This window comes from Flavobacterium plurextorum (genome assembly GCF_024638035.1).
GTDB classification, from domain to species: domain Bacteria; phylum Bacteroidota; class Bacteroidia; order Flavobacteriales; family Flavobacteriaceae; genus Flavobacterium; species Flavobacterium plurextorum.
Genome location: NZ_CP100442.1, coordinates 3,112,984 through 3,228,326 on the forward strand (window position 1 = coordinate 3,112,984; position 115,343 = coordinate 3,228,326).

The 115,343-nt window shown below is 37.0% G+C and carries 103 protein-coding genes and 1 pseudogene (2 of these 104 only partly in view); 48 read left to right on the forward strand and 56 right to left on the reverse strand.

All coding sequences use genetic code 11. The features are described 5' to 3' along the window. From NLG42_RS13955 to NLG42_RS13965, 3 genes are all read right to left on the reverse strand, one after another. A protein-coding gene (locus tag NLG42_RS13955; protein WP_219071327.1) for an efflux RND transporter permease subunit crosses the window boundary here: on the reverse strand, window positions 1-2,524 show its 5' portion. The gene continues 683 nt to the left of window position 1, outside the view; only the first 2,524 of its 3,207 coding nucleotides appear in the window; the start codon lies at window positions 2,522-2,524; its stop codon lies beyond the left edge, outside the window. Window positions 2,525-2,545: 21 nt separating this feature from the next. Then, window positions 2,546-3,628 carry an efflux RND transporter periplasmic adaptor subunit gene (locus NLG42_RS13960; RefSeq protein ID WP_095927849.1) on the reverse strand — a complete coding sequence of 361 codons (1,083 nt, stop codon included), beginning with the start codon at window positions 3,626-3,628 and terminating at the stop codon, window positions 2,546-2,548. A gap of 158 nt (window positions 3,629-3,786) precedes the next feature. After that, window positions 3,787-4,176 (reverse strand): hypothetical protein, encoded by a 390-nt coding sequence (locus tag NLG42_RS13965; RefSeq protein ID WP_219071329.1) that lies wholly within the window; start codon window positions 4,174-4,176, stop codon window positions 3,787-3,789. Between the two features lie 505 nt (window positions 4,177-4,681). On the opposite strand from NLG42_RS13965, the gene nhaA reads away from it, so the two are divergent. Then, window positions 4,682-5,863: a Na+/H+ antiporter NhaA gene (gene nhaA, locus NLG42_RS13970; protein ID WP_246611320.1), complete on the forward strand. Its 1,182-nt coding sequence runs from the start codon at window positions 4,682-4,684 to the stop codon at window positions 5,861-5,863. A gap of 25 nt (window positions 5,864-5,888) precedes the next feature. Here nhaA and NLG42_RS13975 read toward each other — a convergent pair whose 3' ends face one another. From NLG42_RS13975 to NLG42_RS14005, 7 genes are all read right to left on the reverse strand, one after another. Next, a complete protein-coding gene (locus tag NLG42_RS13975) occupies window positions 5,889-7,199 on the reverse strand; it encodes a TIGR00341 family protein (protein WP_219071332.1) in 1,311 nt (436 codons plus the stop codon). Between the two features lie 116 nt (window positions 7,200-7,315). Beyond that, entirely contained in the window at window positions 7,316-7,534 is a 219-nt protein-coding gene (locus NLG42_RS13980) for a hypothetical protein (protein WP_219071334.1), read from the reverse strand. 155 nt (window positions 7,535-7,689) lie between these two features. Next, entirely contained in the window at window positions 7,690-8,742 is a 1,053-nt protein-coding gene (locus NLG42_RS13985; RefSeq protein ID WP_219071335.1) for a succinylglutamate desuccinylase/aspartoacylase family protein, read from the reverse strand. Between the two features lie 206 nt (window positions 8,743-8,948). After that, window positions 8,949-10,739, reverse strand: coding sequence for a chloride channel protein (locus NLG42_RS13990; protein ID WP_219071336.1), 1,791 nt, complete (start codon window positions 10,737-10,739; stop codon window positions 8,949-8,951). Between the two features lie 486 nt (window positions 10,740-11,225). After that, complete coding sequence (locus NLG42_RS13995; protein ID WP_219071337.1) at window positions 11,226-11,588, reverse strand: hypothetical protein; 363 nt, start codon at window positions 11,586-11,588, stop codon at window positions 11,226-11,228. A 301-nt stretch (window positions 11,589-11,889) separates the two neighbouring features. Further along, a complete protein-coding gene (locus NLG42_RS14000) occupies window positions 11,890-12,348 on the reverse strand; it encodes a hypothetical protein (protein ID WP_219071338.1) in 459 nt (152 codons plus the stop codon). Window positions 12,349-12,885: 537 nt separating this feature from the next. After that, the gene (locus NLG42_RS14005; RefSeq protein ID WP_219071339.1) at window positions 12,886-14,397 is read right to left on the reverse strand and encodes a PAS domain-containing sensor histidine kinase; all 1,512 of its coding nucleotides are present in this window, start codon (window positions 14,395-14,397) and stop codon (window positions 12,886-12,888) included. A gap of 402 nt (window positions 14,398-14,799) precedes the next feature. Between NLG42_RS14005 and NLG42_RS24500 the strand changes: the two genes are divergently transcribed. Next, window positions 14,800-14,979: a DDE-type integrase/transposase/recombinase gene (locus NLG42_RS24500; protein WP_379786625.1), complete on the forward strand. Its 180-nt coding sequence runs from the start codon at window positions 14,800-14,802 to the stop codon at window positions 14,977-14,979. Window positions 14,980-15,122: 143 nt separating this feature from the next. Here NLG42_RS24500 and NLG42_RS14010 read toward each other — a convergent pair whose 3' ends face one another. Continuing rightward, window positions 15,123-15,539, reverse strand: a complete 417-nt coding sequence (locus NLG42_RS14010; RefSeq protein WP_219071340.1) for a hypothetical protein — start codon at window positions 15,537-15,539, stop codon at window positions 15,123-15,125. A 676-nt stretch (window positions 15,540-16,215) separates the two neighbouring features. Between NLG42_RS14010 and NLG42_RS14015 the strand changes: the two genes are divergently transcribed. The 3 genes from NLG42_RS14015 to ppk1 all read left to right on the forward strand — a co-directional run bounded on the left by NLG42_RS14015 (window position 16,216) and on the right by ppk1 (window position 19,899). Further along, complete coding sequence (locus NLG42_RS14015; RefSeq protein ID WP_219071342.1) at window positions 16,216-16,791, forward strand: ATPase; 576 nt, start codon at window positions 16,216-16,218, stop codon at window positions 16,789-16,791. Then, window positions 16,788-16,949 carry a hypothetical protein gene (locus tag NLG42_RS14020; protein WP_165571362.1) on the forward strand — a complete coding sequence of 54 codons (162 nt, stop codon included), beginning with the start codon at window positions 16,788-16,790 and terminating at the stop codon, window positions 16,947-16,949. Before NLG42_RS14015 ends, NLG42_RS14020 begins: the two co-directional genes overlap by 4 nt. 931 nt (window positions 16,950-17,880) lie before the next feature. After that, window positions 17,881-19,899, forward strand: a complete 2,019-nt coding sequence (gene ppk1, locus NLG42_RS14025) for a polyphosphate kinase 1 (RefSeq protein ID WP_219071343.1) — start codon at window positions 17,881-17,883, stop codon at window positions 19,897-19,899. Window positions 19,900-19,994: 95 nt separating this feature from the next. On the opposite strand, the gene NLG42_RS14030 is transcribed toward ppk1, so the two are convergent. Continuing rightward, complete coding sequence (locus tag NLG42_RS14030; RefSeq protein ID WP_219071344.1) at window positions 19,995-20,810, reverse strand: tyrosine-protein phosphatase; 816 nt, start codon at window positions 20,808-20,810, stop codon at window positions 19,995-19,997. Window positions 20,811-20,836: 26 nt separating this feature from the next. After that, entirely contained in the window at window positions 20,837-23,740 is a 2,904-nt protein-coding gene (locus NLG42_RS14035; protein WP_219071346.1) for a TonB-dependent receptor, read from the reverse strand. A 219-nt stretch (window positions 23,741-23,959) separates the two neighbouring features. On the opposite strand from NLG42_RS14035, the gene NLG42_RS14040 reads away from it, so the two are divergent. Both NLG42_RS14040 and NLG42_RS14045 read left to right on the forward strand, forming a co-directional pair. Next, window positions 23,960-25,168 carry a helix-turn-helix domain-containing protein gene (locus tag NLG42_RS14040; protein ID WP_219071347.1) on the forward strand — a complete coding sequence of 403 codons (1,209 nt, stop codon included), beginning with the start codon at window positions 23,960-23,962 and terminating at the stop codon, window positions 25,166-25,168. A gap of 296 nt (window positions 25,169-25,464) precedes the next feature. Continuing rightward, window positions 25,465-27,216 carry an alkaline phosphatase D family protein gene (locus NLG42_RS14045; protein WP_219071349.1) on the forward strand — a complete coding sequence of 584 codons (1,752 nt, stop codon included), beginning with the start codon at window positions 25,465-25,467 and terminating at the stop codon, window positions 27,214-27,216. 238 nt (window positions 27,217-27,454) lie between these two features. Here NLG42_RS14045 and NLG42_RS14050 read toward each other — a convergent pair whose 3' ends face one another. Further along, window positions 27,455-28,045 (reverse strand): tetratricopeptide repeat protein, encoded by a 591-nt coding sequence (locus NLG42_RS14050; RefSeq protein WP_219071354.1) that lies wholly within the window; start codon window positions 28,043-28,045, stop codon window positions 27,455-27,457. Window positions 28,046-28,469: 424 nt separating this feature from the next. Between NLG42_RS14050 and NLG42_RS14055 the strand changes: the two genes are divergently transcribed. Together NLG42_RS14055 and NLG42_RS24505 are read left to right on the forward strand one after the other, a co-directional pair. Further along, the gene (locus NLG42_RS14055; protein WP_219071356.1) at window positions 28,470-28,901 is read left to right on the forward strand and encodes a hypothetical protein; all 432 of its coding nucleotides are present in this window, start codon (window positions 28,470-28,472) and stop codon (window positions 28,899-28,901) included. A 378-nt stretch (window positions 28,902-29,279) separates the two neighbouring features. Next, the gene (locus NLG42_RS24505) at window positions 29,280-29,576 is read left to right on the forward strand and encodes a ribonuclease E inhibitor RraB (protein ID WP_219071357.1); all 297 of its coding nucleotides are present in this window, start codon (window positions 29,280-29,282) and stop codon (window positions 29,574-29,576) included. A 780-nt stretch (window positions 29,577-30,356) separates the two neighbouring features. Here the strand turns inward: NLG42_RS24505 and NLG42_RS14060 are convergent. The 7 genes from NLG42_RS14060 to NLG42_RS14090 form a co-directional block, all read right to left on the reverse strand. Continuing rightward, window positions 30,357-30,605 carry a DUF6965 family protein gene (locus NLG42_RS14060; RefSeq protein WP_219071359.1) on the reverse strand — a complete coding sequence of 83 codons (249 nt, stop codon included), beginning with the start codon at window positions 30,603-30,605 and terminating at the stop codon, window positions 30,357-30,359. A 131-nt stretch (window positions 30,606-30,736) separates the two neighbouring features. Further along, window positions 30,737-31,255 carry a hypothetical protein gene (locus NLG42_RS14065; RefSeq protein ID WP_219071360.1) on the reverse strand — a complete coding sequence of 173 codons (519 nt, stop codon included), beginning with the start codon at window positions 31,253-31,255 and terminating at the stop codon, window positions 30,737-30,739. A gap of 53 nt (window positions 31,256-31,308) precedes the next feature. After that, window positions 31,309-32,520 (reverse strand): gluzincin family metallopeptidase, encoded by a 1,212-nt coding sequence (locus tag NLG42_RS14070; protein WP_219071361.1) that lies wholly within the window; start codon window positions 32,518-32,520, stop codon window positions 31,309-31,311. Then, complete coding sequence (locus NLG42_RS14075) at window positions 32,438-32,902, reverse strand: GNAT family N-acetyltransferase (RefSeq protein WP_219071363.1); 465 nt, start codon at window positions 32,900-32,902, stop codon at window positions 32,438-32,440. The genes NLG42_RS14070 and NLG42_RS14075 overlap by 83 nt, the downstream gene beginning before the upstream one ends. Then, a complete protein-coding gene (locus NLG42_RS14080; RefSeq protein ID WP_219071364.1) occupies window positions 32,892-34,322 on the reverse strand; it encodes a TolC family protein in 1,431 nt (476 codons plus the stop codon). The genes NLG42_RS14075 and NLG42_RS14080 overlap by 11 nt, the downstream gene beginning before the upstream one ends. A 143-nt stretch (window positions 34,323-34,465) precedes the next feature. Beyond that, complete coding sequence (locus NLG42_RS14085) at window positions 34,466-34,765, reverse strand: hypothetical protein (protein WP_219071365.1); 300 nt, start codon at window positions 34,763-34,765, stop codon at window positions 34,466-34,468. Between the two features lie 29 nt (window positions 34,766-34,794). Next, window positions 34,795-35,616: a hypothetical protein gene (locus NLG42_RS14090; RefSeq protein ID WP_257681324.1), complete on the reverse strand. Its 822-nt coding sequence runs from the start codon at window positions 35,614-35,616 to the stop codon at window positions 34,795-34,797. A gap of 344 nt (window positions 35,617-35,960) precedes the next feature. Between NLG42_RS14090 and NLG42_RS24510 the strand changes: the two are divergent. The 4 genes and pseudogenes from NLG42_RS24510 to NLG42_RS14105 form a co-directional block, all read left to right on the forward strand. Then, window positions 35,961-36,083 (forward strand): annotated as a pseudogene (locus NLG42_RS24510) (nucleotidyltransferase domain-containing protein); the annotation flags it as partial. 33 nt (window positions 36,084-36,116) lie between these two features. Further along, a complete protein-coding gene (locus NLG42_RS14095; protein ID WP_257681325.1) occupies window positions 36,117-37,526 on the forward strand; it encodes a hypothetical protein in 1,410 nt (469 codons plus the stop codon). After that, the gene (locus NLG42_RS14100; RefSeq protein WP_257681326.1) at window positions 37,516-39,699 is read left to right on the forward strand and encodes a peptidase domain-containing ABC transporter; all 2,184 of its coding nucleotides are present in this window, start codon (window positions 37,516-37,518) and stop codon (window positions 39,697-39,699) included. Before NLG42_RS14095 ends, NLG42_RS14100 begins: the two co-directional genes overlap by 11 nt. Beyond that, a complete protein-coding gene (locus tag NLG42_RS14105) occupies window positions 39,689-40,972 on the forward strand; it encodes an HlyD family secretion protein (RefSeq protein ID WP_257681327.1) in 1,284 nt (427 codons plus the stop codon). The genes NLG42_RS14100 and NLG42_RS14105 overlap by 11 nt, the downstream gene beginning before the upstream one ends. 306 nt (window positions 40,973-41,278) lie before the next feature. Here the strand turns inward: NLG42_RS14105 and NLG42_RS14110 are convergent, their stop codons facing one another. Next, window positions 41,279-41,470 carry a hypothetical protein gene (locus NLG42_RS14110; RefSeq protein WP_257681328.1) on the reverse strand — a complete coding sequence of 64 codons (192 nt, stop codon included), beginning with the start codon at window positions 41,468-41,470 and terminating at the stop codon, window positions 41,279-41,281. Between the two features lie 730 nt (window positions 41,471-42,200). On the opposite strand from NLG42_RS14110, the gene NLG42_RS14115 reads away from it, so the two are divergent. The 3 genes from NLG42_RS14115 to NLG42_RS14125 all read left to right on the forward strand — a co-directional run bounded on the left by NLG42_RS14115 (window position 42,201) and on the right by NLG42_RS14125 (window position 44,844). Continuing rightward, complete coding sequence (locus tag NLG42_RS14115) at window positions 42,201-42,632, forward strand: DoxX family protein (RefSeq protein WP_257681329.1); 432 nt, start codon at window positions 42,201-42,203, stop codon at window positions 42,630-42,632. Then, complete coding sequence (gene chrA / locus NLG42_RS14120) at window positions 42,622-43,752, forward strand: chromate efflux transporter (protein WP_257681330.1); 1,131 nt, start codon at window positions 42,622-42,624, stop codon at window positions 43,750-43,752. Before NLG42_RS14115 ends, chrA begins: the two co-directional genes overlap by 11 nt. Window positions 43,753-44,493: 741 nt before the next feature. Then, window positions 44,494-44,844 (forward strand): hypothetical protein, encoded by a 351-nt coding sequence (locus NLG42_RS14125; RefSeq protein ID WP_257681331.1) that lies wholly within the window; start codon window positions 44,494-44,496, stop codon window positions 44,842-44,844. 286 nt (window positions 44,845-45,130) lie between these two features. Here NLG42_RS14125 and NLG42_RS14130 read toward each other — a convergent pair whose 3' ends face one another. The 5 genes from NLG42_RS14130 to NLG42_RS14150 form a co-directional block, all read right to left on the reverse strand. Next, entirely contained in the window at window positions 45,131-45,523 is a 393-nt protein-coding gene (locus NLG42_RS14130; protein ID WP_257681332.1) for a hypothetical protein, read from the reverse strand. Window positions 45,524-45,619: 96 nt separating this feature from the next. Further along, window positions 45,620-47,434, reverse strand: a complete 1,815-nt coding sequence (locus tag NLG42_RS14135; protein WP_257681333.1) for a UvrD-helicase domain-containing protein — start codon at window positions 47,432-47,434, stop codon at window positions 45,620-45,622. Window positions 47,435-47,436: 2 nt separating this feature from the next. Next, window positions 47,437-49,581 (reverse strand): AAA family ATPase, encoded by a 2,145-nt coding sequence (locus NLG42_RS14140; RefSeq protein WP_257681334.1) that lies wholly within the window; start codon window positions 49,579-49,581, stop codon window positions 47,437-47,439. A 52-nt stretch (window positions 49,582-49,633) separates the two neighbouring features. Next, window positions 49,634-50,284, reverse strand: a complete 651-nt coding sequence (locus NLG42_RS14145; RefSeq protein ID WP_257681335.1) for a hypothetical protein — start codon at window positions 50,282-50,284, stop codon at window positions 49,634-49,636. 150 nt (window positions 50,285-50,434) lie between these two features. Continuing rightward, entirely contained in the window at window positions 50,435-51,280 is an 846-nt protein-coding gene (locus NLG42_RS14150; protein WP_257681336.1) for a hypothetical protein, read from the reverse strand. A gap of 614 nt (window positions 51,281-51,894) precedes the next feature. Between NLG42_RS14150 and NLG42_RS14155 the strand changes: the two genes are divergently transcribed. The 8 genes from NLG42_RS14155 (at window position 51,895) to NLG42_RS14190 (ending at window position 57,548) form a co-directional block, all read left to right on the forward strand. Then, window positions 51,895-52,305, forward strand: coding sequence for a single-stranded DNA-binding protein (locus tag NLG42_RS14155; protein WP_257681337.1), 411 nt, complete (start codon window positions 51,895-51,897; stop codon window positions 52,303-52,305). A gap of 57 nt (window positions 52,306-52,362) precedes the next feature. After that, complete coding sequence (locus NLG42_RS14160) at window positions 52,363-53,436, forward strand: DUF932 domain-containing protein (RefSeq protein ID WP_257681338.1); 1,074 nt, start codon at window positions 52,363-52,365, stop codon at window positions 53,434-53,436. Between the two features lie 121 nt (window positions 53,437-53,557). Continuing rightward, on the forward strand, window positions 53,558-53,932 hold the full coding sequence (locus NLG42_RS14165; protein WP_257681339.1) for a hypothetical protein: 375 nt from the start codon (window positions 53,558-53,560) through the stop codon (window positions 53,930-53,932). Beyond that, window positions 53,916-54,593: a PRTRC system protein E gene (locus tag NLG42_RS14170; RefSeq protein WP_257681340.1), complete on the forward strand. Its 678-nt coding sequence runs from the start codon at window positions 53,916-53,918 to the stop codon at window positions 54,591-54,593. The genes NLG42_RS14165 and NLG42_RS14170 overlap by 17 nt, the downstream gene beginning before the upstream one ends. A gap of 27 nt (window positions 54,594-54,620) precedes the next feature. Next, entirely contained in the window at window positions 54,621-54,839 is a 219-nt protein-coding gene (locus NLG42_RS14175; RefSeq protein WP_257681341.1) for a PRTRC system protein C, read from the forward strand. Window positions 54,840-54,854: 15 nt separating this feature from the next. After that, window positions 54,855-56,030: a hypothetical protein gene (locus tag NLG42_RS14180; protein ID WP_257681342.1), complete on the forward strand. Its 1,176-nt coding sequence runs from the start codon at window positions 54,855-54,857 to the stop codon at window positions 56,028-56,030. Next, the gene (locus NLG42_RS14185) at window positions 56,023-56,751 is read left to right on the forward strand and encodes a PRTRC system protein B (RefSeq protein WP_257681343.1); all 729 of its coding nucleotides are present in this window, start codon (window positions 56,023-56,025) and stop codon (window positions 56,749-56,751) included. The genes NLG42_RS14180 and NLG42_RS14185 overlap by 8 nt, the downstream gene beginning before the upstream one ends. Next, the gene (locus NLG42_RS14190) at window positions 56,748-57,548 is read left to right on the forward strand and encodes a PRTRC system ThiF family protein (protein WP_257681344.1); all 801 of its coding nucleotides are present in this window, start codon (window positions 56,748-56,750) and stop codon (window positions 57,546-57,548) included. Before NLG42_RS14185 ends, NLG42_RS14190 begins: the two co-directional genes overlap by 4 nt. A gap of 235 nt (window positions 57,549-57,783) precedes the next feature. Here the strand turns inward: NLG42_RS14190 and NLG42_RS14195 are convergent, their stop codons facing one another. From NLG42_RS14195 to NLG42_RS14280, 18 genes are all read right to left on the reverse strand, one after another. After that, a complete protein-coding gene (locus NLG42_RS14195; RefSeq protein ID WP_257681345.1) occupies window positions 57,784-58,341 on the reverse strand; it encodes a DNA-directed RNA polymerase subunit alpha C-terminal domain-containing protein in 558 nt (185 codons plus the stop codon). Window positions 58,342-58,475: 134 nt separating this feature from the next. Beyond that, on the reverse strand, window positions 58,476-59,075 hold the full coding sequence (locus NLG42_RS14200) for a DUF6624 domain-containing protein (protein WP_257681346.1): 600 nt from the start codon (window positions 59,073-59,075) through the stop codon (window positions 58,476-58,478). 111 nt (window positions 59,076-59,186) lie between these two features. Further along, window positions 59,187-59,627 carry a DUF3872 domain-containing protein gene (locus NLG42_RS14205; RefSeq protein WP_257681347.1) on the reverse strand — a complete coding sequence of 147 codons (441 nt, stop codon included), beginning with the start codon at window positions 59,625-59,627 and terminating at the stop codon, window positions 59,187-59,189. A gap of 10 nt (window positions 59,628-59,637) precedes the next feature. Continuing rightward, window positions 59,638-60,198 carry a conjugal transfer protein TraO gene (locus NLG42_RS14210; protein ID WP_257681348.1) on the reverse strand — a complete coding sequence of 187 codons (561 nt, stop codon included), beginning with the start codon at window positions 60,196-60,198 and terminating at the stop codon, window positions 59,638-59,640. A gap of 20 nt (window positions 60,199-60,218) precedes the next feature. Further along, complete coding sequence (gene traN, locus NLG42_RS14215; protein WP_257681349.1) at window positions 60,219-61,100, reverse strand: conjugative transposon protein TraN; 882 nt, start codon at window positions 61,098-61,100, stop codon at window positions 60,219-60,221. Between the two features lie 21 nt (window positions 61,101-61,121). Next, window positions 61,122-62,402, reverse strand: a complete 1,281-nt coding sequence (gene traM, locus NLG42_RS14220) for a conjugative transposon protein TraM (protein WP_257681350.1) — start codon at window positions 62,400-62,402, stop codon at window positions 61,122-61,124. A gap of 4 nt (window positions 62,403-62,406) precedes the next feature. Beyond that, window positions 62,407-62,676: a nitrogen regulatory IIA protein gene (locus NLG42_RS14225; RefSeq protein WP_257681351.1), complete on the reverse strand. Its 270-nt coding sequence runs from the start codon at window positions 62,674-62,676 to the stop codon at window positions 62,407-62,409. A gap of 20 nt (window positions 62,677-62,696) precedes the next feature. Then, window positions 62,697-63,134: a hypothetical protein gene (locus NLG42_RS14230; protein ID WP_257681352.1), complete on the reverse strand. Its 438-nt coding sequence runs from the start codon at window positions 63,132-63,134 to the stop codon at window positions 62,697-62,699. An 11-nt stretch (window positions 63,135-63,145) separates the two neighbouring features. Next, complete coding sequence (traK, locus tag NLG42_RS14235; RefSeq protein ID WP_257681353.1) at window positions 63,146-63,769, reverse strand: conjugative transposon protein TraK; 624 nt, start codon at window positions 63,767-63,769, stop codon at window positions 63,146-63,148. A gap of 18 nt (window positions 63,770-63,787) precedes the next feature. Continuing rightward, window positions 63,788-64,783 carry a conjugative transposon protein TraJ gene (traJ, locus tag NLG42_RS14240; RefSeq protein WP_257681354.1) on the reverse strand — a complete coding sequence of 332 codons (996 nt, stop codon included), beginning with the start codon at window positions 64,781-64,783 and terminating at the stop codon, window positions 63,788-63,790. A gap of 1 nt (window position 64,784) precedes the next feature. Beyond that, window positions 64,785-65,417 carry a DUF4141 domain-containing protein gene (locus tag NLG42_RS14245; protein ID WP_257681355.1) on the reverse strand — a complete coding sequence of 211 codons (633 nt, stop codon included), beginning with the start codon at window positions 65,415-65,417 and terminating at the stop codon, window positions 64,785-64,787. A 31-nt stretch (window positions 65,418-65,448) separates the two neighbouring features. Continuing rightward, a complete protein-coding gene (locus NLG42_RS14250) occupies window positions 65,449-67,950 on the reverse strand; it encodes a TraG family conjugative transposon ATPase (protein WP_257681356.1) in 2,502 nt (833 codons plus the stop codon). Further along, a complete protein-coding gene (locus NLG42_RS14255; protein ID WP_257681357.1) occupies window positions 67,947-68,279 on the reverse strand; it encodes a DUF4133 domain-containing protein in 333 nt (110 codons plus the stop codon). The genes NLG42_RS14250 and NLG42_RS14255 overlap by 4 nt, the downstream gene beginning before the upstream one ends. Before the next feature lie 9 nt (window positions 68,280-68,288). After that, window positions 68,289-68,594 carry a DUF4134 domain-containing protein gene (locus NLG42_RS14260; protein ID WP_257681358.1) on the reverse strand — a complete coding sequence of 102 codons (306 nt, stop codon included), beginning with the start codon at window positions 68,592-68,594 and terminating at the stop codon, window positions 68,289-68,291. Between the two features lie 211 nt (window positions 68,595-68,805). Then, a complete protein-coding gene (locus NLG42_RS14265; RefSeq protein ID WP_257681359.1) occupies window positions 68,806-69,654 on the reverse strand; it encodes a hypothetical protein in 849 nt (282 codons plus the stop codon). A 40-nt stretch (window positions 69,655-69,694) separates the two neighbouring features. Continuing rightward, window positions 69,695-70,330: a conjugal transfer protein TraD gene (locus tag NLG42_RS14270; protein WP_257681360.1), complete on the reverse strand. Its 636-nt coding sequence runs from the start codon at window positions 70,328-70,330 to the stop codon at window positions 69,695-69,697. A gap of 3 nt (window positions 70,331-70,333) precedes the next feature. Then, the gene (locus NLG42_RS14275) at window positions 70,334-70,738 is read right to left on the reverse strand and encodes a DUF3408 domain-containing protein (RefSeq protein ID WP_257681361.1); all 405 of its coding nucleotides are present in this window, start codon (window positions 70,736-70,738) and stop codon (window positions 70,334-70,336) included. Between the two features lie 11 nt (window positions 70,739-70,749). Further along, on the reverse strand, window positions 70,750-71,517 hold the full coding sequence (locus NLG42_RS14280; RefSeq protein WP_257681362.1) for a ParA family protein: 768 nt from the start codon (window positions 71,515-71,517) through the stop codon (window positions 70,750-70,752). Between the two features lie 698 nt (window positions 71,518-72,215). Between NLG42_RS14280 and mobA the strand changes: the two genes are divergently transcribed. The 7 genes from mobA to NLG42_RS14315 all read left to right on the forward strand — a co-directional run bounded on the left by mobA (window position 72,216) and on the right by NLG42_RS14315 (window position 76,771). After that, entirely contained in the window at window positions 72,216-72,653 is a 438-nt protein-coding gene (gene mobA / locus NLG42_RS14285; protein WP_257681363.1) for a conjugal transfer protein MobA, read from the forward strand. A gap of 2 nt (window positions 72,654-72,655) precedes the next feature. Beyond that, window positions 72,656-73,942, forward strand: coding sequence for a conjugal transfer protein MobB (locus tag NLG42_RS14290; RefSeq protein WP_257681364.1), 1,287 nt, complete (start codon window positions 72,656-72,658; stop codon window positions 73,940-73,942). A gap of 289 nt (window positions 73,943-74,231) precedes the next feature. Further along, window positions 74,232-74,504 carry a GNAT family N-acetyltransferase gene (locus tag NLG42_RS14295; protein ID WP_307774276.1) on the forward strand — a complete coding sequence of 91 codons (273 nt, stop codon included), beginning with the start codon at window positions 74,232-74,234 and terminating at the stop codon, window positions 74,502-74,504. Between the two features lie 164 nt (window positions 74,505-74,668). Next, a complete protein-coding gene (locus NLG42_RS14300; protein WP_257681365.1) occupies window positions 74,669-75,391 on the forward strand; it encodes a helix-turn-helix transcriptional regulator in 723 nt (240 codons plus the stop codon). Window positions 75,392-75,444: 53 nt separating this feature from the next. Continuing rightward, window positions 75,445-75,903, forward strand: a complete 459-nt coding sequence (locus NLG42_RS14305; RefSeq protein ID WP_257681366.1) for a GyrI-like domain-containing protein — start codon at window positions 75,445-75,447, stop codon at window positions 75,901-75,903. A gap of 5 nt (window positions 75,904-75,908) precedes the next feature. Continuing rightward, on the forward strand, window positions 75,909-76,280 hold the full coding sequence (locus NLG42_RS14310; RefSeq protein WP_257681367.1) for a DUF1801 domain-containing protein: 372 nt from the start codon (window positions 75,909-75,911) through the stop codon (window positions 76,278-76,280). 32 nt (window positions 76,281-76,312) lie between these two features. Continuing rightward, window positions 76,313-76,771: a GNAT family N-acetyltransferase gene (locus NLG42_RS14315; RefSeq protein WP_257681368.1), complete on the forward strand. Its 459-nt coding sequence runs from the start codon at window positions 76,313-76,315 to the stop codon at window positions 76,769-76,771. Window positions 76,772-76,954: 183 nt separating this feature from the next. On the opposite strand, the gene NLG42_RS14320 is transcribed toward NLG42_RS14315, so the two are convergent. Both NLG42_RS14320 and NLG42_RS14325 read right to left on the reverse strand, forming a co-directional pair. Next, a complete protein-coding gene (locus tag NLG42_RS14320; RefSeq protein WP_257681369.1) occupies window positions 76,955-77,650 on the reverse strand; it encodes a LytR/AlgR family response regulator transcription factor in 696 nt (231 codons plus the stop codon). Further along, the gene (locus NLG42_RS14325; RefSeq protein ID WP_257681370.1) at window positions 77,647-78,453 is read right to left on the reverse strand and encodes a sensor histidine kinase; all 807 of its coding nucleotides are present in this window, start codon (window positions 78,451-78,453) and stop codon (window positions 77,647-77,649) included. Before NLG42_RS14325 ends, NLG42_RS14320 begins: the two co-directional genes overlap by 4 nt. A gap of 203 nt (window positions 78,454-78,656) precedes the next feature. Here NLG42_RS14325 and NLG42_RS14330 point away from each other — a divergent pair, with 203 nt between their 5' ends. Then, window positions 78,657-79,829 (forward strand): metallophosphoesterase, encoded by a 1,173-nt coding sequence (locus tag NLG42_RS14330; RefSeq protein ID WP_257681371.1) that lies wholly within the window; start codon window positions 78,657-78,659, stop codon window positions 79,827-79,829. A 171-nt stretch (window positions 79,830-80,000) separates the two neighbouring features. On the opposite strand, the gene NLG42_RS14335 is transcribed toward NLG42_RS14330, so the two are convergent. Next, window positions 80,001-81,221, reverse strand: a complete 1,221-nt coding sequence (locus tag NLG42_RS14335; RefSeq protein WP_257681372.1) for a S41 family peptidase — start codon at window positions 81,219-81,221, stop codon at window positions 80,001-80,003. 238 nt (window positions 81,222-81,459) lie between these two features. Between NLG42_RS14335 and NLG42_RS14340 the strand changes: the two genes are divergently transcribed. The 3 genes from NLG42_RS14340 to mobC all read left to right on the forward strand — a co-directional run bounded on the left by NLG42_RS14340 (window position 81,460) and on the right by mobC (window position 85,532). After that, window positions 81,460-82,584 (forward strand): sensor histidine kinase, encoded by a 1,125-nt coding sequence (locus NLG42_RS14340; RefSeq protein ID WP_257681373.1) that lies wholly within the window; start codon window positions 81,460-81,462, stop codon window positions 82,582-82,584. Next, the gene (locus NLG42_RS14345; RefSeq protein ID WP_257681374.1) at window positions 82,581-83,288 is read left to right on the forward strand and encodes a LytR/AlgR family response regulator transcription factor; all 708 of its coding nucleotides are present in this window, start codon (window positions 82,581-82,583) and stop codon (window positions 83,286-83,288) included. The genes NLG42_RS14340 and NLG42_RS14345 overlap by 4 nt, the downstream gene beginning before the upstream one ends. Window positions 83,289-83,513: 225 nt before the next feature. Next, window positions 83,514-85,532: a conjugal transfer protein MobC gene (gene mobC, locus NLG42_RS14350; RefSeq protein WP_257681375.1), complete on the forward strand. Its 2,019-nt coding sequence runs from the start codon at window positions 83,514-83,516 to the stop codon at window positions 85,530-85,532. A gap of 203 nt (window positions 85,533-85,735) precedes the next feature. On the opposite strand, the gene NLG42_RS14355 is transcribed toward mobC, so the two are convergent. The 5 genes from NLG42_RS14355 to NLG42_RS14375 form a co-directional block, all read right to left on the reverse strand. Further along, complete coding sequence (locus NLG42_RS14355; protein ID WP_257681376.1) at window positions 85,736-87,802, reverse strand: type IA DNA topoisomerase; 2,067 nt, start codon at window positions 87,800-87,802, stop codon at window positions 85,736-85,738. A 6-nt stretch (window positions 87,803-87,808) separates the two neighbouring features. Next, window positions 87,809-89,245, reverse strand: a complete 1,437-nt coding sequence (locus tag NLG42_RS14360) for a DUF3945 domain-containing protein (protein WP_257681377.1) — start codon at window positions 89,243-89,245, stop codon at window positions 87,809-87,811. An 81-nt stretch (window positions 89,246-89,326) separates the two neighbouring features. Then, a complete protein-coding gene (locus tag NLG42_RS14365; protein ID WP_257681378.1) occupies window positions 89,327-89,635 on the reverse strand; it encodes a helix-turn-helix domain-containing protein in 309 nt (102 codons plus the stop codon). A 229-nt stretch (window positions 89,636-89,864) separates the two neighbouring features. Beyond that, window positions 89,865-90,716, reverse strand: a complete 852-nt coding sequence (locus NLG42_RS14370) for an RteC domain-containing protein (protein ID WP_257681379.1) — start codon at window positions 90,714-90,716, stop codon at window positions 89,865-89,867. Between the two features lie 99 nt (window positions 90,717-90,815). Beyond that, window positions 90,816-93,242 (reverse strand): bifunctional aminotransferase class I/II-fold pyridoxal phosphate-dependent enzyme/GNAT family N-acetyltransferase, encoded by a 2,427-nt coding sequence (locus NLG42_RS14375; protein ID WP_257681380.1) that lies wholly within the window; start codon window positions 93,240-93,242, stop codon window positions 90,816-90,818. A gap of 251 nt (window positions 93,243-93,493) precedes the next feature. Here NLG42_RS14375 and NLG42_RS14380 point away from each other — a divergent pair, with 251 nt between their 5' ends. The 4 genes from NLG42_RS14380 to NLG42_RS14395 all read left to right on the forward strand — a co-directional run bounded on the left by NLG42_RS14380 (window position 93,494) and on the right by NLG42_RS14395 (window position 96,792). Continuing rightward, complete coding sequence (locus NLG42_RS14380) at window positions 93,494-93,877, forward strand: DUF7793 family protein (RefSeq protein WP_257681381.1); 384 nt, start codon at window positions 93,494-93,496, stop codon at window positions 93,875-93,877. A 44-nt stretch (window positions 93,878-93,921) separates the two neighbouring features. Next, window positions 93,922-94,866 (forward strand): helix-turn-helix domain-containing protein, encoded by a 945-nt coding sequence (locus NLG42_RS14385; RefSeq protein WP_257681382.1) that lies wholly within the window; start codon window positions 93,922-93,924, stop codon window positions 94,864-94,866. Between the two features lie 80 nt (window positions 94,867-94,946). Continuing rightward, the gene (locus NLG42_RS14390; RefSeq protein WP_257681383.1) at window positions 94,947-96,434 is read left to right on the forward strand and encodes a MauE/DoxX family redox-associated membrane protein; all 1,488 of its coding nucleotides are present in this window, start codon (window positions 94,947-94,949) and stop codon (window positions 96,432-96,434) included. A gap of 91 nt (window positions 96,435-96,525) precedes the next feature. Beyond that, a complete protein-coding gene (locus NLG42_RS14395; RefSeq protein ID WP_257681384.1) occupies window positions 96,526-96,792 on the forward strand; it encodes a DUF6520 family protein in 267 nt (88 codons plus the stop codon). 57 nt (window positions 96,793-96,849) lie between these two features. Here the strand turns inward: NLG42_RS14395 and NLG42_RS14400 are convergent, their stop codons facing one another. The 3 genes from NLG42_RS14400 to NLG42_RS14410 form a co-directional block, all read right to left on the reverse strand. Beyond that, window positions 96,850-99,189, reverse strand: coding sequence for an alpha/beta hydrolase family protein (locus NLG42_RS14400; RefSeq protein WP_257681385.1), 2,340 nt, complete (start codon window positions 99,187-99,189; stop codon window positions 96,850-96,852). A gap of 289 nt (window positions 99,190-99,478) precedes the next feature. Next, entirely contained in the window at window positions 99,479-100,873 is a 1,395-nt protein-coding gene (locus NLG42_RS14405) for a RagB/SusD family nutrient uptake outer membrane protein (protein WP_257681386.1), read from the reverse strand. An 18-nt stretch (window positions 100,874-100,891) separates the two neighbouring features. After that, window positions 100,892-103,927 carry a SusC/RagA family TonB-linked outer membrane protein gene (locus NLG42_RS14410; RefSeq protein ID WP_257681387.1) on the reverse strand — a complete coding sequence of 1,012 codons (3,036 nt, stop codon included), beginning with the start codon at window positions 103,925-103,927 and terminating at the stop codon, window positions 100,892-100,894. A 612-nt stretch (window positions 103,928-104,539) separates the two neighbouring features. Here NLG42_RS14410 and NLG42_RS14415 point away from each other — a divergent pair. The 9 genes from NLG42_RS14415 to NLG42_RS14455 all read left to right on the forward strand — a co-directional run. After that, window positions 104,540-104,824 carry a hypothetical protein gene (locus NLG42_RS14415; protein ID WP_257681388.1) on the forward strand — a complete coding sequence of 95 codons (285 nt, stop codon included), beginning with the start codon at window positions 104,540-104,542 and terminating at the stop codon, window positions 104,822-104,824. A 294-nt stretch (window positions 104,825-105,118) separates the two neighbouring features. Then, window positions 105,119-106,297, forward strand: coding sequence for an ATP-binding protein (locus NLG42_RS14420; protein ID WP_257681389.1), 1,179 nt, complete (start codon window positions 105,119-105,121; stop codon window positions 106,295-106,297). A 209-nt stretch (window positions 106,298-106,506) separates the two neighbouring features. Further along, window positions 106,507-108,528: a PHP domain-containing protein gene (locus NLG42_RS14425; RefSeq protein WP_257681390.1), complete on the forward strand. Its 2,022-nt coding sequence runs from the start codon at window positions 106,507-106,509 to the stop codon at window positions 108,526-108,528. Continuing rightward, a complete protein-coding gene (locus tag NLG42_RS14430; RefSeq protein ID WP_257681391.1) occupies window positions 108,509-108,817 on the forward strand; it encodes a hypothetical protein in 309 nt (102 codons plus the stop codon). The genes NLG42_RS14425 and NLG42_RS14430 overlap by 20 nt, the downstream gene beginning before the upstream one ends. Before the next feature lie 153 nt (window positions 108,818-108,970). Continuing rightward, window positions 108,971-109,438, forward strand: coding sequence for a Panacea domain-containing protein (locus tag NLG42_RS14435; protein WP_257681392.1), 468 nt, complete (start codon window positions 108,971-108,973; stop codon window positions 109,436-109,438). Beyond that, complete coding sequence (locus tag NLG42_RS14440) at window positions 109,431-109,796, forward strand: hypothetical protein (protein WP_257681393.1); 366 nt, start codon at window positions 109,431-109,433, stop codon at window positions 109,794-109,796. The genes NLG42_RS14435 and NLG42_RS14440 overlap by 8 nt, the downstream gene beginning before the upstream one ends. A gap of 1,022 nt (window positions 109,797-110,818) precedes the next feature. Further along, on the forward strand, window positions 110,819-111,889 hold the full coding sequence (gene corA, locus NLG42_RS14445) for a magnesium/cobalt transporter CorA (protein WP_089058116.1): 1,071 nt from the start codon (window positions 110,819-110,821) through the stop codon (window positions 111,887-111,889). A gap of 56 nt (window positions 111,890-111,945) precedes the next feature. Beyond that, entirely contained in the window at window positions 111,946-114,039 is a 2,094-nt protein-coding gene (pta, locus tag NLG42_RS14450) for a phosphate acetyltransferase (protein ID WP_089058115.1), read from the forward strand. Between the two features lie 238 nt (window positions 114,040-114,277). Then, a protein-coding gene (locus NLG42_RS14455; RefSeq protein WP_257681394.1) for an acetate/propionate family kinase crosses the window boundary here: on the forward strand, window positions 114,278-115,343 show its 5' portion. 119 nt of this gene lie beyond the right edge of the window; 1,066 of the gene's 1,185 nt are visible here — the first part of the coding sequence; its start codon is at window positions 114,278-114,280; its stop codon lies off the right edge, out of view.

Sequence of the window (115,343 nt, forward strand, 5' to 3'; positions counted from 1 at the left end):
CTTTAATGGCATCAGCAGTGGTGTATCCTTTTGCAGGCTGACCCTGAATAGCAGCAGAATTATACATGTTGTAACGCGTGATCTCATTAGGTCCCTGTGTTTTTTTAAGCGTCATAAAAGCAGAATAAGGCACCATTTCTCCATGATCATTTTTTACATAGAGATTCAATATATCTGACGGAAGTCTTCTGAATTTTGGATCAGACTGCACGTATAATTTAAAGAAACGTCCAAATTTGATGAATCCTTGTTCGTAGGTACTTCCGATTAGAATGTTGAGGTTTTCCATCGCTTTACCAATAGAAACTCCTTTCTGCATCGCTAAATCATTGTTGATCTCTAATTCATACTGCGGATAATTGGCAGCGAAGAATGTAAACAAACCAGAAAGCTCTTTACGTTTGCCTAATTCGGCCATAAACTGCTTGTTGATTTTGTCAAAGTCCTGATAATTGGTATTGGTTGTTTTGTCTAACAAACGCATAGAAAAACCTCCAGAAGAACCAAATCCTGGAATTGCAGGCGGTTCAAAAAACTCTACAACAGCACCCAGATCTTTAGATTTCTTTTCTAACTCTTCCATGATTTCTGTAACAGAATGTTTTCTGTCCGACCACGATTTCAAGTTAATCAAACACGTTCCAGCATTAGAACCACGGCCTTCCGTCATGATTTCGTAACCCGCCAAAGAAGAAACCGATTCAACACCTTCAACCTTTTCACAGATTTTCTGCAGTTTCTGCGCTACCTGATTGGTTCTTTCTAAAGTTGCACCCGGTGGTGTTTGAATGATTCCGTAAATAGTTCCCTGATCCTCACTCGGAATAAATCCAGAAGGTAAAACTTGATTTTCTATAAAAATGAAAGCACAGAACGCAATTAAAATTCCGAAAGTTAGAACTCTTCGGCTCACAATTGTTTTTAGAACGACAACATAACGGCCTGTAAGTCTTTCAAACCATCTGTTAAAAGCATCAAGAGACTTCGTCAAGATATTTCCTTTTTTCTCTTTTCCGTGATTGTTTTTCAAAAGAATCGCACAAAGAACAGGAGTAAGGGTTAAAGCCACAATTGCTGAAATAATAATCGAGCTTGACATGGTAACCGAAAATTGTCTATAAAAAGTTCCAACCGGACCCGACATAAACGAAACAGGGATAAAAACCGAAACCATAACGGCTGTAATGGCGATAATCGCACCTCCAATTTCACCCAAAACTAATTTTACAGCATGGTAAGGCGTAATATGCGGAAATTCTTCAAACTTGGCATGGACGGCCTCGACAACGACAATCGCGTTATCAACTACAATTCCTATCGCTAATACCAATGAAAATAGGGTTACCAAGTTGATTGACATTCCAAACATCTGGATCACAAAGAAAGCTCCAACCAAAGAAACTGGAACGGCAATAATTGGAATTAAAGTGGAGCGCCAATCTCCTAAAAATATAAATACAACTAAGGCAACCAAAATAAAGGCATCTCTCAAAGTATGAACCACCTGATCGATAGAAGCATCTAAGAATTGCGAAACGTCATAACTGATTTTATAATCCATTCCTGGAGGAAAACTTGCTTTCATTTCTTCCAGTTTCGCTTTAACGTCATTGATTACGTCGCTTGCATTACTTCCGTAGTTTTGTTTTAATACAATTGCGGCAGAAGGATGACCATCTAGATTGGAGTAAATATCAAAGAATTCACTTCCTAATTCTACTTTTGCAATGTCTTTTAAGCGAATGCTTTCACCTTCAGAATTCGCACGGACAATTACATTTTCGTATTGTTTTGGCTCGTCGTATCTTCCTTTATAAGTCAATACATATTCTAAAGATTGTGCTGCAATACCAGAACTTTGTCCTAATCGTCCCGGACGGCCAATAATACTTTGTTCTTGTAAAACTTCCATCACTTCTTCAACAGAAATTTTGTAAGCTCGCATTCGGTCAGGATTCAACCAAACACGCATGGCATATTTACGGCTTCCTAAAATTTGAGTTCTCGCAACACCTTTAACACGGCTGATTTCCGGAATCATTTTTACATCAGCGTAGTTGTAAAGGAATTTTTCATCCATGCTTTTGCTTTTCGAATAAAGATTCACATACATCAGCATGCTGGGCTGAATAGGGGTAATAACAACTCCTTCACGCTGAACCAGTTCAGGTAATAATGGCATTACCTGATCGACCCTTGTTTTGACTCTGATTACAGCTTCATTAGGATCGGTTCCTGGTTCAAAAATGATTCTAAGTGTTGCTTCTCCAGCACTTGTGGCATCTGTCGCCATATAACGCACACCTTGTGTACCGTTAAGCGAATTCTCTAAGGTGATTAAAGTAGATTTTACCAATACATCGGCACTTGCTCCCGGATAAGCAATAAAGATATTTACAGTTGTGGGCGCAATTTGAGGGAATTGCGAAATAGGTAGCTGTTTGATCGACAGCGTGCCTATAAATACAATTATAATCGAAATTATAATTGCAAAAACGGGTCTATGTATAAATTTATTAAACATTTCTTTTTCTTTTAGATTCGGTTATTCCGCATACAGTTCTAAGTTGGACATAACCGATTCGGGTTTTAAAACTTCGTAGTCTATTTTTTGATTTTCTTTTACAAGACGAAGTCCCTCTAAAAGTATTTTATCATGAATCGACAAACCTTCTTTTATTACAAATAGGTGAGGCATTTCCGCGGCAATAACAACCTCTCTCGATTTTACTGCATTGTTTTTATCAATTACATATACATATTTCTTGTCCAAAACTTCAAATGTGGCTTTCTGAGGTATCAGCATAGCATTTTTCAGTTCTATCGGCATCTGGATGCTTCCGGTTTCCCCGTGTCGTAACAATCTTTTTGGATTTGGAAAAACAGCTCTAAAAGGAATATTTCCTGTTTCATTATCAAAATCGGCTTCAATGGTTTCTACAACTCCGGGATATTGGAATTTTTTATTGTTGGCCATCAATAAATAAACTTTCATTTTACCATTTTTTCCTGCTTTTTCCTGATAATCTAAATATTCAGATTCCGGTACATTATAATATACCCACATTGAACTGTTGTCTGCCAATTCTGTAAGCAGTTCGCCTTCATCAACTAAACTTCCCTGACGGACATGAAATTTATCGATGATTCCGTCAAAAGGCGCTCTGATTTCTGTAAACTGAAGATGAACTTTGCTTAAGGCCATTTCAGCATTTGCTTTTTCCAGTTTGGCTTTTGCCATTGCCAGTTCATTTGGAGAAACCACTTTTTCGTCAGCTAATTTTTTAGCATTTTGGTATTCTATTGAGCTGAAACTTACTTCTGCTTTAGATTTTTTTAATTCGGCTTCATAAAGCGCAGGCATAATTTTAAACAACAGCTGGCCTTTTTTAACCATTTGTCCTTCATCTACATAAATTTTTTCAAGGTAACCGCGCTCTTGCGCTCTTATTTCGATATGTTGAATAGAGTGTATCTGCGATACATAATCTTTTGTAATGGTAGTATCTTTTTCAATTGGATTCGTAACCAGAAATTTGGTTTTTTGCTCTTTTTCTCCTTCTTTTTTAGAGTTGCAGCCTGCAAAAACTAATGCACATAAAGACATGAGCATGAAAATTCTTTTCATAATAATTTCAGAATTAAAACGTAATGATTTTGATTTTTTTAACAGCCTTAAATAAGGCTGAAGTATTCCACATCCGTTTGCCGGCTTAGAGAAATCATCTGCTGGCAAAGGATAAAACGGTAAATTGGAAATAGTTTGTGACTACTTAGGATAAAAAATCAAATTCTGAAAACTTGAAATCGAAGGTATACTTTATTAGAAAGTAAGGCGAAAATTTTAAAGTTATTAGCCTTTTTGTTAAAGGCAGGACACACTGCAAATTTATTGCGGCGCAGGAAATGTAAAAAGCAGCTGCTTTTTACAAGCTGTTTTTGAATGGTGGAAAAATTTTCTTCATTTTCTTCATTATCTAAAAGACAGCATTTTCTTTTGAAGGTTTCAACAAAATGTCTTTTAGCCAGATAAGCTCCCATATCGGACTTTATTTCCTGAAGTGCTGCAGGGTGCGGTTTTTTCTCTGAGAATTGGCTGCTGCTTGTATATACACTGCCATATCCCATTAACAGGACAACAAGTGACAGGGTAAAACTAGCAAACCATTTTTTCATAGGAAATACAAATTTAGATAAAGAATTTTATAAAAACAATCACTGTAATTTACTAATTTATGGCAAATGGTAATTTGGGATTTTTTAGACGATTTATTAAAAAAATCATTTATTTTTAGCCCTCATATTATGAATTGGCAAATAAATAGAGATTATGCCTTGTCTTTTTTTATCAAAAGCCGGCCGTTTTAAAGAAAATGAAAAGCTGGGCACCAATTCCTAATATGAAGTATGGTTCCAGCCCAGGTCTTATCAATGCCTTTTGCATATCAGCTCTTAAAAGCAGGCTTTTTTATATAAGGGCTGATGATGAAGAGACCGGATAAAATGAACGGGATACCCAGCCGGTGCCCGTTAACAGTAGAGTGCTAATTAGTGTGCCTTTGCAAAATAATCTTACTTACGTGAATGGTCCTAACTGGCATTATTAATAATACCGGGTGCTGGTTCATTTTTATGCATGGATCTTCTTGGCATTTTAAGCCCTAATGCCTATTTTTGTCCAATGGCAAAACTTATAAATCTCAAAATTTTCGCGCATTTTTTCCAATCTTCCGCAGCAGGAGGGATTCTGCTTTTAATTTGTGTGCTGGTTTCTCTTATAATGGCCAATACGGGGCTCGGAGTACATTTTAATGATTTGCTGGGGTATCCTTTGGGATTTGAAGCAGCGGGCCTGCAGCTGCGGTATCCGATCCTGCTGTGGATCAACGATGGTTTGATGGCTGTTTTTTTTCTGCTGGTAGGCCTTGAAATCAAGAGGGAAGTGATAGAAGGTGAGCTTTCATCTCTTCGCCATGCGGCCCTGCCGGTGCTGGCAGCTGTAGGAGGGGTCATGGTTCCCGCATTGATTTACTTTCTTTTTAACGGACAAAGTCCTGATATTGCCAAAGGATGGGGAATCCCAATGGCAACCGATATTGCTTTTGCGCTTGGAATACTTTCCCTTTTAGGAGATAAGGTTCCCTCGGGGCTTAAAATTTTTCTTGCCGCGCTGGCCATTGTGGATGATCTGATTGCTATTTTGGTTATCGCGGTTTTTTATTCCTCGGAACTTCATTTTCTGTATCTGGTTTATGCAGGGGGTATATTTGTACTGCTTATGATTTTTAACCGTTTGGGGGTAAAGAATTTGTTTTTTTATCTCCTGCCCGGTGCGGTGATGTGGTATTTTATACACCATTCAGGCATTCATGCCACGATAGCCGGAGTGCTTACGGCCTTAACGCTTCCCACTAACGAAGAAGAAACGGATTCCCCTTTGGAAAAGCTGGAACATGCTTTGGCTCGTCCGGTAAACTTTATCATCATGCCTGTTTTTGCACTGGCCAATACTAACATTGCTTTTGAATCTGAAATGCTGCAGGGACTTACCGGTAATCTCGGACTTGGAATTATTCTGGGGCTTTTCCTGGGCAAACCCATTGGCATCTTTGTAATGTCATGGTTCTCGGTGAAGATCAGGGCTGCTGATCTGCCTGCCCAGACTACATGGACTCATGTACTTGGACTGGGGCTTTTAGGCGGAATCGGCTTTACCATGTCCATATTTATAGCGCTATTGTCTTTTAAGGAACAGGCCTATCAGAATGAGGCGAAATTTGCGATACTTACTGCTTCTATACTGGCTGGGGTATCAGGCTTTATGCTACTGAGCTGGTATAATAAAAAGAAACGGGAACAGTAGTTTTTTGTTGATTCTTCTTAAGGGCTTACTGTCTTTTAAACAATACGGCATCTTTCACTAAAAGACGTTCATTGAGCCATTTGGTCAGTTTTTCACTTTCCTCTGCCGTTAGGTTTTTTGAGGCATCGTAAATTACAGCGGTGATCGTTGAGGTGCTGTCTTTATAATTCACTAAAGTGTTTTTGGCAATGGAAAGCGAATGGACATCAGGAAATAAGGTTCTTATTTCTTTTAAAAGCTGTTTGTTGTCAAATTTGTTTTTTGCCAGCTCTTTTTCCAGCTGGATTATTTTAACATCCTTTACATTCATTTCATTCTCGCTGCTCTTGATCTGATTTAAGATATCGCCTTTTATGTCGTTAAAGCGGTCGGTGCTGTCCTGTCTGATGCGAAGGCTGGTGCCGGCAAGGTACTTATTGCTGTTGAGTCTGCTTTTAAGGCTCTGAATCTCCTTATCGGAAAATCGTTTGGACAGGAAAGCAAGTTCGAGTTTTTTCTGCTTCGCGTTAAAATCCGTCTTTTTATAAACCACCGTATAACCCTTGCTGCTGAACTCACTGTCAACAAAAAGCTCTATATTTTTTTTAAACTGCTGTTCCCTGTATAGAGAGTAGGCGAGATAACTGCTGGGAACGAGCATTGCAGTAATGAGAAAAGCAATAATATACTTAACTTTTTGCTGCTGCTTTTCATCCACCTGTTTAACAGCAGGATAATTCAGGTATTTTATGATTAGAAAAGTGGCGATACCTATAAAAACGCAGTTGATGCAATAAAGGTAGAAAGCTCCTAGAAAAAAGCTCCACTGGGCAGTTGCAATCCCGTATCCTGCGGTGCATAAAGGCGGCATCAATGCCGTTGCAATAGCTACTCCGGGAATAGGATTTCCTTTCTCTGACCGCGTAACGGCAATGACCCCGACAACACCGCCAAAAAAAGCGATAAGAATATCGTAAATGTTCGGGGAGGTTCTCGCCAGAAGCTCCGACTGAACGTCCTTGAAAGGACTCAGGTAAAAATAAAGCGTGGAGACCACCAGACTCACAACCGTTGCATTGAGCAGGTTTTTGAGTGATTTTTTAAGCAGTGAAAAGTCATAAATGCCCAAGGCAAAACCGGCCCCTACAATAGGCCCCATCAGAGGGGAGATGAGCATCGCTCCGATGATAACAGCTGTTGAGTTTACATTAAGCCCCACCGAGGCCACAATTATGGCGCAGGCCAGTATCCAAAGATTGGCTCCTTTAAAGGAAATGTTTTTTTTAACGGTCTGCAGTGTTTTTTCCCTGTCGTCTTCTCCTTCTCTAAGATTCAGAATATCAGTAATTTTTCTCATAAGCTGTCTAAGTTAGTGTGAGCGCTGTGATATGGCATTGCTGTATTTAAAGATAGGATTTATTTTAATAACAGGGATGGAGTTCAAACAGATTAATTACTACCCCGGCTGGTTTATTATCCATTGATTTTATCTTTGTGGTATTGTTTGAGCCATTTTTCCATTTTTTGCAAAACCTGAATTTCCTCTGGATCACCTGCCGGATCTAAAAGGCCGATGATTGTTCTGTCGTAATTGAATTTCTTATCTTCAAAAATACAGCTGAATTTGGGTACTTCGTTGTGAGATACAAGCCATTTTCCGTGCTCTGTTTTTTTAATTTGAAATTTTTTCATAGGAGTTTAAATTTGTCTGAGTGCGTTAATTATAGTATTATTATAATGGGCAGGCACCGAACTATTGTAAACGGCTGACAGCAGTCAGTATTGTTCACACAGATTAATTTTTTTCAAAGCGGCAGGATCTTGGAGCTTTCGGTATTGATATAAAATTAATCCACAGCCTTATAGCCGATACAGAATAATGTTTCGCCTTCGTTTACCGGAAGTCTTCCTGCCTTATAGAGAATTGTGCCGCTTTGGGGCGCGGTGATTATTTTCACATTACAGCCAAAAACATCTGTGATATAGCCAATTTCCTCTTCTTTTATAACTCTGCTTCCTGCTTTAAAACTGCTGTAAAATAATCCCTGGCCGGGTCCCGAAACATAGGCCTGTCTGTTGTATTTGTTTTTTGCAGGAGCAGCCGGTATCACTTTTTTGCTTTCATACATTTGCAGCTCTTTGAGCATGCGGTAAACTGCATTTTTAGTAAAGAGCACATCTGACTTCTCGCAGCTGCCAAGCTTTCCAATTTCAATACTGAGCGCCGGGATGCCCAGCCTTACGGCCTGCTTAAAGGCATACATCGCCGGCTGGCCTTCGGCAATGGCATAGGGATAACTCACAATGGTGGAAAAACCGCTGTTTTCACTAAGACGGGAAACCAGCCGGGTCTGCTCTTTGAATTCCTTGTTATCGTAATAACAGATAAAGGGTATTAGATCTTCATTGACATCCCCGCCATGCAGATCCAGAAACAAGTCCGTGGCGTCAAAAACCTGAGTGGTGATAAAATTGGCAATTACCTCGGTGATGCTGCCTGTTCTGCTGCCTGGAAAAACACGGTTTAAGTTCAGGTTGTCCGAAGGGTTTACAAAAGGAGTTCTCTGGTAGAAGGACTGCAGGTTCATGATGGGAATAATGATTAAATTTCCTTTAAGCTTTTGAGGATTTATTTCCCTGCGAAGCTGCAGCAGAGAGGCTATGGGGGGATATTCCATTCCGTGAATACCTGCCGTTATGGTAAAAGTGGGACCGCTCTGGCTGCCTTTAATTAGAGTTGCGGGAAGATCTGCCGTAATGGAATCCAGGGTGCTTAAATGAAATATGGTGTCTTTGACACCTGGCTGCTGCAGGGCTAAGATCTTTTTTAAAGAATTTTTTTGAGACTGTGCTGTTTGAAACAGCAGAAAGGAAAATAAAAAAAAGAGTAAATTTTTCATGCGTATCTTAATGCGGCTGAAGCGCTTAATATATTATTGTTTAATTGATTTAAATTCAAAATAATAGCCCGGGATTCAATTTGCTGCAGGGAGAAAAACAAAAGCTGATCGGACGGCTCTTTACCTGTTTTTTAAAATTTGATGCAGTCTGCATTTTTTTATTGCATGGAACAAAAATGTTCCATTGTAATAATCCCTAAAAGTTATTATTCAAATGTCATGGATTTAAGCCTGTTTCGGTAGGATTCCAAAATATCTGATTTAGCCATAAAACCATAATACCTGCCGTTTTTTTCCACAGGGAGAAAAATTTTACTGCTTTTCTCAAATTTATTCATGACCGTTTCCATGCTGTCAAAAAGATAGATAGTTTGAACCGGCTTTAACATTATATCTTTTACCATTGTATTTTTAATTTGAGAAGTATCAAAAATGATTTCTCTGATGTCATCGAAATAAACCAGTCCCTCAAGCTCATTCTCCGTGCTCACTACTCCAAAAACCACCTGATCGCAGTGTGCCAGCAGATCGGAAATCTTTTCCATATCCTGATCTGCTGTAAGGGTGAGATAATCTTTTTTTACAAGATCCTCAATATTGAGCGTGCATAAAATATTGCTGTCTTTATTGCTGGTGAAGGCATTTCCCTTTCGGGCAAGGTTTTTTACATCGAGAGAATGTTTTTCAAAACGTTTTGAAACAGCAAAGCTCACCGAAGCGACGATCATAAGGGGTATCATCAGATCGTAGCCTCCGGTTATTTCTGCAATAAGAAAGATCGCTGTCAGCGGGGCATGAAACAGCCCGCTGAGGATTCCTGCCATCCCTACAAGGGTAAAGTTGCTTATCGGAAGATCCGTTAAGCCGGTCAGATTTAGGAGTTTTGAAAAGAAGTATCCAGCATAGGAACCCAGAAATAAAGAGGGGGCAAAGTTCCCGCCGTTCCCGCCGCTTCCAAGGGTTATCCCGGAAGCAAAAGCTTTTAGGAACATGGAAAATCCAACGAAAGCCAGCAGCACCCAGCTGCTGCTGCTGTACTGCTCAAAGAGTGTGTTTTTTAAAAGTGCTCCCGGGTTCTTATCGGCCAGGATTTTGATGCTTTCATAACCTTCACCAAATAGGGTGGGGAAAACAAAAATAAGAATTCCCAATACCGCTCCTCCAATTAAAGCTTTTTTATAAGCTCCGAATTTTAAGTGCGCAAAAAGATGTTCTGTTTTTAAAAATTTCCTGGCGTAGAAAACCGCTGTAAGACCAGTAAAAAGTCCCAGCAGCACGTAAAATGGAATATTATGATAGTCGAATGTCTGCTTTTCTCTGAAAACCAGCAGTATATTTTCATTTAAGACCACTGCTGAAACAAGCGCGCCTGTGGCTGCTGCAATCATAATAGGGGTAAAAGCCGCGATTGTGACATCTACCAGCAGCACCTCGACAGCAAAAAGCACACCGGCTATAGGAGCGTTAAAAGCGGCCGCTATACCGGCTGCAACCCCGCATCCTATGAGCAGCGTCCGTTCCTGGTAGCTTAATTTGAACTGCTGGGCAAAATTGGAACCAAAGGCGGCACCGGTAATTACAATTGGACTCTCCAGCCCGGCCGAGCCCCCAAGCCCAACAGTAAGGGAACTGGTCATGATCTGGGCGTACATTTGTTTTTTAGGGATAATGCTGGCTTTTCGCGCGACTGTGTACAGGATTTGAGAAGTCCCTTTCTCCAGGCTTCCCCCTAAGATCCTTTTCACCACAAATACAGTCAATACGATCCCGATAACGGGAAGCACACTGTTAATGAAACTTAATTTTACAATTGCGTTGATGGAAGCAGCAAAGGAAAAGACCCAGTGGGCAAAGGCCTTTAAAAATATTACAGCAAAGGCTGCAGTAATTCCAATTAGTACGCTGGAGAGAAAAATGAACTGTTTGCGGGTTAATTTTCTCTGTCCTTCAATCAGGATGTGTTTGGCTCTTAAGAGCTGTGTTAGGACTATCTTCATTGATTAGTAATCAGGTGCGGGAAGCCAGCGGGCATTTAAATATTCAGCCTGGGATCTGTCCTGCCTTGTTAGTTATCTCTATTGTGTTTGTCTGCAGTGCAGAGCTGGATTTATTATTTTACTTAGCCGCAGCGGTTCTCTGCAGGCTGAAATTTTTATTTTAGCAGTAAACAGGCAGAAGATTTCTTCTTGTTCTTGTCTTTCCGCTGCGAATGCTTGTAATTGCTGTAATGCTTTTTTATTGGTGCTTATCAGTGAGGAAATTTCTGCAGTATAAATTGAACAGCACCTGCGGACATAGTTTTTTAAAAAAGCATCGCCGGAAACAAGTGCCCAGACAGTACTGAGCCTTATTTATGGATGCAGAGCTGCCAGCAGTGTCTTTGACTGCCTTCACTAAACTATGCTTAGTACTGTATTGTGTCCTGCTGTTAAGCGGCAGATAAGGGACTGCCGAGCAGTTCTCCCCAATAATGAAAACTCATTTTAAAAAAGCTGGTAGAGGTGCAGGTAGTTATGACGCTGAATTTGGTAAATAACTTCAATACCGTAAATTAAGCTGTTTTTAAAGATTGTAAAAAGTGCTGATTTAGTGCTGTAAGGAATATTTAAAGCATCGCTTTCCGAAGCAGTTGCACGGTATTTTACTTTACTTTTAAATTTAAAATGGACATCCAGCTCTTTATATTTTATTACGAATGCAGAAGTGATTAAAGTATTGTCAAAAGAGATAAAGCCAGTTTTTAAGTGCCCAGCGCAAGATGGCTCAGGTGATCTGCCTGATGCGCTGTCAGCTGTGAAGGCAAGCAGCGATATTAGAAAAACGTATAGTAACTTTAAATGCTTCATTAGGGAACCTGCAGGGATTGTATTTCTCCAGAAAGAAAGTGTAACAATATAAGTGATGCAAATATACTGATTTTGAAAAAGAAGAATTATTAAATGACCTAAAAGCTTTATTTTTTTTTGTACGGGTTCTTTGTGCTGAATTTTAATTTTTTCATGGTTAATTTTTCCTGTCCCGGATCAGCAGGTTTTTGGCCTTTACGAATTATTTTTTGAATTTTTTGCTAAGTTGTATACTAGAAATACAAAGCTGCCTCTTCAAAGGGGTTAATGGGAAAAATCAAACGTTAATGTAATGCTGATTTTAAAGGCGGGGTTTACTGCGCGAGATATTTTGACTGCCCTTACTGCTGTTTAGAATTTTAGCAGATACGGTAAGCTCTGTATAAACAAGCAGGCAGATAATTGCTGTTTCAAGTGAAAAGTACATCAGATCAAAAGCTGTAAGCTTGCTGTAATGAATAAATAAAAAGGCAGTGGTCAGCGCACAGTACAGTAAATTGGCAGAACTTATTATTCTGATGTAAAGCGTCCATTTTGTTTTTAAAAATAAAAAGCATACAGCGGAGTAAAAGCATAAACAAGCCGCTATTGAGAAGAGTAGAGTTAATGTTGTCTTGGGCATCCCAAAATAGGGGCTTAGATTTGAAAGCACGGCAGAGAGCAGCACAGAATTAAGCAGAGCCCCCACAGAGTCAATTAAGAATAGTCTTCTGGGATTTTTTGCTAGATGACGGGTCAATTTTTCAATAATTTTATTCATTTTCGATTGCTGTTCTCTGATTTAAAGGTAATGGTTTTTTATCAGAGATTCTTATCTGTTCTTTTGTACTGGAACAATTTCCTCTTGCTGCTGTGATGTTATTCAAACACAAAGCCCAATTCAATTGGGGTTTATGTTTTTAAATAATTAATTCTATTTGTATTTGATCAAGCTATTTGTTTTCCCTGTGGAAGCAAACAGGAAAGTTTTTTTAATTTGGTTTGAGGCCGCATCGTCAATTGTATATAATGCTTTTTTTGAGCTCTTCCCGCTGTCCGTTGCAGTCTTTTGTACCGAACCCCGGCATAAAAGGATTTCCACTGCCATCGGGGCTGGGGCTGCTGAGGAGCCCTGTTTTGATAAACCCGCCAGATACAATTAAGTACAAGGCGGGCTGTCCATAAACATAATCTTCCATTTTATGTCTACTTAAAAACGTGTCAGTGTATGCTGTAATATCTGCAAATTGAAATATACAATTTACCAGAACACTATAGAGATAAGAATCTCCCTGTTTATTTATTTGTTTACAAGGGGCTAAAGATAAGAATCGGACTGTTTTAAAGGAAGGGTCACTGTAAATTCAGCGCCGTTGTCTTTCTCCCCCAAGGCAGTAATAGAGCCATTGTGCCTTTGGGCTATTTTTCTGCACAGGGCAAGTCCGAGCCCGTTTCCTTCGTATTTGTCTTTAGAGTGAAGCCTTTCAAAGGCATCAAATATTTTCTCTGCAAAAACAGGATCCAGTCCAATGCCGTTGTCCTTTATTTTTATTTCCAGCATCCCGGTGCCTTCTTGATTGTTTTTAATAGTAGAAGTGATTATCACTCTGGGCGGTTCCTCTGCTTTTGAGAACTTAAGGGCATTGTGCACCAGGTTATAAAAAAGCTGGTGGATCAGTATCGGCGCCCCTTCTATATGGGGAAGCTCACTTATGACCAGAATAGCTCCTTTTTCATTTATGATCAGTTCCAGATCGGTTTTGATATTTTCAATGACCAGGTCAAGGTTTATTTTTTCAACAGGCTGCGATCTTTTATCCAGGGTCGAGTAGGCAAGGATGCCTTCAATGATATTCTGCATCCTTTGTGCGGACTGGTCTACCTTTTGCAGGAATTTTTTAGCGTTCTCACTAAAATCGGCTTTGTACTCATTTTTTAAAATACTATTGAACGTTTTAATTTTTCGAATAGGCTCTTTCAGGTCATGGCTCACAACACCTGCGAAATGCATAAGGTCATCATTGGATCTGCGAAGCTCCTGTGTTCTCTCGGCGACCTGTTTTTTGAGTTCCTCTTCAAAGGCTTTCTGCTCGTGGATATCCTGTATGATCCCGATAAGGGTGCCGGGGGTTCCATTCTCGCCGGTGATAATTCTGCCATTGATCTTCACCCATTTAATCGATCCGTCATCGTTTAAAATTCGGGCCTCGTAGCACATTTTTCCTGTAGTCTGCGCCTGCTGGTGCGCTCTCTCGCGCAGGGCCTGGTCCTCCGGGTGCAGTCTGGCTATGAGCTCTTCGTTGGCAATCTCATGGTCGATGGACCAGATGGCATTGAAATTTCCCGAAGTTTTGATTTTTTTGGTCGCTAAGTCTATTTCATAGGTTCCCATTCCCGAGGATTCAACAGCCATTCTGAGCCTTTGCTCGGCACTCTGGGTCTGCTGTTTTGCAAGGTGCAGCTCGGTGACATCCGAGCCTGTATTCATCACCGCATAGATCCCGCCTCCCTTATCAAAAAGAGGGATAAAGCTGTAATTGAAATAATAGGTTCTAAGGGCACCGTCCACCATTAAATCAACCTGTTTGTCCTTTGCGTGAAAGGCAGTTCCGGTCTTGAGCACTTGGAGTGCCTGCTCAAAAAACGGCTGGTTTTGGGTTTCAGGGAGCACCTCCAGGTAGTTTTTTCCAATTATCTTGTCCCCTTTGCCCCAGGCCTGCATCATAGCGGGGTTGGCGAGTTGTATCTTTAATTCGTCCCCTGTATAAACAGCGGTGGGCAGCGGGGTATTATCCACAATGTCCTTCAAAAGCAATATATTGTCATACATCGTTGGGTGGTTTAGATTCTAACGAAAGTAGATTTAATTAATTTTAGTGTGTTACGTAAATATAAAAGAATGTTTCATAATTCCAATAGAATATTTTAACTGACTGCCAGATAATCAAAGTGTAGTGCAGTGATTTATTTAAATAATTAGTACTGGCTGGAAAATAAAGCTGTTTTGGGAGCTTCTCCCGCTATGCGTTTCACCCGAGCGCAAGCGAACTGGCGAAGCAGTCGGGGCTGGGGCTGCTGCTGAGACAGCAGAAGCTTCAGGCAAATCTGTATCAACTGCAAATCACGATTACTAAACACTGATAAAAGCAGCTCAAATACAGCGGCTGTCAAAGTCTATAACAAGCGCTCGTTCTCAAGGATTAAAATCCGGCAGTGTTAATGTATTAACAATATTGCAGAACAGGATCATCGTTTTATCAAGTGGCGCATACAGAACGGATTAGGTTTTAAAAGTTTTGAATCTGCAGAGAGAACTCTAAGCGGAATTGAAGTTGTGAATATGCTTCAAAAGAATCAGATGATTGAACCGGGGATATCTATGTTTAAATCATTCTGTAAATTGGCGGGCTGATTTTTAAATCACTTAAATTCTTATATTTTATTCTGACAGATGCGGCAGAACCTAAATTTTCCTATTTAAAAAAAACTGGTAAATTAAAAAAGCATGCACCCATATGGGCGCATGCTTTTAGATTATAATCTTTTGGTTCTAAATTAAATTTTAGTCTGATAAACAGATTTTCCGTCTAATGAAACTTCAATTAGACCAGTCTTTTCGGTAAATGTTGTTCTTAAGACACTTCCTTTAAAAAGAGAAACATCACCGTAAACTTTTCCCGTTTCATCGGTAGCATATTCGAACAATAATTTTTTGTTGTCCGGTTCGATTCCCAGCTTATAACTTGAAAACTTTGTTCCTTTTAAAGCGAATGACTGCTGGGAATCGATTATTTTATCATCCGCATAGAAATTTGTAACTGCCTTGTTCAGCGTAATGTCCGGATAATATTTATTTACTTTTTCAAGCAGGGAGTACTGAGCGGTGTTAGCATCTTCGAGTTTAGATGTAATGGTCTGCGCAGATGAGGCTGCTGTAAAAATAAGAGCTAAAAGTAATGTGATTCTTTTCATAATTTAAATTTTAATTGTTAGAGTTTTAAAATAATCTCTAAAACTTCATAATATCCATTTTTTTTGCATGATATATGATATTATTTCCATCAAGGTACTAAATATTTAGCACTGTTTGAAATAAAAAGCAAATTTTTTAGAAAATAACTATAAGAAAATGTATGCCTGCATCAGCTGCAGATTCGAACCTAATTGTTGGATCCGCTAGCATAACTCATTTTCTACTTTTACAATATTGGTGTGCCACGATTGTGCCACGAAACTTCAATTGGTAAAATGTTTTTAGAAAACAGCCTTAACATTTTGTGGCAAAAAAGGTATCCATTCCAAATGCAATGTGCCACGATTTTGCCACAAAACTTAATTTAAGGTTTTAAACCTAAATAAAAGTGCTATTAAGTGCGGGAAAAGGACTCGAACCAATGTTCTTCGATAATGATCTTGGAGTGCTGCTGTAAAACTTAGTTAATTGGTTGTTTTTTCTTTTTCTGTTATTTCTTTTAGATTTTTTATTTAGATTTTTGTCGATGATAGGGGTGATGGATGGAAAGCAAGAATAAAATAGTATCAAATTTTTCAATATTGTCGCTTGATTGCAGGTTTTTAAGACATTTGGACAATAAACTATTAGTATAAATAATTTATACTAAAAGTGTAATTTATTATCTTTGTAAGGATGAATAAAAATCTCTATATAATTGCAGGCTGTAATGGTGCTGGCAAGACTACTGCTTCATTTACAATACTTCCGGAAATACTAAATTGTAAGGAGTTTGTAAATGCGGACGAAATTGCTAAAGGACTTTCGCCTTTCCAGCCTGAAAAGGCTGCCTTTGAATCGGGAAGAATAATGCTCCACAGAATCAATGAATTATTGGCAAATGATGAAGTTTTCGCCTTTGAAACGACTTTGGCCACAAAAAGCTATAAAGCGAAAGTGATTTCGGCTCAGGAAAAAGGATATAAAGTGGTTCTTTTATTTTTTTGGCTCGATAGTGTTGACCTGGCAATTGAAAGGGTCAAGACCAGGGTTCAGGAAGGAGGACACAATATTGAAACCGATGTTATTAAACGCAGATATAAAAACGGAATAACTAATTTGTTTGCTATATATTTGCCTATAGTTAATGAGGCATTGATTTTTGACAATACAGCTGTAAAAGCTGAATTGATAGCACAAAAAACTTTGGGCAATGATATTGAAGTTATAAATGAAATCAAGTTCGATAAACTCACAAAGAACAAGTCATGAGAGAATACAAATCAACAACGACACCGACTCAGAAGAAGATTATAGAGGCAATGGATAAAGTTTCTGAAAAATTAATTGAGTTTAAAAAGAAAAATAACAGCGATCTGGTTGTTATGCAGGATGGCAAGATTGTAAGGATAAAAGCCAGTTCTTTATAAAAAGAATAGCTCTAAGCATCGAGAGCTCTCAGAAATGAGGGCTGTTTTATCTTTCTATCTTTATTAACTTAGTGTTTTTTCTTTTTCGTATCTAAAGTTTCGAACCTAAATTTGTCAGGCTTTGATACAGCTGATTTTTCATTTTTTCAAATTCCGATGTGCCGCGATTCTGCCGCAAACTTAAAGCGGTGGAATATCTTTAAAAAACACCTAAGCTTTTTGCGGCAAAAAAATAGCTGCCCGTGAGATATAGAACTCAGGTTTCTCATAAAAACAGCTCTGCTGTCTTTTACTGGGAATTTTAGTAAACCCTTAAAGGGTGAAATAAATGATGCTCTTCTGATTTCTGTTTCTCTTTGGAAGATAATTGATATAACCGTAATCATTCAGGTCTGCGGTGCATCTATGGCAGGTGACAGGGCCGCTTATTTTGGCAGTCTTCATAATTTCATGCCTGCAGGCTTTGATAGGATTAATATAGCCTGTGTATACTATTATTTTTTAGGTTTAATGTTAGTTTTAAGTTTTGGTATTATTTTTTGGAGCTCTTCCCGCTGTACGCTTCAATCTTTTTTGCCGAACCCCGGCAGAAAAGGATTTCCACTGCCATCGGGGCTAGGGGCTCCCAAAGAGCCCTGTTTTGTGTTGGAGAACTTGACATTCAAACCCAAATGCTGTATTTCTAATCAATACTTAAAACCGTAGATATAATTTTCTCACAATACTATTAGTTCCTCCGTCCAAAAAAAAATAGATTTTGCGGCCGCAGAAGCAGCACATCTATGCAGCAGATCATGATATGTTACCATTAAATTAAATTATGGTTAACTGCCTGTCTGTATTTATATTTTAAAATAATTAATCCTGAAATTTACAAGTGTATTGATAAAAAGTATAAACAAATTTCTCTTATAATAGTATCTCATTAAACGTGCAAAACTATCTTATCCCTTCAGAACTATCATGGCTTTCTTTCAATAGCTGCATTTTAGATGAAGCAGAAAACGTCAATAATTCACTATATGAACGAATTAAATTTTTAGCAATTCATTCTTCTAACCTGGATGAGTTTTTCAGGGTTAAAATTAGAAAACTGCTGATTAAAAATTCAAAGAAGAATAAAGATTTACTGGATAAAATTTTAGCTGAAGTTAATCTCCAGCAAAACAGGTTTGGTACTATTTGGAAGAATTCACTACTTACGGAATTAGCTGCTAATAACATTATTTACTATGAAAATCAAGAGCTTACTGAAGAACATCTTGAGGAGATAGAATATTATTTTAAAAGTATCATTCTCTCCTATATACAGGTCATTCATATTTCAGTAAACCAGCCTAAAACTTATTTCTTAAACAATCGCAGTTTATATTTTTTGGTGAAGTTAAAAGATTCTGCAGGTAACTTTAATTATGCGTATCTGAATATTCCTTCGGATAAACTCGATCGATATAAACAATTGCAAAGTCCGGGAGATACACATTATATTATTTCCATTGATACCATAATAAAGAATTGTTTATCCCTAATATTTCCTTCCGGAAAAATAGCTGCCTGCTATGCCATAAAATTAAATCGGGATGAAAATTATCTGATAGAAGATGAATACTCAGGAGATTTGATAGCAAAAATTGAAGCAAAAATTGAAGAACGCAAACGAGGTTCATCCACAAGGTTTTTGTATGATTCTAATATGGATGCTGAAACAATTTCGGTATGTAAAAAAACTTTCCGCCTTAAAAAAGATGAAATGATAAAAGGAGGAAGCCATCATAATTTTTATGACTTATTCAAGTTTCCAAATCCTTTGAAACCAGATCTTCAGGGAGCAGATTATCCGGGTCTCAAACACCTGCCTTTTGAAAGCAGCAAGTCAATTTTTGAAATTATTGACAAACAAAATCAATTATTACACTTTCCGTATCAATCCTATTATTATGTGCTTCAGTTTTTTAATCAGGCGGCAATTAACAGAAACGTCCTGGAGATAAAAATTACCTTATACAGGATTTCATCGCAGTCCTTAATTGCAAATGCTTTGATAAGCGCCGCCAAAAACGGCAAAAAAATAACTGTTTTTGTAGAAGTCAAAGCGCGTTTTGATGAATACAATAATTTATTCTGGTCTCGGGAAATGAAAAATGCCGGTGTAAAAATTATTCAAAGTATGCCGAATTTAAAGGTTCATGCTAAAGTTGCAATGGTGATAATGAAAGACAAGTATGGAAATAAAAAATGCTATAATTATTTATCAACTGGAAATTTTAATGAAAGCACGGCAAATGTTTATTCTGATTTTGGATTTTTCACTTCAGAAAAAAAATATGCAGATGATCTGAAAAAAATCTTTACATTTTTAAAAACCAAGAAAAAAGCAGAGGCGCCAAAAAATATTCTGGCGGCAGGCTTTAATATGAAAGAAAGGTTACTGGAATTAATAGATACTGAAATAGAAAATAAAAAAGCAGGCATGGAAGCTGCTGTTTTTTTAAAAGTAAACGGAGTTGATGAAAAAGATATTATCTACAAGCTTATTGAAGCCAGCAGGGCAGGTGTTGAAGTAACATTGATAGTTCGTGGAATCTGCACTTTATTGCCAGGAATTAAAGGTGTAAGCGAGAATATAAAAATCTACAGGATTGTAGATATGTTCCTGGAACATTCCAGAATTTACAAATTTGCAAATAATGGACAGGAAAAAATCTATTTGTCCTCTGCCGATATGTTAAGCCGAAATTTAAACAGGAGAATAGAAGTTGCTTTTCCGCTGTATGATGAAAAACACATTGCAGAAATTAATACCATTATCCAGTTACAACTGCAAGACAATACAAAAAGAAGAACCATAAACAGTGAAGGAAATAATGAACTCGGCATTCTCAGTACTGATGAAAAAAGACGTGCGCAAACCGAAATTTATGATTGGCTTGCCGAAAGTAACATGGAATAATGTTTTTTAATCTTATATGTAAGTAAATCTAAATCTAACAAAAAGCCTGAACGTAATGTCAGGCTTTTTGAATTATTAACTTTAAGATTATTCCTTTATTTAGTGTACTTTTTTCTCAGGATATTTATTTCTTTAGGCCCAATTCCCATTTCCTGCTGCAGGAAGTTTTCTATACTTCCGTATTGTGTTTTTATACCTCCAAAAAACAAGTGGATAAGCTCTGGTTTTAGTGCCATTTCCTTTTCTATCTGAGCTTCAGTTAAGCCGCTCATTTTTGCAAGCGGTGCCATCATTCCCTTGTTCATTTTCTTAAGATAAACATTTGATGCCACATAATCTTCTTCGATCGTTTTCTCAGGAACATTTAAAGTATATAAAAATAATGCTGTTGCCATACCGGTACGGTCACGTCCTCCGGTGCAATGATACATTACCGCTTCTTTTTTATCTGCAGTCAATAATTTTACAAATAAGGGACGGAATCTGTCGCCACTGTATTTTACGGCATCTGAACCATAAAATTTTTCAAGAAAACCTCCTTCTTTCAAAAGTTTGACCATTTGTGCCGCATTAGGAATACTATCGCTTCCTGCAGGACTTAAAGTATAATCCGTATTTTGCGGCAAACGGTCCGGAGCAGCTTTCGATTCAGCCACACCTCTAAAATCAACAACGGTATGAATTTTCTTTTTATCTAAAAGTGCTATATCTTCATTGGTCAATTTATCAATTCCGGCGCTTCTGTATACTTTTCCCCATACAACCTCTTTTCCATCTGTAGTTTTATATCCGCCTACATCTCTAAAGTTTAATGCGCCTTTTACAGGAACTAATCTTTTAATACTGTCTGTTAGCTGAGCGTTTGCCAATGTTTGTACCAAAATGGCCGCTATAATTATTGTTTTTTTCATTTTTATATTTGATTAATTTATTTGTTTTAAAATATGTCATAACGTATTCCTGCCTGACCTCGGCTTCCGTACCATTCCTGCGAAGTAATACGGCGTTTATCATTGCCCATAAACATTTTTACAGGAGAATCGCTTAGGTTATTTAATTCTATAAATACCTTAAGTTTTTTGTTGATGTTTACCGTTGCAGAAGCGTCAATGGTAAAGTTAGAATCTGTCCAGATGTAATAATCCGGACCTAATTGCTGATTAATCGTTTCTACTGATTTTCCGCGGTAATTACCTGCAAGACGAACCATTACGCCGTTGCGTTCGTAAAAAAGGATAGCGTTAAATAAGTTTTTAGATTGGTTTGGCAAACTTGTTTTATCATTATAAACAGCAGTTCCGTTAACGCGCGGTACTTCTGTATTGGAGTCGATAAAAGTATAGTTGAATTCTACTCCGAATCCGCTCCAGAAACCGTTAAGAAAATCAAATCTTTTATTGATTCCGGCTTCAAACCCATATAAAGAGGCTTTGTTTAAGTTTTTTGCCTGCGTAACCAAATAGTCACTGCCGTCAACATTCTGCATGCTTACATCAGTAAATACCACATCGGTAATGTTTTTATAAAATGCACCTCCGGATAAAATTCCAACATTGTCAAAATAGTATTCGCCCATCAGGTCAAAATTATTACTGAAAGTTGGTTTCAGATCAGGATTTCCCTGTGTAATTGTCTGAGGTGATGAAGTTGTATTTGTTGAACTACCAGGGGTCATGTCACCAAAATTAGGACGTACGAAGGTTCGCGTGTAAGCAGCACGAAGATTTGATTTGTCGTTTAATTTGTATTTTAAATGAAGCATCGGAAGAAATGAATTATAATTATTTTCTACCACAGAAGGGCTTAATGTAATTACGGCTGGAGTGCCTGTAGTAGTGGCTTTTGTACCGTTTAAAGTCATAGCAGTATATTCGTTACGCAAACCTCCAACTATTTTTAAGTTATCTGTAGCATCAATTTCGGCCATTGCATAGCCGGCAATTACATTTTCATCACCAGTATAAAAAGACGTTGCATTTGTTTTAGAGGTAAAATCCATAAATCCGTTAGCGGTCTGGAAAGACTGTCCGTACATATTAAACAATTGATCTTTGGTTAATGGATTTACAATAAACGAGTTGAAATCTCCATTCATGTTTGCGAAAAACTTACTTCCACTTGGAAAACTAGTAGTCTGCAATGCTGAAAGAGGAACTAGTGCAGGTGAATTTGGAATTCCGACAGCGGCTCCCGGCAGATAAACATAATTAGATCCGTAAGTATTTGTTCTGTCTTTATGGCGGTATTTTGCACCAAACTTCAGGTTTACTTTAGAACTGGCTTCTACTTTTAAATTTACTTGTCCAATCTGATCCCTTTCGCTGTTGTCAAGCTGTGCAATTACCAATTGATTGAGTAATAATTTTGTGGGATCCATTACTTCGTTTGGATTGGCAAGTCCAGTTTCAAAATGATCTACTGTACCGCCAACTCCGTTTGGAGAATCAAATCCCCAATAGCGTTTTCCATCGCTGGAAAGATCGTTGAAACCGCCTGTTATTTTTTGACGGAAAGTAGCAATAGGAAGACCTTTGTTACCAGAAGTAGGAGGAGTATCCAAGTAATATTCTGATTTATGATTGCTGTAACTCCAGTCCAGTTTAAATTTTTCGCTCATCTGGTGTTCCCCGCCAACTTCGAAACCGTTTAGAGCTGTTTGATAATGAGAATATCTGTAATTGTACTGAAAACGGGAATTGGTATAATCAATATAAGATTCATAAACAGGACGGATATCATCGAATTTATTGGCCATTGCTCTAAAGAATATTTTATCGGAAGAAGTAAGTTTGTATTCCGCGCCTACATTTAAACCCTTGGTTTCACGTTCGCCCATATAACGTTTAAAAAGCACGGTATTAAGTGATTTTTTTTGTTCCATAACAGTGGCACCGGTATTGTAAGTGGCTGCAAATTCATCAGATCCCCATTGTCTGCTCCAGATGGCTCCCGAAACAATGATACCAAGTTTATTATTGAAAAAGCGGTCTCCATAAGTTACTGACGCGTTATAAGTACCGTTTTCGCTAAAGGTGTTGTAGCCTCCTGCAGCACTTACATTCAGCACACGTTTTGTCGGCGCTGTACGGGTAATAAAATTAATTGATCCGCCAATTGCATCTCCCTCCATATCTGGTGTGATAGCTTTTGCTACCTGTACATACTGGATCATTTCAGAAGGAACGGCATCCAAAACAGAAGAGCGGTTACCCATCACATTTGAACTCGGAAGACGATTTCCGTTAAAAAGGGTAGAAGTCCACGCAAAAGGCGTTCCACGGACAGTTGCCTGATCTGCCTCGCCATGATAACGGGCAACAGCTACACCCTGCATACGCTGTACAGCTTCGGCAGCATTACGGTCCGGTAATTTACCAATGGCATCGGCAGCCATTACATCCATAATGGCAAGAGAATTTTTCTTAATGCTGTACGCTTTTGCCTGAGAAGGGGCCATGGTGCCTTTTACTACGATTTCCTTTAGTGCCGCTGAACCATCCGGTGACATTTGAATCAGGCCAAGGTCATTTATCCCTTTTACAAGAGTTACGGTTATGGACTTTGTTTCAAAACCAATATAACTGATCTCTATAGTAACCTCTCCTTCTGATGGCGCAGTTAATGTGAAGGCACCCTGTAAATCTGAAATGGCGGAGTTATTAAATGTTTTTCCTGCAATATTGGCTGTAGGCAATGTTCCTGCATCGCTGGTAACAACTCCTTTTATAGTCTGCGCATAATTTGAAGCCAGAGAGCAGACTGAGAATACAGCAGTGAAAAGTATTTTTTTAAATATCTTTTCCTGCTTAAACAAAGATTTTAAAATAATTTTTGGTGTCATGTTTTGTAGTTTTTCTGCAAAGATTGCTTTGATTTAAACTACAAAACGACTTTGTCGAACTAGAACTACTTTTAGAAAGTGCCAAACTTTTTACCTATGATTAAGTTATTGGTTTTTAAATAATTAAGTTTTGTTATTAAATTGTTATCAATCAATTTTTTTGCATTTACCAAACATTAAATTAACAGCCTGATACTACTTTAGCACAAAGATTTTACGATGAAATACATTATTGCCATTGGAATATTTCAGGCGCTCCTGGCCGCAGTTTTATTGCTTAGAAGCAGGTACCGAAAAAATGCAGATGATTTGCTGATTTCCTTAGTTGTCTGTATAGGACTGCATCTCTCTATTAAGTTTTTCATTTTTACTTTTGTCCAGGATCAGCAGGTACTCAATATGCTCAATACTTTTATCGGCTTTTGTTATATACCTTTATTGTATTTGTATACTTTAAAGACCATTCGCCCTGAATTTGTAAGCGCTTCAAAATGGTACGTTTTTATTCCCTTTGTAATTGGGGCCATAGGTTATTTCTCCACCGTTTGTGTCTTATCGGTTACATCGCCAAATGCTTATTTAGTTCTGTATTGGTATAACACTATTAGTCTTTATACACTGCTTCCACTGGATATCATATTTTCATTGGGCATTATTTATTTGGCCATTCATAAGCTGCCAAGAAACAGTCAGGAGAAAAAACTAATCGTGCAGCTTGCGTCTCTTTTTTTAAGTATCGGAATATTGAGTGTTTTGCTTCTGATTTTTAGTCCGTCTGTTTTCTCTCTAAATTATGTAAGCAGATCTGTTGTCTATACACTTCTTGTTGTAATTACCATTAGAATAATTACCTATAAACACGGAGTGATTGCGGAGCCGGTTGCAGCTAATTTAAATGATGAAATCTTAGTATCGACATCAAGTTATAATGAGGCTGCTGAAACTACTGCCGAAATAATATCAGATGTAAATCGTTCCTTGCCCCATAATGTTGTTGGAAATACTTTAATGATAGAAAAAGAAACATTGAAGCCTCAAAGGCGAAAAGAAATTTTAAGCCAGAGTGAAATGTTTAAGATATTACTAAAGCTTGAAAAAGCGATGGAGAGCGAGAAGTATTACAGGAACAGTGAATTAACACTTGACGGGCTTGCAAAACTTACCAGTATTAATAAATATCATATAAGTGAAACATTAAATCATTTCGTAAATAAGCCATTCTACACTTTTATAAATGAGTACAGGATCGGATATGTAAAAGAGCAATTGAAGAGTTTGTCTGAAAAAAGCAGCAGTATTAATATTCTTGACCTTGCTTATGAATCCGGATTTAATTCAAAATCATCATTTAATAAGTATTTTAAAGAGATAACCAGTCATACACCAAGGGAATATATAAATTTAATTGCAGCAGAATTAGTTGTGTAGCAGTATTCCAAAAGCCTTTTCTTTTTTGATTTATTAGTTTGAAGCCTGATTTTATTTGAAACTGACACTCATTAACAAGATTTTTTATTTCAATATAGGGAACATTTCGGTATTGAGGTTACTGAACTTTTTACTCTGGTTATTTCTTAAAAAAGAAATAAACTCCAGTGTAGCTTCTTAAACTAATGATAATTTATTATAGTAAACGGATTGTTAACATTAATAAAAGGTAATGTTGAAATTGCCATAACTTATGCTTGCATATTAAATTGTTTTTTTGATATAAAAATTTTTTTATGGAAAAGAACAATGATTTAGGCAGAAGAAGGTTTCTTAGAAATTCTTTATTGGCTGCCGGAGGAGTTTTCATCGCCCCGCTTATTGAAAGCTGCAGTGACGATGATAAAACCGATAACAGCGGTGCGCCCGATGGAATGAAAAATGAAGGGTTTGAGACAGGAGTAGCCAGTTTTGACCCGACTGAAACAGGAGTAATTATCTGGACAAGATATTCTCAAGGTTCAGATGCTGAAATTACCTGGGAGATCAGTAAGGATGCCGCATTTTCTCAAGTCGTAAGAAAAGGACAGGCCGGGGCATCATCCACGAATGATTTTACAATAGCGGTAGATGTTCAGAATATTCCTTCCAATACAAAATATTATTATAGATTTTATAATGCCAAAACCAAACAGGTAACCCTTACCGGAGAAACACGCACGCTGCCCTCTAAAACAGATAGTGTAACTGATGTAAAAATGGCTGTTGTTTCCTGTTCTAATTTTCCGGCAGGACTTTTTAATGTGTATGGAGCTATTGCTTCTTCGGATGCCGATGTAGTGGTGCATCTTGGCGATTATATTTATGAATATGCGCCGGGACAGTATGGAACAAATCCTTTTACCAACCCGCTGGGCAGAGAACATAAACCAGCCAGGGAGATTACAAGCCTGAGTGATTACAGGGAACGATACAGACAATACAGGGGAGATAAAAACCTTCAGCTTCTTCACCAGAAAAAACCTTTTATATGTGTTTGGGATGACCATGAGTTTGCCAACGATGCTTATAAATCCGGCGCAGAAAACCATCAGGCGTCCGAAGGGGATTTTCAGATGAGAAAAATGGCCGCTTTTCAGGCCTACAGCGAATATATTCCGCTTAAAACAGGAAAAGACCTTAGAATATACAGAAGTTTTAATTTCGGTAATATTCTGTCCCTGTATATGATGGATACCAGAGTGATTGCAAGGGATAAGCAGATGAGTTATGCCGATTATATTGATAATACCGGAAATTTTGACCAGACAAAATTTACAACGGATCTGCTGAGCACCAGCAGAAAATTAATCGGAAGCGAACAAATGACCTGGCTGGGATCACAGATTAGTGCCGATACGGCAAAATGGAAAGTACTGGGCCAGCAGATCCTGATGACAAAAATGCTGATTCCGGCTGAGCTGCTGTTGCTTTTAAACCAGGTTTTAGCAGAAGTGGATCATTTCGGAAGTGCACAGCCGGCCACCATGCAGGCCCTAATTGGTGCAATCTCTGCGCTTGTTGTTATTAAAATGAGATATAAACAGGGTGATCCATCTTTAACTCCTCAGGAAATTGCGAGGGTTACCACAACCCTGCCGTATAATCTGGATGCCTGGGATGGTTATTTTGCAGAAAGGGAACAATTGTACGGGGTGCTTTCCGGGAAAAATGTAGTGGTTTTGGCCGGGGATACCCATAATGCCTGGATGGGTAAACTAACCGATATGCAGGGGAATCATATAGGTACTGAAATAGCCTGCAGTTCTGTTTCATCACCAGGACTGGAAGCTTATCTGGGCATTACCTCGGACCCTGCAAAAGCAATAGAATTAGCGCAGGCCTTTACAGTGCTGATTGATGATTTAGAATATGCAAATTTGTATAAGAGAGGATATACCTATCTTAAGTTCACATCATCTGGCTGTGAAGCGGAATGGAGATTTGTAGATAGTGTAACGGCTGATACTACCGCTACATTTACAGAAAAAAAATATACCATAGCATAGGTTTGCACTGATCGATTTTTTTGCTAATGCCCAAAAACTAAATAAATTTGGACTGTAAAAATTAAATCGGGGCAGGAGTAAATAATCCTGCTCCGATTTTTTATCTTATGGATTTGAATGATTATAAACGAAGGATGGATTAGTAATATGTTTAAGATAAATTAACTGGTAAACAGCCTTCGTTAAGGCAGAAAAGGGACCGGTCATTAAGTTATAAATTTAATTTGCCGGATCATTGTCAGCTTTGCAATAGCATTTCATTGTTTTTCAATTTTGTAAACCGGTTATCTTGAAGCCTGATTTTTTTTATCTGGCGCAGACATTCATTAATGCCATTTTTTATCTCAGCATAAGGAACATTGTGAATTGAAATGATGGAATTTTTCACGCTTTCTGCGTAGTTTGCTGCATCAATTAAATCTGTTTCAATATTCTTTAAAATGCTGTTTTCCAGATTTTTATTTTTCTTGTAATAATAAATACAGGCAGTAATGTCCTCTATTTGTCCTTTTAGATCAGCTATTGCTTTTTTTGAAATGGCACGGCGGTAATAATTGGAAAACTCCAAGGGGTTATCTTCAATGAGTTGGTCGAAATCTTCAATTGCCTGGCAGTGCCTGTTTAGTTTTTGAAGGCATTTTGCCCTAAGTTTAAAAAACTTTACATCAGATCCCAAAGCTATCGCATTATCAAAATAGAACAGCGCTTCGCTTAATTGGTTTGACAGGTACAGTTTTTTTCCTTTTCTAAAATTAAGCAGTTCCTGCTTTGGGTTTGCCCTGGAAAAAATATTCTTAAATTTTATTGCCGATTCATTAAACCATTTCATATTCTAAAATTTAGCGGTCAGATTATTTATAAAATTTAAAGAAAACAAGGGCTTTAAATTTAGTGTTTTTTTTAAATATAATACCCTGTCAGAAGAATTAATTTTACATTTCCCTGACAATTAGTTTCTTAAAAAAAGGGCGGATGCCTTTGGTTATGCTTATAGAGGAGCAGATAGTATGCATAATGGTAAAGTATTTGCTGAAAATATAAGTTTTTACTTATTTTATTATCAGGTTTTAAATTTATTTTGTTCAATAAGCCTTCTATGGGGCCCTGCAGGCGTGTTTAAAAAACTTAACATTGGAAAATATATTTTAACAGTACATTTGTTTACAATTTGATAACAATAAAACAATCATTTAGTTAAATGCCTGTCAAGTTTGTAGAGGTGTGGTAATTTTTTATTATAACAGTAACAGCAAATGAGCAAAAACAACAGCGAGGAAAAATCCGGTGACCAGCAGGATAGCAGCCAGGCAGAGAAGGCCACTGAAATACCTGCCGCTTCGCAAATCCTCTGCGGCGAACTTGCCGGCATAGAAGCCCAAGCTCCTGAAGCCGGGGATTTACAAATCGATACGGAAAAACCGGTAAAAGAAATTTCTGAGGGAAAAGAAAAATCAGAAAAGAACAAACTTAAAATCAAAAAGATGAAAGAAAAAGAAAAAGAAAAAGAGAAAAAACAGTCAGCAAAGAAAAAAGAAAAGGCTAAAAAGAATAAAAAAGATAAAAAGGCAAAACTAAAAGCGAAGGCTAAAAAGAAAGACCGTACCCAGAAAGCCAAAAATAAAGCCAAGGCAAAGAAAATTGCCAAAAAGAAAGCGAAAAAGAAAGCTAAAAAATCTAAGAAATAAGAGTAGCTCTTGCCATGGCAAGGGCTTTTTGCTGATATAGCAAGAGTCTGGTTTGAACAATGTTCATTTTATCTATTGCATTATCGTTATGCAAAGAATGAAAAACACCTGCAATTCTTATTAAATTGTAAATAAAAATGCATGCTCAAGCTCCTGCTCCCTGCCAGCGCAGTAGGCCCAGGTCCAATATTAAGTTTGCATCAGCGAGGCGAATTGAATAGTAAGTTTGCCTATTTTTGTCTGAAATAATTATAAACCAAAACCAAAAAATGGAAATCTTACGTTTTTTAAAGCCTAAAAAAAAAGAAGCGCTTTGTTTCTGAAAATGTTTTTACGGCCAATCAGGATAAACAATTCAGGCTTTCAATAGAAGCGCTGGTGGGTCTTCGGGACTCGGGGGTTGAAGAAGAGGATGAATTAAAAATCGATTATTTCTTTTACACCGATACTTTGGAAAAAGCCCGCGAATTCGAAAATGAAATCCGAAAAGTGGGCTATATTGTCAATCACGGGACGGCTTCCCATGATAAAAGCCTTTTTGTCGTATCAGGCAGGACCACACCAATTAGAATGATGCATGAAACCCTGAGCAGCTGGATTGCAGAGATGTGCCAGATGGGGTATAGGTCGGACTGCAGCTTTGATCATTGGAGCATTGTTGAGCAGTCCAAATAGGGCCGCGTATTTTTTCTCAAGCGCCTGGTGGTAACAAGTTTGGTTTTATTTTTTGTCAATAAAACTGTTTTGTATAAAATGCAAATTAGAGAAAATAGAGAATGAAAACAATCCAGTTCAGAACAGATGACCTTACCCAGTATACCGTTAACATATCGCAGATAACCTGTATCTTTCCAGATGATCAGTCAAAGGGGACTTGGGTATACCTTAGCTGCGGCACCAGGCTTAAAACACTTCTTGCACTTGATGCTGTAATGGAAATGATAAAGCAGGCAGAAGAAGGATAAGTATTTTTATTTTTTCAGCGCATTTGGTTACTTAAAGGTCTATTTTGTCGGATAAAGTTGGATTTTGGAGAAACAATTATAAACGGTAATATTTGAGATTAACCACTAGGATACTCTTGTGGATCTAAGGGTAGATCTGAAGCATCTATTAATGTATAATAGTTTCGAACCTAAACTTGGTAGACCTTTATTTTGTTGTATTTGTGTTTTTCAATATACCCATGTGCCGCGATTCTGCCGCAAAACTTAAAGCGGTGAAATACCTTTAAAAAACACCTAAACTTTTTGCGGTAAAAAAATATGTGCTCGTGAGATAAAGAACCCAGGTTTCTCATAAATACAGCTCTGCTGTCTTTTACTGGGAGTTTTGGTAAACTCTTAAGGGGTGAAATAAATGATGCTCTTCTGATTCTGTTTCTCTTTGGAAGATAATTGATATAACCGTAATCATTCAGGTCTGCGGTACATCTATGGCAGGTGACAGGACCGCTTATTTTAGCTTTACTCCGATTGGATTCTCGCTTTTAGTTTCCTTTGAAGCTCGTCTTACAAGTGTATAGAACTCTTTTAAATGCCACCAGGCAGGGCAAATCTCAAGGTCTCCTTTATAATGGTATATAGTGAGAAAACAGCTTTTAAGGAAAAGCTGGGAATCTGTGATTCTCGCCCATGGTTTTAACTCTACCGGCTGTGGAGGGGGAGTGGCTTCAAAATAGCGTTTTATTTCTTCTGGGGTCATGGGGCAAAATTAGTTAAAAAGTATAGGCCTGTCAAGGGGTGATGGGGTGTTGGCTTAAAATTTTAAGTTGTCTTCTCTGCTTTTGTTCCAACTGTACTGGCAGTCATTAAATTACTATGCCGATTTTATTTTTAGTTTTTGGAATCAGTTTGAGACCCCTCCGGTGTTGCATTATCCATTAGGTCCTTTTCTATGCCCTTCCCGGTTATGTCTTTGGGGCCGCTTTGGGGTTCCTTATAAGGGTTCTGCGGGTCATAGGGACTGGGTGTTTTTGGCTGTGTGTTTTGGGGCTTTGATCGGGTTTTGGGAATTACGGTGGTCCTTGTGGTAATTTTTTGTTGTATATTTTTTGGTTTGATATTGTTTTTTTGGAGCTTTTTCCCGCTATCCGTTTCAATCTTTTGTGCCGAACACCGGCACAAAAGGATTTCCTCTGCTATCAGGGCTAGGATCTGCAACAGATCCAATTTGTCCTTGGAGAATGTAATTTGAACCCAAGTTGATATAAGGAATTGCAGAGATTGGTGTACCACATGTCTATCCAGTCTTTGTATGGCTATACCAATTTGTTTTGGATGTCCTGTTGGGGCTTGTAGTGAAAGTTTATTATTATATACCACAAAAAAACTAATGATAATAACAAGTTCCAATAGCAATATTTTGCGGTCAAGCGCTTCACAAAAGGATTTTATCGCTTTGGAAGCTAGTTCAATTTTTTTTCATATGTATTTTTTATTTTAATGCCCAGCTTTTGCAGAAGTTCATTTCCCTCTTTTTCATTCACAAAAGAGCTTTTTTTATTTTTATAAAAATTAATTAAAATATTCTCCGCCTTATCGTTTTCCAAAAGCATCAGAGGCAACAGATCATAGCAGTAAGTGTTGTATGTAGTTTGATCATTTATTTTAGCAAAAGATAAATCATAATTTTTGATTTCATTAATGTTCTTGCGTTTAGCTGCCATAATCTGGTTTAAATACTTGTCATCTGCTTCTTTCATAAGATATTTTAAAGTGAAGTATTCGGTGAAAGCCTCAGTTAAAACCGGGTTTTCAAAACGTATTGAATTATCTCCCCACCACATATGCAAAATTTCATGTATTAATATCCTCTTGTTAAAATAATCATTTTTCAGAAACTTTTCATTTAAGGCTAGCGCTCCATATATATTTTTACCTGCAAGATTTCCCTCAAATGGCATGAAAACTATTTTTGGTTTTTTACTTACTGGTTCAAAAATCTGCTGAAAATTTTCAAATGATTTGGCTATAATATCAATAATCTGATACTTTCTTTTTTGATTTTCAGGAAGGGTTTTCCTCTGGTAGATTTTGTAATCTTTGTATAATTCTTCTTTGAAATCCCCCGCAATAACGGGAGGAGCAGTATAAAAATCCTGCTCTAAATCATCTTTCGCAGGGTATATGAGCGTTAGGCTGGAAGGAAGCGCAATATTGAGAACAATTTTCTTTTTTGAATTAAAAGTACTTTTTTCCATTGCGAGGTAATTCTCGGCAATAAAAAATACCGATTCCTTTAAAAAGAAATTATCGTAATGCGCAGTGGGCAGGTTTACGGAATATTCCAGTCTGCCGGCAGATTTTAAATACTGCCGGTAAATACCTCTGAATAAATCTGTTTTGTCTTTCAATGACTGCTCATTACTGCCAATAAGCGGAATATTTTTGTGAAGAAGAAGTGTGTCTTTTTGTGTTATCCCACTGATATTTTCGCTTACATTGATAGAGCCTGCAGTATTAATTTTTAGATTAACTTTAATTTCCTGGGAATTTCCTGGGATGAAATGAAACAGAACAAGCAGAGAAATTATTTTACATATATTTTTCATAAACAGTGTATTTAGGTTTATAATTGACTTTTTCAGGTAGAGTCTCATCGTTGAAACTGTAGACACGTAATTCTAACTTATCGATACCTTTAGAAATTAATCGCTGCTCCATATCTGTCATTAACTGCCTTCCTATGCCATTTCTCTTTTGCTCTTCATGTACAGCAACATACAGTACTTCCCCGATTACCGAATCTTTAAAAATAAAATTATTCCGAACCTGTGTTATTTTAGCCAAAGCGAAGCCTACCACTAAAGTGTTTACTTCAGCAACACTCAATATTAAATTGCTCTCTTCTTTAAATACATTAGTAAAGAGAAGGTTATAGCGGTCCAGATGAATTTCCTTTTTTACATCCATACTGTTCCTGGCGTGTTTGGCATCAAGTTCCTTAAATAATGGCAATATTGAAAGGCAGTCCTCTTTTTTGGCTAATCTAATTTTCATTTTTAAGTATATCTATTAAAGTAATAAGTTCAATTTCAGTAATTTTTTCATAGCAGTTTTTTAGAATATCAATACGTTCACTGACTGTATTGAAATATTCATTTTCAGTCTCTGAGTATTCTTTGAGCAGAATATTATGAGCAAACAGGAGCGTTTCCATCCTTTTTAATTTTATTGTGAGAAGTTTCAGCCGATCTTCTTCAATTGCCAGCGATTCAGCAAGATCCTTTACTTCTTCATATAGAAAGTTAATCCGGTCAAGAGTTAAGAGTTTTTCCTGTTTTAAGTTTGATGTTTCAATATCATACTGAGTTCTGCTGATTTCAAGTTCAGTGCGTTTTCTGCCAAAATCCAATAGGGGAACACTTAAAGAAATTGAAAAATTCTGGCTCTGATTTGGATTCTGGAAAATGTCGTAGTAATAATTAGATGCATTATTAAATCCTGCGCCTATAGTTACATTAGCAGAGTAAAATCTACTACTTTCAAGCCTTTTTACGCTTTTCTCAAGTCCCAGCAGACGGCTGTTTTCCATAACCGCAAAAAGCTCTAAATAGCGATCGATATAATATTGTTTGTCTTTTAAATCAAGCTGGAGTTTCGGGGTTTCAAAATAATCATTATCATCAATTATCCTTGAATTAAAAAAATGATTGATGCTCTCGGTTTTCAAGCTTTCTGATTTACTTAAAAAGCGGGATCTTTTCTGAAGGTCTAATACTTTTAATTCGATATCTATGGAATCATAAGCAATTAATCTTCCGGCATTAATGAGTTTTTTGAGAACTTTTTTATAGATGTCTGCCGTTTGTAGAGCCTTATTATTAATAATTTTTTCATTCTTTATCTGAAGTATTTGAAAATATTCTTCAACGGCTTTCTTTTTCACTTCTATCTGTACTCTTTTATACTCGATTTCATTAGCTTGGTATCTCGCATCCTGTATCCTTTTATCCCATTTCATCTCATTGAAAAAGTTCAGAGGCTGAGATAAACTGGCTCCAAGCCATGATGCAGAATAAGAGGTGGTTACATCTCCCTGGTCAAAATTGTCCAGACGGTTAAAAGAATTTGATATTGAAAGCTGGCCGCCTGTAAAAGGAAGCTTTTGAGATACCGTCAGATTCACACGTGAATTAGCATTGTTAGATTCTCTAAATGCATAGGTCCCATCGGGCTGCAGAATTTCAGAAATAGACCTGTTGTAAGCGGGAAGGGTAAAACTAAGTGAGATATCTGGAAGAAAACTTTTATTGAACAGGCTGTTCTCTTTAATTTTTATGCTTTGATTTTTGTTAATATTTGACATTTCAGTTGAACTGTACATATTGTTTATAAAATCGTTTACCTTGTGGGTACGCTGTGGATATAATATTTGAGAACAAAAAAAGATACTGATAAAAATTATTTTATAATTCATTATGTTTTAAGAGAAAAAGGCAGGAATTTTCTTTGATTCCTGCCTTTAATAATGTCAAGACATTTAAACAGCTGTTAATTTGCTTACTGCTGCAGTAGATATCTTAATTGTTAATTTCGAATCTGGATTTAACACTCTTGCAGTTATATACTATTTTTTGTTCTTTTTTTTTGAACGTTATAAGTTATATATCCTAACAATACAGCTACAGGAATTAATGTAAAAGGAGCAAAAGTTTTGGAAGTATCATGTGTAACTTTTTCCATAGCTTTTTGCTGCTGTTCTGACATTTCATTTTCCGTAAAAAAACCATCTTGGTTTAAATCAAATTTCGAAAGTTCCTTTTTATAACGGTTTCCATTAAAAATCACTATCGAATTTAAAATGAGATAAGATAGTATAGTAATTAAAACAGCAGTTTTTAAAGGAGTGAAGAATTTCATGTTTTATTTTGTTTTTGAGAATGTTAAATTTAGTAACCGTACTGGTAGCCAGAACCGCCGCCTCCGTAATCATATTCAGGAGTGGTGCCGGCCTCATAGTTGTAAATAGTACCGCTCGCGCCTTCATCCCAGTTTCCAACAATTTCGAACGGTGTTCCGGTAGGATCCCACGAACCTTCGAAATTATTAAATAGATCCCAAGGGTCTTCAAATGAATCATGAAAATCAATATTTACATTTGCTGACCATGTAATATCGCCAACGCTGTCAACAGTGAAACTTCCCTGGGCATTACCATTAATTGTTGCGGCCCCTATGGCAAAAGCATCACCAGTAAAGTCGTAAGCATTATTGAAGTTATACTGCACAGGTCCGCTTGAATTGGTTTGAATGCCATGAGATTGAATGTATGAAATAATTGAAGCTTCAATTTGAGCATTTACTCTTCCCATCATCTCTGTGTATTCGTCACTTTCTCTTATGTCATCTATAAATCCAATTTCTTCTAAAGAAACTGCTTCGCCGTTTCCATTATTGTAGTGGTTGAAAAATTGGTTAATACTCCATTCCATTTCACTTTCTGAAGGAAGATCATCACCGCCTCCGCCGCCTCCGCTGCCGCCGTAATTATCTCCGCCGCCTTGGTATCCGTCATTACCGCTGCCATATCCCCAGTCGAATCCGCCGCCGCCCGAGTCACCGCCGGAACTTCCGCCGTTTCCTGGTCCAATAATCACTTCGTCGAGTTCTCCTCCGTAATAAGTCTGATCATCAGATTGCCCGCTTCCCCATGCGCCAAAAATACTCTGTTGAATTTCTTTTGAAATTTCTGGAAATTTTAAATTTTTCATAATATATATAAATTTGGATTGAATCAAAAAATATGTCTTACAAAATGTGCTACTAAAACATGCTGTAATTATATTGTTTTCAAAATAAAAATCTTGTTAAAAAAGTGCTCAGCAAATATAAATATTCAAATTTAAATTATGCAAGTTAAATGTTAATTTAAATTTAATTATCTATTAATATTGCAATGATGTAAATTAACTTGCTTTATATTTTATTTGTACTAAATTTGTAAAATTAAGAAAAAACATAAAAAAAGTAATAAAATAACATTGAAAAACTTATTAAAATAGATAATACCTTGAATATTAAAACAAAAGAAGATAAAAAAATACGAAATACTATTTTGATTTTTTTAAATGAATACTATCAAAATAATTATGCATGCATATTATCAGGAAGTTATGTGGACGGCAAATATAACGAATATTCCGACATAGATGTGTTAATTTTTACCAAAGACAGAACTGTGGTTTTTAATGAAACTCTGTCCTACAAAAATTTGAAAATTCAAGCCATCATAATCCCCGTTCAAAATATCCAGGAACTCTTGTGGGTGGACTACATTACCTGTAAGGGGGCTTTTATAAATATGATTTCTAAAGGAAAAATTATATTTGATACTGCAAATTTTTTATCAAATCTTCAGTCCCATGCCACAGAACTTCAAAAACAGGGAGGCAGACTATTGACAAGTCATGAAGTTTACATGATCAGAGTAAAAATAACCTCTCTGCTGATGGATATAAAAGGCGGGCATGATTTAAATGAGTTAACATTTTCGATAGCATCAGCACTGGATCTGTTGACCGAGCTTAAACTTAAATTTGCGGGAAGCTGGTGCGGGGACGGCAAGTACAGGGCAAGGCATATCCAGGCGCTGGATCCCTTGTTTTTCAATGAGATGAATAATGCAATGTATGAAATACATGTCCGTAAGGATAAGAAGCCGTTGATACAGGTTATAGAAAAAGAATTGAATATTTATGGAGGATTGATTTCGTATTACTCTAAAGGAAACACGCTTTCAAATGTGTCAGATGACTACCTGGTCATTGAGATCAATACAGAGAACAGACTGGATGTTATTAGAATTAAAAATACAATTAAAATTTTAAGTGAATTTATTCAAAGCATAACAACACACCATTTAAAATACTATTTTTTTTCCTCAAATGCTGTTGAGACAAATAAAAGGGAACCAAACATATATATGGTCATTGATGCAGATAAAGAGTTTATTAATGATTATTTAATTGATCGTCTAAATTTTCTGGTGCACAATAAAACCGGCATATCAAGATTATTATTTCCTTTCCAGTTTGATACGCGGTTTAAATTCTCCGGTGATGATCTTTACAATTTTATCGCTCCTTTGTTTTACAAAACATCTTGGTTTACCATTGAAAACAATCAGAATCTTCTAAATCCTTCTTTTCAGCTTGATTTTTCTATCCAGTTAATGAAACAGATTAAATTATTGTGGTTTGCAAATAATAATCAAGAATTTGTCTTGTTTTTAGACTATCTCATGGAGTCATGGCTTGTTTTAAGCTATGATGACGGGACAGTATCTACAACCTTAAAACTTCTTCAAAATAAAAACATTGTTTTGGATAAATTCAATTCGATGTTTTTAGAGCAAAAAACTGTGCTTTGTAAAACTTATAAATCAAAGTGTTCCTTTGATAAGGATTTTTTGGCGCTATTAAAAAGCATTCCCCACACTCCGGGCATAGAAACTATTCCCGCGTTTAAAACTTATCTTTTGGAAAAAAATACGCTGGAGTACAAAAAAATCAGTTTATTTAAAGAAGTTCTCTTCAGGGTTTTATCTGTAAATCTTATCGACAGCCGTTTTGTGGCATACCTTCCCTTTGTAATTAAAAAGATTGTATTAAATGATAGATAATTTTCCTCATTACCCCCAACATAATCAATTTAGCTGCGGACCGACCTGTCTAAAAATTATTGCAAAACATTACAGTAAAATTATTGATATTAATCCCTACAGCAAAAAACTCAATGAAAAGGGCCTGTCAATTTATGAACTTTGTGAAGCTGCTGAAAATTTAGGTTTTAGGGTTTCTGCACATGATCTATCATTGGAGAATCTCAAAACTGTTAAAAAACCGGTAATACTTTACTGGAATAAAAATCATTACCTGGTTTTGTATCAAATAAGGAATGATTTATATTATGTTTCGGATCCCGCGGCCGGATTACAGCAGTACAACAAAGCAGATTTTACAAGCAGATGGTTTGATGGCCCAGAGACGGGAAAAGTAATTTTGATCGAACCTGCCGAAAAATTTGCTGAACATAAAAATAATAAATCAAATTATTTAGCTGCCTTAGAATTTTTAATAAGACATCTGTCCCCGTATAGGAAAAATCTGCTACAGCTGCTATTGGTAATGATTATAATTGCTCTGGTTTATGCATCTCTGCCCTTTATTACAAGATCTATAATTGATGTAGGAATTGCAGGAAACGATTTTAATTTTATAACAATTGTACTGGCAGCAAATGTTTCGCTACTTGTTTTCAGAAGTGTGGGTGAATGGATCAGAGCCTCGATTTCACTTCACATTGCAAGCCGTATTAAAATTTCAATTATAACAGACTATTTAATTAAGGTATTTTCCCTTTCCGTGAATTTTATAGAAGGCATGCTTATGGGAGACATTATCCAGCGCTCTAAGGATCAGGAAAGAATACAGCAGTTTGTTTCAAATTCAGCTATTTCTGTTATAATGTCCCTGATAATACTTAGCATATACAGTGTGATTCTTTTTACATTTGATCATGCACTTTTTTTTCTTTTTTTATCAGCCACAGTGCTATATATAGGGTGGATTATGATTTTTTACGGAGTACGAAAAAAAATGGATTTAAAATATTATCAGCTTCAGGGACAGAACCAGAGTTCATGGATTGAAATTCTACGAAACTTTGAAGATATCAAGCTCAATAATTATTCATTAACAAAAAGATGGAAATGGGAGAAAGTACAAAGCCAAATATACAGGTCAGAAATAAAACTGCTTAATATTGACAGGCTCCAGCAATTAGGAGCGGATTTTATCAATGGTATAAAAGACATCAGTTTAACTTTTTACGGAGCTTATTTAGTGATTCAGGGAGATCTTACCCTTGGAACACTTATATCAATTCAGTTTATAATCGGACAGTTAGGCTCGCCGGTTATGGAGCTTATAAATTTTATTAAAACGGCTCAGTCTGCATTTATAAGTTTCACAAGAGTAAATGAAATTAATAATATGCCCGATGAACAAATAAAATCGGAATCCTTAATCAACAGCTTTGATGCAAATAATAACGATATTGTTTTTAAGAATGTATCTTACAGGTATCCAGGTTCTGATAAACCTGTTTTGAACAATGTTTCTTTTTCTATTCCTGAGAATAAAATAACTGCATTTGTGGGTGTCAGCGGGTGCGGAAAAAGCACCATTTTAAAATTAATTACTAAAATATACCAAGAATACCAAGGGCAGATTTATATTGGAAAAAATAATCTAAGAAGTTTTGATAATGATTTTCTGAGAAAAAAAACGGGCGCCATTTTTCAGGAGAGCACACTATATAAAGATTCAGTTCTGAACAATATCGTATTATCAGAAGAGAAGGACTTCAATATAGAACTGGTAGAAAAAGTGCTGACTTGGGTAAATCTCAGAAATGAGCTTTATAAGCTTCCTCAGGCGCTTCATACAGAACTTAATGAAGGGGGAAAAGGGCTTAGCCATGGCCAGAAACAGCGCCTGCTGCTGGCCAGAGCGATGTATAAGAGGCCAAAACTTTTAATTTTGGATGAGGCAACCAATGCAATTGACTCCATAAGCGAGAACCGAATATTAGACATTTTTGTTAACAGTATGAAAAACCAGACCATCCTGCTTGTTGCCCATAAGTTATCAACGATAAAATGTGCAGATCAGATTGTTGTGATTAGTAATGGAACTGTCGTGGAGATCGGCTCTTTTGAGCAGTTAGTTAAAAATAAAAAATTCTTTTATAAACTTTTTGAAGATCAAATACCTAAAGATAATGAGCAGTAAGAGTACTAAATATGCTTCCGAAGAACTTCAGGAAATATCTTTGGTCAGCAATGTAAAGAGCTATAGAAACGTCCTGATATTTATAATCTCTTTTATAATACTTGCTGTTAGCATTGCAGCGATTATAAAATATCCGGAAAAAATTATCGGAAGTGCCTATATTGTAACCGAGTCGCAAATAAATAATATTTATGCCCCGAGCAATGGAGAAATTGATATTCTGGTTAAAGAAAATACCACAGTGGAAAACGGGCAGCTTTTGGCGCTTATTAAAAACCCGACTAACTATAATGACCTGATAAAATTAAAAAAGCAGCTCGAACAGATTGATGTTAATAATATGGAGCGGAACATCTATAATTTTAAATTTGAGAAAGGATTAAAACTGGGTGAAATCGAGAAGTATTATTATAATTTTCTTCTCGCTTTAACAGAATGCAACAGTGTTCTCAAAATTGATATTTCAAGCCAAAAGATTGAAAATATAGCTGGTAAAATAGGGCGAAATAATGAAAAATTAAAAACGGCGTACTTAGAGAGAAAAATCTATGATAAGAAAAATAGTATGATTCAGAGTTCGTTTGAAATTGATTCTTCTCTATATGCTATGAATGCCATTGTAAGGGAGAAAATAGATCAGTCTAAATTCAATATCTTAGACTCTAAGGAGAAAGAACTCTCCATTGTTAAAAAAGGGCAGGAACTTATACACTATAACAAAGAACTAAAAGACGATATATTACTGCTGCAGAAGGAAAAGGAGCGTGACGTGGCTACTGTAATATTTGGACTCAAAAAAGCCTTTTTTGAATTGAAAACGGCCATAGATTTTTGGGAGCATACCTATGCTGTAAAAGCAACTGTATCGGGGAAAATTGAATTTTACCAGCCCTTTCTTAATTCTACACAGTATGTAAAGAAGGAAACACCGCTGTTTATTCTTCTTCCTAAGGCTGCTAATTTGTATGCAAAAGGAATAATGTCTGCCAACGGCTATGGTAAAATTAAAGTTAAAGATACCGTGTATATTAAATTGAAAGATTTTCCATATGAAGAGTATGGTGAGCTTACCGGTACTGTCCGCAATAAATCAAAAGTTTATCATGACTCGATATATCTGATTGATATAATGCTACCCAGAGGTTTAAAAACCAACCATGATAAAACAATTGATTTCTCTTATAATATGGCCGGTGAAGTGGAATACTACACAAATAAGAGGAGTGTGTTGCAAAGGATTTTTAATGATATTCAAAATTCGATTGAAAAATAAAAACATATTACCCGGCATTATAGGATCAGCTTTTGGAATTCACCCCAGTGCTTACTGCTTTTCTTACCTGTTGCTGTTATCCATAACTGGCTCAATTGCTTTCCTTTTACTTTTTATCCGAGACCCTCTGTGCTTTTTTTGTATTTCAGGGTAATGGTAGCCCGTGTCCATAAGCCAAAGCAAGGCAGGGCCTTTCGGGTCTTGCCAAATAATCTCCACCCATGCGGTAGATTGATCCCTATATGCTATAAAAAAAAACGTTCATTGATGAACTGCCCCCAAAAAGTTAGACACTATTTTTGGGCATTAAAATTTTCGCGGGGAAGGTTTAGTATTGCCCGGTGCACCACCCGTTTCATCCTTGGTGCTTTCATCTTCCTGAAGCTCCTGTTGGCCAAGCTGCCCAATTTCGAATTCCCTTTTAACCGGATTGTCCTTTTCGGGCGCTAGTGTTTGAAATTTGTCATTTTTATCCTCATCGCTGTTTTGGGTTTCCATATCCCTTTCAAAACCCTTTAAAGGGTCATTCTCTATTAGGTCCTTCTCTATGTCCTTGCCCGTTATGTCTTTGGGGCCGCTTTTGGGTTCCTTTTTAAGGGTTCCTTTTTAAGGGTTCTGCTGTCATAGGGGCTGGGTGTTTTTGGCTGTGGTTTTTGGGGCTTGGTTTGGTTTTGGGAATTACAGTGGTCATGATCGTAATTTTTGGTTGTATGGGAATTTTTTGTTTTATTTTTTGAATTGAATTATTGCTGTTGTTTTTCTTTTAAGGGGTGGCAGGGGCAGGTTGGGCGGTATGGTTGTGCTGGTTTGGGATTGTCCTTTGTGGTTTGTGCCTTGTCAAATTTAAAAGGATAGGTATAGCTTTTTATCTCTTTGATATTTTTTAGGAGCTTTTTCCCGCTATCCGTTCCACCCGAGCGCTAGCGAACTGGCGAAGCAATCTTTTGTGCCGAACCCCGGCACAAAAGGATTTTCACTGCTATCGGGGCTAAGAGTCGAACCACTTTTTATGTTTTTGCTTTTAGTTTTTCAATAATAATTTGATAAGCCCAATACTATGTTTTGATAATTTATAATAAAAAAAAGATATATTTGAAATTAAATAATGTGTCATAATTATCACTATAGCTGCCCCAATTTGCGTGGCCAATTTTGGTTTTATAACACATAAATAAGTTATGCGACCCTGTGACAGGCAGCGTGCAGACATTAAACCGACAAGCAAAAAATGAAAGAGCTGATATTCAGTACAGATAATTCAAAAACGACAATCTTAATCAGGCTTATGATTGGAGCGGTATTTCTTTGCGAAGGAATACAGAAATTTTTATTTGCCGACAAACTTGGCTCAGGACGGTTTGAGAAAATTGGCTTGCCGTTCCCTGAATTTTTGGGAAGTTTTGTTGGCAGTTTTGAAATTATTTGCGGACTTCTTATTCTCTTGGGGCTTTTGACAAGACTTGCAAGCATTCCGCTTATCATCATAATGGTAGTGGCAATTGCTACAACGAAATCGGAAGTTTTTGCCGAAAAGGTTTTTTGGGAAATGGTGCACGGGAGCAGAACCGACTGGGCCATGCTCCTGGGAAGTATTTTTTTACTCATTAAAGGCTGCGGCTTTTGGTCAGTGGATAAAACTTTGAGCAGAAATGGAGCATAAAGCGGATTTAAAACATATCGCCAAAGTTTTTCTCAAACTTGGCATTATCGGTTTTGGCGGGCCAGCCGCTCATATTGCCATGATGCAGGATGAAGTGGTAAGAAAAAGAAAATGGCTGTCCCAAGAGCATTTTCTGGACCTCATTGGCGCCACAAACCTAATCCCGGGGCCCAACAGCACGGAAATGGCAATCCATATCGGACACGAAAAAGGCGGCTGGAAAGGTTTAATTACAGCTGGTCTTTGTTTTATCCTGCCGGCTGTTTTCCTGACAGGTGTTTTGGCCTGGCTCTATAAGCAGTATGGACAAATACCCGCAGTGCAGCCCTTTGTTTACGGAATAAAGCCAGCCATTATTGCCATTATATTGAGCGCCATTTTCCCTTTGGCAAAGAAATCCTTGAAATCACCAGAACTTATCATGATCGGACTGCTTGTCTTGGTTTGTTCGGTGCTTGGCATCAGCGAGATTTATCTGATGTTTGGAGCCGGTTTTTCGGCTTTGCTTCTGGCATATTTAAAAGGCAGTAAGCATAGTAACAGTAACAGTCTGCTGCCGGTAACCTTATTGCAGATCACAAACACTACAATAGTTTCTGCAACCAGTGCAAAGCTGTTTTGGATTTTTCTGAAAATCGGTGCTATACTTTACGGAAGCGGTTATGTTTTGTTTGCTTTCCTTGATACAGAATTGGTTTCAACGGGACTTTTGACAAGACAGCAGCTAATAGATGCCATTGCCGTGGGGCAGTTCACCCCGGGGCCTGTTTTTTCTTCGGTAACTTTTATCGGTTATCAGATTAGTGGTCTGGCAGGGGCCATTGTCTCGACAGTGGCCATTTTTTTGCCTTCATTCATTTTTGTGGCGTTACTTAACCCAATGGTAAAGAAAATGCGGAATTCAAAACTTTTTTCTACATTTCTTGACGCTGTAAACGCAGCATCAGTTGCCATAATTACAGCTGTTTGCCTTGATATGGCAAAAGAGGTCATTACAGATTGGCGGACCATTTTGATAGCCGTTTTAAGTATAATTATTGCATTTGGATACAGGAAAATAAACAGTGCTTTTGTCGTTTTGGGAGGCTCATTGATGGGGTATTTATTGACCCTGCTATAAATGAGCTGCTTCATTCCTTGGCCGTTCATGTTCCTGAAGCTGCTCATTATCAAGTTTCCCAAATTTCGAATTCCTTCCTTACCGGATTTTCCTTTTCGGGTTCTATAGTTTGAAATTTATCATTTTCATTCTCATTGCTCTTTTGGGTATCCATATCCGTTTGAGACCTTTGATGGGTCATTCCCTATAAGGTGCTTTTCTAGGTCCTTGCCCCTTATGTCTTTGGGGCCGCTTTGGGGTTCCTTATAAGGGTTCTGCGGTCATAGGGGCTGGGTGTTTTTGGCTGCGGTTTTGGGTCTTTGATCGGGTTTTGGGAATTACGGGGGTGCTTGTGGTAATTTTTGGTTGTATGAAATTTTTTATTTTATTTTTTGGATTGGATTATTGCTGTTGTTTTTTTAGGTTTTAATATTATTTTTTAGGAGCTTTTTCCCGCTATCCATTCCAATCTTTTGTGCCGAACTCCGGCACAAAAGGATTTCCACTGCTATCGGGGCTAAGAGTTGAATCCATTTTTTAGGTTTTTGTATTATAGTTTTTCAATAATAATTTCATAAGTCCAATAATATTATTTTAACGATTTATAATAAAAAAAAGATATATTTGAAATAAATATTATGTAATAATTATCAGATTTTTCTACCCCAATTTGCGTGGCTTTATGTGGTTTAATCACACATATAAATAAATTGTAGGCAATGCTAAAACAATCGTGGAATAATAACGTAAACAAATTCATTTATGACATTTATTAGTGAAAATGATCTTAACAAAATCGAATCAGATTTAAAAGATAAAATTAAATCAAAACTTTTAGAAGGTTTTAGAAATAGAAAAACGCTCTTAGTTATAAAAGTTGACAGTGTTACCATTAAATTTGACATTGATGAAGGTGAATCAAATCGCGACAATATTGTTATTAGTCTAGTTAATGCTGATGCAAAAGTCTGGGTAGATAATAACGATAACAATAGTCAAGGAAATGACCAAATACAATTAAGAATCAATTCCGTCAGATTTTCATTTAACGAAGAAATAAAAGAGTTTGAATTGGCTAACGAGAATGACTTAGTTTTAATAGACATGTCATGACAGATGAATCGCAAAGAATTAGAAAACTATATGAAAACTTAATAAGTTCACAGTTACATATTTTTCCCGCATGCGGAAAAGTTAAGATTCGCTATTGCATGCTGAATTATAAAGTTCTATGTCTATCATTGTGTTTTTTAGCTTAACCACTAATGTAATTGCACTACTGTTGTGGAATAAATTAATACCTATTTTCGGATTTGCCAAATATTCCAAATACAAAACCAATATCATTTTTTGACAACTCTTTTCTTGTTTTAAAATCTAATGATAACATAATAAAATTTTAATTTATTGCTAGAACAATTCTGTCTTTGGGCTCAGCTGACCATTGAACTTGCCATGCACGGCCATCAATTTGGTCAAGCAAAATGAAATTATATATGTTTGTTGTCGGATAAAGAAAAAAACTTCCAATCTTTTCATCTTCTTTTGTAACTCGGGTTATTAAGGATAGGGGAGTTTCAAACTCATTACCTTTTGAAGACCATTGAACTTGCCACATTTGTCCATTTTTTGTATTCATTTTAATAAATGTATACATATTTCTTGTTGCGAATAACCTATACCCAACATCACTATCTGTAGAAATATTTTGAGTTGGTGTGTCAGATGTACTTTGGGCAAAAGCAGAAATCGTTGTCAAAGTAATAATTGTTACAAAGAATAATTTTTTCATTTTTTTTTAGTGTTTTAATTGTCTTTATATCTGGCGCGCTTTTTATGCTGGCACCTAACTTTCTGCTATGGCCGAGCTACTATTGCTTACTAGCTGTTAGCCGTAGTCCATTACAGAGTATTCATAATTATATTCGATTAAATGGGAAGTTGGTGGTTTCCCTTCAGGTGCGTGATACCGATGAACATTTCTATATTTTTCAGAAATAAGATGTAAATTTTTTCTTGCTCTTGAAGCTAAAACATACAAGAGTTTTTTTGAATTGATAATACCATTATTATCATTAAAATGAGGAACATAACCGTCCAATAAACCAAAGCCAATAACTGCATCGTATTCTTCGCCTTTAGTTCCGTGTATTGTGGAAACAGTAATTCCATCTCGTTGTCTGAATACTTTTCTGAAATTTTCAATATCGGCAATATATGGATTTCCTTCATCTATCAGTCTTTGAATTCTACTTTCAGAACTTGCAAAAAATGAATTGAAATGTTCATCTAACGAGGGAAAATTGGGAAGTATAATTTTTAACTTTTCACAAATCTGATTAAAGAAAATTTTTAAATAAGTTAAACCGTCTGTCTCGTTTATCTCAAAAGAATTACAAATTCTTAAAAATTCTTTACTACTTACATTTGAAACATCAACTCCTGCACTATCAAGTTCATTTAATATTTCTTTACTCCACCTTAACCTTCTTATGTACATAAATGGAGAAGGTTCAGTCAATGCAACTCGTGAAACTTTGAACCAAAAATTATCAATATCCCGAGAAAAAGGAGCCATTCCTGGTCCGTCAAAACTGAAATCAGGAAGTCTGATGATAAGTTTTCTTGTAATGCTTGCAATATGTACCCATTGTGGAGCAGTGATGCATATTTCGTTCGGACTAATTCCGGCTGATTCTACATTGAACAATATTAACTGAGCTAATTCTTCAATCAAATCATTTACAGATACAACTGAATTGAATGTAATTGTACTTGGGTAATCTTTTCCATTACCAAATGCGACAATTGGAGTTTCGAAAGTTTTATAATAATCAAAATAACTGATAATAGCCGACGATGACCTATAGTTTTTATCTAAGCTTAGTGGGGTCAATTTAAATCCTAATAATTTTTCTAATTCATCTTTAGGCATTGGATAGCCTCCCAGCGAGTCGTAAATAGATTGGTTTGGGTCGCCAACTATAAGTGTTTTTGAATTGCCTTTGTTTACACTTAATATTTTAGATATGATGTGATACTGTATTTCTTTAGTGTCCTGATACTCATCTATTAGAATGAAAGGAAATAATTTGGATAAAACTTTTGCTACAACTGGTTTTGATTTTAATATTTCATAAGCATAAAAAAGTATCTGCTCAAAATCCAATTGATTGTTGTTTTTCAATATCCCAAAATATTCCTGTAAAATAGCTTTTATATGGTTATTTTGATTGCTACTTTTTGAGGTAAACTTGTAGGTTCCTTTTATGGTAGCATAATATTGAAAATCATAAAAACTTACATTAGGATTTGTATAATTAGCACACAAGTTAGTCAAGAGTTCTTGTGTATCATATGAATTGATAACCTTAAAGCCGTTCTTCAATCGTTCAGAATACAAATGATATGGCTTTAAAATCCATTCCATACAAAAAGAATGGATAGTGCCAATCCATAATTGTGCCGTATCAACTCCTAATAACTCAACACGCTCCTTTATCTCATCTGAAGCCCTGTTAGTATAGGTTATGGCTATAACGAATTCCTTGTCAGATTTCAACCTGCTTAACTCATAAGCAATTTTGAATGTAAGGGTTCTTGTTTTTCCGCTTCCAGGACAAGCAATAAGAAGTACGCTATTATCTTCAAGAATTGCATCTTCCTGTTCTTTATTTATACTGTCTTTTTCGCAAACAAACATAATTACTTCAGTTTATCTATTAGGGTGAAAATTTGGTCATCTGGCAGGACAAGATCAAAGTCAAAAGCTAAGTCATCCAATTTATTTGTTCCATTTCTATATTTCAAAAGTTCCGCATTGCAACTTGTAAAATCTATGGTATCATCATCTTCAAAATGCTTGTTCATTCTATACTGGATAATGTCAGCAATAATGTTTGAAGAATAAGTTTCTTTTGCAAAAAGAATAGCATCAAGAATGTAAACTGGAATTTCAGTTTTATAAGAAATATGTTTCCCTAACATAATAGCAAACCAGCCTTTCCCTTCTTGTTTTGCCATAGTAAGTACACGTTTACCATATACAGCTACCTCATCACTTTCAATATTTTCTTTAGCAAGTTCTCTTGTTGGTGGGTCCGTATAAACTTCATCAATAATTGCTAATATTTCATCTTCATTTCCTTCAGCTAGAAAATCTATTTCAAAAGTATAGTCAGCATAAAATACTTTCAACCAATCATTTCCAGCCTCAAAAGCATCTAACTTAGCTTTACGTTCTAAACCTTTTTGTTTAGATGCTTCAACTTTTTTCTTATACTTTTTTAATCGGTCACTATCATCAACATCATTAATTGTGGTATCACAAATAGCATCATCTAAATCAGTAAGGATAGCACATTTTCTTTGTATTCTGTCATTATGGAAAAGTTGCGCAACATTTTCAAACCCTGTGCTTCTAATGTTTATCAAACTTATACCCAACTCGTCCAAGCTTATTCCAAAAACTTTCTTCACCATAATTGGTATCAGAATTTCTTCGGCATCGCCTTCCACCAAAATCACACCTTTAGCAAACAGCAAATTGGTTCTTACAGCATCCAAGTAACGTTGTACCTGATTGATGTTTTCTGTACCTAAGCCTGTAGAAGGCTGATAAACCTCTGCATAATTTAATTTTTTTGCTAAGATGTTTATGTTATCTACATTACTGACTTCAGATATTTGGGTAGAATGGGTTGAATATATGATTTGAGTATCACCATAATCTAATTTGTCGAACAATGTTTTTTGAATGTGATTATGGATATGAGCCTCTGGTTCTTCTATAATTAAGAAATTTGCGAAAGTATCTTTTTGTTTTCGATATTTAAATTCCAAAAGTTTTAAGGTCAGGAAAATAAGATTAGCACCACCTAGGCTTAACTCGTGGATACCGCCTTCATATTCTTCTTCTGGTTCTCCAATGAACAATTTCAAGGATTGTAGCAGTTTTTCCGCTTCATCAGGAACACTGGATTTTATTGATAAGGATGAGGGAGAATAGGTAAGCCCTACAGCATCTTGAATTGTAGTTTTGATATCCTTACGGATAGTCTGTACATCTGGAAGTGCTTCAATGCTTTCATTCAAATCTTTTACTAAATTGCTGATGGGTTGGTAGTCAGCATCTTTTATTTCACCACTTTTATATTTTAAAAGGGTGAGTAAAGGATTTGTTCTGTTATTATGGAAATCACTTACAACATCTCTTAGTGCCTGTATAAAAGTAAATGAAACCTCCTTTGCAATAGATAACTGATGAGGGATTTTGGAACCAAATTTTGATGCATCGATAACAGAAGGAAAAACGACATTTTCAAAATCCCCTACAAGTTCTTTATACACTTCAGGGTTGTTAAAATCTGCGGTGCTTTTCCCCGTAAAAAACGTTTCATAGTTATCTAAAATGTTAATATCATCTAGTATAGCTTGTAATCCGGCTTTATCGCCTGGACCTAATTCAGAAAGTTTTTGTCTGATGTCTGCTTTGGGGCGAAAAAAAAGATTGTAAGTAGCTTTTTCTACATAATCTGCTTCGGCAATTCCAGTTCCGTGTATGAATAATGATTGAATGGCTTCTTCGTCATTCAGTTCATCAAATTCTATACTGATAATAATCCAATGACCTTTCCATCTTCCTTTATCTAATGTTCTATTAAAATCACCTTCTGTGAGTTTATAAGCAAACTGTAGAGAAGCATCTTCCAAAAGCAATCTGATGGCTTTAAAAACGTTTGTCTTTCCAGAACCATTTTCGCCAATAATGGTATTAATCCCTTTGTTAAAATTAAAATACGCATTTGCGAAATTTCTATAATTGACAAGGCTTACTTTAGATATATACATTTCACTGTTGTTTTAGCAATTTATTTTGGATTACGGCTGTTAGTGGCTGACCTCATTGTAAGAAGTAATTACTAAAAACATTTTGTATTAATTCCCAAAGTATAGTTGCATTATCAGGCGTAACATTTAACTGAATTATAATGCTAATAATCGTTCCAATAAATAGATTTTTCCAATCAAATTTGTTTAATTCTTTAGCTAATTCAGTTAATCTTTCTAAACTAATTATAATTTCTCTTTGTTGATTTTCGAACAATGGAATTGAACTTATTCTTTGAGAAATTATTTTCAATTTTTCTGTCAATTCTTCATATTCAGAAAATGTGAATTTCGAATTATCAAAATCTGTAATTAATTGAAGTCCCGAAATTTCATTTTGAAAACGTTCCCATAGATTAGGGCTTTCAAGTTCACGTTTTAAATTACTTAACCAAGTAATAAAATGGTCAAATCCTATTTTCCAATTAACGTTATTAGTCGCTTCAACAATTTGTTCTTGACCTGGTGAATAGTTTACATAAAATCCAGCGTAATCAGTGTCTTCGTTAAAATTAAAATAGTATGGAGAATTTATAAATTTTAAACTTGTTGAATATCTTCCCATTTCATCTGTCTCTATCAATTTAAATTGATGAGGAGAAAAGTTACCACCTGCCGTAATATATTTGTAAATGTGGTCCTTTTGCGAGGTAAGTAATTTCATAAATTCTGTTTTTTTTTGGTTTGCCACCAACGTTCTCGCGCTACAAGCAGTTTGGGTCTAAATTAAGCCCTGTTTTCGGATTTGCCAAATCTTCGAAATACAAAACCAATTTCAAATTAAGCCTAATACCCGAATAGCTTGTAGCGTATGTTAGCTGATGTATTTTTTTATTTCGTTTTCTATCAATTTCCATCTTCCTGTTTTACTTAAGTTAAAGATTGCAAAATGTTTAATTTCATCTGATATTTCGCTGAAACATTTAATTAAGGTTTCATCTTTTACTTCTTTTCTGGAATTACATAAAATATATAGAAAATGTTCAGGGTTTATTTGTTCAATAAACTCTAGTCTTTTCATATGATTATTCATTAATCTTTTAACCATTCTATTTTTAAGATATTCGCTTGGTTTTTGCATCCAAATTTTTTCGATATTAATTGCCAAAATCTCTTCGTTTCCAAATTCTATGAATGCTTTTAAATATGATTCGTTGTCAGTTTCTTCATAATCCCTTAAAAGAATATTATCGCGTTTTGTGTTTGTGACATTATCATATATTTTCAGTGCATATTTTATATCATTTTGATATTTTGAGTTATAAAATGTTTCAAAGAAATCTTCGTAATGTATTTTTTTTAAGTTCGGTAAAAGAGCATAAAGTATAATTCTAATTCTTTGTCTTTTTGAATAATCACTATTAATTAATTCCCTGTGAAGTTTTGAATAAATTTTAGAGCTGTAGTTATATGTTTCAATTCTTTTTAAAAGATTTGATTCTATTGACGCTTTCAAGTCATTATTTGGTACTATTAGATAGTAATCAATCAAAATTGATAATTGGATAGTATTTAAAACACTATGAATTAATAAATTAAAATTTCCACCAAGAAAAATTTCATTTCTTTTTTCAATTAATTCATTAAGAAGATTGATTTGTTGTTTTTTCATAAATTTCTCGGGAATCAATATATCAGCTAACTTGTTTTTTGCTGCCATAAAATGGCAGCAATACCTCCTTTTAAGTTGGCTTTATGCTATAAGTAAGATTTTTAAGCGAATATAAGAATAAATACCAAATCTTTTTGCTGTTAGGCAATAGCTGTGACTATTTAATTTTAGGCCGTGGCCTCTATACTTCGTAGATTCAAGTACTATCTTTTGTAATTCACCTCCAAGCTGTCTGCTTTTTTTCTCAATGTCTTTTATCCATACGTACCCCAATTGCTTCCCTTTTACTTTTTACCCGAGACCCTGTATGCTTTTGTTTTATTTCAGGAGCAAAGGTAGTCCGTGTCCATAAGCCAAAGCAAGGCCGGGCCTTTCAGGTCTTGTCAAAAAATCTCCACCCCTCCGGGTTGTATTTTTTGCAAGAGCCTTGCTTTTGCCGGACACTAACCTTTTTATGCTCATGAAACAAAACATAGCATACTGCGGCTCTTTAGACGAATAAAAAAAAATGTCAGAAATGAGAATTGAAATATTGAAAACAGCAATGATGAAACAAAACAGCGCCTGCTCTCATTGCCGAATAAAGTTTCAAAAAAAAATAAAAAGTATAAAGTGAAAATGCGGGGCGGGAAAAGAAAGTAACAATTTAAAAACTAGAAATCATGAACATTACAGGAAGATTGACAAAAGATGCGAAAGTAAGCACATTGTCAGACAGCAGACAGGTAGTAAATTTTTCAGTAGCCATAAACGAAAGCTACAAAAACAAAAAAGGCGACAGGGTAGAGCAGACTACTTTTTTCGAGTGCGCCTACTGGATAAGCCCACGGGTTGCCGAGTGGCTGACCAAAGGCACAGTGGTGGAGCTCACTGGTATGGTAAGCGCAAGGGCTTGGACAGGCAATGACGGGGAACCGCGCGCGGGGCTTAATTTCAATACTTCGAACATCAAACTGCACGGGGGCGGGAAGAAGTCCGAAGTCGGGCAGGCGGTGAAAACAGGGCAGACTGCAGAGCAGGGAGAAAACAAAAAAGCCACCTTAAAAGAGCCTGAGGACGACATCCCGTTTTGAGCAGGCTGTAAAGGGTTTTTAAACAATTTTAATTTCAAACTTTTAAAATCAAATATCATGGCACATAATATCAATTACAACAGCGAGACAGGAAAGTATTCTTTTTTCAGCGTAAAGCAAAAAGCATGGCACGGGCTCGGGCAGATTGTGGAGCAGTACCCGACAAGCTCAGAAGCCATCAGACATGCGGGGCTTGATTATGAGGTGGCTAAAAGCCCTTTATACACAAAAGCATCAGGCATTATCCAAACTGCGGGCGGTATTGAAATGGGCAGTACCGAACTGGCAGTACCTGACTGCTTTGCCACTATCCGCACCGACAGCAATGCCGTACTCGGGGTCGTTGGGAAAGACTACCAAATCGTGCAGAACCGTGAGGCGTTCAGCTTTTTTGATGCCATTGTAGGCGGGGGCGACGGTATACTGTACGAAACAGCAGGGGCGCTCGGGCAGGGCGAACGTATTTTTATTACGGCAAAACTCCCTGATTATATCAGGGTCGGAAACGGCGATGATGTGACTGAAAAATATATTTTCCTGACTACCTCCCACGACGGGAGCGGAAGCATCACAGCAGCTTTTACCCCCATCCGCATCGTATGCCAAAATACCCTTAACGCTTCGCTCCGCTCTATGAGCAACGTGGTGCGCATCCGCCATACCTCGGGTGCTAAACAGCGCCTTGACGATGCCCATAAAGTAATGGGACTGGCGGACAGACTCAGCAGTCAGCTCGAAGGCATTTTCAATGAATGGGCTCAAGTGAAAGTAACAGATAGGGAAGTTAAAAAACTGATTCAATTGGCACTATGTCCCAATACGGAAACACTAGCTTTAATCAAAAAAGGGGCAGACGATGAAGTTTCCACCGTGTTTAAAAATACCGTTGAGGACGCTTTTGCCTATGCCATGGCAAGTGAATCACAACAGATGGATACCACCAAAGGCACGCTTTTCGGGGCATACAATGGCGTGACGGGCTACTATCAGAATGTAAGAAAATACAGGGATGACGAAGCCAAATTGCAGTCCATTGTAATGGGAGGCACCGCCCAGGGAAAAGCCCAAAAGGCATTTGAACTGTGCACCGCTTTTCAGACAGATGGAGCAGAAATCCTAAACCTGAATTAGCAAGGCAGATAACCAAAGGCTGTTGCAAACCGTGACAGCCTTTAAAATCAGGTTTTTTATCTGATGCAAATAACCAATAGAGCATCAGCGCAGTTCAAATAATACAAAAAAAAAAAGAATTATGGCAAAGAAGTATCCAAACCATTTTGAGTTTACGCTGTATCTCTATAATGAATTTGTCAGCAAACACCGCAGTACAGGCAAGGAAGCCCGTATATATTGGCATATTTTGGACAAGTATATAGAAGTGGGACTTTCAAAAAAAAGCCAGACAGCCGAAAAAAAGTACGCTCAAAAGCTTGTAGCCATCATAAGGGAAGCCGTCGGGGAATGGAACACCCATCTGCTTATCTTAAAAGGGGAAAAGGGAGAAAAGGAATATCAGGAAAATATGAAAAGCTACATCGAACGCCTTTACAGGTTAGGGCATGATGAGCAGGGCATCATGGAACTCGTCATTAAAAAATTAAAATTAAATTATGGAAACGACAACTAATTTTTTCAATCAGATAGCGCAGTTGCAGATTATAGGTGATTTGCACATTACAATTGCAAAAGGGGCAGAGGACAGGCTTATCGTACTGGTTATGCTCCAAAACGAGACGTGCGGGGACGATGCCAAGCACAGTATACCTCCATTAAACCTGCGGGGAACAGCCGAGGAACTCGACAGCGGTTTTTTTGAGAATATCACCACGCCCATGGAGTCCGCTTCGGGTCTTATGGTGGATATGGAAGGCTATATGAAACAGCTTGAAGATACCAAAAAGCAGTCGGCTATGGAAAAAGAGAAAGCCGAGAGCAAGAAAAAAGAGCAGGAAAGCAAGGATAAAAAATTCAGCGATGCCATGGCAAAGGCGGACGAACTGGAAAAAGAAGGGAAATTCCGTGAGGCATGGATAAAAGTGCCTGAAATACATGACTTTCCCTTTAAGGCGGAGGAAATACGAAGGCGCAAATCCGAACTGTCAGCAAAATTTGCGCCCGATCTGTTCGGCAGTACAACAGAAACCGCAAAACCCGAACCACCCCGAGAGGAGCTTTTTCCCGAGTATGCTAATGACAGCAGTGATGCACAGGAGACCGAAACGGACGAGGAAGAAACGGACACAGAGGACATGGAAAACTGGGAAGAAGACCCCGAAGCAGAGGAGTAGGATATTAATCTAAATAATAATGAAATCATGTTACTAGCGACACAATTACAGCGGGTTTTTATACTCAAAGACAAGGGGCAGGAAATCAGGCTTTCCGACCCCGAGCCAAGATGGAGCACCGAAGCGGTACTGAATTTTTATGCCCCGACCTATCCGATACTCACCACCGCTAAAATATCAGCCCCTTCAATCAGGGACGATGCGGTGGAGTACCGATTTGAAACGGTAATGGGAACAAAAGGCTAACCAAAATTTAAAGCCATGAATTATGCAACAGACAATGATATCGGGAACAGTGCAACTGTCCGAGCGAAAAAGACAAAAACAGCTTCACGCACAGCTCGCAGGGTTTATGGGTTGGATGCAGAGACCCAAGGACGCAGGCGAGGTGCAGAAAGACAAGCAAAGGTCAGTACCTGCGGGGATGCTACCGATGGTTTTCTAAAGGTTTCATTTCTGCCCAGACTGCAAGAAAATAAAACCCTGCAGGCTTGTGGGGATATTTCCAAAATGGAAAGCGATTTTTATGCCTCCCTTGCCAGTCTTGCAGAGCATTATGATATTGTGCCGTTGCCGACCTCTCATTTTGAATATCCCTATAATATGGCATTGGCTTTATGGGATTTGGAAGAGAAGCTCAAAAAAAGTGTGGGGAACTTTTCCGAACTGAGGTTATTGCAGGACACCCACAGAACGTATCTGCTCAGCGAGGAAAAGTACAGCACAGGCACAACGTTGTATTATATCCCCATAGAACCGATTTATCAGATGCTCAGAGAACCGAAGCACAAACAGAATGCTCACCTGCTTTTCTCGGTCTGCTCGTATCTGTATCATAGTGCCGATGTACCGTATTACAGAGGGCAGGGCAGTTATCTGTACTGGCTCTATGAAATGCACCGAGAATGGACAGAACAGGACGAGGACAGTGAAGAAAACGAAAGGTATGTGCGGGAGTTTGACAAAGCGGAATTTATCGGGGACTTTATCGAAAAGAAGATTTTCAACCGCATGAATTTAGAAGTGTTCGAAGAGCGCTTAAACGGCTTTAAGAGCCGTGATGCCTTTGATAAGCAGTGTATGGACACAGCAAAAAAAGCTTTTGTATTATTTACCGATTATCCTAATGAGAGCATTTTTCGAAATGCACCAACACATGACGGGGAGGAAGACGAAGATACGGAAAACGAGAGCATCGGCATGGAAAAGTACATTTCCTTTATCTCCGATACCAAGGGATGGCTGTATGAGAGCATTGAGCAGAGCATCAACAGCGAGTTTAACGAGTATGGGACAATGGACGAACCGACGATTTTAAAATGCTTTGACGGAGAAGAACTGACCCAAAACAGCCTTGATTTTGAAAGCCGACTGTTTGCCCTTTTGGACGACCTCTGTGCTTTATTACATAACTATAAACAACACGAAAATGAATAATGTAATTGATATAACCGAAGATTTTGGGACGCTTTACCATCCGAAATCCGCCCTTGTTTTCTATCAAAGCAATGGTTTGGATAAAGAAGTTTATGTAGAGCATTTTGATATGGATAAAAACGGCACCCCCATAAACGCCCATCCCCTCACAGAGCGTGAGGCAGGGGCGCTCGCAAAAGCCCTTACAACTGAAAAGCAGAAGCAGACCGCCTTTTTAAAATCAGGCGGAATTCTCCCGACAAATATCCTGCACATCAATCCGAGCAGGGACAAAGGGGCTGTAATATGGTACACCAAATCCCAAAAAAGACCGCTTTATTTTATAGAGGGTTTAGGGATTCCGAGCGGTCAGGGGTTTGTGCCTGCTATGATCTGGCAGGCGGATAAAAACAGTCTGCGGGTATTTGCGTTTTCTACAGGCAGGAGACCCACAGAGAAAACACCATTGTACTGTGCGCCATTTTTCAATATCTATGAAGACGGCAGGGTATGTATGGGTTCAGTCAGTATTGATATTAAAAACTCTGCATCGGTGGAGGAATTTACAAGGGCGTGGGAGGATTATTTTTTCAACAGCTATTTCAGCCACCTGATGGGAGAGAACAGTCCTGTAAAGGGCGATTGCGTCAGCCTGTGGAAAGACTTAATCTCGACAGGCAGAACCTTTCCCACAGCAGTATTAAAAAAGAATAATAAAACACTTAACAACCTATTGTCATGAAAACAGGCAGAACCAAAATGCATTTTACAGATCCTTATCTGATAAGCCCCACAAACCCCATTACGGTAAACCTCATCGGGGCAGGCGGTACAGGCTCAAAGGTGCTTACTGCGCTTATGGAAATGAACCACAGCCTTACAGCGCTCGGGCATGCAGGGCTTTCGGTGCGCCTTTGGGATGATGATAGTATCACAAATGCCAATCTCGGCAGACAACGTTTTGCGCCCTCTGAGGTCGGACTCTACAAATCCGTGGCACTGATTAACCGTGCGAATCGTTTTACGGGTACAAATTGGAAAGCGGAAACCGTAAAATTTGAAAGGGACAGCTTTGGAAAACTGCCCAGTAATGCCAAGGCAACTATTTATATCACGTGTACAGACAGCGTGAAGTCCCGTTTTGACATTGCCGATATTTTAAAAAACAGTAACCAAAGACATCACAGGGACGACCCCAAATACTGGATGGATTTTGGCAACAGCCAGCATACAGGGCAGGTTATACTCTCCACCGTTGGGGAGATTACACAGCCCAAATCCGAAAAATTTGAAACGGTAGAAAGCCTGCCGTTTGTAACCGAGGAATTTGGGGAGCTTTTACAGGAATCTGAAATGAAGGACGACACGCCGAGCTGTTCACTTGCCGAGGCACTTGAGAAACAGGACTTGTTTATTAATTCAACGCTCGCGCAAATGGGATGCTCGCTTTTATGGAATTTGTTCCGAGATGGTATGACCCAGAACAGGGGATTTTTTCTTAATTTGAAAGATTTCCGATCACAGCCCATTTCAGTATAAGTCCGAAATCGGGCGGCAAAAAGACACTCCTTCCTTCGGGCGGAGTATCTTTTTGCGTTTAAAACGGTGGAGCGCTTTTGCCAAAATGCAGTGCCCGCTATTTTACCAAAACCGCTGCGGTGTTTTTTAAGGGATGTTCAGCATCCCTTTTTTTTGTTTTTGGACGGACTTCTTTTCTTTCTCGTCAGCGGCCAAAGAAAAGAAGCAAAAGAAGACCGCCTTTTTGTCCTGGTCTTTATTTTAATTGTACAATAGGCTCTTTTTTCCAGCGTGAAAATCCATTAAATAAGTGCTCTATTTTTTCAAACTCGATAAAGGCTATGAGTTCTTCTTTGCACTTTGCCTTAAAGCCTCTGATACGTATAAAATCCTTTAACGGCATATCGGCAAGATCACCAATAGTTCTGATCTCTAAGACTTCCAGTACGTTTTGCAGTCTTCTGCTCAAAGCAAATGAACTGTCGTAAAGCGGTTTCTGCCTTTCTTTTTCCGCTTTTTCTTTTCTGATCTGCGCGGGGCTGGGATTTGGATTTAATTCGCGCTTTAGTTTTTGAAGTTTTTTCTGGTAATAATCGATTTCTGAAAACAGTTCGGTTACCGCTTTTACTTTACTGCAGGTCGCCACGTAAAGCTCCTGAACATCTTCTTTTGTAACCCCGTATTGCCGCGCCGCCTGCTTTAGGGGTATCTTGTCAATGAGCAGTTTGTGCAGCATCTCATATTCTTTTTCAGAAAGTACCTTTCTGGACATTTCAAGATAAAATCTGTTGGTGCGGTCGATAACATTTTGCATAAGCGCTGGTGTTAAAATATCTGATGCTTGTATTGGTATTTATAATCAGCCACGGACAGTAATCTGTCTGGGTTTAATGCCTGTTACAAATTTAGAAGCTGCCTTAATTAATCTGATCCTTTTAAGATGTACATTTATTTAATCCAGCCTGCCGCTTTTCTCCATTCATTGAATTGGCGTTTTCTTTCTTCAAAATCTGAAGGCGGTGCCTGGTTTTCATTTTTTATCCTGTTTCTAATAATTTGCGTCTGCTCTTCAAGGGAATTAAGACCAATATTTTTTCTTCTCTGATTAACTTTGCGGATATCGTCAAAAGCATTAGGGCTTAATTGTCCTGCCTTATCCCAATCGAATTGTGTTCCATAAAGCTGAGGGCTGTCCTCAAAGACAGCTATTCTGTCTGTCAGGTAAGCTAAATTCTTTGGATCTGCGGTATTCTCATTAACGGCATTTGCCAATAAATTAAGGCACCTTTTCAAAAATTGGGGCTGTCCGATGGCATGCTGTATTACTAACCACGCTGCTTCACTTGCCTGTTTACCGACTTTGTCAATGCTGGGGTATCCGATTTTATCAATTATGCCTTCTAATAGCTGCGCATTTTCATTATGCATTTTCTCCATTTCCTTATTGTAACCTTCTGCAAGTTCGCCGCTTTGCATGAGTCTGTCCCTGAGTTCCAAATCTCTGTTTTTTAGATCAATAATTGTATTGGAAGCCTGTTTGTAATCCATTGATGATCTTGATTTTAAATTTAATAATCGGATATATAAAATTACAAAAAAAATACTGCTGGATTTATTTTAAAGAGAAATCCTGCTGAGAGCAGCAGGATTTTAATTTTTCTAATCACTATTGTTAAACTGAAAACTCAGCTTCTTTTCATTACCGAAATGATCTGAGATCCATACATCAAAGGACTGGGAAACGGAGGACTGTGAGGTGTAATACAGCCTGAACTGTCCTTCTTTCAGCGGGTATAAATCGTTGGGAAGGTAGGCGGGCTGATCGTAGTGCTGCAGCGAGCCGTGACCGTCAAACTGAAAGTATCGGATAAAATACTGCGCTCCGGAGTAACGGTCTGCCCGCTCGATGCTGATCCTGATCTCCACTGTACTTTCCCTGGCGATCTCTTTGGGTACCGGCATAACTTTTATTTCAAAAGGAAAATCCTGCTGGATTTCCAGTTCGTTCTGATCACACGAAAAAAGTGTGAGAGAGCCTGTAAGGACTGCAAGTATGATGGGCAGTGATCTTTTTTTGAAGGTGCTTAAAATTGCTTTCATTATTTTCGTTTTAAAAATTAAACCTTAATCCCACGCCGGCCGACGGGCGGAACTGCTCCAGATCAGTGCCCCACAAGGCTTTTATGCGTCCCTGAAGTAAAAGCACAAGATGGTCGGACAGGTATGTTTCAAAAGATAAACGTCCGCCTGCCCCGTAAATAAAGCTGTCTTCGCTTATTATTTTTGCCCCGTCCGGCAGCAGGGCCTCTCCGCGGTTGATGCTCTCATAACCCAGAACTCCCGTAAGTGCCGCATTCAGCGAAACGTTCCTGCGGGCATCGCCCAGAAGGAAAAAACTGTAACCGCCTTCCACGGTATAAGTTTCCAAGGGCAGGCGCAGTTCTTTGTATCGGAAATACTGATGGCTGTACTCCAATGCCCATAACTGATAACTGCCGTTTTTTTCGTTTACGGTCATACCAAGGCTCAGGTAATAATTTCGCCACAGGTGATCTGCTGAGAGGCTCCCGGCATTAATTTCGAAGCCCTTTTTTCCTGGAATCATGCGCTGTGCTTGGGTCGTAAGAATGCCGGTGAGTACCAGCAATACTGCATAGATATACTTTTTCATTTCTTAATTTTTTATCGTTGCTAAAATTTCAGGTGCATATCGCTTATCAGTCGGGCTTTTACCAGATCTGAATTTTCAAGCTCAAGTGTCTGGTGCCTGCCTCCGTTTTTCTCGAAAATCTCAAGCAGCAGGAGTTTGTCACCAGCAATGGTAAACTGGTCAAGTAGGAACACATTCTGATCTGCGGCTTTTCCGGGAATCTCATCGAGGCTTTTGTAAATACGAAGAGGCACAAGGGGTATTTGCTGTGCGGCAGTGCGCCTGGCTGTTTTTTTGTCTACCACCTTGAAACTTATAAAATCAATACTGAAAGGCACATTGGTTCGGTTTTCAAGCTGTGTATGGAAATAGTACCTGCCGTTGTGGATATAAATTCCCTTTAAGCTGAACTGCACGCCGAAACTCTCCGATGCAATATGCTTTACGATTCGTTTGTTGTTTTTGTAAATGGTTTTCAGGATCAGTCCAGCGAGAGACGGCGGGGTTTTTCCCAGCTCTTCAAAAAGAACATCACCTGCACCGGCCTTGTCCATGGTCTGCAGATCAAAGCTCAGGGACTTGGGAGAGGAACTGTACTGCACATTGAAACTGTAAAAACGCCCCTCATCGGTAATCACAGAAAAGTTAGTTTCTTCTTCAAAAGCCTTAACCGATGCCTTAATGCGCAGTACATTTTCCGCATCCTCGGCCTTTGAGGCAGTCAGGTAATCGCTTCCCAAATCCACATACCGGATAGCGGACGGGAAAATAAGATGGGAAGTTTTGTCATAGGTCACCTGCATATCGTAGGGCTGTATGGTTCCCAAATCAAGGTTTTCTGCCTGTTTTTCCTGCGCAGAGGCGGATATTGAAAAGGCTGCTAAAAGGGCCGCTGCCCAGAATTTTTTTAAATAATTTTTCATAATACTTCATTTAGATTGCTTTTATTTTTTGGAAACCAGAAACACCTGATGTCCTGCTTTCAGGGTCACTTTGGGTGTCCTTACTTTTTTGGAGAAATAGCCCGAGATGCCCTGAACTGCCCCGCGGCTGAGATCGGCTGCCATCTGCTGTCCTGCTGACTGTGTCATCATAAGGCTCGTGCCGGACTGCTGGCTCATATTGCCTGCCATTTCAGTCAGGGCATTCATTTCAGTAGAATAAGCAACAGTCACCCCCTGCTGGCCGTCCAGGTCATAAATGGTAATATCTGCCGGAATAATGGAGCCCTCCAGTTCGATTGAAGTGACTTTCAGCTGCAGGCGTCCTGCCTGTATTTTGGCATTTGCCGTTACCATTGTACCCGCCGACGCCGTATGGCCTGAAATTCTTGCAGGCTCCAATAAACGAAGCGTTACGCCTGCCTCGCCGATAATGGTCTGGGTCTGGTGCACGCAGGCCTTGACACTGTTTTTTGGATGAATCGGCTGAGGCGCTGAACCTGCGGAATTAAATCCGTGCTCTGAGGTCCATTCTGCCAGAAACGTGCTGTCGGAAGGCTGGCGATACAGTGAGGATACCCTGTTTCTTTTTGCCGGAATAAATGCAGCAAAAGGCTCCTTGCGTAAATCCGCATCAGGTGCGGCAGTGTTTGTGCCTGAAGGCTCTGAGAGAGTGGATCCCGATGGCAGATATTTGGCGGCCATCTGATAGGATTTTTCCATCAGCGCCAGCTGGTCATCAACTGTAGCTGAAGCGGGAATATCCTTTTGTGCGAGTTCCTCCTTGAGCTGCTCTAGCTGACGGCGCAGCTCTTTTGTTTCTCCATTGTCCTGCTGATAGAAAGAACCCAGTGTGCTTTGGGCGCTGCGGTAGCTGTTCAGCGCCGGATTGCTGGGCTCTTCTGCTTGATCTGTTACGGCTTGTTTCTGCGAAGAGCCGTCCTCATTCCAGTAATCGGACAATGCGGTTAAGGCATCATGCTTTTGCTGCTGCTTCTGGCTCAGCATTTCCTGCTCATAGGCTTTCTGCTTGTCTGCCTGCAGCACCGATCCGCTTGCCTGCGGCACGCTGTCGTTCAGGCCGATATTTTCGATCTGCTTTTTATCCGCAGACGGCTTAAAAATCAAATACATGCAGCCTATGCATACAATTCCCATCAGGGTAAAAATCAGCGGTTTTTTAAAACGCCCGGCATCTCCCTTTTTTTCATCAGCCGCAAATGTGGCGCTGCTCTGGTCGGCCTTTTCAGAGAGAAGGCTGACCGTTTTTTTAGTTTCTTTCATGATTTTATTTTTTAAAAATTGGCTTCAGGGAGTCCTGTATAGACTCCGGACTTTCGTTCCCTTTAGGGGCAGGGTTTTGGATATGTTCTACAGCCAGACTATTTCTGGTATCTACAGTATCATGGTATACATTGAAAATGACAACTGCGGTCAGCAGCACGTACGCTGCAAAAAAGTACACTACCACTTGGTGCTGCCTTTTTATCGGCATTGCTTCCCAATGTTTGTCGAGCCCTTCGAGCCACTGGTCTATATCTGCTTTTAATTTTTTCATACTTTAATGATTATGGGTTATCACATTCTAAATCCTCTTTTTCGCGGAGCAGTCTCTTGTGCATGTTTTTCTGAGACCAGGGCAGCAGCCTCCCTTATTGTCGGAACTGAATCTGCTGTAAGGTTTGTGAGTTTAGACTCCTTGAGTAACTGCCCATAGCGGTCTGTTCTTATTATATGCATTTCTGTCTGCTCCAAATCGAATTTTCCGTTCTCATATCTTACCCTCATATTGCACTCAATCCTTGGTTTGTCTTCTCCATTCCATTCGATCCAGGTTGATAAATTCAGAAAATCTGCCGACAATGGAACATCATTGCCATTTTTCCAAATCTGCAAAAAATCGTTAAGGCTGTCCCTTAATTTGCCTGCACAACAGCCTTCTGTATGGAAATAACCGTCATATCCCTTATCATTCAGGGTTTTTACAAATGTGTCTAAGTCAAGTAAATGTTTCATATCTTTTAATTTTACCGTTCAATAACTTCCAAGTCTTTATTTTCCATCACGGAAAACTTTTCAATATTAAAGCCCTGCGGGTTATTGTCCGAGCGCACCGAGTTGACCAGAAGGCAGGATGTAACCAGACTGCGTCTGGTTACATTGCTTGAGCGTATGATAATCTGCCGGGCATAACTCCTCACCGCATAAGGGTATGTCTCGAAATTGCAGACCACACTGTCCATTTCAATGCGCTGCTGTACATTGCCCGATATGATCCGGTTGTAATAGCCTTTCTCCAAAAGATCCTTGTAGTAGTTAAAGGCACTTTTATCGGCAAGGTTAAAGGCCCTTTTCATATTGCTTTCAATGGCATTTTTGTCGGGAGCCAGGGTAAAAAAAAGCTCATGAAAACGCCTTACATGCTCTCGGGCTTCCACAGGACGGTTGATAGAGGCATCCTGCGCCAGTGCCAGCATGAGCGATTTTCCGTTGTCCAGCACGTAAATTTTCTGGCGCTGCAGTTCGGCAAAACCGTACGACTTCCAAAGGGCGTATCCAGTGACCGCCGCGCACAGCACAGCAAATACGATGGCATAGAGCCTTATCTGCCTAAAACTGTTCTCTATATTTCTGAGTGTTTTAAATTCCATTTTAGTAATGTTTAGTAGTTATTTGTTGATCAGCCTGCCGGCAATGTTGCCTGCCGTGGAACCTGCTCCGGCGCCTGCTATATTTCCGGATTTTATAGCAGTCTGGTGGATGTTGCGAGAAAAATTTCCTGCGCCTCCAGCCTGGATAATCCAGCCTGTCACTGTTGGAATGGTAAAATACCCCACGATGCCGATAATCATAAAAATGATGTATACGGTGTTTGAGGTATCGGGAACGAAAGTGGGATCGGCAAGCATTTCTATGTCCCTTTCAATGATCAGGGATTGGATTCTGGCCAACATCGAGCTGAACAGGTCCGCTACGGGAAGCCAGAGATAAACGCTGACATACCGTGTAATCCACTGCGTAAGAGTTGACTGGAAGCCGTCCCAGACTGATATGGCAAATGCGATAGGACCGAGGATGGACAGTACTATGAGAAAGAAAGTGCGGATGGTATCAATGACCAGCGCCGCGGCCTGAAATAGTATTTCAAGCAGGTTGCGAAACCAGTCTTTTATGATTCTCTCTATCTGATAGGCCTTCCTGTCCATATACATCCCGGCCATAGTCCCGATGTCCGAAGGCGACCAGCCCAGCTCGTCGAGTTTTTTGTCGAACTCGGCGTCCGATACCAAGTAGGCGGTCTCAGGATTACGAATCATCGCTTCATGCTCAAGCAGGTCTTTTTTTGCCTGAAGATCGTTCAGGTCCAATACCTGATTTTCCAGTATGCTGTGCGTTCCCTGAACTATGGGGCTTAACACAGCATTGATTGTGCCCAGCACGATCGTCGGGAAAAACATGATGCAGAGCCCCAGTGCAAAAGGGCGCAGAAGCGGGTAGACATCAATAGGTTCAGCTCGGCTTAGAGCCTGCCAGACTTTCAAGGCCACAAAGAACAGTGCCCCAAGTCCTGCGAGCCCTTTGGCAACAGCGGCCATATCAGCAGATAATGGCAGCATCTCATCATAGAGCGAGCGCAGAACCTGGTGAAGATTATTGAATTCCATACTACCAGTATTTTTGGTTTGGAGTGCCGTACAGGTCAAGCACTCTTTTGGTGCTGTGCTGCTTTTTTGCCCTTAAGATGCTTACCGAGATATTTTTATTTGTATAATAGCGAACCAGGCTGTGGTATTCTTTGACCTCCTTGTATACGCGGTCAACAATGTCCATACGTTCCTTATCACTAAGGGAAAGGCTTGAGGAGCTGACAATCTGCTTGAGTTCTTTTAAAAGCTCGGTACTCTCTCCCAGCAGCGCTGAATATCCCTTGGCAATGGCGATGAGTTCCCTTGCCGAAAAGTTTGGATCATTAAGCATCCTGCCGAAATTTTGCACATACATTTCCGATACATCGCCCACCAAAAGGACGGTCTGCTGTACCTTACGGGCGTCTTTTACCAGATTGCTCACGGCCTGCAGTTTGTCGTAGTATTCCTTGCCCTGCTTGTAGACCTTTTCAACTTCCTTGAAATTTTTAACCACATTGCTGACCGTTGAGGAAGTCTGTATAATCTCGTTTGCGCTGTTGAGAATCCCCGAGGCCAGGTTGGCCGGATCGGTAACCACAAACTGGGCTTTTGCTGAAGGTGCAGCGGCAAGCATAATTGCCACGGACACCATAAATAGTATTTTTTTCATTGTTCTAAATTTTTAAAATTCTTATTATTTATTAATTTTCCTTTCCGCCGCGTCTTATGACAGTCTGCTTGATGGCGAGCTCTACATTTCCGCCAAGTTCCGAGGCAAGCTGCATGACTTCCATTTTTTCGGTTTCTTCTGTCGTATAGGCCATATACTCTTCAAGGCTGACCTCTGTGGCATAGACTGCCGAGTGCGTTCCTCCAAGTCCGATCCAGACTTCCTTGTAAAGACGTGATGCATCATTGTTCATATTAATGGAAAGTACCTGCGCCTTTTCCTTGTCGGTCAGCCCCAGCATGGCCTGGATATCATCAAACTTGTTCATGTATTTGCGCTGGTCCAGAAGGATCTTGCAGTCCGAATTGTTGATGATGCTTTCCTTGACAATGGGCGACTGGATAATGTCATCAACTTCCTGGGTCACCACAATGGCCTCGCCAAAGAACTTCCTGACAGTCTTAAAAAGATACTTGATGTAGTTTGCCATTCCTTCCTTGGCAATGGCTTTCCATGCCTCTTCAATCAGGATAAGTTTGCGGATACCTTTGAGCCTTCGCATCTTGTTGATAAACACTTCCATAATGATGATCGTCACAATGGGGAAAAGGATTTTATGCTCTTTGATCGCATCAATCTCAAAGACGATAAAACGCTTGGAAAGCAGGTCCAGCTGCTTGTCGGAATTCAGCAGGTAATCATACTCGCCGCCTTTGTAATAAGGCTCCAGCACGTTCAGGAAATTGGCAATATCAAAGTCTTTTTCCCTGACCTGCTTTTCCATCAGTACGCTTCGGTAGTCCCCTTGGACATATTCGTAGAAGCGATTGAAAGAGGGATAGGTGTCATTGCACTTGATCTTTTCGATATAACCGCTCACGGCATTGGAGAGTGCCACTTCCTCGGAGCGGGTAGGAGGCTCATCATCACGTTTCCAGAGCGTCAAAATGAGTGTTTTAACGCTTTCTCTTTTTTCAATATCGAAAACCCCATCATCGGTGTAGAAAGGATTAAAGGCAATGGGGTTCTCCTCGGTATAGGTAAAATACACGCCGTCCTCTCCTTTGGTTTTCCCTTTGATCAGCTCGCACAATCCCTGATAGGAATTCCCGGTATCCACCAGCAGGACATGCGCGCCCTGCTCGTAATACTGCCTTACCATATGGTTGGTAAAAAAAGATTTGCCACTTCCCGAGGGACCGAGTATGAACTTGTTGCGGTTGGTAATGATACCGCGTTTCATCGGCAGGTCCGAAATGTCCAGATGGATCGGTTTTCCCGTCAGCCTGTCGGCCATCTTGATGCCGAACGGGGATGGTGAATCATGGTAATTGGTTTCCTGGGTAAAGAAACACAAAGCAGGTTCGATAAACGTGTAAAAGCTTTCCTCGCTTGGAAAATCTCCCGCATTGCCGGGCATGCCCGCCCAATACAGCGCTGCAGTATCGGTAGTATTGTGCCTTGGCTTGCATTCCATAAGGGCCAGAGCGCTCCCGCAGTCATTCTTTAGCTGTTTGAGTTCGGATGGGGCGTCCGACCATGCCATGACATTAAAGTGCGCGCGGACTGAGGACAGCCCGAAAGAATGCGCTTCATTGAGATAGCGTTCTATCCACTCTTTGTTGATCTGGTTGGCTCGGCTGTAGCGGGCCAGCGAGTGCATGTTTCGTGCGGACTTTTCAAACTTCTGCAGGTTCTCTTCGCTGTTGTCCAAAAACAGATACTGGTTGTAGATGTGGTTGCAGTTCAGCAGCAGCCCGACAGGGGCGGCAAAGGACAAACGGCAGTCGCTGCGGTCTGTGGACAGTTTTTCATACCGGGTATCAGCTGATACTGATGAGGGGAGGTCATCGGTATCTGAAAGGGTATGCAGGCATAGTCTTTTGTTGCCCACACGCACCTCTTCGCTGCCCAGCGCAATATCCTGCAGCGGTGTTCCGGTTTCCCTTGAAAGCGTCAGGTACTGTTCCAGCAGTCCCTGCATGCCTTCAGATCCGATAATGTCTTCTTCACTCATGCGGTTAATTTTGACAAATCCGCAGTCGTTTATAATACGCTCAAACTGCGCCACGGCTTCCATAAAACGATGCACTGTTTCTTTATCCCTGATTTCTTTGGGTATCAGTGCACCTTTGCAAAGCGAGGAGAAATTGCTCTGCGTCCGCATGCGCTCTTTGGTCGTCTTGGTCAGAAACAGGTAGCAGTAATGGTTCAGGAACGGACGCTCGTTAAAGTGCCGCTGGTAAGATCGGGCCAGAAAACTCTGGTCATCCTTATCCATTTCAGGATCATAATTCTCCCTGATGTACCAGTCCTGTTTGTGGACAATAGTGAAATCGGGCAGGGTCTTAATAGCCTTATGCCATGCTGAGTGTATAGTGTCATATTCAGTAGAAGCTACCGTAAAGAGTTCCGGCAGACGGACTTCGAAGCAGGCGGTAATATCCGCATCCTTGGAAAGGATGCAGTTGTTCTCTACTGCCAGCAGCGGAAACCTGCTTTCCAGTGTTGTGGTCTTGGCTGTGTTTCTCATACGATGCTGGATTTAGCGGTTGATCTTAAATAGCGTCGTACAGGCTTGCGGCAGATGATGTAACGGGGATGTCTTTTTTTTGCCCCAATTTTCATCACTCCGTGTTCCCCGTACTTTCTGTTCAGCGAAAAGGTCTGCCAGACAATGAGCGAAGCGCCGCCCGAACCAAGAAAAAGACAGATGTATGAACTTGTCCCGGCCATGTATAAAATCATGACCAGAATAAGTATTCCCAGCAGTCCGCCTGCGAAAATGAAAAGGTACTGCGCCTTGAGCCCCCTGAACTCGACGGTTCTCCCGATGCCTTTGTTGATGTTGTAAGTATTCATAAGGCAGGATTAAAGAAAGAAGGAGCGAAGGATAGTAGCCGCGACAATAAGAAAGATACAGGCACCGAACCAGCTCGCGGCAGTTTTTGAGGTATCGGGATCCCCGCTGCTGAATTTGTTATACACCTTAACCCCGCCGATTAGTCCGACCACAGCGCCGATAGCGTATATAAGCTGTGTAGCGGGGTCAAAATAGGAGGTTACCATCTGAGTAGCTTCCGTGATGCCAGCCGTGCCGTTTCCCTGTGCAGATAACTTTAAGGACAACAGCATTACGATTGCTGCCTGCAGGATTTGTTTGTTTTGGTTTTTCATGATTAAATGCTTTTAATTGTTACTGTATTCCCGCACTAAGCGGGCTCTGGCGACAAAAGTGTCATGAAAATCGAATGCATGAAGAAAAGTGGCTGTCTGTGGAATTACTTGGCATTCAGAAGGATGGTGAGCAGCTTTCAGGCATAAAAAAAACGCCAAAACCTATGCGTTTCGACGTTTGAATTTGTTATTTAAAATGCAGGTGAAAAAGTTAGATTTTTCGTCCTTTTTTATTATTTGATGGCAGCTCAGTCGTTTTTTCAGAGGCAGGTGCAATGTTTTTTTGATTACGCTTTTCCTCAAGATTGCGCTTGATGCTGTTGGGAATATTGGTTTCTGCCCAGGGGAGGGTTCTGGATTTAAAATCCATCAGAAATTCATTTTCCCTTATACAGTAGGATGGAGGAAAGCCATATTTTACGTTCCAGCCAACACGGTCCAGTTCCTGAAGATGCGGGAACTGTACCACTATGATTTCTTCAGGAAGCTTTGTAATGGCTAGATGGTCTATTTCCTGAAACTCATGTGTTTTGGGATTATAGGGAATAATGTAGGCATGCGCAATACGATCGTAATAATCGTTTATCTGGTCCAGACCAATACCTTTTGATTTGAAGTCGTCTTTAGGACGGAGCTTATTGCCTGCTATATCTACAAAAAAAGGATGTCCCGCAATTTTTAATATTGGCAGTATTCTTTGGTTCCATCGCAAATCAAGAAGGCTTCCAGGGCTGATAGTCAGTTCAAAATCGGTTTTTCCCTTAATATTCTCGACCGTGGTATTATATCTTTGCGCCATACGCAACGGATCGAGCTGGGTAAGATTAGGTATCGTTATCTTTTTGATCGTAACATTCTCCTTGAAATCAAAGGCAGATTCAATACCGGCTAAATTCCTAGTATTGATATCATAATCAAATTGATAGGTGTGGCCGGCATAAAACATGTTTTTAATAGCCATGATGTTATGCGGGTTGGCTTTCTCCACCAGTTCCTCTTTTACCACGTCGATGATAAAGGTGGTTCCTTCGATCTCTATTGTCGGCAGTATTTTTCCCATAATGTATTAATCATTAAAATGATATTGGGGATTTTCATCCTTAGATAAAATCCCCAATATCAAAATCATTCAAATTATTTTTCCGCAGATAGGAAGAACCGGAATCAGTTTCAGAGAGACTGCTGTCCAACAGCATGGCTATTTTTCTTGAAGCACCCTCTATAGAATTTTCCAGCAGGCTGAATAATTCAGTACCCTGTATTTTTTGAACTATTACAATTGCCGTTTCTTTTTGAGCCTGCTCCAATTTTTCTTTTTGGAGTAACACCCCTACGGAGCTTAGTTCATCATAGGTAACCCCTTGGGCAAGACTGTCATCACCTGCGGATATTCCATACCTGTTCCATTCTTCTTCTTCCTCTTCAAAATCAGGCATATTACTGAAAACTTCGTCCAGCTCTTCCTGCGGAATCTGAACACCTGCGTTTTCATTTTTGTCGTATTCAATGTCTAAATTATATGGATTTATCTCTGTTTCCTCAATTTGGCTCTCAGTGGCATTGTTTGGAATTGAAAGGCTTCTTACAGGCTTGGGCTGACCCATAATATCCGGCAGGTTTGGGTTAACTTTTCCCTGTTTCGGATGCTGTTGCTCCGACCTTTTCTTAATGACAATCTTGTCCTGCAAAAGCAGGACAATGACTATCAGCAGGCATATCACAATTACATTTTCCATAGCTTATAAAATGGGTTTAAAACGTTCGTTGAAATAATCAGTAATATCATCCCCAAACTCCTTAAAGTGATGTTCAAGGATGTTGTCAATATAGGAGTACAGTGTTGTCTTTTCTTCCCTCGTTAATTGCACAATGCGGATTAACCTTTCGTGATATTCGGGACGTATGTAAACAACCTTTCCATTACGGCCTGAAGGAAACCGATTGACCATAAATATCTCCTCATAATCCACCTTCTTTGAAGAAGCAGTGCGGACTTTCTCTTTTGGTTTTGGTTCCTTCTGTATTTCTTGTTGCTGATGAGCTTCGGGTACAGTAGAAGACTTATTACCACTCATGATGTTCATGATTAACTCCTCATCAACAGCAGGTTTATCAAAGTCTTTTCTTCTTTTATCTATGGACATCCTTAAGTGTTTTAGAGATTAACAATTTTTAAAAACTCATCGACAAACAAATCCATTCTAGTTGCTTTCATAAGCTGTGGTTCGGCAGGTAGCAAACTTGACCGAAATACACTGTTTAGTGTATCATCCGTTTCTTTCCTAAAACGTTTACTATCCATTATTTTTGAGGTCATTACAGATAAATCAAGCTCGTGAATAACACTTTGATAAGCCTCGTATATTCCTGTCTTTTCTCGACCATCTACCTGGTTCCAAAACATCCACATTTTTTGATCCTTATTACTCTGATCTGTTTCGGGTAAACCAAGGAATGCTTTAGTAAAGCTCAATGTACTTTCCATAACTAGACGGTCAGCACTGATTGGAGAAAAAATAAAATCCATTGTTCTTAAAGTAGTAAGCACACCTTTTGTATTGGCTGTACCAGGAAGGTCAAAAAAAATTATATCAGGCTCTATTGCAGATTCATTAACGTATTCCAAAGCCTTTGACAAGGCATCCTCCGCTTTACAACTGATAATCGGATATGCCTTTTTATTGATACTTTGATACAGCTTCATTGCAGCTCTTTTATGGTAGTCATTCTGCATAATCGTTTTCAAATCTCTTTCTCTCATATTAGCTAAACTGTGTTGTGGAAAATCACAATCCATTACAAGTACATTAAATCCTAAACGATAATGCAATACACTTGAAAGTAGCGCAGTCATCGTAGATTTTCCAACACCACCCTTAGGCGTTGAAAAACTGATTTTTAAGGTTTTCATTTTTGTTTCCATTTTTTAAATATTTATTGTTACACATTTTATTTGTTTGGTAGGTTTGAATATTGGTGTATTTGACTAGTACCTACTTTCCGTATGCCTGTATTCCCCTTTTGAAAATTTCCTTGATTGTTGTTTGCTTTCATTACAGCTTAGTGAGTTACAATTTTTAGCAAATGGTAACCGTTGCACTCGGTAAACTGCTTTACCACTATTATGCTTTTACATTTTTAAGGTTGTACGCTTTTAAAACCTTACACTTTTATTCCAAAATACCTGTGTCCAAATACTTCTTTCTTATTTACCTGTACACAATTTTTATAACCTGCATTAAAACCATAAAGCAAATAAAGCGATTGAATTAGCTCCATATTGATATGTGGCTGAGTTTGGCACTCAAAGGCTGAGTTTGTCCAGGGATTACGTTACAATATTCTCGCAGACAGATCTTTACTTTGCAAAATGATATTTATTAACAGATTTATGTGAAGCATCTCGACAGAATGGAAACTTAACAGAACGGCCTTGAGCCGTTTTTCCCTGTTACATTTAATCCGTCCCGAAGGGCGGATTTTTGTGTTCACCCGAACACGGCAAGTTGTGTTTTGAGGCACTCTAAACCGAGTTAGTGCCCCAAAACAACTTGCCCTGCCGGGGACTGAAAAACACCTTCCGAAGTCAGGGTTTTGTATAAGGATTAAAATGGACAGGTTATGGACGAAAACAATGACAACAAACGCAATAAGGGGGGGCGCACGCCAAAAGACGACCCCAGTATCCACCGCCACGTATTTCGTCTGACGGATGAAGAAAACGCCAAACTTTTATCGCTTTTTGAAACATCGGGAATGCCCAATAAAGCAAAATTTATCATATCGCTGCTTTTCAGCAAGGAGATGAGATCGGTTAAAATTGACAAAGGGACAGTTGATTTTTATATGCGATTGACTTCATTTCATAGCCAGTTTCGCTCGGTAGGTGTAAATTATAACCAGATTGTAAAGCTGTTGTACCGTCATTTTTCCGAGAAAAAGGCGGCAGCTTTTCTCTATAAATTGGAAAATCAGACTGCTGAGATGGCGCTATTATGCCAAAAAATCATTCAGATAACCGAAGAATTTGAAGCAAAATACCTTAAAAAAAAGCCTTAGAAATGATAGCAAAAATCGGAAGAAGCGGAAATTTATACGGTGCATTAGCGTACAATCAGCTAAAAGTAGAGAATGAAAACGGACAGGTTCTGTTTGGCAATAAGATGATTGAAACTGCGAGCGGTCATTATTCCGTTGCACAATTAGCCCAATCTTTTGCACCTTATTTGATTGCTAACCGAAATACCGAGAAACACACTTTACATATTTCGCTCAATCCCGACCCGAAAGATGAGGTAAGTGATGATAAGTTTAAGGAAATGGCTGAAGAATATATGCGTGAAATGGGCTATAGCGAACAGCCTTATGTGGTTTTCAAACATACTGATATTGACCGAAGCCATATCCATATTGTTTCGGTTTGCGTGGATGAAGAAGGCAGAAAGATTTCAGATAAATTTGCGAAAATGAGGTCTATGAATGTGTGCCGTGAACTCGAAATGAAACACGGATTGATACCTGCTACAGATAAGGAACACAAACAGAACGACAAGGTTTTCCGTCCTGTAAATTACAAAACAGGCAATGTAAAAAGTCAAATAGCTTCAGTTATTCGCCATTTGCCAAACTATTATCAATACCGAACTTTGGGGGAATACAATGCCTTGCTTTCTTTGTTTAATATTACGACCGAAAAGGTAGAAGGCGAATTGCAAGGAAAGATGCAGAAGGGTTTATTGTACATTCCATTAAATGAAAAAGGAGAAAAAGCAGGTCATCCGTTCAAGGCTTCGTTGTTCGGGAAAAGTGCTGGACTTCCAGCTTTGGAACTACATTTTGAGCAAAGTAAAATTGCATTAAAAAATAATCCTGTTCAAAAAACTTTAAAATCTGCTGTAAACATTGCTTTACAATCAACAAATGATGAAATGAGTTTTAAGAAAAAGTTAGTCGAACAAGGAATTAATGTAGTGGTTAGGAGAAATGACGCAGAAAGAATTTATGGAATAACTTTTATTGACCATAATTCTAAGACAATTTGGAATGGTTCACGCTTAGGCAAGGAACTTTCTGCCAATATCTTTAATGACTATTGGAACAATAATATCAAACCCGACATTAAAGAACCTGTCGTACAACCTCCAAAAACATCCACATCAAATGATGCAGATCTTCCTGCGGAAGAACCTCATCATTTGTTTGACTTCCTAAATACTATTGAAAAACACGAAGACGGTTTGATTGAAGCATTGGGTGGTTTGCTTCCCGAAACACAGGGCGAAGATTACGAAGAACAGGATTTTGCTAACAAAATGAAGAAGAAGCGTAAACGCAGGAGAAGTCAATAGTTTTTCTATGCGGATTTTTGTATCGCTACCACTTCCATTTTTGCTCATTTTTACTGTGAAAGTCTAATTTATCAAGGCTTTTTAAAGGGTTGGAAAATCGCTTTGAAAGGCAGTATTTGGCGTAAAACTATATTTACCATAGGCTTTATTTGGTAAATTTGGGTTTTAGTAGTAATTTAAGATAGCATGAAATACAAAATAGATAATATAAAAAAACAGAATACAAGGAAGTGATCGACATTTGGGAAGCATCTGTTCGAGCAACACATCACTTTTTAAAAGAAAAGGATTGAAGTGTGTAAAAAATGAGGAAGGCAAAATAACTGGTTTTCTTGGAGTAGCTGATCCAAATTTGGAAATGTTATTCATTCATCCATACTATAGGGGTAAACAAATAGGAAAAACATTATTGAATTATTCAATTGAAAAAATGAATGTAAAGAAAATGGATGTGAATGAACAAAACGAACAAGCAGTAGGTTTTTATAAAAAAGTGGGTTTGAAACAAAAAGTCGTTCGGAATTGGATTCATCGGGAAAACCATACCCCACTTTACATATGATATTAAAAAATTAATTACTGTTAATACCCAGTATACAAGATTATGAATTATGTGGTAAATTGACGTTTGCTTTCCGTAAGAAATTTTGTAGTAACAAAAACAATTGTTTACGAAGCATACAACCTTGCAAAAATGAGTTAATAAAGATTAATAAATAGTTTCCAATGAATGATAACGATACAAAGCGACTTTCCAGATTAACTGCAATTTTGACCCAATTACAGACGAAACGGTTATTAACTGCGAAAGAATTAGCTGAAAAGTTCTCGATTAGCAAGCGAACAATCTATAGGGATATAAAAGCATTAGAACAAGCGGGTGTTCCAATAATTAGTGAAGATGGTAAAGGTTATACTTTAATGGAGGGTTACAGAATTCCTCCCGTAATGTTTACGGAAAGCGAAGCCAATGCCTTAATAACTGCCGAAAAGCTTATACTAAAAAATAAAGATGCTTCATTTATAAAAGAATATTCAGAAGCTATCAACAAAATAAAATCTGTTTTACGTAACAATACCAAGGACAAAGCAAACTTACTTTCCGATCGAACTGTATTTAGACAAAATGCAGCCAACGACAGAACAAGTAATTATCTATCAACATTACAATTAGCCTTGACAAATTTTAACTTTGTCAAAATAAAATATCATTCACCCGACACCAACCAAACAACGGAAAGAACAATTGAACCTTTTGCCATTTACAGCACACAGGATAATTGGTTACTCATTGCTTTTTGCTCACTAAGGAAAGATTTTAGGGCATTTCGTTTGGATAGAATTCAAAACTTAGCCACACTAAATGAACAGTTTGAACCACATAAAATAACCTTGCAAGAATATTTTGAAATTTGCAAGGAAAAATATTTTTCACAACCCTTGACATAGGGCTGTCGCAATACCATTTTAGTTTTGTGGCTTAACTAAAAATTATTTCAAAAATGAACAAAGTAAAAATTGAGCCTTTTAAAGTAATCGGCATTTCTGTAAAAACCACAAACGAAAACAATCAGGCTGCAAAAGATATAGCAGATTTGTGGGGTAAGTTTATGAATGATAAAATTTTGGAAGCAATTCCAAACAAAATTGACAACACGGTATATTCCATATACACAGATTACGAAAGCGACCACACAAAACCATACTCGACAATTTTGGGTTGCAGAGTAGAAAATTTAAACAACATTCCCAACGGAATGATTGGCAAGTCGTTTGACGGTGGAAACTATGTAAAACTATCTGCCAAAGGGGATTTAATGAAAGATTTAATCATAAACAAGTGGTTGGAAATTTGGAAAATGAATTTAAACAGAGCATTTACGGCAGACTTTGAAGTTTTTGGCGAAAAAGCACAAAATCCAAGTGATGCAGAAATTGACTTTTTAATTGCTGTAAAATAGATAAAATGGTTGAGCAACTTCATAACTATTATTTGAATAAAGAAGAGCCAAACAAGAGTTGCTTGTTGGCGCTGCGAAGTATTATTCTTGACCAAGATACAAATGTTACTGAAACGCAGAAGTGGGGAATGCCCTGCTTCTGCTATAAGAAAAAAATGTTTTGCTATTTGTGGACAGATAAAAAGACGGACGAACCGTATATTCTTATGGTAGAAGGAAAATATCTTGACTACCCCGAACTGGAAGAAGGCGAACGTTCCCGAATGAAAATTTTTAGAGTTAATCCAAACCAAGATTTGCCTATAAAAACAATTGAAAACATTTTGCAAAAAGCATTGGACTTATACAGGAAAGGAACAATAAAAATTAAAGAATGACAGACAAAAGCACATTTGCAAAACGTTGAATTATGACAAATAAAAGTATCAAAATAGAAAAATATACAGATAAAGACAGAGAACAAATTCTTAACATTTGGGAAAAATCTGTATTGGCAACTCACGACTTTCTAAATCTGACTGACTTTGAAGAAATCAAACAACTCGTACAGACATTCAATTTTAATGATTTTGAAGTTTATTGTCTAAAACAAAATGACAAAGTAGCAGGATTTATTGGTCTTGCTGAACGAAAAATAGAAATGCTTTTCTTTTCGCCTGAATATATCGGAAAAGGTCTTGGAAGAAAGCTGATTGATTTTGCTTTTTCAGAATTACAAGCCGACAAAGTGGACGTAAACGAACAAAACACAAATGCGGTTAAGTTTTACAAAAAACTCGGATTTAAAACATACGAACGGACAGATAAAGATGACCAAGGAAAGGAATATCCTTTGTTGAGAATGAAACTTGAAACAACCGAAAGTTAGCAAAACACAAAGCCTGAACCGCTAACAGCAGTTTGGCAATATGGCGGCTGAAGTGCTTCTATGAAACATTTACGCAAAGTTCAACAGCAGTAATTCTATTGAACTTTTGTGCTAAAAATTCCCCTCCTTCATAAATTCCCGCAACGTTAGCGGTAATTTTAATAACCGACAGGAAGACAGAAACTACTTCAACAACTGAATAACATTCAATTTATAAGTTTTGCCAATCGAGATTTTATAATTTGAAATGAATATAACATTTCCTTCAATGCTTTTAATGTGTTTTGTAGCAACTGCAAAAGATTTGTGAACTTGTACAAACTCATTTGTAGGTAATTGTTCCAGAAAAGCAGAAAATTTTTCACGAATTGTAATGGTTTCGCTCGTGGTTACTATTTTGGTGTAATTTCCTGTTGCTTCAATGTAAAGTATGCTTTCAACTTCCAGTTGAATGTGCTTTTTGTTGCTTTGTACAAAAATCCGATTTGAAACCTCACTATTTTCAGAAGAAACGATTTTGTGATTAACAGAACTATCAAACGCCTTATTGATGGCTTTTAAAAAGCGTTCAAAACCAAATGGTTTTAGCAAATAATCAGAAATATTGTGTTCATATCCTTCTAAAGCAAATTCTTGATAAGCGGTCGTAACAATTACTTTTGGAGGATTTTTTAGCGTTTTTAAAAATTCAAAACCCTTTAAAACGGGCATATTCAAATCCAAAAAAATTAAATCAACTTCATTTTTGTTCAAATATTCAAAGGCTTCCAACGCATCATAACAGTTTTTCATTAACCGCATATCTGGTAGTAAATCGCAATATCCTTTTATGATGTCGTGAGCGATATGTTCATCGTCAATGATTAAATATGTTATCATAATTGTTTCAAAATTAGTTGAGCTTGATATACATTTTCTGTGATTGAAAAAGTCAATTCGTGCTGATTTGGGTAAATTAATTCTAATCTTCTTTTCAAGTTTTTCAAGCCAATTCCTGATTGGTTTTCGGCTTTATCATAATTATTTTCAATTGTAAAACAGATTTCGTTTTCAGAAGTTGTTAAATTCATTTTTATATAAGCATTCTCCCTCAAATTTTCAACTCCGTGTTTGAACGCATTTTCTAAAAGAATGATAAATAGCAATGGAACAACTTTCCGGTTTTCATCAATTTTACATTTAAAATCAACGTTTATTTGTTTATGGTAACGCATTTTGTGAAGCTCGATATAGTTGTTTAAGAAATCAATTTCTTCCTGAATAGTAACCGTTTCCTTTTCACCTTCATAAATGCTGTAACGCATCATATCCGAAAGTTTCAGTATCAATTCTTGTGCTTTTTGAGGATTTTTCGCCACCAAACCATACAAGTTGTTGAGCGTATTGAAAAAGAAATGCGGACTGACCTGGCTTTTCAAAAGCATTAATTCGGCTTTCATTTTTTCATTTTTTAGTTTGGACATAAATAAAAACTGACGAACCACCCAAAAAATACCTAAGCCGAGCAGAAATAAATAGTAAGTGACAACAAGAAACGCAACCTTTGGATGGTAGTTCCCTAAAAATACTATGGATTGGTTTTTAGTAAAAATTACTTCGTAAGTAGTAATCAATAGCGGAACAATTGCTATTACCAAAAGAGCAATTACAATCCATTTTATATTTCTTTTTATTAATGCCATAGTGCAATATTACAACTATAAATTGCCCACTGCAAGAACGTTGACAAACTGTCGCTAAACAGTTTTGAAACAATAGAAATGAGTGATAAAAGCACTTTGAGATGATGAAAATACTGTTTGTCTAATTACAGAAGTCGTTTACCACAATTGTTTTAGAAACGGAAAAAGCATTTATAGGTTTACAGAAATTTAATCGAAATCATATGAAAAAACGAATTTTTAGATATGTAAAACATATCATTATAACATTTGTAATACTTGGAATTTTGGCAATCTCATTCGGGTTGTATCACGGTGCAAGTTTTCGCTATGCAGAAAACCCTGAAATGATGAATTGGGATAAAGATGGTCCTTACCTATTTGATAAAAATGACAGTGTTGTAACGGTAAATTACATCAGAGGAAATCAGGATAAAGGGTTTTATTTAGACCAAAAAGAATATGCTTCCAATTCAAAAATCCCGGCTTATTGTTATTTTCCATTAGATGATACCCGTTTTGAATTTACCATCAACAGCAAAATTGAAATTCCGGCAACTATTTATAACGACAACGCTAAAATTTTTGCGATTTCCGATATTGAAAGCGGTTTTAAGACTTTCCGTGATTTTTTGATTACCAATAAAGTAATTGACGAAAAATTAAATTGGACATTTGGGAACGGACATTTGGTTTTACTTGGGGATTTCGTAGATAGAGATTTTTCGACTACACAAGTACTTTGGTTTATTTATAAATTAGAACAGGAAGCAAAAGAAAAAAACGGAACTGTCCATTACATTTTGGGAAATCACGAGTTGAAAAATATGCAAGGAAATTTTGAAAATACTTCGCCAAAATATTATCACGTTTCCTCTATCTTAAAGAAACAGCAAACCGACTTGTATGGTACTAATTCGTTTCTTGGAAAATGGATGTCGAGTAAAAATTCAATTGAAAAAATTAACGGAATTCTCTTTGCACACGGAGGAATACACCCAGATTTAGCAAAATACAAAACGAATTTAGATGAAGTAAATCAGACTATTCGTAGTAATTACTATAAACCATACTATCCTAATCCTGAAAAAAACTTGGAACAATTATTAATTTCTTCGCACAAAGGTATTGCTTGGTACAGAGGATATTTTAAAGATGATTTGACCCAAGAAGAAGTGGAACAAGGATTAAAGCAATTCAATGCAAAATCAATCGTGGTAGGACATACACTTCAATCGAAAGTCAACAAAAAACATAACGGAAAAGTGATAGGAATTGATGTGAAACATCCCAAAGATTACTCTAAAAGTATTCCCAACCAAAAATCGGAAGGCTTGTTGATTGAAGGCAATCAATATTACAGAGTTTTGCATAATGGAGAGAAGAAAGAGATATAGAATGAACCTCTTTATATTAAATCACCAAAAAGCCCTATTTAATCTAATTGTGCTTGCATTACAGCTGTTTTTTTGCTCTTGGCATTGATTTATCTTAGACCAGTTAAACCTTAGAATGAGTTTCCGTTGCATTCGTAGCACGCAGCGGAAACTAAACTACTACCCATTTTTTTATTTAATGTTACTCAATTTTTTAATCATTGCTTTTGCAGCTTCTGAATTTGGGTCTAACTCTAAAGCTTTTTGGTATGATTTTAAAGCATTTTCTTTATCGCTGTTTATGAAATAGGCTTCACCTAAACTATCCCAATTATTTGCATTATTAGGAAATAGTTTCACGTTTCCCTGAAATACAATTATAGCATCATCAACAGATTTTTCTTTTAAAAAGTTGTAGCCAATCTTGTTTAAAATATTCGATTTATCTTTTTTTATGGTCTTGTTAATTGCATCAATATAAGCATATACAAAGGCTTCTTTTTCATTGGTCTCAATAGTTGGTTTCACGCCTTTTCCCTCCCAGTTTGTTTTTGTAATCGGATGAATAGATTGGATGTAAGGAACCAATAATGTAAACTCGTCGTTTAAATTAATTCGTTTGGTCCGGTTTGCACCACCTTTAGTAATTTCGCCTACTACAACAGCTTTATCTAAATGTTTTAAAGTATAAGCAAAGGCTTCTGCCGCAGAAAATGTGTGCTTGCTTGTTAAAACGTAAACCGGTTTGTTGGTACTTCGCTTTCCTGCCACGTTTGCGAACGAATACAATTGCGTTTTTGTGTCTGTTTCTCGTTCATAGAAATCACTTAATAAAACGGGTTTTTCATCAAAAAAATAACTTGACAGCAATTGCATCATACTCGGAACTCCACCGCCATTTGAACGTAAATCAATAATAATTGCGTTGGTATTGCTTAAAAAATTCATCGTTGCTGTTGCGGTTTCTTCCGCATATTTTATATCTGCAAACAGGCGTAAATTCAAATAACCAATATTTCCGTCGAGTATTTTTGCTTCGGTAAATCCGTAATTAATATCTGCCATTTGCATCGCCATTTTTTTCTCCGTTTCCAATTTCATTTCTTCCGAAATAATACGTTTCTCTTGAGCAATACGCTTCGGTTCAAATCGAACTATAAGGTGCAGGTCTTTACTGATACTTTGCAGATCTTCAGTTACTATTTTAGAAAATCCGGAAGGACTTGTGACTTTCTCGTACTTATTAGATTTTAAATTCTTATCCAGCTCAGTTATCATTTTTTGGGATATCTCCAAATCGATATAAGATTGTGCAAGATACGTTTTTATTGAAGTTATAATCTCGCTTTTTTCTTTTGTTTGCAATGAGTTTTTCTCTTGTGCTACTACATTTTGTAGGGTTAACAATAGCATTACTAGCTTTATTTTAAAATAGCTTTTCATAATATTTTAATGTTTAAATTTTCAGCAAACATATAGGCAAACCAAAACGGTGTAAAGTTTTTTTCTTAAACGCATTGGTAATCATCACAGACAATTGATGAATGCTCACAAATTAAGTTGAAGCAGAAAAAGGTAGTGTTTATGCTATTTTAGAGTAAGTTGATGCGTATTGTAATCGAAAAAGGGCAATTATCGTTAATTTTGGCTTATGATTGCATTTCTCAAAAAATACAAAGCCTTCTTATACGGATTGCTAATCCATCGGGTATTAGTTATTGTTTTATTGCATTTTAATTGTATTCATATTGACAGTTCAGCCGTATTGGCAAATACGTTGAGCTTTATTTTTAGCTGGATGCTAATCTCTCTGCCTATTCATTATTTTTCGTTTTTAAAACAGCATAAAACCATCAGCTTAAAACTCATCGCACTGATTTTATTTTTTGTAGTCATTATTATAAATGATTTGAATTCCAAAATAGATGATAATCCGATAACTTTTGCTGGATTAATCAGCGTTGGACTTTGTTTTTTCTCCATTATAGCACCTTCCTATTTTAAGAAATACGCATTGATTATTATTGGTTTTTACATTTTAGCTTTCGGCTATTTCTACTACATCAGAGTTTATATTGATGATGCAAACCGTTATTTCCAACAAGAAAAAGAAATTAAAATCATCCTGACAATTCCTTTTTTTGTAATGCTTTTAATGTGGTTTTATCAGCAATGGAAGTGGTTAAAAACCCTGGAAGCAAAAAAATCAAAAGCAGAATTATCGTTATTGAAAAGCCAGATCAATCCGCATTTTTTTTTCAATACTTTAAATAATTTGTATGGCTTAATTATAGAAAAATCGGATGATGCACCAAAGGTTGTTTTAAAATTATCTGACATTATGCGATATACCATTTATATGGGAAAAGAAGATGTGGTAACACTAAAAGATGAAGTAGAATATTTAAAAAATTACATTGAGCTGCATAAAATACGGTATCAAAAAAAAGTGGATATTGTTTTTAATCAATCTCAAAATACTGATTATCAAATAGCTCCTTTACTTTTTATTATTCCTTTAGAAAACGCATTTAAACACGGCGTGGAAAGTTTAACTGAAGATGCTTTTATTCATATTCATATAAAAACGGATAATGACATCATCTATTATGAAATTAAAAATAACTTTGAACCTCGGAAAACTAATGAAATTGTTGGTATTGGAATTGAGAATTTAAAACAGCGTTTAAAATTATTGTATCCGAATAAACACAAAATTGAGATTGAAACTAGAGATTTTGTATATAAATTAACGCTAAAAATAGAAACGATATGATTGGCTATTTAATCATTGATGACGAACCTATCGCACATCGCATCATTGAAAACTATTGCGAAAATTTAGTACATCTCAAAAAGAAAGGGAATTGTTATAATGCGTTTGAAGCGATGCAGTTTTTAAATGAAAATACGGTCGATTTGTTGTTTTTGGATATTAATATGCCCAAATTATCGGGGTTCGATTTTTTAAAAACATTGCCCAATCCGCCCAAAATAATTGTTACTACTGCTTACAAAGAATTTGCTTTGGAAGGTTATGAACTTAATATTTCGGATTATTTACTGAAACCATTTAGTTTTGAACGATTTATAAAAGCGATTAACAAAACAATTGACACATTACAAAATAACAAAACTACTTCTCCATCTTTGACCAATGAAACAGGACCCAATACGAATAGTTTCTTCTTAAAAGGCGATAAAAAACATTATCAAATTCATTTTGAAGAGGTATTATTTATAGAAGCTTACGGACATTTTATCAAAGTGTATCTGAAGAATGAGATGATTATTAGTCCTCAAAAAATTTCAGATCTTGAAAAATTGCTCCCACAAGTAGATTTTATAAGAACCCATAAATCCTTTATTGTGGCTAAAAATAAAATCAAACAAATTGAAGGCAATAGGATTTTAATTGATGTGCATAAAATACCAATCGGACAAACCTATAAAGAAAATATCAATAAATTGATAAGCTGAATAAAGCCATTTCAGTATTAAAAAGTGCCAACAGAGTTTTGCATAATGGAGAAAAGAAAGAGATATAAAAATTCCAACAATTGTTATAGCGGAGGTTTTCCTTCGCTATTTTTATATTCAGATACATTCAGCCAAAGACTGCCACGCACCGCCATTGAATGCCACATTCTTATAGTCACTAAGTAGAGCCTTTAAATTCACGCCCGAACATTAAAAATTAAAATAATGCAGGGAGAAGACGATTTAAGAGGTTTAGCCAAAATAATGGCTTTTATGAGGGCAGTCAGTATCCTTTTGGTATTGATGCACCTTTATTGGTTCTGCTACGGTTTCTTTATGGAACGTGGCTGGACGTTGGAAGTAATCAACAAAATATTAGGCAACTTCGATAGAACAGCAGGTTTATTTTCACATACCTTATATACTAAAGCCTTCGCTTTGGTATTGCTTGCTTTAAGTTGTTTAGGAACGAAAGGCGTAAAGAATGAGAAGATAACCTGGTCTAAAATTTACGTGGCTTTGGGCGTTGGTTTTGTGCTTTTCTTTTTGAACACACCGTTGTTAAAGCTATCTTCGGTAATAGGTACATTCCTGTATATTCTTACTATCTCGTTAGGTTATATCGCTCTGTTGATGGCAGGTGTGTGGATGAGCCGATTGCTGCGTACCAACCTGATGGACGATGTTTTCAATAATGAAAACGAGAGCTTTCAGCAGGAGACTAAATTGATGGAAAACGAATACTCCGTCAATCTACCCACCAAATTTTACTACAAAGGCAAATGGAACAACGGTTGGATAAACATAGTAAATCCTTTCAGAGCATCAATCGTGTTGGGTACTCCGGGTTCAGGAAAATCCTATGCAATTGTAAACAATTACATCAAACAGCAGATTGAGAAAGGCTTTTCTATGTACATCTATGATTTCAAATTTGATGACCTTTCCACCATTGCCTACAATCATTTATTGAAGCATCACGATAAGTACAAAATACAGCCCAAATTCTACGTTATTAACTTTGACGATCCGCGCAGGAGCCACCGCTGCAATCCTCTTAATCCCGATTTTATGACCGATATCTCCGATGCTTACGAAGCCGCATACACGATAATGCTGAACCTCAATAGGTCATGGATACAGAAGCAGGGTGACTTCTTTGTGGAAAGCCCGATTATCCTTTTAGCAGCCATAATATGGTATCTGAAAATCTATGACGACGGAAAATATTGTACATTTCCTCACGCTATAGAACTCTTGAATAAAAAATATTCAGACGTTTTTACCATTTTAACCTCATATCCCGATTTGGAAAACTATTTGTCGCCTTTTATGGATGCATGGCAAGGTGGAGCACAAGACCAATTACAGGGACAGATAGCCTCTGCAAAAATTCCTTTGTCAAGAATGATTTCGCCACAACTCTATTGGGTTATGACAGGCGATGATTTTTCATTGGACATCAACAATCCCAAAGAGCCTAAGATATTATGCGTAGGCAATAATCCTGACCGCCAAAATATCTATTCTGCAGCACTGGGATTGTACAATTCACGTATTGTAAAACTCATTAACAAAAAGGGTCAATTGAAGAGTTCGGTTATCATAGACGAGCTGCCTACCATCTATTTTAGAGGATTGGATAACCTTATTGCAACTGCCAGAAGTAATAAGGTGGCCGTTTGTTTGGGCTTTCAGGATTTTTCGCAATTGAACCGCGATTACGGCGACAAGGAAAGCAAAGTGATCCAAAATACAGTGGGCAATATCTTCAGTGGCCAGGTGGTAGGAGAAACTGCCAAAAATCTTTCGGAACGTTTTGGCAAGGTGCTCCAGAAAAGGCAAAGTTTATCAATCAACCGCAATGACACATCAACATCAATTTCCACACAATTGGATAGCCTTATTCCGGCATCTAAAATTTCGACATTGACCCAGGGAATATTTGTCGGGGCTGTATCTGATAATTTTGATCAGCGTATTGAGCAGAAGATTTTCCACGCGGAGATTGTTGTAGATAATGACAAGGTAGCTGCCGAAACCAACACCTACAAAAAGATACCACAGATTTTATCCTTTGCTGAAAAAAGTGGCGAGGATAATATGAAACAGGAAATTGATGCTAACTATAAACAGATAAAACGGGATATTGTTCTGGTTATTGAAACTGAATTGGACCGCATTAAAAATGACCCCAATTTAAAGCATCTGCTACCAAAGGATAGCCCTAAGAAGAGCGAGTAAATGATATTCTAAGTTAAAGTTTTGACAATGGCTAGGCTTTTCTAGAAGTCCAAAATAAAACAAAACCCTCGGATAATTCAGAGGGTTTATTTATTTAATTGTTCAATATTTGCAGCATTCTGCAGACCTAAATGTCCATTAAATTAGATTTCTTATTTCCATTGTGCTAACAGTAGGCTTATTTTCCATTACTTGTGAAGCTTTTATTTTTTTTCAAATTCAAAGGTAGTTTCGCCATTATCTTTCAGAACGATGTAGGCATTGAACATCTTTCCTGACTTGCTTTTCATCCTTTTGATGAGTGAAGTCTTACCCTTGCTGACAAGGCTTTTAATATCGCCGACTGCGATTTGCACGCCACATACATTAAGGAACTGCACCCAATTGCACTTTTCATCAGGACACTTTACTATTTTGTCACGTATGATGAGTTGTTGGCTTTTACATTTGGGGCATATGAGGTCTGGCAAGTTATTTTTGGCAATGGGAGTCTGCAAAAGTTCATTGGTAATAGATGCAGCGTAATTTTCCATTTCCTTTTGAAATGTTGCAGCATCTGATTCGTTATTTTCGATTTTCTGCAATGCGAGTTCCCACTGGGCTGTCATAGCCACATCTGCTATTTTTTGGTCTTTGACCAATTCATATACCTGCAGTCCTTTTTCTGTCGGTATCAAGGATTTCTTATCCCTTTGGATATAATTACGGGTAAACAACCTTTCAATTATCGCAGCTCTTGTCGCCGGGGTTCCGATACCAATATTTTGCAAAGCCTTACGTTCATCTTCATTTTCAATTTCTTTCCCGGCATTTTCCATAGCCGACAAAAGGCCTGCTTCAGTATAAAGCACAGGTGGTTTGGTTTTCTTTTCCAAAACGGAAGCTTCTTTTATTTTAAGATCATTGCCTTTTTTCAGCTCAGGTAAATCCAGTACTGGTTCTGTATCATCATAGAAACTGCCTTTAATGGAACGCCAGCCCGCTTCTATAATCTTGCAGCCTTTAGTGGTAAAATCATAATGCAGTACCTGTAAACCGACATCGGTCAACTCTTTAATACAGGGCTGTGAAATGGCTTCGAGTAATCGAAATGCAATCATATCATAAACCGCATTTTCCTTTGGATTCAGGGCTGATGGGATTTTATCCGTAATCAATAATCCGTGGTGATCGCTAACACGCAAATCGTTCACGATACGTTTATTAAAACGTCCCCATTTCATTTTTGAAATAGCTGGTTTGCAGTTTTCCTTGTCTTGCAAAGCTCTCACAAGATTGGGTATGTCTGCCCACATATCTTCAGGAATGTATTTGCTTCCGGTACGTGGGTATGTGATGAACTTTTTTTCGTAAAGGTTTTGGGCAATGTTAAGGGTTTCTTCTGCGGAAAGGTTCAATTTTTTATTGGCTTCTTTTTGCAGCCCGGTAAGGTCGAACAATAAAGGCGGATGCTCTGTGACGCCTTTAATTGCTACCGATGTAACTATTGCTGTTTCGTTTCGCTGAATGGCTTTCAGCGTATCACTGGCAAGTTTTTTGTCTTCCCATTTGATTTTTGAGATACTTTTAAAATCTATTAATTGTTTGTTATGTGACAACTGTATCTGCCAGTAATTTTTTACCTTGAAACTCCCGTTTTCCAGATAGCGTCTGCATATTAAAGCCAGAGTCGGTGTCTGAACTCGCCCGAGTGAATAAACCCCGTTGGCTGCTGCGATGGAGAGCGCTTGTGTAGCATTGATACCCACGAGCCAGTCGGCACGGCTTCTGCCTTGTGCTGCTTGATATAATCCGTCAAATTCTTTTCCGTCTTTGAGATTATAAAAGCCTTTTTTAATAGCTTTTTCGGTAAGGGAGCTTATCCAAAGCCGTTCAAAGGGTTTGTTGCATTTTAGGTATTGGTAAATGTACCTGAAAATAAGCTCTCCCTCACGTCCCGCATCGGTAGCAACTATAATGCTATCGCTATTATTAAAGAGCTCTTCAATGATTTTCAGTTGTTTTACTGCAACTTTATCGGCAGAGTAGCCCGTATCTTTACGGACCTTTCTGACAGTCAGTAAAAAAGGGTTTGGAAGTATCGGCAGTGATCCTTTTTCAAATCCCGTGATGCCATAATCTTCGGGCATTCCTAATCCTACAAGATGGCCTAGCGCCCATGTAACAAAATAGCCGTTACCTGTCAGGTACCCATCTTTTTTTTCGGTGGCTCTGATTATAACGGCTATTTCCCTTGCTACACTGGGCTTTTCTGCAATAATTGTTATCATATCTTATTACATTTTACGCCCTTTTGATTTACCAGGTGCGTTTGATTCTTCTTGTTGCTGCTGTTGTTTATTGTCATCTGGATTTGTCTGTCCTGATTTTAATGGCCCCTTTATGTTCTTGGTAGCTTCATTAGTTTTGCCTTCGGAATTGACAGCGGTCTGCGTTTTATGCGCTTCAGAAGGTTTTATCTGTTCTTTGATTTTATCTGGATTTTGAAATGAAAAATCTGTTTTATTGGTTTCTTTGTTGTATGTGATATATCCATTGTATTCTTTTCCTTTTTTATCCACTAAGCCGCTGATATAAACCGTCTGACCATCTTTGAGCTTTTGATATTGCTCATTATTGAGTTCCTTATCTCTAAAGTTTTTTGGGGCTCCCTGAGTTTGGCTCTGCTGATTGCCTTGCGCCTGTCTGTTAGGGTCATTTCTGTCAAAGAGAAATTGAACAAAACGTTTATCGGCATTGAATTGCACAGATGCATCAAAGGCAGTTCCTTTCTTGGAAACCATTCCTTCTAGAGCAAGCGGTTTGCCTTCCAGCAAGGTTTGCTTTTGCTCTTCACTCAGCTTAATTCCTTTAATTTCATCGGGAATTTTAATGAAATCCGTGCGCAGTGCTATCACCTCATTGGTCAGCCTGTCTATACTGATAATGGAGGGCATGATCTCATTGTTTTTCGGATTGGTGAGATCCACTACGCGTCCCATATTGCCTGTTTTGAGTAGATTGTCTTTATCTTCCTTGCTGAACTCGTGACCGAAAAAAGGATAATTCAGATTAGGTTCTTTTCGGATGCCGTGAATGGCCAATACGACCTGTCCTTCCTCATTTTGTTTAAGCGATAAACGGGCATCCATTCTGGTGACGGCAGTACCAAGATTAAGACTTACCGGTACAAGTTCATTTGTTTTGTATCCTTTGAGTAGCGGATCAAGCAGGCTCATTTTTTCAAGTTTTTCTTTGCTTAAACCCAAATGGTTTAATGTTTCCCAATCGATTTGTTCCGGTTTGTATTTGTATTCACTTGTTTCCGGATTTGTCTGTGCTGTTTCCATATTAATTTCATTTTTTTGTTTATAATCTTTTACTTCGTGCTGTTTCATTAATTGCTCACCTTCAGGTGTGGGACGATCTATCTGTTTCTGCATCTCTTTTGAAGTATCAACAGCCAGCAGTGCTGGGATTTTGAAGAACGAAAAATTAGTTGGGTTCTTCAGCTGGCTGAAAAAATTTGAAAAGAAATTTGAAAACAAATCTCCCTGCTTATCTACCCGCATAAACTGATTCTGATTTTTGCGGGTAGGGTCAACGGTTTCCAGATTACCATTTTGGTCAATGCCTTTTACCGCCATGATTTTCTTTTTCTCTTTATCGAATACCAGCAGTATATCTGATAACTCTTCAGGAGTATTCAGTGCATCTTTAATTTGTTCGCTCATGATTTTTAATTTTAAATTCATTTGTGAAATTAAATCGTGAGAAAGTGCTAACTAAAAGCTGGAATCTGTTGGCGTTATTTTTCACTCCTTGGCGTACGTTTTGGGTATTCGGACATTAATACTTTCTCTGATAAATTGGTGTACATCCGATAGTTTATAATATATTTTTCCGCTGATGGTATAATAGGGCAGCCTGCCGATTGATCGGTAACGCTGGAGTGATCTCCCGCTTATCTTAAGCATCTGCAATATATCCTGATTGTCCAATAGCTCTTCGCCGTCAACACTTCCGCGCTTTTTTTCAAGTTCACTGATATGCGCGCTCAAAAGGTCGAAACGTTCTATCATCCTTTCCATCCAGGAAATGAATTCCATTCTGTCTATATTCATGGCTGTTTGTTTTACATTAATGATGCAAAGTTGCTGATGGCAAAAGTTTTTTATTGCCAATTTCCGCCAATGTAAAATGCTGTTTTGTGAAAGTTTTAACTGAATAAAAAATTAAGATGAGTTGCTGATTTACTGGGATAATGGAGCATATGAAAGTAATTATATGCTAGTAGTCATTCGATGCCAATTGCACCTCATTGGCAAGAGAATTACAAGTTTAAAAAGGCTCTTATAACTCTTTTTCCATGTGCTGTTTAAGGGATGATTTCAGCTGATCCAGAAAAATACTTTTGCTGTCAGTCCTGTCTTTCATCCGATGGAAGGCGTGATGGACATCACCGAGCTGGATCCTGAAAAGCAGCTGGAAAACCATACTGATTTTACGGATGCCGGCTTTTCCATGGGAAATGCTGCCTGATGCATGAAGAGCATAGATTAGTTCGATCAATGCATTCTTTGAATCTGTCCAGAAAAAATCTCTGTTAGCTGCATTACCATCTGAAAAAATGCTGGTCTGCTGCGTGTCGGGCTCAATTTTGGAAACGAGGTAACTGTTAAGAAGTTCGTTAGCAATTATACGCGCCACCTTATAATCATAATAGGTGGAAAATTGCGTGTCAATTTCAAAAACAAAACTATTAACTCCCTCATGAAGGTCTATTTTTCCCCGACAGAAAAAATGGTGGTCCCATTCGGTTCTTCCCGTGCGATAGTAGCGATAAAAGTCAGTGTTATAAAAGTGCTCTTTATATTCCTGCTTGAGGAGATTAAGCTCATTGGAAAAATATTTATGATGCATTTTTCCGGTTACAACAGGGCAGGATGCTTCAATTCGGAAAACTTTATTGTAGAATATCAGTTTTCCCAGTATTTGGGGTTTAATACTCTTAAAAAAATTAATCTCTTCATTTTCGTCGGAGAATCCCTTTTCTAAAACAATTTTTTTAACCGTAGCAAGCAGGTTTCGAAGTACGGTAGTCATATGGTAGGATTTTTCAATTATATGTTCAGGATCTAAGCTGAATTGCTGTTCTGCTTTTCGAATAACCTGAAGTGCGTTCTCACATGTAGATCTTATCATGACAACAGAATTTAGATTTATTTGAACAAGGAAAAGCTGGGGCATTACTGCCCAGAAATTTATGAGGTCACTTTTCGCTGGAATTAAAATGTAGATGGATCAGCGGGGGATGCTGGTTTCATTCTGCAGAGTCTGCATGAGTTCCATAGCAAAATTATCTCTGGCTTGTACGTAAGCGACCTTCGGTATTATAGAAGCTCCCAGTTTTTTCTTCTCAAAACTTGCCGATATGCCGAAATCGATTCGTCCAATTTCAAGCTCTCGTGCTCTTTTAATTGTTTGGTACAAAAGCTGTCTGTACAAGTTGAAGCCGTCACCAGCAATGTAGTCCATGCCGATAAGTTCAGGTACATATACTTTTCCTGAATTTTTATAGCAGAACATTATCCCGATGAAATCCCCTGCATTAACATCCTTGAGTCTTAAGATAATGAACTCCCAGTTTGCAGAGCTGTTCATATTTTCAAATACCTGCCTGTTGTAGGTAAAGGTATTTATGGCAAGATTGTGGTCCTTTACGTTACAGTATAATTGGTAGGCCCTGTTTAGTTCTTCTTGACTCAGGCAGTCTTTAATTTCTACATCATAGAATTTTTCATACGGCAGTATTTCCCGATTGAAATGCTGGCGGGAGCGCGTAGAAAGTAGGGAACCATAACTTTCTGCTGCAGACCATTTTTTATTTTCAATAACACATGATTCGGGCATATCGATCCTGAAATACCCTTGATTTCTAATCATTTCATCGAAATGGAATCCATTTTCAAAATCACGCAGAATGAGCATATCGGCCGATAGTATATTGTATGATTCCTCCAGCTTGTTTAACAGCATTCTCATTGATTGCTCTGCAAGAGGATTATCCTTGTCAATATAGCAGTGCAGTCCCTCAGTAAACAATGAACCTGTGCTTAGAACTTTGGAAGTCATATGCATGGGGTCTGTTTTTCGAGTTTCTTCAAGGTGCCTTGATACTGATTCTGTAGCCAGCATATCATCTTTCCATATCCCGAATGTACAGAAGGTCATTAAAACCACCTGCATGTTTTGGTCACGAATAATATAATAGAAGAAATCCAATTTATTGCCTGGATCCTGAGCGTTTGCGAAAGTCTGCTCAAGATAATGCATTCCCTCCCAATTAAGGATATTATAAGCGCCCAGATACTTGTTCCATTCCTGCTTGTCGATGTTCTCTATTGTTACTTGTTGTTCAATTTGCAGTAGTTCTGTTTGCTGTTTTTGAGCAGGCAGCTTCGTTTTGATGTCCATTCTAAAAGCCTGCCGTATCTTTTGCTCACTGCTTCCAGTTTCTTCTAGTGCTTTGTGGAAGTGGTAATCCATTGCACGGGCAAGATCTATTATATCTTCAATTTTATTATGTGCAGATATCGTGATACGGATTCCAGTATTTTTTATGGGTACTGCCGGGTATATGCCAAGATTGAGGTAAAAGCCCTCTGAGAAAAGGCGCTTGGTAAAATTATATGCAGTTGATGGTGTGCCCATTCCAAGAAAGAAAACGGGAGAATCGTTTTCAGAGACAAGAGGCAGGCTGCTTTTTGAAAGTAGCGTTCCGAAATGTGTTATTTTTTTTGCAAGTTGAGATTGTTGCTCATAGATTTCCGAAGAGAGATGTATGTCACAGGATGCGATTGCAGCGGCAACTGATGCCGGTTCTAGCTGAGCTGAGAAGGTAAGAGGGCCTCCAAAAGTTTTAATTTTTTCACGTAATTTGCGATCACTGCAGAAAAATGTAGCGCCGCTGGCACCAAATGTTTTGCTCAGTGTGCTGACAACCACAATATTTTCTTCCAGCGTTCCAATAGCGTCAAAGATAAATCCCGTTCCGTTTTTTCCTTTCCAGCTCATTCCGTGGACATCATCAAAATAGAGGTGAAGCTGCGGATACTTTCTGGCTAGGTTCAAAAGCTCCTCTACTGGTGCATAATCGCCGTACATAGAATAAACACCATCGGCCATGTACCAGATTTTGCCGGATTTGCCCATTAGCGTGCGAATTTTGTCTTCCAGCATTTCTAGGTTGTTATGGCGTATCATCTCCACTGGTATTCCCCTAAGTTTAAGAATATGACAGGCATTCTGTACACTCCAATGCGCTTGATGATCAATAATTACGGCATCTTCATCTCTTATCAAGGTGGGGATAATTGCGATATGTCCAAGGGTACTGTTCTTGGTGATAATTGGCGGTATACTGTACATCTGCTCAATTTTGCTTTCCAGTTCAGCATATAAAGGATGTGAGAGATATGTTTTAGAAAGTGGGAACTGCGTCCCATAATTACTTATGGCATTTATTGCGGCCTCTTTCAGCCTTTTGTCCTGTTCGAGTCCAAGATATCCTGTAGTTCCGAAATGGAGCATTTCGCTTCCGTTAATTTTTATGGTTCGGCCATTGAGATATTCACCTTCTGCGTATAGGTGCAGTATGCCTTTTTCTTTTGCATTTGAAAAAACAGTATCAACTGTATCGATAAAATTGTTGTGCTTTATTTTTGCCATTTTCTATAAGATTTTTAGGGTTATGTGTTTTTTATATTTAACTGTCTGAAAAACAGTTGTCTAAAATTCTTTATAAAAAATGGAAATATTTTTATTTTACGATATTTTACTCCCATTATGACAAGTTTAGTTCCCGATTTAGCAACGAATTTGATGTTTTTGCAAGAAATAATCCACATTTGGCAATTATAATGTTTCTTAATCTTTATATTTTTGTTAAATTACAACCCCTTATTTAAAACTGATAAGACATGAATGCAGCACATGAATCTTATGAGAATCAAAGCGCGAGGTTTTGGATTGAAAAAGGAATTCTTTTTTTCCAATACAAGCCCAATACGACTATTGATTTAGAAGTGGCAATGCGTGTCGTAGCTGACAGAATTGCATTGCAGAATGAAAGACCACTTCCGGTTTTTTGTGATATAAGAGGCATAGCCTCAATTGACAAAGCAGCCAGAGACTATCTCGCCAAATCTGGTTCACTGCTTGCAAAAGCAGTCGCTCTGATCGGCAGTGAAAATGTTTCCATGACAATGAGCACTTTTTATCTGGAAATCAGCAAGCCCTCTGTGCCTACAAGAATCTTTACTATTGAGCAGGAAGCACTGGATTATCTTAAAGGCTTTCTTTAGTGATAAAGCAGCCAGAAAATACTAAACATATAAAATCAGAACTGATGAAAAGCCCCCACAACCGCAAGCGGATGATATTTATGCAGAAGATGTTATTTGAGATGGCACGGGGCAATTTCAATAACCAGATTCCCCTGAGTACCTATGATGATGAAATTGAGACCCTGGTGGTTCTGGTAAACATGGTCGCTGAAGAACTTAAAGAGTCTGCCTTTCATTCCGGTTTTGTAAATCCCTATATTACCCACAGGATGGTAACACCTGCGACTTTTATTTTGGATGAAAACCATTATATAAAAAATGTAAATCATGGTGCCTTGGAAATTTTGGGATATAATGCAGCAGACATGCTCAGACGTCCGATACAGGATTTCTTAAACGATGACTTCAGCAGTATGTCTGAACTTGAGATAAAAGAACTGGAAGAAATGCTTTTATCAGGTGAAATCATTACACTGAATTTTATAACATTCAAAAAGCTGAGTGTAACTGCCGAGTGTTCCGTATCGAGATTATTGGATGGTAAGTTTACCGTTCTTAGTTTTGTGGCTCCCTTTCTTCAGGTTAAGGAACCTGCTTTGGAATCTTTAGATATAAAATCAGACAAACATTCTAATTTCGGACAAACTGATGCGCGCCTGCTGCAGCGGGTTTATGATTATATATTAGCAAATCTGACCGAACCATTACCATCCATTAAGGAACTGGCAAGACAGTTCGGTACAAATGATTTTAAACTTAAAGACGGATTCAGGCATTTTTTCCATACAAGTGTCCACAAGTTTTATACAGAGCAGCGCCTCAAAAGGGCTTACCTTATGATAGAGCAGACCGATATTCCCCTGAAGAATATTGCCTTTATGAACGGTTTTAACAGCTATCCTAATTTTTCTAAATCATTCAAGAAGCAGTTTGGATTTTGTCCTAAAGAACTCGGTAGAGGAAAAGCCGGTAGTTTTTTTCCATTGGATCACTTTAATCCTTCATAGTTAATTTTTGCTCCCGATAGTATAAGTGTTATTGTTTTGAAATTCAGAATTTTACATTGTTGAATTCAAAAGGACTAGTTATGAAACTTAATATTAATACGGGATTTAAAAAATATACTATAGAAGTTATCTGTATCCTTTATATACTTCTTTTTGTATATGCGGCTGTTAGCAAGCTGTTGGATTTTGAGAATTTTCAGGTTCAGCTCGGGCAGTCACCTTTAATAAGTTCATTTGCAGCTTATCTGGCATTTCTTGTGCCTGTGGCAGAAATAGTTATAGCTGTACTTTTAGCAGTGCCTAAATTCAGAAAAGTAGGTTTATATGCGGGGTTCGGACTAATGGTTATATTCTCAATTTATATTTATTTAATCTTAAATTACAGTTCCTATATCCCTTGTTCCTGTGGAGGAATTTTGGAAAAAATGAACTGGGACCAGCATTTTTATTTCAATATTTTTTTCTCCGTTCTTGCCTTCATTGCTTTAAATTGTTTGGAAACAGATGCATTACGTTTCTATAAAAGAATTACAGTTTCTATTGTTTCTTGTATTATTCTAATGGTTGGACTTTATATAAGATCAGATCAATTAGCACATAAACAGAATAATTTTACCCGAATATTTCCACCATTTCCTGCTACGCGTGAAGCGGCTCAAAATCTAAAAGCTAATACTTATTATTTTGCAGGTCAGAACGGAGATAAAGTATATCTAGGAAACCCTACGGCGCCTGCAGTTATAACTGAAGTTCGTACAGATTTTGGTGAAATGCGGACTTATCATTTTCAAATTACAGATACTCTTTTTAGATTTCTGAACATAAAGCTAAAAGTGATACCTCCTTATTTTTTTGTATATGATGGTAAAGTTCCGTGCATTTTTAGAGGAAGACTCAACAAGTTAAAAGCTGAATTGCAGACAGCAAGGATACCCGGATTTACAAAAGCTTCCGTTATAGATTCTACCACATTTATAATTCGGAATCTGAACAATAAAAGGGAAAATTTACTTTCGCTATTGGATATATCGAGTTCTAAGTTACAGCCTTCATATGAACTCCTCCAAAAGCAGTCTGATGGTCTCTTTGATACAGATGGTATTTTGCAGTACAGTAAAGAGACAGAGAAATTTGTATATCTATATTATTATAGAAACGAATATATAGTGACTGATGACAAACTTAAACTATTGCACAGAGGTAACACAATTGACACCACTAGTAAAGCTTCACTGAAAATTGAATATATAAAATCTAAAAACCAACGTACATTCTCAAACCCTCCATTATTGGTCAACCGCCTTAGCACGCTTCATCGTAATTTACTATTTGTCAATTCTATGCTGCCAGGGCGATTTGAGGGAAAAAAAATGTGGCAAAATGCCAATGTAATTGATGTTTATGATGTACTCAATAAATCTTATTTAATGAGTTTTTATATCTACAAGGTGGATGGAGAAAAAATAGATGATATGATAGCCACAGATTCACATATCTATATTATTACGGGAAGTAGAATGGTTTCATACAAGTTCAGTGATCCGCTTAAAAATAAAATCAAATTTTAAAATGTTATATGTCGGGCCGGCAACAGGGGTGAGATCGAAAACCTGTAGAATAGAGTAGATCAATTTTATTTCATATTAAATTTTAGAAATTATGAAAGTTTTATCAATTAAATTAATTCTGCCAGTGGCTGCTTTTGTACTGGCTTCTGCGGGAGCAGTGAGCACCAGCAACTCAGTGAGTGCTATCAAGACTACAGATGTTCAGGGATGGAAAAGAATCGCACCTTCTAACTGTGAGCCTGTACGTGAGTGTAATAATATAAGCGAAGCTTTTTGTGTTGATGCATCCAATAATCAAATGTATGGAAAACCAACACCTGCTTCCGATTGTACTGAATTGCTTACGCATCAGCCTTAATATCATCGATTAAGGCTGAGAATCAAGCAGACAATAATTTGTTATTGTCTGCTTTTTTTATTGTAAACCTTTTTTAATCCAATCTGTTGGAGGCTCGTTTTTTAAATAAAAAGCCAGCCAATCATTAAGACGATTATATAAATCAATCTGGCTTTTTTTAAGCATTAAAGAGTGTGATTCTGTTGGATACATAAGTAAAATGCCTTTTTTCTCCAATCTTCTTAACGCGAGATATAATGCAACACTTTGATCAGGATTTACCTGTCTGTCTTCAGCTCCAGACCAAATTAACATTGGAGTATTTATACTTTCCACATAAGTTGATGGAGAATTTCGTTCATAATTTTCTCTTCCTTCAAATAAGGAAGTACCCATTCTCCACTGCTGTGATTCAAATCTCCATAATTCAGGTTTTCCTGCACTTTCACTTATTGATAAATACATCCTTTCCAAATCAAAAATTGACACTCCTGAAATAGCTGTCTTAAAGAGATTAGTTTGAGTAACTATAAAATTAGTCTCATAACCACCGAAGGATTGTCCCATCAATGCTATCCTTTCTTTATCTATTATTCCTGACTCTATTACTTTTTTAGTCGCAGCCAGTACACAATCGACAGCGGAGAAACCAGTGTCACCGATTTTATATTTAATGTCAGGCATTAAAACAAAATAGCCTGCTGCTGTGAGGGACGAGAGATTAAATCCTGTCAAATTATATCGGGAAGGATTGGTATAATATAGATTCCTATAGCTGAGTTCTTCATATACGAATACAAGCATTGGATATTTACTTGTAGCGTCATAATTAAAAGGATAATACAAAGTTCCATTCAACTCCTCATTTGCTGAATTTTTGTACTTTATGAATTCCTGTCTGCCCCAATTATAATTAAAATGATGCATATTACTTTGGAAGACCAGTTTTTTTTCCTGTGTGTTAGGGTTTAGATAAACGAGACTAGGAGGAGAGTCATAGGACTGAGTTATGTATATAAATTTATCAGTATTAATGGATTTTGATATTTTGGAATGTAAAGATTTACCATAGCTAATCTCTTTGAGATCTCCTCTGGGAGAAAGTAGAAAAAAACCAGTTTGATTTTCACCTGTAGCGGATAGTGTAATTGGTTTGTCTAAGTCTACTTCCTGGCCAATATTCCCTGAATTAGGAAAAAAAACTTTCTTGTCATCAGGTACTGTTTTGAATTTTATTTTTTTTTCGCTACCTCTGGTTATTTTTGAAGTTTTTTTTCCGTCTATAGAAGCTTTCCAAATATCAAAACGGTCATACAGCAGTATATATTTATCATCTGAGCTCCAGCCACCTATGCCATATGATTTTTTTTCCTGAGCATATTCTATGTTTTCAAAATTTCTGCTGTCTGTATTGGCAAGTTTTATTTTAACTTTTGTCTTAAAATCATAGACCCACCATTCATTATTTCTTAAGTAAGCAATGTATGTGCCTTTGGGCGACATACTGGTGTTGTGCAGGCCCATTAGATGATCTTCGAGAAGCAGATGCTGACTACCTTTTCGAAGATCTGTAACATAGTAGTCTACTTTTCGATTTTCACCGTATTGTGGTTTGCCTTTGTTAAAGCCAAAGACCAAGGCAAAATCTTTTGAACTGTTCAGGGTACAGTAAGGTCTGTCCTTGTCTGTTATTTTTAGAAATCTTGCGTTTTGAGGCTGCCATGAAACTGTAATAAGCGTATTGTCTAATTCTCCTGAATGCACTTTTTCTGAATAGACAACTGCATCATTCGTGTTCCAAATTTGGACCGGATCGAGAATTTCAGATTTTAGCGTTTTAGAAATATTGAATATCAAACGGCTGTCGTCTGGGGAGATGGTTAAAGTATTAGGTATTGCGCTTACCTGAAATCCCTCAGGGAAGTCCTCTGTACTCTGAGGCATAAATTCGGAAAGTTTATTATGCTTAACCAAATAATGAAATAACTTGTTTTGGTTTTGTTTACTGTTTTGAGCCAAAAATGCAAATGAGCCGCTGCTTTCGCTCCACGTTAAATTGGAATAAATTCCCTGTCTTCCTTCCAAAATTTTAAATTTTGAAATCACTGCGCCAAGTTTAATTAACAAAATACTTTTAATCTCTTGGTTATCAATAAAACCAACCAAAGCATTCCCAAAATTATTCATTTTGTATTCCTTAACCCCTACAATCATCTCTAGAATTTTGCCTTCAAAATTTCTTACCGACAACAAGTTTTCCTTTTTGTTTTGTTCTAATGTTATTAGATATCGATTATCTGCTGAGACAGAATATTTCTGGATACTATCTAGTTTTATAAGTGTTCCTTTTTCTAAATCAAGTAAGTGCAGTGATCTTGCTTTATCTAAAAAAATGAAAAGCTTTTCATTAATAAACATACCTTCATTTGCATTAGGGAATTGAAAGCTGATTTTATTTTCGACGCTTTTCACGAAAAGTGTGTCTGGGAAGTCGTCATACTTCATGCAGTAAGAAGCCCAATTTCCTTTTTTTGAAAGTGATTGATTCATCAAAGTGCCCCACTTACTGTAATCAGAAACTGTTATATTCTTTTTTAATTTTACCTGACCGCTTAAGGTATAAGCGAATAGTAATAAAATAAGATTTAAAACTCTAAAGTTGTAAATGCAGCAAAAAATCTTTTTTGTATTGAAAAATAGACTCATTTTAATATCCGGGATTTTGAGGAGTTAAAAATGGATTTGAGTTCATTTCGGACAAGGGAAGTGGCCAAAGTGAATCTGTTGTGTTCCATCCGGTTTTTGTACCCAAAACATTCTCTAACTGATTCCATCTTTTTAGGTCAAAAAAACGATGCCCGAATTCGCTGAATAATTCAACTCTTCTTTCATGTTCTATAGCTTTCAGTATATCATTATGAGAAACTGCCGTAGTTCCTGATAATCCGGCACGATTGCGGATTACATTTAAATCTTCAACTGCGCCGTTTAGCTCTCCTTGCATGGCTCTGGCTTCAGCCCGGATCAAGTATTGTTCTTCAAGTCTCAGTACTACAGAATTTTCCTGAGTGACAGCAGTATTGTTGTTTTGTTTGTATTTAAAAGGATGGTACCATTTGTTGGTTCCATTTGTAACGGTTTTTATCCATGAAGTTTTTCTTAAATCATTTGTTTCAAACTGAGTAATTAAACTTTCAGTAAGCGAAACCCTGGAAGGCGGACCCGCCTGAAAAATAAAGGTAGCACCTTGATAGGTATTGGCACCATTTGGACCGGCTGATAACTGCCATATTGTGGCCGGGCTGTCTTTTAAAAATACAGTATTGAGATTAGGACCAATACTATACAACGATTTTTCATTTAAAACAGCCGACGCCATTGTTTGAGCTTCCTCGTAATTATTGTTATACAAATAAACTCTTGCCAGTACTGACTGAACTGCTGAACGATTTGGACGGATTCTGTCCGATTGGATGTATGCTTTTCCAAGTAAACTCGCAGCATCTTTCAAGTCGTTAATTACTTTTTGATTTACTTCGGTGCTGTTTATTCTCACTGCATTTTTATTTTTATTATAGTCTGTTGTAGTAATGTAAGGCACATCACCATATAGATTAACAAGATGGAAGTGCAGAAAGCCGCGGAGAAATAAAGCTTCTCCCTTTAATTGTTTTTTTACATCTTGTGATAGTGCAGTTGAATTTTCAACTCCTTCTATTACTGCATTTACTGCATATATCTGGCTGTATGTCCTGTTCCATATATTTGAAATGTATGTCATTGATGGGGATAATGTATTGGAATAAAAAGGTGCTGTTGTATAAATTCCATCTTCAAATGAAATGAGCTCGTCTGCATAAGTTCCCAAAAGACAGGAAAGGCCATTAATTTTTCCAGTAATTAAACCCTGTTCTCGCATCTGCGCATAAATATCAGTCATAGCAGCGTTTGCCGTAGCAGCATCCCTATAGACGGACTCAGTGATCAATTGTGAATTAGGCTGTTCTATTTCGACAAAATTGTCACAACTATAACTAATGGTTAATAATCCACAGATTATTAACTTTATATAGTAAACTTTCTTAAAAAAATATTTTTTCATAAGTAACTGCTTTTGATATTAAAATGTAAACTGCATTCCAAGAGAATAAATCCGCAGAGGCGGTAATGTACCCCCTAGTGTAAATTCAGGATCTGCTCCTTTATAAGAAGTTATTGTAAAAAGATTTTGTGCCTGAAATGATAGACGGCAGCCCATATTAGGTGTTAACTCTTTAGGGAAATTGTAAGATAGCGAGACATTTTTAAGCCTTATAAATGATGCATCACTTACAGCCCCCGTACTTAAACTGAAGAATTCACTACGCTGTGAGGCTAATTGATTTGTGTTTGTTGCATATCTCTGATAGGGCGCTATATCCCCGGGCTGACTCCAGCTGTCAACGTATTCAGTTGGTTTATTGGCGAAATGTCCTGCCGAGCGCTGGGTATTAGCAAAATTAAAGTTCTCTTGTTTCACAAATTGAAAAAGAAAGTCCAGCTGCAGTCCTTTAAAGGTGAGCTGATTGTTCAATCCTCCGTAAAATTCAGGATTGAAATCTCTAACTGTTTCGCGATCATATTCATAGGAAATGATTCCATCACCGTTTACATCTTCAAATTGATAAAGACCTGTTTGGGGATCAACGGATTTGAAGTTAAATAATTTTCGAATTGTAGTTGGCTGGCCCACTACAAATTGACTTCTATAACTTGAGTTTTCTAAACCGGGAAATGACAGAAGTTTATTACCTGCTTTAGTTATATTGAAGTCAGTCGTCCATGTGAAATTTTTGGTCTTAAAGGGATTTATACGTAAGGTTATTTCGAGTCCGTAATTTTCCACTTCTGCATTAAGGTTCTGCTGAATTGAGGCAAATCCGGTAGTTCCGGGAAGAGGTAAGCCAACCAGTTGGTTAGAAGACCGGTTTTTATAGTAAGAGGTTGTTAGAAAAATTCTGTCGCGTAGAAAACCCAGTTCCAAGGAACCTTCCCACTTCTTATTTGTTTCCCAGCTAAAATCAGGGTTGTATAAACGGGCAGGAAGCAGGCCAATGACGCCCCCGTAATTTAAGTTGGAACTTGCGTAGGTATCTAGAAATTGATAGTCTCCAATCTGGTCACTTCCAGTTGTTCCATAACTTGTGCGCAATTTTCCAAAACTTAAAAAATTAACTTTATCTTTTACAAATGATTCATTTGAGAATATCCATGCAAGCCCTGCTGCTCCAAAAGTTGAAAACTGTTTACCAGGACCAAATCGGCTTGAACCGTCCCTTCTGGCAGTCAGATTAATTATATATTTGCTGTCATAGGTGTAGTTTAAACGCCCAAAAAAGGCTTGATATTTATAGATGATTTCATCGTTATTCAGAATAACGGTCTGAGATGCTGATGAACTGTTATAAAGCAGACTGTTGTTTGAAAATCCGCTGGAGAGAAATGCTAATTTCTCGCTTTTTTGATTTTGATATGTTGCACCTGCAAGAATGTCTAATGAAGAGTGTCCAAAAGTTTTATTCCAGTTTAGCTGCGGTTCAACAATCCATGAGTTTCTGTTAAACTGATTTTGATAAATTGATGATTGCTGACTGGTAAGATTAAATGAGGGATTATACATTGTGGAAGGAAGTGAGCGACTGTCAATATTCTTTAAGTCTGTAAATCCAAAATTGGACTTAATTAACAGGTTGTCAATTATTTTATAAGAAATAACAGAATTCGCGATCAAATCCGTTGTGTTTGCTAAACTTTTGCTTTCTAGATTTGCTAGGGGATTCTCCCAAGTATTGTTTTCCCAGTTCAAGTTTCCATATTGGTCGTATAAATTTGGAGCGTTCGGTGCAAGCTGACGTGATAAGGTTACAAAATCTATCCACGGAAGATCATTGTCTTGTACCATATAACTTGCTGAAAAATTAAAAATGAAGCGATTGTCTACTGACTTATGATTAAAACTAAATCGGCCGCCGCCTTTTTTATATAAAAAATCGCCGGGATAAACACTGCTTTCGGTTCTGTAATTCCCGCTAAAGAGGTATCGTGATTGTTCAGTACCACCGCTTGCAGTGGCTTGGATGAAAAATGTTTCAGCCGTCCCGCCAATAAGCTCTTTTTGCCAATCGGTGTAACGGTTCTGATACCATGTTCCGTTCACATCATAGGCATTAGCAGGGTATGTTGTAATTCCGTCATTAGCAAATGCTTCCCTGCGCATATTAAGATATTGGTCAGTGTTCATCATTTTCATCATTTTTGTTACTTTACCAAATGAATGGTTAGTGTCAATGTTGAAAGTGGTTTTTCCTGTTTTTCCTTTTTTTGTGGTTATCAAAACTACTCCGTTCGCACCTCTTGAACCGTAGATTGCAGTTGCATCAGCATCTTTAAGCACCTCAATGCTCTCAATATCATTTGGGTTAATGCTGGCTAAAGGATTTCCGTCACCGGGAATTGAAGTAGAAGTCTGTCGGTCGCTGATAGGATCACTGGAGTAGGGAACGCCATCGATGAGGTAAAATGGTGAATTTGCACCGGTTCTAAGACTATTAAGTCCCCGGATATTAATTTGAAAACCGCCGCCTGCAATACCGCTTTCCTGAACTACATTTACACCGGCCATTCGGCCCTGCATAGTACCTACAACATTCGTTATAGGCTGTGTTGCTATATCTTTGGATGTAATTCTGGAGATACTTCCTGTTCGTTCTTTGTCTTTTACATAGTAATAGCCTGCGTTTACACGTACTTCCTGTAGTGTTGTGGTGTCTTCAAAAAGTATAATTTTTACAACTGAACGCCCTTGAATAGGAACAAGTGCAGTTTTAAATCCTATAAAAGACACGACCAGTGTGTCATAGGGAGAGCAGGAGAGTGAGAACTGACCGCTGTAATCGGAAATTACTGCATTGTTTTTTTTGTTTTTAATAGAAATGGTTACGCCAGGTAAGGGATTAGTACCGTCGTTGACAGTGCCTTGAAGCTTATGTTGTTGTGGAGATAATTTGCCTTGCCGAGAGTGACTTTTGGCAGACAGTGGCGAAAAAGACATAAGAAAACCTAGAAAAATTAGGCAATAGATATCTGTTCCACCCTTGGAAAATGAAAAATTATTCATAATTTCGGGATTGGTTAGTTAAATATGATTTGATTAGCTACGGTCCTCTACGTCAGTTAGTCGCTACAGTAGAGGGCCATTTTTTATATTATAGAAAGAATATTAAACCTTCAATTTATATACTAGTTAATTTATTTCATTGGCATTTAAGTTTAAAAGTTTACTGATTGAGAAGCCACACTGCTTCTCCATATTGCAGCTAGGTTTGGGCAGTGTGTTTCTCAACTAACTAATTCCACATTTGTTGATGATTACGAAACTTAAAAAAAGATTGGCGTTTGCTAAGAATGGGAGCGGAATAGTGCCTGACGTATGGTCAAAAAAAAGGCATGGAACTCAGCATAAACGTTTCAGAGGTACTGGTATACCCTACACACGAATAAGTGAGCCCACGCCAATGACGTGAGCATCGTACTTATCTTCTCGTGTGTTAAAAATTACCAGTTTTCTGAAACGAGATTCTAAGCGAATGCTTCAAATATTTTATATGAAGAATCGCAAAATTACACTTTTGATTGTAATCTTCTGACAAAGATAATTATTTTATTTATATTACCGAATTCGGTAACGTTATTTTTTCAAGTTTTATTCAAATTGCAGTAAAAGATCGCAATGAAGAACGAAAATAAAACAAAAGAAATTAAAGAACTGATTGCACAGAAAGTAAAGTCATTAAAGGGTGATATAGCATATACTAAAATCGCATCTAAATGTGAAATTCACAGTGGAAAGATTAGTAATATAGCTAATAATCGAATTGATTGCCAACTTTCAAGTTTGATTGAACTTGCCAAAGGACTTAGAATTCATCCCAGTGAACTATTTAATATTGATTTTGATTTCGATAAATATTACAAAGAGTTAGATTCTACAAATAATTCAGAAAAAAAGAAATAAAAAAAGATGCCAGTGGCATCTTTTTTTATTTGATTGAAATTACAAAAACACGTATTTATACGGGGTTTATTTACTTATTAAAAAGCTAATTTGTCATCTCTAAGGATATTTATGGAAAACCGTAATGAAAGTATAAGAGGTTCAGTAAGTTTGGTATTAAAAGATTAAAAATGGCATAAAGCCAACTGAAAATATGCGGTAATTAGACATTCTATTGCAAGAATAAACGAGTTGTGCTATTTTCGAGCTACACAGACCTAAAAGAAAATGCTTTTAATAAATAAAAATCTGAATATGAACTTATTAGAATTTGAGAATAGAGTTAATTTAATAATATCAGATATAAAAGATAATGGTATTTATCCGAAGGAAAACAATATTATTGATTATAAACTTAAGTTAAATATAACGTCATCAAAAACTCCTGTTGAAAATTTTTTGATGAATTTTGCGAAAGATATACTTTCTTTTTCCAATGCAGATGGCGGAATAATTCTGATTGGAATAAATGAAACTACAAGTGGAGTTTATAATGATACTGGACTTGATATACCAAATATAAATTTATTGACAAACATTGATTTAAGTGAAGTTACTCAACAATTTGTTAAAATTACGAATGTTGGTGTTTCATTGGACTTACAAATGTTTCAACTTGTATCAAGAAAATTTTATTATTTAATAATTGAAAAAAGTAATAACATATTAGTGCCAAAAGATAATTATCCCGATTACAAAATTTTAAATGGTGCAATTTACTATCGTGGCGCAAGTAAAAATGAGCACGCTAATCAATCAACTGCAAGCTTCAATAGATTTCTGCAGATGAAAGCAGGTGAAAAAAGTAAAGAATTTATGGAAATCTGGTCAAAACTACTTCCTGAAATGGTGGATATAAATCCTAGAGAAGTTTTAATTTTGAATCCAATGCAGAATAAAGTTTACGGATTTAACAGTAAAGACAATGTATTATCTGGAAGCGATATCGAAATTGATAAAACTAATAACGGAGTTTTTAATATTATTTTAAATGCAATAACTGCTGGAGAAGTTGGAAAGATAACAACAAATGAAGGAAAACCATTGTATAAAATAGTTGGTGAATTTCAAGATAACAGAGACCATATAATTTTAAGCAATTTGGTTAAAGCTGTTCAACAAAAAGCGAATTATAAAATAACAACAGCACAAATAAAAATCTTAATTTGCTACTTAAAATGGGCAACTATTGCAGAATTTAAAGTAGATAATCCCGATGAAAAAACTATAAATCCTGATTGTAAACAATTAATTTGGATTGAAACAATTGATAGTTTATCTAAAAAATCCAAAGTTTATTTTTCATCTGAATCAATTTTAGAGTTAGTCAAAGTAATTAACAATCAAGAAAAACACCAAGAAATATTTAATAAAATATTAGCAGAAAAAGACAGTAGCAAAAAGCAAAAACAAGAAAATTTGAAGATTGCCTAGATAAATAAAAGCACAGAAAAGCTACAACAGATTTGGGCAATTGACTTAATAAGAAGTTGTTTTTTTGGACAATTGCCTTTGCCTATCATCGATCGCTTTGAGCGCTTTTTCGCTATAAATCGGTAGTAAATCAGAATAATGGGCTTATTTAAATCCCAAAGATACTCTAATGTCAGAAGGTTGGCGGTAATTATATCAATATTTGAACTATGAAGAAAATTGACTTGCATATTCATACAGTAGCGACAGTAAGCGATAAACCATTTGACTTTGATCTTGCAAAGTTGAAAGAGTATTCTCAAAAATTAGAAATTGACGCAATTGCGATAACAAATCATAATGTCTTTGATTTCAAACAGTATAATGAAATTGTCAAAGAACTTGGTATAACAGTTTTTCCAGGAATTGAGATTGATTTAGAGAGAGGTCATTTACTGTTAATTGCTGATAACAAAGATTTATCTGAAATTAATGATTTTGCAAAGAAATGTGATCGTATAACTGCATTAATTAAAACTAAGGACGATTCAATAACTCTCGATCAATTTAATGAAATTTTTACCTCTCTGGATAAATACTTGCTCATTCCTCATTATCAAAAAGGTCCAATTGTAAGGCCTGAAATTATTACGCAAATAAAAACTCTTATTAGCGCCGGAGAAGTATCAAGTTATAAAAAATTTAGAAGTTGTATTAAAGACCGTGAAAGTTTAGTTCCAGTCATTTTCAGTGATTCTAGATATTTTTCTAGTCTAGCTAATTTTTCAACACAACAAACGTATGTCGACCTGGAAGAAATAACTTTAACCGGAATCAAGTCGTGTTTAACTGATAAACAAAAAGTTTTCTTAACAAAAGAAGAAGGAAATGACTTTTTCCAAGCGACTGACGATGGATTATTGTTGTCAACTGGGCTAAATGTTATTCTAGGAGAACGTTCGACGGGCAAGACTGTAACACTTGAGAAAATATACAACAATCATGAAAATGTAAAATTTATTGAACAGTTTTCACTATTGCAGAATGACGAACAAAAATTTGAAGAATTGCTTTCGCGACGACATAGTACTTTATCGGAAGAATTTCTAACTGAATTTAAATTTGTTGTAGATTCAGTTAAGAATATTGATGAAAAACAAAATGAAATTGATGTTGAAAAATATTTAAGCTCACTTTTAAAATTTGCCTCGGATAATGAAAAAGCAGATGCGTATTCGAACACTAAATTGTTTAGCGAAAACTTATTTTCTAAAAAGGACTTAGTTGGATTAAAGAATTTAATTTCATCAGCGAAGGCTCTAAAAGATAACATAGAATACAAACAAATAATAAATAAGCATGTAAGCGAAAAATTATTAGAGTCGTTAGAAATAGATTTAATGAAAGAATATCTAAAGAACGAAGAACAAAATTTAAAAAAAGATTGGGTCAATAATCTTATTTCGAAAATCAAGGATGAATTACGTTTTAGAACTTCATCTATTGTACCAGAAGAAGTGGATTTTTACAGAGTATTAACTGAAAAAGAAAAAGTAAAAAAATTCAATAGAATTGTAAACTCTCTCAAAGAAGAAAAAGAAATTGATAGAAAAGAAATTAGAGGATTTAAAATTGTTGCTTCTGCTAAAAGGTTTTCAAGTGCTACCCATCTAAAAAAAGTTTGCAAACGACAGATTTCTTTAATCGGAGCTTTTTCAAATTATGATTCGCCATTTAAATATTTGAAAGAATTACAAAGTCTGGACATTGAGGAAACTGAGCTATATAAATTTTTTGTTGATATTGAATACAAAACATTAAATAAATTAGGGTTTGCCGTTTCTGGTGGTGAAAGATCAGAGTTTAATTTACTGCATGAAATTAATGACGCATTAAAATATGAAATGTTATTAATTGATGAACCAGAATCATCGTTCGATAACATTTTTCTAAAAAATGAAGTTAATGCCTTACTTAGAGATATTTCAAAATCTATTCCTGTAATTATTGTTACACATAATAGTACAGTTGGAGCATCAATCAAACCAAATTACGTAGCTTGTACTAAACGAGAAATTGTAGATGGCGAAATTGTGTATAAAACTTTTTCAGGGCATCCATCAGACAAAAGTTTAAAATCTGTAAAAGGAGAATCGTTAGACAATTTTGAAATAATGTTGAATTGCCTTGAAGCAGGTGATGATGAATATAATAAACGTAGAACCGAAGCATATGAAATACTTAAAAATTGAAAATAACAAGGGTTATTTCCTTAAGCAAGAAAAAGATCAAGCTGATCAATGGATTGAAATAGATAAAATCTCTAAAGATGATTTGATACATATGCTTGAATTCTCTATCTCAAATGATTTTGAAATGGATGTTTATTTAGAAGAGAACATTGGACATAAAGCTCATCAGATAGTTTACAAAAGTATTTTTGAGAAATTTACAGAATTGATTGGCAATAAAAATTCTTTTACTGATGAATGTGATGCACAGTTCAGAAGCGCAATCGAAAAATATGAGTTATTGGAATAAGATAACTACGACCAACAGAAGATCAAGTTCTTTATTTTCAAGATTAGAAGAGGATATTTTAAAATTAAAAAACTAAATACTTTACATAATTACACCTGTTTTTTTAACATTCTTATTTTTCGTAACTTTGTGGAAAGAAGAAAAAAAATTAATATGTCATACAGTCCAACTACAGTAGCAAATTATTTTATAGAAAAACATTCCAAAGATGGAGAGTTAACCCCTATGAAATTATTAAAACTCACTTATATAGCTTACGGCTGGTATCTAGCGGTTACAGAAAAAGCGAAGAAGCTTCTAAATGAACAACCAGTAGCTTGGGACTATGGGCCAGTATTTCCATCTTTGTATGGTAATTTAAAAAGGGTTGGAGATTTAAAAGTAAAAGAGAAATTACCGAATCAATCTTTAGGAGAAAAAATTACATCAGAAGACGAAAAATTTTTAGAGAAAATTTGGAGCATCTATGGTAAATTTGATGGTGTTTATTTAAGCGCATTAACCCATCAAGAAGGTACACCTTGGAAAGAAGTTTACTGTCCAGGTTGTAATTCTATCTTAAGCGATGATAGTATTTATGAACATTATAAATCAAAATTAACGCCTTCTCTTAATGAGTAGTTTTGATGAAAATTTGGGAAGAATACCTCTTCAACCTGAAACACCGCCAACACAAGAAGACTTTAACAGAGGTGAAATACAAACTGCGTTACTATCTTACAGTCTAGAAACCGCAAAAGTAAGTCGATTTATAGCTAATACAGGATTAAGAACTAAAATGTCTTATTGGGCTTCAGCTACAATTTCTATTTGGTTACTTATTGTTGCATATATTTTAGTAAATAATAATGATAAATTTTGTCTATCTGACAGTGTTTTAAATACTTTAATTACTACAACAACAATTAACGTTATTGGTATTATACTAATTTGTTTCCGTGATTTATTTAATGGTAAATCAGAAATTACTATAAAATAACAAGCCAATAAAAAAACAGACTCCCTACAACACCCACTGATTTGGACATTATGGCTTAATGATCCATTGGTTTTGTATTTCTGAGATTTGCTTCGCCTGTTCGCTATCGCTCGAATTGCTGATAGAAAAAATCACGGAATTTACCCATGCTAGTGATGACTTTAAATCACTTTGTCTCAGGAGAAGGCACTAGGAGCTTATTTAAACTTGCTATAATCGAGTTGATAGTAACAAGTAAATAGATCAGGTAGACAGGTTTATTTCTTTAAGATTTTGTCTTTCGTAATACTGGATTTACAAAGCAATAATTTTTTATACTTATAGTTGCAAATTGTTAAAGAAAAGTAAATCATATTTGATATTGTTACACTATTTTTTAATTAGTGGATCTGATTCTGTTTTAAATGTTTCGATTTCTGTATTAATTTTTGCTACTAAATCTTTCATACTCATATGTTGTTAAATTAAGTAGGCAAAATAAAAGTTTAGTTTATAGATACTTAATATGTTTCAGCGCTGATAGAGAATAATGAATGTAGTAGTAAGATTTTAGAAGACATAAAAAATGGGAGATACAGTTTCCTTTTTGATGATCAGGGAGAATTTCTTTCTAATTAAAAAAACTTAGTTTATTCAGAAATTAAGTCTGTCTCTAATAAAGTCTAAAAATGATTGGCTTTCAGAAAAAAATATGTTGTTTTGTGAAATAAAATAATTACTTTGTTCCATATTTGTACCATTGAAGTGCAATGTACTGATAATCAGTTATGGTTATTTTTGAAGAGGTAAAATAATTTACTCCGTAGAGGCGCATTATATGTGTCTTTGCAATTGAATATGAAAACCGAGTCAGAAATGGCTCGGTTTTTTTTATGCGTATAATTCAAGTTTAATTACTGAAAATAATAAAAAGTGTACTTTTTAAAAGCAATGTGTTTTGTTAAATCTTTCTGAGCAAAATGATAAATGTCATTTCTCATTCGGATTCTTTTTCGTAATATTACTATTGTAAATTTTTTTGAATGAGAAAGATCAAATACAAGAAAGGGAGAAAGCTGCAACATATTACTTTAGAGTATACAGGCTCGCATAAAGAGCATGAAACCGAAATGCAGCTTTTTGTATATAACGATACAGATGTTGTTGAATATGACAAGTTTACCGTTCTAGCTCTTAATTCTTGCTTTGATTATACTAAAAATAATTGGCTTAATATTCATGGTTTAAATGACATTGGTTTGCTTAAAACTATAGGTGCACATTTTAAATTTGATGATTATTTATTGGCTGATATTTTAAACACTACAAAAAGAACCAAATTAGAAGAACAGCCTGGTATTTTGTTTTTCAATATAAAATCACTTTTACCTTCGGAATATTCAGATAATATAAGTGTTGAACAGCTTAGTTTTATTTTAAAAGACGGAATTTTAATTTCTTTTCAAGAGAAGCGAAGCGACTTCTTTACGCATATTCGCGAACGCCTTCGAACGCATTCTGGAATTGTAAGAACTAAAAAAGTAGATTATCTGCTTTATTTATTATTAGATGCTGTAATCGAAAATTTCTACATTACAATTGAAGATGAAGAAGATAAAATTGAAGAATTGATCAATTTGACTAAAAAAGGCGCAGATCCTGTTATTTTAGAAAAGATTGAAAATCACCGTGATAATTTTAATTTTTTAAAACGTTCAATTGTTCCTCTTCGAGATTCGCTTTATTATTTAAAAACGATTAAAGACGATGACGACAATGGTTTGATACAAAAGGAAACTTTTAATTTTTTTATCAGACTGCATCAAAAAAGCTTAGAACTTTTAGAGCAAATTGAATCAGATATGAGCTCACTTGAAAGTGCTTCTAACTTTTATTTTTCGGAACAAAGCCGAAAGATGAACGAGATTATGAAAACCCTTACTATAATTTCTGCCATATTTATACCGCTTACTTTTATTGTTGGAGTTTACGGTATGAACTTTGAAAACATGCCAGAACTTAAATATCGTTACGGTTATTACAGTGTAATGGCGGCAATGGTTTTATTAGTAGTAGCCTTGATTGTTTACTTCAAGAAAAGGCGTTGGTTTTAACTTATTAATATTAATATAGAATTCAAATAGATACGTTAAGTTTCAAAATATAAATTATGAGTAAAGCAATATATATAGCAACGAGCGATCACAATAGCGGAAAATCGATTATTACACTCGGTTTGATGAGTATTTTGATTGGAAAAACAGCCAAAGTAGGGTATTTTAGACCTATTGTAGAAGATTTTGTCGATGGCGAATTAGATAATCATATTGAAACCGTTTTGTCGCATTTTAACCTCGATATTAAGTTTGAAGATGCTTATGCCATCACAAAAAGCAAACTGATTAAGAAAAAGAATAAAGGAAAAATAGGAGAGGTTTTAGATTTAATTATCGAAAAATATAAAAAACTCGAAGAACGTTTTGATTTTGTTTTGGTAGAAGGAACAAGCTTTACCGGCGAAGGAACTTCAATTGAATTAGATTTGAATGTTTTAATTGCCAAAAACTTAGGAATTCCAACAATAATTATTGGTTCAGGAGTTGGAAAAACATTGGAAGAATTGGTTGACAGTTTATATTTAGTTTACGATTCGTTCAAAGTAAAAGAGGTTGAGGTTTTATCAGTTTTTGCTAATAAAGTACAACCGGAAAATATTGAATTAGTAACTAAAAGTCTTCAAAAAAGCTTACCAGAGAATGTCTTAGTCAATACAATTCCGTTAATTTCAAGTTTAAACAATCCAACAATGCAGGAAATTGTTAATGAACTTGATGCTAAAGTTTTGTTTGGAGGGAACTATTTAAATAATGAAATTGGTCACTTTAGCGTTGGCGCCATGCAATTGCATAATTATTTGGTTCATTTACATGATAATGCTCTTGTAATCACTCCTGGAGATCGCTCTGATATTATTTTAGGAGCTTTACAGGCTAATGAATCGGCAAATTATCCAACAATATCTGGGATTATCCTAACTGGTAATATTGTTCCAGAAGAAAGCATTTTAAAGCTTATAGAAGGACTTTCGGCTATTGTTCCAATTATAGCAGTTGACGGCGGAACGTATCACATTACAAACAGAATTGGTGCCATTAAGTCTGAAATCTATGCTAACAACACACATAAAATTGAAACGTCGATAACTACTTTTGAAAAATACGTTGATAACGAAGCTTTATCTGAAAGATTAATCACTTTTGAAGCGGAAGGCATGACGCCAAAAATGTTTCAATACAACATGGTTAAAAGAGCCAGACAACATCGTAAACACATCGTTTTGCCTGAAGGTAATGATGAGAGAATTATTATTGCAGCTTCGAGACTTTTGTCGATGGATGTTGTGGATATTTCGATTATTGGTGAAAGAAAACAAATTGAAAGTAAAATTGCAGAACTTGGAATTGCATTTGATTTTTCTAAAGTGAATATCATCAATCCAAAAGAATCTGAATTGTATGAAGATTATGCTAATACTTATTATGAGCTTAGAAAAGCAAAGAATGTAAGTATTACAATGGCAAGAGATTTAATGGAAGATGTTTCGTATTTTGGAACAATGATGGTTTATAAAGGCCACGCAGACGGAATGGTTTCTGGTGCGGCACATACTACACAGCATACTATTCTGCCAGCTTTACAATTCATAAAAACCAAACCTAATTCGTCTGTAGTTTCATCTGTATTTTTTATGTGTTTAGAAGATCGAGTTTCTGTTTTTGGCGATTGTGCTATTAATCCAAATCCAACTGCAGAACAATTGGCTGAAATTGCAATTTCATCGGCAGAATCAAGCTCAGCTTTTGGAATTGAACCAAAAATTGCCATGCTTTCTTATTCTTCTGGATCATCAGGAAAAGGTGACGAGGTAGATAAAGTAAGAGCAGCAACCGAAATTGTAAAACAAAAACGTCCTGATTTAAAAATTGAAGGTCCAATTCAGTATGACGCTGCAGTTGACCGCGCTGTTGGAAAAAGTAAAATGCCAGATTCTGAAGTAGCAGGGCAGGCGAGCGTGCTAATTTTTCCTGATTTGAACACAGGAAATAATACTTATAAAGCAGTACAGAGAGAAACAGGAGCGTTGGCAATTGGCCCAATGCTGCAAGGATTAAATAAACCTGTAAACGATTTAAGCCGTGGTTGTACTGTTGACGATATTATTAATACAGTAGTAATTACAGCAATTCAGGCGCAGGGAATGTAAATTCAATTAAAAATTAAAAATAGAACGCGGATGAAACTGATTCGCTAACGCGAAAACACAGATTTGGACGGATTTTATTATTGATAGAATTAAAAATCTGTTTTAATCCTTGTCTTTACGAAGTAAATCCGAGTTATCTGCGTGCTAATCTCAACAATAAAAAATTAAAATTTTCTGTCTTCGAGATTAAAAACAAAACTTAGTGACTTAGCGCCTTCGCGGCAAAAACTTAAAAAGAATGAAAATACTAATAATAAACTCAGGAAGTTCATCTATAAAATATCAATTAATGGTTATGCCTGCAAACGAAGTGATTTGCAGTGGTATGATTGACAGAATTGGTCTAGAAACATCAAATATTACTTTTAAAACAGCTTCAATTTCACGTGAAGAAATATTGCCGATTCCAACTCATAAAGTAGGATTGCAAAAAGTGGCAGATATGCTTTTGGATGCTGAGAAAGGAGTAATTAAAACAACTTCAGAAATTGCTGCGGTTGGGCATAGAGTTGTACACGGAGGAAGTTATTTTTCTGATACAACAATTATTACCGAAGAAGTAAAAGAAAAAATTAAAGAACTTTCAGAATTAGCTCCGCTTCATAATCCAGCACATTTGGTAGGAATAAATGTTGCAGAAGAAATATTTGCTGAAGCCAAACAAGTTGCGGTTTTTGATACTGCATTTCACCAGACAATTCCGGTTCAAGCTTATAAATATGCGATACCAAATTATCTTTTAACAGAGAACAAAGTTCGTGTGTATGGATTTCATGGAACAAGCCATAAATATGTATCTGAAAAGGCAATAAACTACTTAGAGAATAAGTCTAGAATTATCACAATACATTTAGGAAACGGATGCAGCATGACGGCTGTAAAAGACGGAAAAAGTATTGATACAACAATGGGGTTTTCGCCTGCAAATGGTCTAATAATGGGCACAAGAGCAGGAGATATTGATCAATCTGTAATATTTTATATGGTTAAAAATTTAGGATATACGCCAGATGAAGTAAACTCGATTTTGTTGAAACAAAGCGGAATGCTTGGTCTTACAGGTTACAGCGATTTGCGTGATATTGAATCGGAAGCTGAAAAAGGAAACAAAGAATGTCAGTTGGCTTTGTTAATGAATGCTTATAGAATTAGAAAAACTATTGGAGCTTATGCAGCTTCTTTAAATGGATTAGATGCTATAATTTTTACAGCTGGAATTGGCGAAAACTCTTCATATATGCGTAAACTGGTTTGTACGGATATGGAGTATTTTGGAATTGAAATTGATGACGATAAAAATCAAA

Bases quoted from the DNA above. Each gene is read 5' to 3' on its own strand.
- NLG42_RS14200 (WP_257681346.1), bottom strand. From the start codon at position 59,075: ATGGATTACAAACAGGCTTCCAATACAATTATTGATCTAAAAAACAGA.
- NLG42_RS14080 (WP_219071364.1), bottom strand. From the start codon at position 34,322: ATGAATTATAAAATAATTTTTATCAGTATCTTTTTTTGTTCTCAAATA.
- NLG42_RS14090 (WP_257681324.1), bottom strand. From the start codon at position 35,616: ATGAAAAATTTAAAATTTCCAGAAATTTCAAAAGAAATTCAACAGAGT.
- NLG42_RS14005 (WP_219071339.1), bottom strand. From the start codon at position 14,397: ATGTATGACAATATATTGCTTTTGAAGGACATTGTGGATAATACCCCG.
- traK (WP_257681353.1), bottom strand. From the start codon at position 63,769: ATGGAATTTAAAACACTCAGAAATATAGAGAACAGTTTTAGGCAGATA.
- NLG42_RS14365 (WP_257681378.1), bottom strand. From the start codon at position 89,635: ATGAATATAGACAGAATGGAATTCATTTCCTGGATGGAAAGGATGATA.
- NLG42_RS14415 (WP_257681388.1), top strand. From the start codon at position 104,540: ATGAAGAACGAAAATAAAACAAAAGAAATTAAAGAACTGATTGCACAG.
- NLG42_RS14435 (WP_257681392.1), top strand. From the start codon at position 108,971: ATGTCATACAGTCCAACTACAGTAGCAAATTATTTTATAGAAAAACAT.
- NLG42_RS14395 (WP_257681384.1), top strand. From the start codon at position 96,526: ATGAAAGTTTTATCAATTAAATTAATTCTGCCAGTGGCTGCTTTTGTA.
- mobC (WP_257681375.1), top strand. From the start codon at position 83,514: ATGCAGGGAGAAGACGATTTAAGAGGTTTAGCCAAAATAATGGCTTTT.
- NLG42_RS14185 (WP_257681343.1), top strand. From the start codon at position 56,023: ATGAATAATGTAATTGATATAACCGAAGATTTTGGGACGCTTTACCAT.
- NLG42_RS14045 (WP_219071349.1), top strand. From the start codon at position 25,465: ATGGAAAAGAACAATGATTTAGGCAGAAGAAGGTTTCTTAGAAATTCT.
- traJ (WP_257681354.1), bottom strand. From the start codon at position 64,783: ATGGAATTCAATAATCTTCACCAGGTTCTGCGCTCGCTCTATGATGAG.
- NLG42_RS14035 (WP_219071346.1), bottom strand. From the start codon at position 23,740: ATGACACCAAAAATTATTTTAAAATCTTTGTTTAAGCAGGAAAAGATA.
- NLG42_RS14205 (WP_257681347.1), bottom strand. From the start codon at position 59,627: ATGAAAGCAATTTTAAGCACCTTCAAAAAAAGATCACTGCCCATCATA.
- NLG42_RS14100 (WP_257681326.1), top strand. From the start codon at position 37,516: ATGATAGATAATTTTCCTCATTACCCCCAACATAATCAATTTAGCTGC.
- NLG42_RS14400 (WP_257681385.1), bottom strand. From the start codon at position 99,189: ATGTTTATTAATGAAAAGCTTTTCATTTTTTTAGATAAAGCAAGATCA.
- NLG42_RS14175 (WP_257681341.1), top strand. From the start codon at position 54,621: ATGTTACTAGCGACACAATTACAGCGGGTTTTTATACTCAAAGACAAG.
- NLG42_RS14165 (WP_257681339.1), top strand. From the start codon at position 53,558: ATGGCAAAGAAGTATCCAAACCATTTTGAGTTTACGCTGTATCTCTAT.
- NLG42_RS14115 (WP_257681329.1), top strand. From the start codon at position 42,201: ATGAAAGAGCTGATATTCAGTACAGATAATTCAAAAACGACAATCTTA.
- NLG42_RS14075 (WP_219071363.1), bottom strand. From the start codon at position 32,902: ATGAAAATTAGATTAGCCAAAAAAGAGGACTGCCTTTCAATATTGCCA.
- NLG42_RS13965 (WP_219071329.1), bottom strand. From the start codon at position 4,176: ATGAAAAAATGGTTTGCTAGTTTTACCCTGTCACTTGTTGTCCTGTTA.
- NLG42_RS14315 (WP_257681368.1), top strand. From the start codon at position 76,313: ATGACAAATAAAAGTATCAAAATAGAAAAATATACAGATAAAGACAGA.
- NLG42_RS14265 (WP_257681359.1), bottom strand. From the start codon at position 69,654: ATGGGAAAAATACTGCCGACAATAGAGATCGAAGGAACCACCTTTATC.
- NLG42_RS14055 (WP_219071356.1), top strand. From the start codon at position 28,470: ATGAGCAAAAACAACAGCGAGGAAAAATCCGGTGACCAGCAGGATAGC.
- NLG42_RS14380 (WP_257681381.1), top strand. From the start codon at position 93,494: ATGAATGCAGCACATGAATCTTATGAGAATCAAAGCGCGAGGTTTTGG.
- NLG42_RS14015 (WP_219071342.1), top strand. From the start codon at position 16,216: ATGAATAAAAATCTCTATATAATTGCAGGCTGTAATGGTGCTGGCAAG.
- NLG42_RS14280 (WP_257681362.1), bottom strand. From the start codon at position 71,517: ATGGAAACAAAAATGAAAACCTTAAAAATCAGTTTTTCAACGCCTAAG.
- NLG42_RS14160 (WP_257681338.1), top strand. From the start codon at position 52,363: ATGGCACATAATATCAATTACAACAGCGAGACAGGAAAGTATTCTTTT.
- NLG42_RS14300 (WP_257681365.1), top strand. From the start codon at position 74,669: ATGAATGATAACGATACAAAGCGACTTTCCAGATTAACTGCAATTTTG.
- corA (WP_089058116.1), top strand. From the start codon at position 110,819: ATGAGAAAGATCAAATACAAGAAAGGGAGAAAGCTGCAACATATTACT.
- NLG42_RS14245 (WP_257681355.1), bottom strand. From the start codon at position 65,417: ATGAAAAAAATACTATTTATGGTGTCCGTGGCAATTATGCTTGCCGCT.
- NLG42_RS14060 (WP_219071359.1), bottom strand. From the start codon at position 30,605: ATGACCCCAGAAGAAATAAAACGCTATTTTGAAGCCACTCCCCCTCCA.
- NLG42_RS14440 (WP_257681393.1), top strand. From the start codon at position 109,431: ATGAGTAGTTTTGATGAAAATTTGGGAAGAATACCTCTTCAACCTGAA.
- NLG42_RS14085 (WP_219071365.1), bottom strand. From the start codon at position 34,765: ATGAAATTCTTCACTCCTTTAAAAACTGCTGTTTTAATTACTATACTA.
- NLG42_RS14140 (WP_257681334.1), bottom strand. From the start codon at position 49,581: ATGTATATATCTAAAGTAAGCCTTGTCAATTATAGAAATTTCGCAAAT.
- NLG42_RS14275 (WP_257681361.1), bottom strand. From the start codon at position 70,738: ATGTCCATAGATAAAAGAAGAAAAGACTTTGATAAACCTGCTGTTGAT.
- NLG42_RS13985 (WP_219071335.1), bottom strand. From the start codon at position 8,742: ATGAAAAATTTACTCTTTTTTTTATTTTCCTTTCTGCTGTTTCAAACA.
- NLG42_RS14425 (WP_257681390.1), top strand. From the start codon at position 106,507: ATGAAGAAAATTGACTTGCATATTCATACAGTAGCGACAGTAAGCGAT.
- NLG42_RS14020 (WP_165571362.1), top strand. From the start codon at position 16,788: ATGAGAGAATACAAATCAACAACGACACCGACTCAGAAGAAGATTATA.
- NLG42_RS14405 (WP_257681386.1), bottom strand. From the start codon at position 100,873: ATGAAAAAATATTTTTTTAAGAAAGTTTACTATATAAAGTTAATAATC.
- NLG42_RS14385 (WP_257681382.1), top strand. From the start codon at position 93,922: ATGAAAAGCCCCCACAACCGCAAGCGGATGATATTTATGCAGAAGATG.
- chrA (WP_257681330.1), top strand. From the start codon at position 42,622: ATGGAGCATAAAGCGGATTTAAAACATATCGCCAAAGTTTTTCTCAAA.
- NLG42_RS14410 (WP_257681387.1), bottom strand. From the start codon at position 103,927: ATGAATAATTTTTCATTTTCCAAGGGTGGAACAGATATCTATTGCCTA.
- NLG42_RS14360 (WP_257681377.1), bottom strand. From the start codon at position 89,245: ATGAGCGAACAAATTAAAGATGCACTGAATACTCCTGAAGAGTTATCA.
- NLG42_RS14270 (WP_257681360.1), bottom strand. From the start codon at position 70,330: ATGGAAAATGTAATTGTGATATGCCTGCTGATAGTCATTGTCCTGCTT.
- NLG42_RS14310 (WP_257681367.1), top strand. From the start codon at position 75,909: ATGGTTGAGCAACTTCATAACTATTATTTGAATAAAGAAGAGCCAAAC.
- NLG42_RS14355 (WP_257681376.1), bottom strand. From the start codon at position 87,802: ATGATAACAATTATTGCAGAAAAGCCCAGTGTAGCAAGGGAAATAGCC.
- NLG42_RS14290 (WP_257681364.1), top strand. From the start codon at position 72,656: ATGATAGCAAAAATCGGAAGAAGCGGAAATTTATACGGTGCATTAGCG.
- nhaA (WP_246611320.1), top strand. From the start codon at position 4,682: ATGGCAAAACTTATAAATCTCAAAATTTTCGCGCATTTTTTCCAATCT.
- NLG42_RS14260 (WP_257681358.1), bottom strand. From the start codon at position 68,594: ATGAAAAACCAAAACAAACAAATCCTGCAGGCAGCAATCGTAATGCTG.
- mobA (WP_257681363.1), top strand. From the start codon at position 72,216: ATGGACGAAAACAATGACAACAAACGCAATAAGGGGGGGCGCACGCCA.
- NLG42_RS14130 (WP_257681332.1), bottom strand. From the start codon at position 45,523: ATGAAAAAATTATTCTTTGTAACAATTATTACTTTGACAACGATTTCT.
- NLG42_RS14420 (WP_257681389.1), top strand. From the start codon at position 105,119: ATGAACTTATTAGAATTTGAGAATAGAGTTAATTTAATAATATCAGAT.
- NLG42_RS14330 (WP_257681371.1), top strand. From the start codon at position 78,657: ATGAAAAAACGAATTTTTAGATATGTAAAACATATCATTATAACATTT.
- NLG42_RS14040 (WP_219071347.1), top strand. From the start codon at position 23,960: ATGAAATACATTATTGCCATTGGAATATTTCAGGCGCTCCTGGCCGCA.
- NLG42_RS14345 (WP_257681374.1), top strand. From the start codon at position 82,581: ATGATTGGCTATTTAATCATTGATGACGAACCTATCGCACATCGCATC.
- NLG42_RS13990 (WP_219071336.1), bottom strand. From the start codon at position 10,739: ATGAAGATAGTCCTAACACAGCTCTTAAGAGCCAAACACATCCTGATT.
- NLG42_RS14210 (WP_257681348.1), bottom strand. From the start codon at position 60,198: ATGAAAAAGTATATCTATGCAGTATTGCTGGTACTCACCGGCATTCTT.
- NLG42_RS13960 (WP_095927849.1), bottom strand. From the start codon at position 3,628: ATGAAAAGAATTTTCATGCTCATGTCTTTATGTGCATTAGTTTTTGCA.
- NLG42_RS14305 (WP_257681366.1), top strand. From the start codon at position 75,445: ATGAACAAAGTAAAAATTGAGCCTTTTAAAGTAATCGGCATTTCTGTA.
- NLG42_RS14250 (WP_257681356.1), bottom strand. From the start codon at position 67,950: ATGAGAAACACAGCCAAGACCACAACACTGGAAAGCAGGTTTCCGCTG.
- NLG42_RS14370 (WP_257681379.1), bottom strand. From the start codon at position 90,716: ATGATAAGATCTACATGTGAGAACGCACTTCAGGTTATTCGAAAAGCA.
- NLG42_RS14225 (WP_257681351.1), bottom strand. From the start codon at position 62,676: ATGAAAAAATTAAAAGCAGATATAGACCAGTGGCTCGAAGGGCTCGAC.
- NLG42_RS14180 (WP_257681342.1), top strand. From the start codon at position 54,855: ATGAATTATGCAACAGACAATGATATCGGGAACAGTGCAACTGTCCGA.
- NLG42_RS14375 (WP_257681380.1), bottom strand. From the start codon at position 93,242: ATGGCAAAAATAAAGCACAACAATTTTATCGATACAGTTGATACTGTT.
- NLG42_RS14150 (WP_257681336.1), bottom strand. From the start codon at position 51,280: ATGGCAGCAAAAAACAAGTTAGCTGATATATTGATTCCCGAGAAATTT.
- NLG42_RS14030 (WP_219071344.1), bottom strand. From the start codon at position 20,810: ATGAAAAAAACAATAATTATAGCGGCCATTTTGGTACAAACATTGGCA.
- NLG42_RS13980 (WP_219071334.1), bottom strand. From the start codon at position 7,534: ATGAAAAAATTTCAAATTAAAAAAACAGAGCACGGAAAATGGCTTGTA.
- NLG42_RS14170 (WP_257681340.1), top strand. From the start codon at position 53,916: ATGGAAACGACAACTAATTTTTTCAATCAGATAGCGCAGTTGCAGATT.
- NLG42_RS14325 (WP_257681370.1), bottom strand. From the start codon at position 78,453: ATGGCATTAATAAAAAGAAATATAAAATGGATTGTAATTGCTCTTTTG.
- traM (WP_257681350.1), bottom strand. From the start codon at position 62,402: ATGAAAGAAACTAAAAAAACGGTCAGCCTTCTCTCTGAAAAGGCCGAC.
- NLG42_RS13995 (WP_219071337.1), bottom strand. From the start codon at position 11,588: ATGAAGCATTTAAAGTTACTATACGTTTTTCTAATATCGCTGCTTGCC.
- NLG42_RS13975 (WP_219071332.1), bottom strand. From the start codon at position 7,199: ATGAGAAAAATTACTGATATTCTGAATCTTAGAGAAGGAGAAGACGAC.
- NLG42_RS14105 (WP_257681327.1), top strand. From the start codon at position 39,689: ATGAGCAGTAAGAGTACTAAATATGCTTCCGAAGAACTTCAGGAAATA.
- NLG42_RS14145 (WP_257681335.1), bottom strand. From the start codon at position 50,284: ATGAAATTACTTACCTCGCAAAAGGACCACATTTACAAATATATTACG.
- NLG42_RS14155 (WP_257681337.1), top strand. From the start codon at position 51,895: ATGAACATTACAGGAAGATTGACAAAAGATGCGAAAGTAAGCACATTG.
- NLG42_RS14255 (WP_257681357.1), bottom strand. From the start codon at position 68,279: ATGAATACTTACAACATCAACAAAGGCATCGGGAGAACCGTCGAGTTC.
- NLG42_RS14335 (WP_257681372.1), bottom strand. From the start codon at position 81,221: ATGCTATTGTTAACCCTACAAAATGTAGTAGCACAAGAGAAAAACTCA.
- NLG42_RS14010 (WP_219071340.1), bottom strand. From the start codon at position 15,539: ATGAAAAGAATCACATTACTTTTAGCTCTTATTTTTACAGCAGCCTCA.
- NLG42_RS14320 (WP_257681369.1), bottom strand. From the start codon at position 77,650: ATGATAACATATTTAATCATTGACGATGAACATATCGCTCACGACATC.
- pta (WP_089058115.1), top strand. From the start codon at position 111,946: ATGAGTAAAGCAATATATATAGCAACGAGCGATCACAATAGCGGAAAA.
- NLG42_RS14430 (WP_257681391.1), top strand. From the start codon at position 108,509: ATGAAATACTTAAAAATTGAAAATAACAAGGGTTATTTCCTTAAGCAA.
- NLG42_RS14110 (WP_257681328.1), bottom strand. From the start codon at position 41,470: ATGGAAACCCAAAACAGCGATGAGGATAAAAATGACAAATTTCAAACA.
- NLG42_RS14340 (WP_257681373.1), top strand. From the start codon at position 81,460: ATGATTGCATTTCTCAAAAAATACAAAGCCTTCTTATACGGATTGCTA.
- NLG42_RS14390 (WP_257681383.1), top strand. From the start codon at position 94,947: ATGAAACTTAATATTAATACGGGATTTAAAAAATATACTATAGAAGTT.
- NLG42_RS14000 (WP_219071338.1), bottom strand. From the start codon at position 12,348: ATGAATAAAATTATTGAAAAATTGACCCGTCATCTAGCAAAAAATCCC.
- NLG42_RS14195 (WP_257681345.1), bottom strand. From the start codon at position 58,341: ATGCAAAATGTTATCGACCGCACCAACAGATTTTATCTTGAAATGTCC.
- NLG42_RS14190 (WP_257681344.1), top strand. From the start codon at position 56,748: ATGAAAACAGGCAGAACCAAAATGCATTTTACAGATCCTTATCTGATA.
- NLG42_RS14050 (WP_219071354.1), bottom strand. From the start codon at position 28,045: ATGAAATGGTTTAATGAATCGGCAATAAAATTTAAGAATATTTTTTCC.
- NLG42_RS14135 (WP_257681333.1), bottom strand. From the start codon at position 47,434: ATGTTTGTTTGCGAAAAAGACAGTATAAATAAAGAACAGGAAGATGCA.
- traN (WP_257681349.1), bottom strand. From the start codon at position 61,100: ATGAAAAATTATTTAAAAAAATTCTGGGCAGCGGCCCTTTTAGCAGCC.
- NLG42_RS14230 (WP_257681352.1), bottom strand. From the start codon at position 63,134: ATGAAACATTTACTTGACTTAGACACATTTGTAAAAACCCTGAATGAT.
- NLG42_RS14125 (WP_257681331.1), top strand. From the start codon at position 44,494: ATGACATTTATTAGTGAAAATGATCTTAACAAAATCGAATCAGATTTA.